This is a genomic window from Rhodococcus sp. NPDC055024 (assembly GCF_053608585.1).
Window position 1 is genome coordinate 1 of the sequence record NZ_JBSGVT010000015.1, and the last position, 115,343, is coordinate 115,343.

The 115,343-nt window shown below is 62.7% G+C and carries 101 protein-coding genes and 1 pseudogene (1 of these 102 running past the window's edge); 61 read left to right on the plus strand and 41 right to left on the minus strand.

From position 1 onward, the window contains the following. Window positions 1–54: 54 nt before the first annotated feature. The 3 genes from ACWF6P_RS25970 to ACWF6P_RS25980 all read right to left on the minus strand — a co-directional run bounded on the left by ACWF6P_RS25970 (window position 55) and on the right by ACWF6P_RS25980 (window position 3,280). The gene (locus ACWF6P_RS25970; protein ID WP_452622998.1) at window positions 55–1,446 is read right to left on the minus strand and encodes a glutamate decarboxylase; all 1,392 of its coding nucleotides are present in this window, start codon (window positions 1,444–1,446) and stop codon (window positions 55–57) included. Window positions 1,447–1,589: 143 nt separating this feature from the next. After that, window positions 1,590–2,357, minus strand: coding sequence for a sensor domain-containing protein (locus ACWF6P_RS25975; protein WP_452622999.1), 768 nt, complete (start codon window positions 2,355–2,357; stop codon window positions 1,590–1,592). Beyond that, window positions 2,354–3,280, minus strand: coding sequence for a hypothetical protein (locus ACWF6P_RS25980; RefSeq protein WP_378647129.1), 927 nt, complete (start codon window positions 3,278–3,280; stop codon window positions 2,354–2,356). Before ACWF6P_RS25980 ends, ACWF6P_RS25975 begins: the two co-directional genes overlap by 4 nt. A gap of 68 nt (window positions 3,281–3,348) precedes the next feature. On the opposite strand from ACWF6P_RS25980, the gene lspA reads away from it, so the two are divergent. The 5 genes from lspA to dnaE all read left to right on the plus strand — a co-directional run bounded on the left by lspA (window position 3,349) and on the right by dnaE (window position 10,215). After that, window positions 3,349–4,050, plus strand: a complete 702-nt coding sequence (lspA, locus tag ACWF6P_RS25985) for a signal peptidase II (protein ID WP_452623000.1) — start codon at window positions 3,349–3,351, stop codon at window positions 4,048–4,050. Next, the gene (locus ACWF6P_RS25990) at window positions 4,047–4,973 is read left to right on the plus strand and encodes an RluA family pseudouridine synthase (RefSeq protein ID WP_007733161.1); all 927 of its coding nucleotides are present in this window, start codon (window positions 4,047–4,049) and stop codon (window positions 4,971–4,973) included. The genes lspA and ACWF6P_RS25990 overlap by 4 nt, the downstream gene beginning before the upstream one ends. Continuing rightward, window positions 4,970–5,644 (plus strand): hypothetical protein, encoded by a 675-nt coding sequence (locus ACWF6P_RS25995; protein WP_452623001.1) that lies wholly within the window; start codon window positions 4,970–4,972, stop codon window positions 5,642–5,644. The genes ACWF6P_RS25990 and ACWF6P_RS25995 overlap by 4 nt, the downstream gene beginning before the upstream one ends. Further along, a complete protein-coding gene (gene rarD / locus ACWF6P_RS26000) occupies window positions 5,641–6,579 on the plus strand; it encodes an EamA family transporter RarD (protein WP_452623002.1) in 939 nt (312 codons plus the stop codon). The genes ACWF6P_RS25995 and rarD overlap by 4 nt, the downstream gene beginning before the upstream one ends. A gap of 99 nt (window positions 6,580–6,678) precedes the next feature. Continuing rightward, window positions 6,679–10,215 carry a DNA polymerase III subunit alpha gene (dnaE, locus tag ACWF6P_RS26005; RefSeq protein WP_452623003.1) on the plus strand — a complete coding sequence of 1,179 codons (3,537 nt, stop codon included), beginning with the start codon at window positions 6,679–6,681 and terminating at the stop codon, window positions 10,213–10,215. Between the two features lie 95 nt (window positions 10,216–10,310). Here dnaE and ACWF6P_RS26010 read toward each other — a convergent pair whose 3' ends face one another. Next, window positions 10,311–10,544 carry a hypothetical protein gene (locus tag ACWF6P_RS26010; RefSeq protein WP_452623004.1) on the minus strand — a complete coding sequence of 78 codons (234 nt, stop codon included), beginning with the start codon at window positions 10,542–10,544 and terminating at the stop codon, window positions 10,311–10,313. Window positions 10,545–10,766: 222 nt separating this feature from the next. On the opposite strand from ACWF6P_RS26010, the gene ACWF6P_RS26015 reads away from it, so the two are divergent. The 3 genes from ACWF6P_RS26015 (at window position 10,767) to ilvA (ending at window position 14,544) form a co-directional block, all read left to right on the plus strand. Further along, window positions 10,767–11,201 (plus strand): nitroreductase family deazaflavin-dependent oxidoreductase, encoded by a 435-nt coding sequence (locus tag ACWF6P_RS26015; RefSeq protein WP_378636908.1) that lies wholly within the window; start codon window positions 10,767–10,769, stop codon window positions 11,199–11,201. Between the two features lie 111 nt (window positions 11,202–11,312). Next, on the plus strand, window positions 11,313–13,088 hold the full coding sequence (locus ACWF6P_RS26020) for a pyruvate dehydrogenase (protein ID WP_378547185.1): 1,776 nt from the start codon (window positions 11,313–11,315) through the stop codon (window positions 13,086–13,088). A gap of 100 nt (window positions 13,089–13,188) precedes the next feature. Beyond that, complete coding sequence (ilvA, locus tag ACWF6P_RS26025; RefSeq protein WP_452623005.1) at window positions 13,189–14,544, plus strand: threonine ammonia-lyase IlvA; 1,356 nt, start codon at window positions 13,189–13,191, stop codon at window positions 14,542–14,544. Between the two features lie 13 nt (window positions 14,545–14,557). Here the strand turns inward: ilvA and ACWF6P_RS26030 are convergent, their stop codons facing one another. Next, entirely contained in the window at window positions 14,558–15,079 is a 522-nt protein-coding gene (locus ACWF6P_RS26030; protein ID WP_003941685.1) for a TetR/AcrR family transcriptional regulator, read from the minus strand. A gap of 129 nt (window positions 15,080–15,208) precedes the next feature. Here ACWF6P_RS26030 and ACWF6P_RS26035 point away from each other — a divergent pair, with 129 nt between their 5' ends. Then, window positions 15,209–16,753 carry an MFS transporter gene (locus tag ACWF6P_RS26035; protein ID WP_378636905.1) on the plus strand — a complete coding sequence of 515 codons (1,545 nt, stop codon included), beginning with the start codon at window positions 15,209–15,211 and terminating at the stop codon, window positions 16,751–16,753. A gap of 24 nt (window positions 16,754–16,777) precedes the next feature. Here the strand turns inward: ACWF6P_RS26035 and treZ are convergent, their stop codons facing one another. From treZ to ACWF6P_RS26055, 4 genes are all read right to left on the minus strand, one after another. Then, window positions 16,778–18,499 (minus strand): malto-oligosyltrehalose trehalohydrolase, encoded by a 1,722-nt coding sequence (gene treZ, locus ACWF6P_RS26040; RefSeq protein ID WP_452623006.1) that lies wholly within the window; start codon window positions 18,497–18,499, stop codon window positions 16,778–16,780. A 171-nt stretch (window positions 18,500–18,670) separates the two neighbouring features. Then, window positions 18,671–18,802, minus strand: coding sequence for a hypothetical protein (locus tag ACWF6P_RS26045; protein ID WP_256922339.1), 132 nt, complete (start codon window positions 18,800–18,802; stop codon window positions 18,671–18,673). Continuing rightward, entirely contained in the window at window positions 18,799–19,389 is a 591-nt protein-coding gene (locus ACWF6P_RS26050) for a TetR/AcrR family transcriptional regulator (protein ID WP_452623007.1), read from the minus strand. The genes ACWF6P_RS26045 and ACWF6P_RS26050 overlap by 4 nt, the downstream gene beginning before the upstream one ends. 59 nt (window positions 19,390–19,448) lie before the next feature. Then, window positions 19,449–21,440, minus strand: coding sequence for an MFS transporter (locus ACWF6P_RS26055; RefSeq protein ID WP_452623008.1), 1,992 nt, complete (start codon window positions 21,438–21,440; stop codon window positions 19,449–19,451). 201 nt (window positions 21,441–21,641) lie between these two features. On the opposite strand from ACWF6P_RS26055, the gene ACWF6P_RS26060 reads away from it, so the two are divergent. From ACWF6P_RS26060 to ACWF6P_RS26070, 3 genes are read left to right on the plus strand one after another with little or no spacing between them, the layout of a single operon-like run. Continuing rightward, window positions 21,642–21,836 carry a DUF1918 domain-containing protein gene (locus ACWF6P_RS26060; RefSeq protein WP_230813481.1) on the plus strand — a complete coding sequence of 65 codons (195 nt, stop codon included), beginning with the start codon at window positions 21,642–21,644 and terminating at the stop codon, window positions 21,834–21,836. Window positions 21,837–21,893: 57 nt separating this feature from the next. Beyond that, on the plus strand, window positions 21,894–22,517 hold the full coding sequence (locus ACWF6P_RS26065) for a TetR/AcrR family transcriptional regulator (RefSeq protein WP_452623009.1): 624 nt from the start codon (window positions 21,894–21,896) through the stop codon (window positions 22,515–22,517). Window positions 22,518–22,574: 57 nt separating this feature from the next. Then, window positions 22,575–22,931, plus strand: coding sequence for a PLD nuclease N-terminal domain-containing protein (locus ACWF6P_RS26070; protein WP_003941757.1), 357 nt, complete (start codon window positions 22,575–22,577; stop codon window positions 22,929–22,931). Window position 22,932: 1 nt separating this feature from the next. Here ACWF6P_RS26070 and ACWF6P_RS26075 read toward each other — a convergent pair whose 3' ends face one another. Next, a complete protein-coding gene (locus tag ACWF6P_RS26075; RefSeq protein ID WP_452623010.1) occupies window positions 22,933–23,823 on the minus strand; it encodes a LysR family transcriptional regulator in 891 nt (296 codons plus the stop codon). Window positions 23,824–23,906: 83 nt separating this feature from the next. Here ACWF6P_RS26075 and ACWF6P_RS26080 point away from each other — a divergent pair, with 83 nt between their 5' ends. Beyond that, entirely contained in the window at window positions 23,907–24,803 is an 897-nt protein-coding gene (locus tag ACWF6P_RS26080) for an EamA family transporter (protein ID WP_452623011.1), read from the plus strand. 19 nt (window positions 24,804–24,822) lie between these two features. Here ACWF6P_RS26080 and ACWF6P_RS26085 read toward each other — a convergent pair whose 3' ends face one another. Continuing rightward, window positions 24,823–25,416 (minus strand): TetR/AcrR family transcriptional regulator, encoded by a 594-nt coding sequence (locus tag ACWF6P_RS26085; protein WP_452623012.1) that lies wholly within the window; start codon window positions 25,414–25,416, stop codon window positions 24,823–24,825. A gap of 55 nt (window positions 25,417–25,471) precedes the next feature. Between ACWF6P_RS26085 and ACWF6P_RS26090 the strand changes: the two genes are divergently transcribed. Beyond that, a complete protein-coding gene (locus tag ACWF6P_RS26090) occupies window positions 25,472–25,891 on the plus strand; it encodes a PaaI family thioesterase (RefSeq protein ID WP_452623013.1) in 420 nt (139 codons plus the stop codon). Between the two features lie 36 nt (window positions 25,892–25,927). On the opposite strand, the gene ACWF6P_RS26095 is transcribed toward ACWF6P_RS26090, so the two are convergent. From ACWF6P_RS26095 to ACWF6P_RS26115, 5 genes are all read right to left on the minus strand, one after another. Then, window positions 25,928–26,857 carry an NADP-dependent oxidoreductase gene (locus ACWF6P_RS26095; RefSeq protein WP_452623014.1) on the minus strand — a complete coding sequence of 310 codons (930 nt, stop codon included), beginning with the start codon at window positions 26,855–26,857 and terminating at the stop codon, window positions 25,928–25,930. Between the two features lie 66 nt (window positions 26,858–26,923). Continuing rightward, a complete protein-coding gene (locus ACWF6P_RS26100; protein WP_452623015.1) occupies window positions 26,924–27,736 on the minus strand; it encodes a mycofactocin-coupled SDR family oxidoreductase in 813 nt (270 codons plus the stop codon). A 94-nt stretch (window positions 27,737–27,830) separates the two neighbouring features. After that, on the minus strand, window positions 27,831–30,206 hold the full coding sequence (gene treY, locus ACWF6P_RS26105) for a malto-oligosyltrehalose synthase (protein WP_452623016.1): 2,376 nt from the start codon (window positions 30,204–30,206) through the stop codon (window positions 27,831–27,833). 13 nt (window positions 30,207–30,219) lie between these two features. Beyond that, on the minus strand, window positions 30,220–32,646 hold the full coding sequence (glgX, locus tag ACWF6P_RS26110; RefSeq protein WP_452623017.1) for a glycogen debranching protein GlgX: 2,427 nt from the start codon (window positions 32,644–32,646) through the stop codon (window positions 30,220–30,222). A gap of 57 nt (window positions 32,647–32,703) precedes the next feature. After that, complete coding sequence (locus ACWF6P_RS26115) at window positions 32,704–33,996, minus strand: adenosylmethionine--8-amino-7-oxononanoate transaminase (protein WP_452623018.1); 1,293 nt, start codon at window positions 33,994–33,996, stop codon at window positions 32,704–32,706. 38 nt (window positions 33,997–34,034) lie between these two features. Here ACWF6P_RS26115 and ACWF6P_RS26120 point away from each other — a divergent pair, with 38 nt between their 5' ends. The 3 genes from ACWF6P_RS26120 (at window position 34,035) to ACWF6P_RS26130 (ending at window position 37,460) form a co-directional block, all read left to right on the plus strand. Continuing rightward, entirely contained in the window at window positions 34,035–35,180 is a 1,146-nt protein-coding gene (locus ACWF6P_RS26120) for an 8-amino-7-oxononanoate synthase (RefSeq protein WP_452623019.1), read from the plus strand. Further along, window positions 35,177–35,860 carry a dethiobiotin synthase gene (gene bioD / locus ACWF6P_RS26125; RefSeq protein WP_452623020.1) on the plus strand — a complete coding sequence of 228 codons (684 nt, stop codon included), beginning with the start codon at window positions 35,177–35,179 and terminating at the stop codon, window positions 35,858–35,860. The genes ACWF6P_RS26120 and bioD overlap by 4 nt, the downstream gene beginning before the upstream one ends. A 202-nt stretch (window positions 35,861–36,062) precedes the next feature. After that, window positions 36,063–37,460 (plus strand): diguanylate cyclase, encoded by a 1,398-nt coding sequence (locus tag ACWF6P_RS26130; RefSeq protein ID WP_452623021.1) that lies wholly within the window; start codon window positions 36,063–36,065, stop codon window positions 37,458–37,460. A 55-nt stretch (window positions 37,461–37,515) separates the two neighbouring features. On the opposite strand, the gene ACWF6P_RS26135 is transcribed toward ACWF6P_RS26130, so the two are convergent. The 7 genes from ACWF6P_RS26135 to ACWF6P_RS26165 form a co-directional block, all read right to left on the minus strand. Further along, entirely contained in the window at window positions 37,516–38,898 is a 1,383-nt protein-coding gene (locus tag ACWF6P_RS26135) for a tripartite tricarboxylate transporter permease (protein WP_452623022.1), read from the minus strand. Then, complete coding sequence (locus ACWF6P_RS26140) at window positions 38,895–39,386, minus strand: hypothetical protein (protein ID WP_378547239.1); 492 nt, start codon at window positions 39,384–39,386, stop codon at window positions 38,895–38,897. Before ACWF6P_RS26140 ends, ACWF6P_RS26135 begins: the two co-directional genes overlap by 4 nt. A 79-nt stretch (window positions 39,387–39,465) precedes the next feature. Next, window positions 39,466–40,434 (minus strand): hydroxymethylglutaryl-CoA lyase, encoded by a 969-nt coding sequence (locus ACWF6P_RS26145; RefSeq protein WP_452623023.1) that lies wholly within the window; start codon window positions 40,432–40,434, stop codon window positions 39,466–39,468. Between the two features lie 5 nt (window positions 40,435–40,439). Then, window positions 40,440–41,732 carry a hydroxymethylglutaryl-CoA reductase, degradative gene (locus ACWF6P_RS26150; RefSeq protein ID WP_452623024.1) on the minus strand — a complete coding sequence of 431 codons (1,293 nt, stop codon included), beginning with the start codon at window positions 41,730–41,732 and terminating at the stop codon, window positions 40,440–40,442. A gap of 106 nt (window positions 41,733–41,838) precedes the next feature. Beyond that, the gene (locus tag ACWF6P_RS26155; protein ID WP_452623025.1) at window positions 41,839–43,830 is read right to left on the minus strand and encodes a helix-turn-helix domain-containing protein; all 1,992 of its coding nucleotides are present in this window, start codon (window positions 43,828–43,830) and stop codon (window positions 41,839–41,841) included. 10 nt (window positions 43,831–43,840) lie between these two features. After that, on the minus strand, window positions 43,841–44,374 hold the full coding sequence (locus ACWF6P_RS26160; protein ID WP_452623026.1) for a tail fiber domain-containing protein: 534 nt from the start codon (window positions 44,372–44,374) through the stop codon (window positions 43,841–43,843). Beyond that, on the minus strand, window positions 44,358–44,486 hold the full coding sequence (locus tag ACWF6P_RS26165) for a hypothetical protein (protein WP_003941742.1): 129 nt from the start codon (window positions 44,484–44,486) through the stop codon (window positions 44,358–44,360). Before ACWF6P_RS26165 ends, ACWF6P_RS26160 begins: the two co-directional genes overlap by 17 nt. 288 nt (window positions 44,487–44,774) lie before the next feature. Between ACWF6P_RS26165 and ACWF6P_RS26170 the strand changes: the two genes are divergently transcribed. Beyond that, window positions 44,775–44,939, plus strand: coding sequence for a hypothetical protein (locus tag ACWF6P_RS26170; protein WP_214888215.1), 165 nt, complete (start codon window positions 44,775–44,777; stop codon window positions 44,937–44,939). A 5-nt stretch (window positions 44,940–44,944) separates the two neighbouring features. On the opposite strand, the gene ACWF6P_RS26175 is transcribed toward ACWF6P_RS26170, so the two are convergent. From ACWF6P_RS26175 to ACWF6P_RS26185, 3 genes are all read right to left on the minus strand, one after another. Continuing rightward, complete coding sequence (locus ACWF6P_RS26175) at window positions 44,945–45,319, minus strand: VOC family protein (RefSeq protein WP_452623027.1); 375 nt, start codon at window positions 45,317–45,319, stop codon at window positions 44,945–44,947. A gap of 29 nt (window positions 45,320–45,348) precedes the next feature. Then, the gene (locus ACWF6P_RS26180; protein ID WP_378538773.1) at window positions 45,349–45,762 is read right to left on the minus strand and encodes a VOC family protein; all 414 of its coding nucleotides are present in this window, start codon (window positions 45,760–45,762) and stop codon (window positions 45,349–45,351) included. A gap of 114 nt (window positions 45,763–45,876) precedes the next feature. Next, complete coding sequence (locus tag ACWF6P_RS26185) at window positions 45,877–46,449, minus strand: helix-turn-helix domain-containing protein (protein ID WP_378538772.1); 573 nt, start codon at window positions 46,447–46,449, stop codon at window positions 45,877–45,879. Window positions 46,450–46,555: 106 nt separating this feature from the next. Between ACWF6P_RS26185 and ACWF6P_RS26190 the strand changes: the two genes are divergently transcribed. Then, window positions 46,556–47,227 (plus strand): AzlC family ABC transporter permease, encoded by a 672-nt coding sequence (locus tag ACWF6P_RS26190; RefSeq protein WP_452623028.1) that lies wholly within the window; start codon window positions 46,556–46,558, stop codon window positions 47,225–47,227. Then, window positions 47,224–47,544 carry an AzlD domain-containing protein gene (locus ACWF6P_RS26195; RefSeq protein ID WP_452623029.1) on the plus strand — a complete coding sequence of 107 codons (321 nt, stop codon included), beginning with the start codon at window positions 47,224–47,226 and terminating at the stop codon, window positions 47,542–47,544. Before ACWF6P_RS26190 ends, ACWF6P_RS26195 begins: the two co-directional genes overlap by 4 nt. Here the strand turns inward: ACWF6P_RS26195 and ACWF6P_RS26200 are convergent. Next, window positions 47,530–48,186, minus strand: coding sequence for a TetR/AcrR family transcriptional regulator C-terminal domain-containing protein (locus ACWF6P_RS26200; protein WP_378538769.1), 657 nt, complete (start codon window positions 48,184–48,186; stop codon window positions 47,530–47,532). The two genes, ACWF6P_RS26195 and ACWF6P_RS26200, sit on opposite strands and share 15 nt — an antisense overlap. 164 nt (window positions 48,187–48,350) lie before the next feature. Here ACWF6P_RS26200 and bioB point away from each other — a divergent pair, with 164 nt between their 5' ends. The 3 genes from bioB to ACWF6P_RS26215 are packed head-to-tail and all read left to right on the plus strand — an operon-like array spanning window position 48,351 to window position 50,187. Then, window positions 48,351–49,364: a biotin synthase BioB gene (bioB, locus tag ACWF6P_RS26205; protein WP_024487821.1), complete on the plus strand. Its 1,014-nt coding sequence runs from the start codon at window positions 48,351–48,353 to the stop codon at window positions 49,362–49,364. Further along, window positions 49,361–49,585 carry a biotin synthase auxiliary protein BsaP gene (gene bsaP, locus ACWF6P_RS26210; RefSeq protein WP_452623030.1) on the plus strand — a complete coding sequence of 75 codons (225 nt, stop codon included), beginning with the start codon at window positions 49,361–49,363 and terminating at the stop codon, window positions 49,583–49,585. The genes bioB and bsaP overlap by 4 nt, the downstream gene beginning before the upstream one ends. A gap of 11 nt (window positions 49,586–49,596) precedes the next feature. After that, window positions 49,597–50,187 (plus strand): DUF2567 domain-containing protein, encoded by a 591-nt coding sequence (locus tag ACWF6P_RS26215; RefSeq protein WP_214888235.1) that lies wholly within the window; start codon window positions 49,597–49,599, stop codon window positions 50,185–50,187. 11 nt (window positions 50,188–50,198) lie between these two features. On the opposite strand, the gene ACWF6P_RS26220 is transcribed toward ACWF6P_RS26215, so the two are convergent. After that, window positions 50,199–51,029, minus strand: a complete 831-nt coding sequence (locus tag ACWF6P_RS26220) for an SDR family NAD(P)-dependent oxidoreductase (RefSeq protein WP_452623031.1) — start codon at window positions 51,027–51,029, stop codon at window positions 50,199–50,201. Between the two features lie 83 nt (window positions 51,030–51,112). Between ACWF6P_RS26220 and ACWF6P_RS26225 the strand changes: the two genes are divergently transcribed. Both ACWF6P_RS26225 and ACWF6P_RS26230 read left to right on the plus strand, forming a co-directional pair. Further along, window positions 51,113–51,715: a TetR/AcrR family transcriptional regulator gene (locus ACWF6P_RS26225; protein WP_378538765.1), complete on the plus strand. Its 603-nt coding sequence runs from the start codon at window positions 51,113–51,115 to the stop codon at window positions 51,713–51,715. A gap of 111 nt (window positions 51,716–51,826) precedes the next feature. Then, entirely contained in the window at window positions 51,827–52,159 is a 333-nt protein-coding gene (locus ACWF6P_RS26230; protein ID WP_452623032.1) for an SDR family NAD(P)-dependent oxidoreductase, read from the plus strand. A gap of 14 nt (window positions 52,160–52,173) precedes the next feature. Here the strand turns inward: ACWF6P_RS26230 and ACWF6P_RS26235 are convergent, their stop codons facing one another. After that, the gene (locus ACWF6P_RS26235; protein ID WP_007733069.1) at window positions 52,174–52,902 is read right to left on the minus strand and encodes an NUDIX hydrolase; all 729 of its coding nucleotides are present in this window, start codon (window positions 52,900–52,902) and stop codon (window positions 52,174–52,176) included. Between the two features lie 102 nt (window positions 52,903–53,004). Here ACWF6P_RS26235 and nadA point away from each other — a divergent pair, with 102 nt between their 5' ends. From nadA to nadC, 3 genes are read left to right on the plus strand one after another with little or no spacing between them, the layout of a single operon-like run. Next, window positions 53,005–54,042, plus strand: coding sequence for a quinolinate synthase NadA (gene nadA, locus ACWF6P_RS26240; RefSeq protein ID WP_283304452.1), 1,038 nt, complete (start codon window positions 53,005–53,007; stop codon window positions 54,040–54,042). Next, window positions 54,039–55,610, plus strand: coding sequence for an L-aspartate oxidase (locus ACWF6P_RS26245; RefSeq protein WP_378449612.1), 1,572 nt, complete (start codon window positions 54,039–54,041; stop codon window positions 55,608–55,610). Before nadA ends, ACWF6P_RS26245 begins: the two co-directional genes overlap by 4 nt. Then, entirely contained in the window at window positions 55,610–56,482 is an 873-nt protein-coding gene (gene nadC / locus ACWF6P_RS26250; protein ID WP_452623033.1) for a carboxylating nicotinate-nucleotide diphosphorylase, read from the plus strand. Before ACWF6P_RS26245 ends, nadC begins: the two co-directional genes overlap by 1 nt. A gap of 6 nt (window positions 56,483–56,488) precedes the next feature. Here nadC and ACWF6P_RS26255 read toward each other — a convergent pair whose 3' ends face one another. Continuing rightward, the gene (locus tag ACWF6P_RS26255; protein ID WP_452623034.1) at window positions 56,489–57,397 is read right to left on the minus strand and encodes a LysR substrate-binding domain-containing protein; all 909 of its coding nucleotides are present in this window, start codon (window positions 57,395–57,397) and stop codon (window positions 56,489–56,491) included. A gap of 71 nt (window positions 57,398–57,468) precedes the next feature. On the opposite strand from ACWF6P_RS26255, the gene ACWF6P_RS26260 reads away from it, so the two are divergent. The 6 genes from ACWF6P_RS26260 (at window position 57,469) to ACWF6P_RS26285 (ending at window position 64,309) form a co-directional block, all read left to right on the plus strand. Beyond that, on the plus strand, window positions 57,469–58,362 hold the full coding sequence (locus ACWF6P_RS26260) for a 4-hydroxy-tetrahydrodipicolinate synthase family protein (protein ID WP_452623035.1): 894 nt from the start codon (window positions 57,469–57,471) through the stop codon (window positions 58,360–58,362). Window positions 58,363–58,410: 48 nt separating this feature from the next. Continuing rightward, window positions 58,411–59,709 carry a DUF222 domain-containing protein gene (locus tag ACWF6P_RS26265; protein WP_452623036.1) on the plus strand — a complete coding sequence of 433 codons (1,299 nt, stop codon included), beginning with the start codon at window positions 58,411–58,413 and terminating at the stop codon, window positions 59,707–59,709. Between the two features lie 140 nt (window positions 59,710–59,849). Then, complete coding sequence (locus ACWF6P_RS26270; protein WP_452623037.1) at window positions 59,850–60,356, plus strand: N-acetyltransferase family protein; 507 nt, start codon at window positions 59,850–59,852, stop codon at window positions 60,354–60,356. A 93-nt stretch (window positions 60,357–60,449) separates the two neighbouring features. After that, window positions 60,450–62,441, plus strand: a complete 1,992-nt coding sequence (locus ACWF6P_RS26275; protein ID WP_452623038.1) for an ArnT family glycosyltransferase — start codon at window positions 60,450–60,452, stop codon at window positions 62,439–62,441. Between the two features lie 34 nt (window positions 62,442–62,475). Next, window positions 62,476–63,714, plus strand: coding sequence for a hypothetical protein (locus ACWF6P_RS26280; RefSeq protein ID WP_452623039.1), 1,239 nt, complete (start codon window positions 62,476–62,478; stop codon window positions 63,712–63,714). A gap of 91 nt (window positions 63,715–63,805) precedes the next feature. Next, the gene (locus ACWF6P_RS26285; RefSeq protein WP_317826419.1) at window positions 63,806–64,309 is read left to right on the plus strand and encodes a GbsR/MarR family transcriptional regulator; all 504 of its coding nucleotides are present in this window, start codon (window positions 63,806–63,808) and stop codon (window positions 64,307–64,309) included. 36 nt (window positions 64,310–64,345) lie between these two features. On the opposite strand, the gene ACWF6P_RS26290 is transcribed toward ACWF6P_RS26285, so the two are convergent. Both ACWF6P_RS26290 and ACWF6P_RS26295 read right to left on the minus strand, forming a co-directional pair. Further along, complete coding sequence (locus ACWF6P_RS26290; RefSeq protein WP_452623040.1) at window positions 64,346–65,377, minus strand: iron-siderophore ABC transporter substrate-binding protein; 1,032 nt, start codon at window positions 65,375–65,377, stop codon at window positions 64,346–64,348. Window positions 65,378–65,578: 201 nt separating this feature from the next. Beyond that, window positions 65,579–67,438 (minus strand): DUF4012 domain-containing protein, encoded by a 1,860-nt coding sequence (locus ACWF6P_RS26295; RefSeq protein ID WP_452623041.1) that lies wholly within the window; start codon window positions 67,436–67,438, stop codon window positions 65,579–65,581. Window positions 67,439–67,630: 192 nt separating this feature from the next. On the opposite strand from ACWF6P_RS26295, the gene ACWF6P_RS26300 reads away from it, so the two are divergent. Further along, window positions 67,631–83,848, plus strand: a complete 16,218-nt coding sequence (locus tag ACWF6P_RS26300) for an amino acid adenylation domain-containing protein (RefSeq protein WP_452623042.1) — start codon at window positions 67,631–67,633, stop codon at window positions 83,846–83,848. 524 nt (window positions 83,849–84,372) lie between these two features. Here ACWF6P_RS26300 and ACWF6P_RS26305 read toward each other — a convergent pair. Next, window positions 84,373–85,026, minus strand: coding sequence for a GNAT family N-acetyltransferase (locus tag ACWF6P_RS26305; RefSeq protein ID WP_378547899.1), 654 nt, complete (start codon window positions 85,024–85,026; stop codon window positions 84,373–84,375). A gap of 123 nt (window positions 85,027–85,149) precedes the next feature. Here ACWF6P_RS26305 and ACWF6P_RS26310 point away from each other — a divergent pair, with 123 nt between their 5' ends. The 5 genes from ACWF6P_RS26310 to ACWF6P_RS26330 all read left to right on the plus strand — a co-directional run bounded on the left by ACWF6P_RS26310 (window position 85,150) and on the right by ACWF6P_RS26330 (window position 91,661). Beyond that, a complete protein-coding gene (locus tag ACWF6P_RS26310; protein WP_378538717.1) occupies window positions 85,150–86,547 on the plus strand; it encodes an MFS transporter in 1,398 nt (465 codons plus the stop codon). Beyond that, complete coding sequence (locus tag ACWF6P_RS26315; protein WP_452623043.1) at window positions 86,544–88,106, plus strand: pyridoxal phosphate-dependent decarboxylase family protein; 1,563 nt, start codon at window positions 86,544–86,546, stop codon at window positions 88,104–88,106. Before ACWF6P_RS26310 ends, ACWF6P_RS26315 begins: the two co-directional genes overlap by 4 nt. Before the next feature lie 126 nt (window positions 88,107–88,232). Continuing rightward, on the plus strand, window positions 88,233–89,564 hold the full coding sequence (locus ACWF6P_RS26320) for a class I SAM-dependent methyltransferase (RefSeq protein ID WP_452623044.1): 1,332 nt from the start codon (window positions 88,233–88,235) through the stop codon (window positions 89,562–89,564). 20 nt (window positions 89,565–89,584) lie between these two features. Continuing rightward, complete coding sequence (locus tag ACWF6P_RS26325) at window positions 89,585–90,904, plus strand: lipase family protein (RefSeq protein WP_378449597.1); 1,320 nt, start codon at window positions 89,585–89,587, stop codon at window positions 90,902–90,904. A gap of 85 nt (window positions 90,905–90,989) precedes the next feature. Further along, on the plus strand, window positions 90,990–91,661 hold the full coding sequence (locus tag ACWF6P_RS26330) for a DUF1345 domain-containing protein (protein WP_030537075.1): 672 nt from the start codon (window positions 90,990–90,992) through the stop codon (window positions 91,659–91,661). Window positions 91,662–91,699: 38 nt separating this feature from the next. On the opposite strand, the gene ACWF6P_RS26335 is transcribed toward ACWF6P_RS26330, so the two are convergent. Beyond that, window positions 91,700–92,329: a LysE family transporter gene (locus ACWF6P_RS26335; protein WP_378449596.1), complete on the minus strand. Its 630-nt coding sequence runs from the start codon at window positions 92,327–92,329 to the stop codon at window positions 91,700–91,702. A 112-nt stretch (window positions 92,330–92,441) separates the two neighbouring features. Between ACWF6P_RS26335 and ACWF6P_RS26340 the strand changes: the two genes are divergently transcribed. Further along, on the plus strand, window positions 92,442–93,098 hold the full coding sequence (locus ACWF6P_RS26340; protein ID WP_378449595.1) for a nitroreductase family protein: 657 nt from the start codon (window positions 92,442–92,444) through the stop codon (window positions 93,096–93,098). Further along, complete coding sequence (locus ACWF6P_RS26345) at window positions 93,092–93,697, plus strand: dihydrofolate reductase family protein (protein ID WP_452623045.1); 606 nt, start codon at window positions 93,092–93,094, stop codon at window positions 93,695–93,697. The genes ACWF6P_RS26340 and ACWF6P_RS26345 overlap by 7 nt, the downstream gene beginning before the upstream one ends. On the opposite strand, the gene ACWF6P_RS26350 is transcribed toward ACWF6P_RS26345, so the two are convergent. After that, the gene (locus ACWF6P_RS26350; RefSeq protein ID WP_452623046.1) at window positions 93,694–94,497 is read right to left on the minus strand and encodes a sulfite exporter TauE/SafE family protein; all 804 of its coding nucleotides are present in this window, start codon (window positions 94,495–94,497) and stop codon (window positions 93,694–93,696) included. The genes ACWF6P_RS26345 and ACWF6P_RS26350 overlap by 4 nt on opposite strands. A gap of 93 nt (window positions 94,498–94,590) precedes the next feature. On the opposite strand from ACWF6P_RS26350, the gene ACWF6P_RS26355 reads away from it, so the two are divergent. Next, complete coding sequence (locus ACWF6P_RS26355) at window positions 94,591–95,394, plus strand: AraC family transcriptional regulator (protein WP_452623047.1); 804 nt, start codon at window positions 94,591–94,593, stop codon at window positions 95,392–95,394. On the opposite strand, the gene ACWF6P_RS26360 is transcribed toward ACWF6P_RS26355, so the two are convergent. The 3 genes from ACWF6P_RS26360 to ACWF6P_RS26370 all read right to left on the minus strand — a co-directional run bounded on the left by ACWF6P_RS26360 (window position 95,372) and on the right by ACWF6P_RS26370 (window position 100,503). Then, window positions 95,372–95,821, minus strand: coding sequence for a hypothetical protein (locus tag ACWF6P_RS26360; protein WP_452623048.1), 450 nt, complete (start codon window positions 95,819–95,821; stop codon window positions 95,372–95,374). The genes ACWF6P_RS26355 and ACWF6P_RS26360 overlap by 23 nt on opposite strands. 46 nt (window positions 95,822–95,867) lie before the next feature. Next, window positions 95,868–97,121: a glycoside hydrolase family 1 protein gene (locus tag ACWF6P_RS26365; RefSeq protein WP_452623058.1), complete on the minus strand. Its 1,254-nt coding sequence runs from the start codon at window positions 97,119–97,121 to the stop codon at window positions 95,868–95,870. Between the two features lie 127 nt (window positions 97,122–97,248). Then, on the minus strand, window positions 97,249–100,503 hold the full coding sequence (locus tag ACWF6P_RS26370) for an arabinosyltransferase domain-containing protein (RefSeq protein WP_452623059.1): 3,255 nt from the start codon (window positions 100,501–100,503) through the stop codon (window positions 97,249–97,251). A 132-nt stretch (window positions 100,504–100,635) separates the two neighbouring features. Between ACWF6P_RS26370 and ACWF6P_RS26375 the strand changes: the two genes are divergently transcribed. From ACWF6P_RS26375 to hisF, 11 genes are all read left to right on the plus strand, one after another. Further along, entirely contained in the window at window positions 100,636–101,079 is a 444-nt protein-coding gene (locus ACWF6P_RS26375) for a hypothetical protein (protein ID WP_452623049.1), read from the plus strand. Window positions 101,080–101,269: 190 nt separating this feature from the next. Continuing rightward, window positions 101,270–102,592, plus strand: a complete 1,323-nt coding sequence (gene hisD / locus ACWF6P_RS26380) for a histidinol dehydrogenase (protein WP_452623050.1) — start codon at window positions 101,270–101,272, stop codon at window positions 102,590–102,592. A gap of 11 nt (window positions 102,593–102,603) precedes the next feature. Beyond that, entirely contained in the window at window positions 102,604–103,746 is a 1,143-nt protein-coding gene (locus ACWF6P_RS26385; RefSeq protein WP_452623051.1) for a histidinol-phosphate transaminase, read from the plus strand. Further along, the gene (gene hisB / locus ACWF6P_RS26390) at window positions 103,743–104,357 is read left to right on the plus strand and encodes an imidazoleglycerol-phosphate dehydratase HisB (RefSeq protein WP_003942383.1); all 615 of its coding nucleotides are present in this window, start codon (window positions 103,743–103,745) and stop codon (window positions 104,355–104,357) included. The genes ACWF6P_RS26385 and hisB overlap by 4 nt, the downstream gene beginning before the upstream one ends. Continuing rightward, window positions 104,354–104,503 carry a hypothetical protein gene (locus ACWF6P_RS26395; protein WP_007732248.1) on the plus strand — a complete coding sequence of 50 codons (150 nt, stop codon included), beginning with the start codon at window positions 104,354–104,356 and terminating at the stop codon, window positions 104,501–104,503. Before hisB ends, ACWF6P_RS26395 begins: the two co-directional genes overlap by 4 nt. A 68-nt stretch (window positions 104,504–104,571) precedes the next feature. Beyond that, the gene (locus ACWF6P_RS26400) at window positions 104,572–105,693 is read left to right on the plus strand and encodes an MFS transporter (RefSeq protein ID WP_452623060.1); all 1,122 of its coding nucleotides are present in this window, start codon (window positions 104,572–104,574) and stop codon (window positions 105,691–105,693) included. Between the two features lie 9 nt (window positions 105,694–105,702). Next, window positions 105,703–106,338: an imidazole glycerol phosphate synthase subunit HisH gene (gene hisH, locus ACWF6P_RS26405; protein ID WP_003942389.1), complete on the plus strand. Its 636-nt coding sequence runs from the start codon at window positions 105,703–105,705 to the stop codon at window positions 106,336–106,338. Beyond that, window positions 106,335–106,586 (plus strand): hypothetical protein, encoded by a 252-nt coding sequence (locus tag ACWF6P_RS26410; protein ID WP_452623052.1) that lies wholly within the window; start codon window positions 106,335–106,337, stop codon window positions 106,584–106,586. The genes hisH and ACWF6P_RS26410 overlap by 4 nt, the downstream gene beginning before the upstream one ends. Window positions 106,587–106,605: 19 nt before the next feature. After that, window positions 106,606–107,340, plus strand: a complete 735-nt coding sequence (gene priA, locus ACWF6P_RS26415) for a bifunctional 1-(5-phosphoribosyl)-5-((5-phosphoribosylamino)methylideneamino)imidazole-4-carboxamide isomerase/phosphoribosylanthranilate isomerase PriA (RefSeq protein ID WP_003942371.1) — start codon at window positions 106,606–106,608, stop codon at window positions 107,338–107,340. 9 nt (window positions 107,341–107,349) lie between these two features. After that, window positions 107,350–108,183, plus strand: coding sequence for an inositol monophosphatase family protein (locus ACWF6P_RS26420; protein WP_452623053.1), 834 nt, complete (start codon window positions 107,350–107,352; stop codon window positions 108,181–108,183). Further along, window positions 108,180–108,953 carry an imidazole glycerol phosphate synthase subunit HisF gene (gene hisF, locus ACWF6P_RS26425; RefSeq protein WP_095969965.1) on the plus strand — a complete coding sequence of 258 codons (774 nt, stop codon included), beginning with the start codon at window positions 108,180–108,182 and terminating at the stop codon, window positions 108,951–108,953. Before ACWF6P_RS26420 ends, hisF begins: the two co-directional genes overlap by 4 nt. On the opposite strand, the gene ACWF6P_RS26430 is transcribed toward hisF, so the two are convergent. Further along, window positions 108,950–109,567, minus strand: coding sequence for a TetR/AcrR family transcriptional regulator (locus ACWF6P_RS26430; RefSeq protein ID WP_378449660.1), 618 nt, complete (start codon window positions 109,565–109,567; stop codon window positions 108,950–108,952). The two genes, hisF and ACWF6P_RS26430, sit on opposite strands and share 4 nt — an antisense overlap. 103 nt (window positions 109,568–109,670) lie before the next feature. On the opposite strand from ACWF6P_RS26430, the gene ACWF6P_RS26435 reads away from it, so the two are divergent. Beyond that, on the plus strand, window positions 109,671–111,152 hold the full coding sequence (locus ACWF6P_RS26435; RefSeq protein WP_378538683.1) for a flavin-containing monooxygenase: 1,482 nt from the start codon (window positions 109,671–109,673) through the stop codon (window positions 111,150–111,152). Between the two features lie 22 nt (window positions 111,153–111,174). Here ACWF6P_RS26435 and ACWF6P_RS26440 read toward each other — a convergent pair whose 3' ends face one another. Continuing rightward, a complete protein-coding gene (locus tag ACWF6P_RS26440) occupies window positions 111,175–111,696 on the minus strand; it encodes a universal stress protein (RefSeq protein WP_378538680.1) in 522 nt (173 codons plus the stop codon). A gap of 100 nt (window positions 111,697–111,796) precedes the next feature. On the opposite strand from ACWF6P_RS26440, the gene hisI reads away from it, so the two are divergent. The 4 genes and pseudogenes from hisI (at window position 111,797) to ACWF6P_RS26460 (ending at window position 113,554) form a co-directional block, all read left to right on the plus strand. Further along, window positions 111,797–112,141 carry a phosphoribosyl-AMP cyclohydrolase gene (gene hisI / locus ACWF6P_RS26445; RefSeq protein ID WP_378538677.1) on the plus strand — a complete coding sequence of 115 codons (345 nt, stop codon included), beginning with the start codon at window positions 111,797–111,799 and terminating at the stop codon, window positions 112,139–112,141. A 9-nt stretch (window positions 112,142–112,150) separates the two neighbouring features. Continuing rightward, window positions 112,151–112,442, plus strand: a pseudogene (locus ACWF6P_RS26450) (DUF1905 domain-containing protein). Window positions 112,443–112,467: 25 nt separating this feature from the next. Further along, the gene (locus ACWF6P_RS26455; protein WP_452623054.1) at window positions 112,468–113,094 is read left to right on the plus strand and encodes an SRPBCC family protein; all 627 of its coding nucleotides are present in this window, start codon (window positions 112,468–112,470) and stop codon (window positions 113,092–113,094) included. Between the two features lie 73 nt (window positions 113,095–113,167). Continuing rightward, on the plus strand, window positions 113,168–113,554 hold the full coding sequence (locus ACWF6P_RS26460) for a DUF2784 domain-containing protein (protein ID WP_378538669.1): 387 nt from the start codon (window positions 113,168–113,170) through the stop codon (window positions 113,552–113,554). A gap of 61 nt (window positions 113,555–113,615) precedes the next feature. On the opposite strand, the gene ACWF6P_RS26465 is transcribed toward ACWF6P_RS26460, so the two are convergent. Beyond that, entirely contained in the window at window positions 113,616–114,041 is a 426-nt protein-coding gene (locus ACWF6P_RS26465) for a nitroreductase/quinone reductase family protein (protein ID WP_452623055.1), read from the minus strand. 112 nt (window positions 114,042–114,153) lie between these two features. Between ACWF6P_RS26465 and ACWF6P_RS26470 the strand changes: the two genes are divergently transcribed. Both ACWF6P_RS26470 and ACWF6P_RS26475 read left to right on the plus strand, forming a co-directional pair. Next, the gene (locus ACWF6P_RS26470) at window positions 114,154–114,576 is read left to right on the plus strand and encodes an ArsR/SmtB family transcription factor (protein ID WP_378538663.1); all 423 of its coding nucleotides are present in this window, start codon (window positions 114,154–114,156) and stop codon (window positions 114,574–114,576) included. Continuing rightward, window positions 114,573–115,343, plus strand: partial view of a cation diffusion facilitator family transporter gene (locus ACWF6P_RS26475; protein WP_452623056.1) — the 5' portion only. The gene runs 279 nt beyond the window's last position; 771 of the gene's 1,050 nt are visible here — the first part of the coding sequence; it begins with the start codon at window positions 114,573–114,575; the stop codon falls past the right edge of the window. The genes ACWF6P_RS26470 and ACWF6P_RS26475 overlap by 4 nt, the downstream gene beginning before the upstream one ends.

Here is a 115,343-nt window from a genome sequence, read left to right on the forward strand (position 1 = left end):
GCCGTCGACTCCCGAAAGGGAGTCGACGGCCGCTCGTTTGTGCGACAAGCGACGTCAGTGATGGAATCCCTCGGTGACGCGCGGCCGCGGCATCGGGCTGTCCAGTTCGTCGAGGAACGCGGTTTCCTCCTCGATGATGCGCAGCAGATTGGCCGCCAGGTCCATGCTCAGCCCGTTACGAACCACGATGCGCTGCACTGTCAGATCTGCGAGATCATCGGGCATGGGATAGGCCGGCACCAACCAACCCTTGCCGCGGAGTCGGTCCGACAGGTCGTACAGCGTCCAGTTGGACGTGTGCCCCTCGGCGAGGCGCCACGCGAAGACGGGGATGTCGGACCCGTCGTTCCACAGCTCGAAGGCGTCGAGTTTCCCGATCCCTTCGGCGAGGAACTTCGCCACGTCTTGCGAGGACTGCTGGATCGCGCGATAGCCGTCGTGACCGAGACGCAGGAACAAGTAGAACTGCAGGATCACCTGAGCGCCGGGGCGCGAGAAGTTCAGTGCGAAGGTCGGCATGCTGCCGCCGAGGTAGCTCACTTTGAAGACGAGGTCGTCGGGAAGTAGATCCTGCGATCGCCAGACCACCCATCCGAGGCCCGGGTAGACGAGTCCGTACTTGTGCGCCGAGGTGTTGATGGAATGCACGCGCGGTAGCCGGAAATCCCATTCGAGTTCGGGCTGCAGGAACGGTGCGATCATCGCACCGGAAGCGCCGTCGACGTGAATGGGGACGTCGAGGCCGGTCTTCTCCTCGATGGCGTCGAGCGCCTTCGAGATTTCCAGGACAGGCTCGTACATGCCGGTGTACGTGACACCCATGATCGCGACGACGCCGATGGTGTTCTCGTCGACGTACTTGTCCAGATCATGACCGTCGAGGGTCCGATGTTCTTCGCTGATGGGCACGTAGCGCGCTTCGACGTCCCAGTAGTTGCAGAACTTCTCCCAACACACCTGTACGGCGGAACTCATGATCAGATTGGGTTTGTCCGTGGACTTACCCGCGGCCTTTCGTGCGTGCTGCCAGCGTCGTTTCATCGCGAGGCCACCCAGCATGCAGGCTTCGGACGAACCGATCGTCGAAGTGCCGATGGAGTCCTTGGGAGAGGGTGAGTGCCAGAGATCGGCAAGGATGCGCCAGCAATAGGTTTCGATCGCGGCGGTTTGCGGATACTCGTCCTTGTCGATCATGTTCTTGTCGAACGACTCGGTATACAGCTTGGTTGCGTGGTCGTCCATCCACGTGCTGACAAACGTCGCGAGATTGAGTCGCGCATTGCCGTCGAGCATCGTTTCGTCGTGGACGATCTGATAGGCGGTCTCGGGAAGCATGCCGTCGGGTTCGAGTGTGTATTTCGACGCAACCGAATCCTCGCCTGGCCTCGAGAAGATCGGATTGACGGCTACGTAATCGGTGTGATCTGACCTTCTGGGTTCCGGCATGAACTCTGGCTCCTCACATCAGTGTGTCGCGTTGGTCTGTTTCGTACCTACTCTCACCGTTCAGTGTGGACGGGCAGTTGTCAAAGGGTCTGTGGTCCCGAATCATTCGCGAGTCGCCCGGGCCGGGCAGGTTCCGCTCGCTGCTACGGCATTTGCGCGCGCAGTCGATCCGCAGCAGCCGAGGCCATCGACTGCAGAACGTCGGGTGCGATCGGACTCGGCGCCGTCGCGGACACCTGTGTCAACGTCGTCCCCACAGCTGCGACTATCGCATCGGCCACCAGGGTGAATCCGCCACTCTCCGTGATGATTCGGTAAGCGAAAGATGCGTCACCGACATTCGGCGCCGACGATCCACCGGCGCGATAGGTGATTTTCGTTCCGTCGGCATCTGTTCCTGAATACTCTGTGCACCCAGCCAGAGTCGTCTGCAGTTTCTCGAAAGCTGCTGCTGCCGCAGTGCCGTCGGCGTACGAAGCCGAGTCCTGATCGATGCTCGTGAAATCGGGGCCGGTGAACATGTCGGAGAGGTCGGCGACGGATCCGGTGGCCTGGGTGGCTATCGGCGCCAGAACCTGAGCGCACACCGCCGGATCGGTGCTCGACTTGTCCGCCTCCGAACTCTCCGACGCCGGTGCGAGGCCGAGGTCGTCGACCGGATCGGGAACTATGTCGAAGTCCGCGGGTAGTTCGGAGAGGGTGAGCGCTGCGCGTTGGAGGCCGTCACGGTCGAGGGGTGCCCCGCTCAGTGGTGCGGCCGGAGCAACCGTGAACGGCGCCAAGCCGACCTGGGGTGCGGAAACCTGCGTAGTCGTATCGCTGCTGGGGGATTCGTCCGAGCCGCAGCCGGTCACGACGAACAGTGCCGCCGTCGCCGTCAGGCCCAGTGAGAGAAGAGATCGACTGTTCACGATTCCCACCGAATGCTGTTCGAGATGGTCTGCCGGATCACCGAGGAACTGTCCGGATCGCCGTATGCCTGGTCTCCGCCGACGGTCATTTGTCCGTCGATCGGCAAGGGGAGTGAGAGGTCGACGGTGAGGTTTCCGGCGCCGGCCATGACGTACTGATCGATGTTCAGCGTTCCGGCGTCACCGGCCAGGTTCCAGACCGGGCTCTGCGGGGTCTGCGATACGTCCACGGCGAGCGAGAGCCGATTGCCCTCGCGTGCGGTGAGAGTGACGGTGGTTGTCTGGTCGAGCAGGATTTCGCTGCTGACTTGCTGGCGAACCACCCAACGCGCACCGACACCGACGGGAGCGTCGGGAAGTGCAACGGTCCGGTACACCGCTTGGCCGAGCGCCTGCTCGATCGCGGCGCGGGCGGCATTGGCCGAGTTTGCGGACGGCTTCAGCCGTAGGGCGGTGATGGCGCCCGAATCCGTGACGGACAATCCAGCCGCAGATCCGTCGGCCCCGCTCAGTGCTGCCTGCAACGTTGCATCCGGCGAGGTCATCGACGACAGCGTCAGGTCTACGACCGCCGTGGGATCGTCGGCTGTCACGTTTGCCGAGAGCGGAATCGTGATCTCCGGCGAAGAGAAATCCTGCGCCGGCTGTTGATCGATCTGTTGACTCACGACGGCCTGGGTGACGAGCGTCGCCGTCTGCGTGGTGCCGACAGGCAAGTTCGTGCGCAAAACCTCGCGCGGCTCGCTTCCCGCATCGAGTACTTCGACCGTCGCGGCGGTCACCGGAACAGTGACTTCACTCGGCGAGGAGGTCGGAGTGTTCGGAGGTTGATCCGAGTCGCCGCAAGCGGTGAGAACGGTGGTGAGAGCGAGGGCAGCGAGGGCGAACGGAACGCGTCGGCCGGTCGTGGACAGCAGTGGCACGCGCTCCAGGCTAGCCGCAGTTGCAGAGTGCGTGACCCGGTGCGGTGAACATGAGGGATGATGGTTGCGTGAGTACAGACCACCCAGACCGAGATGTCAACGCGGAGGATCAGCCGATTACCGAAATCTCGAAGGCCGACGAGCCCGAAACCGTGCAGCAGAAAGACGCGAAACCGGAAGTTGCGGAATCTGAGGGCGGCGACCCGGCCGAGTCGTCGGCTGCGAAGCCCCGCAAGCTGACCACGCTCATTGCCATCGCGGCGGTCATCCTGCTCTCGGACATTCTCACGAAGGTGTGGGCTGTCGCCGCAGTCAAGCCGGGGCAGCCGATCGAAATCATCGGTGACGTGGTCACATTCACGATGGTGCGCAATCCGGGGGCAGCGTTCTCGATGGCGACGTCGATGACGTGGATCCTCACCCTCGTCGCAATCGGTGTGGTCATCGGTGTGATCAAGATCGGCCGCACACTCCGATCACCGTGGTGGGCGCTCGGTCTCGGCCTGGTTCTCGGCGGCGCGCTGGGTAACCTCGTCGACCGATTCTTCCGCTCTCCCGGAATCATGCGCGGACATGTGGTGGACTTCGTCTCCGTCGGCTGGTGGCCGGTGTTCAACATCGCGGATTCCGCGATCGTCTGTGGCGCGATCCTGCTCGTCATCCTGACACTGTTCGGCTTCGAACCCAACGGTGAACGTCTGCGTGATCACAAGACGGACGACGAGAAGCTCACCGATTCGAAGGCAGCAGCCGAGGGGGAAACCAAGTGAGGGAATCCCGTTCGATGCCAGTGCCCGACGGCCTCGACGCCATGCGCGTCGACGCGGGCTTGGCGCGCCTCCTCGGACTCTCGCGCACCGTGGTCGCGACACTCGCGGAGGAAGGCTCAGTACTCGTCGACGGTGTGGCTGTCGGCAAGTCCGATCGTCTGACCGCAGGGTCGTGGCTCGAGGTCGTCTTGCCCGAACCACCGCGGCCGTTGACCATCGAGGCGACGCCGGTCGAGGGGATGGAGATCCTCTATGCCGATGACGACGTCGTGGCAGTCGACAAGCCTGTCGGAGTTGCCGCGCACGCCAGCGTCGGTTGGACAGGACCGACCGTCATCGGTGGACTCGCCGCGGCCGGTTTCCGGATCTCGACGTCCGGTGCCCACGAGCGCCAGGGAATCGTCCACCGTCTGGACGTCGGTACGTCGGGCGTCATGGTGGTTGCCACGTCCGAGCGCGCGTACACGCTGCTCAAGCGGGCATTCAAGCAGCGGACAATCGACAAGCGCTACCACGCTCTCGTACAGGGACACCCCGACCCGAGCAGCGGAACCATCGACGCCCCAATTGGACGCCACCACGGTAACGACTGGCGGTTCACGGTCACGGCCGACGGCAAGCCCAGCGTCACGCACTACGACACCATCGAGGCGTTCCAGGCCGCGAGTCTGCTGGACGTGCACCTCGAGACCGGTCGTACACACCAGATTCGCGTGCACTTCTCGGCATTGCGCCATCCGTGCTGCGGCGACCTGACGTACGGCGCGGACCCTCGACTTGCCGAACGGCTCGGCCTCGAGCGCCAGTGGCTGCACGCCGTGTCTCTAGGATTCGCACATCCGGCGGACGGTCGCTGGGTCGAGATCAAGAGCAAGTACCCGAAGGATCTCGAACACGCACTCGAAGTTCTCCGGTCCTCATGACACCGCGCGGGCTTGTTCCCGCGTTGGCCGTCGTCGCAGTGGCGGCGGTGGTCGGTGTGGGGTTCGCGAATCCCGTGCCGACCCCGCCGATCAGGACGGACACTCTCGGTCCGGACAGTGGGGAAGCTGTGCCGGACTACCTCGATCGAGCGCGAGATTCTGTTGCGTCGGTCGACGGGCCGGTGTGGGCCTTGGTCTCGTTCACGAAGGCACTCACCGTCGACGAGGTCATCACGACGACGACCAGCAGCTCTCAGGTTTCGAGTGTTCGCGTGTCCGATGTTCGGGTGGCGAGGGTCATGTTTCGAGTACCGATCGAGCGCGTCCAGACGCCGCTCATGTCCGTACCCGTTCCCGACAACGACGAGGCAGTGCGCAGATCGCCCGGTGTTGCAGCCACGCGATTGGTCGCGCTCGGCGGCGACACCGATCGCCAGCAACAGGTGGCGCTCGCGTCGGCGAAGCAATTGTCCGCCGGATGCGCCTGCGCGGTGGGTGTGCTGGTGCGAGCTACTCCCGAAGGACTCGAAGCGATCGGACGTGAGTCGAATGTCCGTGCAGTGGAGGCATTGCCGTCCGACGCCTCGCCGTGGTTCGCGGCTGTTCGCCCCTTGCTGCCGGAGTACGTGGACGTCGTTGCTCCCGGCCCCGACGACGGCCCGGTCCCGTGAGCGAGGACAAACGCGGTAGATCCGGTTCGTCCTCGGGGATCTTCTACGGAGTAGCGGCTTTCCTGTTGTGGGGAACGTTCCCGGCTTTCTTCGGGCTTCTCGACTTCGCAGATCCGGTCGAGATCCTGGCGCACCGAGTGGTGTGGACCCTTCTGCTGATGCTGATCGTGTTGGCCTGCGCCGGCCGCCTCGGATCACTTCGCGGAATCAGCGCACGCACCTGGCTCCTGGTGACTGCGGCCTCAGCGGCAATCGCGGTGAATTGGGGAACGTACATCTATGCCGTGGTGTCCGGCCGCGTCGTGGAGGCGGCCCTCGGGTACTTCATCAACCCGCTGGTCACCGTTCTGCTCGGCGTCGTGATCTTCCGCGAAAGATTGCGCCGCGCTCAGGTTGCCGCGCTCGTCCTCGCCGCCACGGCAGTAGTCGTGATCACGGTCGACTTCGGCAAACCACCGATCGTCGCATTGGTGCTCGCCGGTTCGTTTGCCACCTACGGGTTGGTCAAGAAGGTCGTTCCGCTCGATCCTCGAACCAGTTTGACCGCCGAGGGAGTTGTTGCCGCACCCTTCGCGGTCGGCTACCTCGTGTTCCTCGGCCTGACCGGGGCCGGCGCCTTCATCAGCAGCGGCGCCGGACACAGCCTGTTGCTGCTCGCGGCCGGCCCTGTCACCGCGCTGCCACTGCTCCTTTTCGGCGTCGCCGCTCAGCGAGTTCCGTTGGCGACGATGGGCATGCTGCAGTACCTCACCCCAGCGCTGCAGATGGCGTGGGGCGTGGCCGTCATGCACGAGGACATGCCGGCGTCACGGTGGATCGGCTTCGTTCTGATCTGGGCCGCGCTGGTGATCTTCACGACAGACACCTTCGTCGCAAGCCGGCGTTCTCGGCGTTCGATGAGGTCGAGCGTCGAACCTGAGGTTCCGGTCACGTGATCCGAGGCGGCACGCTGCGACTCCACGATGGCGGTCGCCGAACGTGTCGGCAGCGCGGCATACACTCGATCTCGCTCCCAGACCTTCAGAGAGGCGCACGTGGCTGACTCGTTCGTACATCTTCACAATCACACCGAGTACTCGATGCTCGACGGTGCGGCCAAGGTCGGCGCCATGTTCGAGGAGGCCGCTCGTCTCGAAATGACCGCCGTCGGCATGACCGACCACGGAAACATGTACGGCGCCAGCCAGTTCTACAACGAAGCCAAGAGCGCCGGCATCAAGCCGATCATCGGCATCGAGGCCTACATCGCGCCGGAATCCCGCTTCAACACCAAGCGAGTTCTGTGGGGAGACCGCAGCCAGAAGTCCGACGACGTCTCCGGTAGCGGCGCGTACACCCACATGACGATGGTGGCCGAGAACGCGACCGGGCTCCGGAACCTCTTCAAGCTGTCCTCGCTCGCGTCCATCGAAGGCCAGCTCGGCAAGTGGCCCCGCATGGACGAGGAGCTCATCGCATCGCACGCCGAGGGCATCATCGCCACCACCGGTTGCCCGTCGGGTGAGATCCAGACGCGTCTTCGTCTCGGTCACGATCGCGAAGCTCTCGAAGCTGCCGCGAAGTGGCAGGAGATCTGGGGACCGGACAACTTCTTCCTCGAACTGATGGACCACGGTCTCTCGATCGAGCGCCGTGTGCGCGAGGGCCTGCTCGACATCGGCAAGCAACTCGGTATCCCGCCGCTTGCCACCAACGACTGCCACTACGTCACCAAGGACGCCGCCGAGAACCACGAGGCGCTGCTCTGCATCCAGACCGGCAAGACGCTCTCGGATCCGACGCGCTTCAAGTTCGACGGCGACGGCTACTACCTCAAGTCCGCTGCCGAGATGCGCGCCATCTGGGACAACGAAGTACCAGGGGCATGCGACAACACCGTTGCCATCGGCGAGCGCGTGCAGTCGTACGACGACGTCTGGGCGTTCCACGACCGCATGCCGATCTTCCCGGTCCCGGAGGGCCACACGCAGCAGACCTTCCTGCGCGCCGAGGTGATGCGCGGGCTGGACCGCCGCTTCCCGAGCGGACCTCCGCAGGAGTACCTCGCCCGCGCCGACTACGAGATCGGCGTCATCAATGAAATGGGCTTCCCGGCCTACTTCCTCGTGGTCGGCGACCTGATCAACCACGCCAAGGACGTCGGGATCCGCGTCGGACCCGGTCGAGGGTCGGCTGCCGGTTCGTTGGTGGCCTACGCGATGGGTATCACCAACATCGACCCCATCCCGTACGGGTTGCTGTTCGAGCGATTCCTCAATCCCGAGCGCGTGTCCATGCCCGATATCGATATCGACTTCGATGATCGCCGTCGCGGCGAGATGGTTCGCTACGCGACGGACAAGTGGGGCAACGACAAGGTCGCCCAGGTCATCACCTTCGGCACCATCAAGACCAAGGCAGCCATCAAGGACTCGGCTCGCGTCCAGTTCGGCAAGCCGGGCTTTGCCATCGCCGATCAGATCACCAAGGCACTGCCGCCGCCCATCATGGCCAAGGACATCTCGGTTTCCGGTATCACCGATCCGAAGCACGAGCGGTACAAGGAGGCCGTCGAGGTTCGGGCGCTCATCGACTCCAGCCCGGACGTCGCGAAGATCTACAAGACAGCGGTGGGTCTGGAAGGGCTGATCCGTAACGCCGGTGTGCACGCCTGCGCGGTCATCATGTCGTCCGAACCGCTCACCGACGCTATCCCGGTGTGGAAGCGCGCCCAGGACGGCGCCATCATCACCGGTTGGGACTACCCCTCGTGTGAAGCCATCGGTCTGCTCAAGATGGACTTCCTCGGCCTGCGAAACCTCACGGTCATCGGTGACACCCTCGAGAACATCAAAGCCAACCGCGGCATCGACCTCGACCTCGACACGTTGCCGATGGACGATGCGGCAACCTACGAACTGCTCGCCCGCGGTGACACTCTCGGCGTGTTCCAGCTCGACGGCGGCGGTATGCGCGAGTTGCTGAAACTGATGCAGCCCACCGGATTCGGCGACATCGTGGCCGCATTGGCGCTGTATCGACCGGGACCGATGGGTGTGGACGCCCACATCTCGTACGCCAAGCGCAAGAACGCCTTGGAAGACGTCAAGCCGATTCACCCCGAGTTGGAGGAGCCGCTCGCGGAGATTCTCTCGGAGACGTACGGCCTGATCATCTACCAGGAGCAGATCATGCAACTGGCGCAGAAGGTGGCCGGTTACACCCTGGGTCAGGCCGACTTGCTGCGTCGCGCCATGGGTAAGAAGAAGCTGTCCGAGCTGGAAAAGGCGTACGCCGGGTTCCGTCAGGGAATGCTGGACAACAACTTCAGTGAGGCGGCCATCAAGGCGCTGTGGGACACGGTCCTTCCCTTCGCCGGCTACGCGTTCAACAAGTCGCACTCCGCCGGATACGGGCTCGTGTCGTATTGGACTGCGTACCTCAAAGCGAACTACCCGGCCGAGTACATGGCCGGTCTGCTCACCTCTGTCGGTGACGACAAGGACAAGTCCGCGATCTACCTCGCAGACTGCCGCAAGTTGGGCATCACCGTGCTTCCGCCGGACGTCAACGAATCGCGAGTCGACTTCGCGACCGTCGGCGACGACATTCGTTTCGGTATGGGGTCGGTGCGCAACGTCGGCGCCAACGTCGTGGCCTCGATCATCAAGGCGCGTACCGAGAAGTCGAAGTTCACCGATTTCTCCGACTACCTCGGCAAGATCGACGCGATGGCCTGCAACAAGAAGGTCACCGAATCTCTCATCAAGGCCGGTGCTTTCGACTCGTTGGGTCATCCGCGCAAGGGTCTGATGTTGGTTCATGCCGACGCCATCGATTCCGTGATGAGCACCAAGAAGGCGGAGGCGATCGGCCAGTTCGACCTCTTCGGCGGGGCTGAGGCTGACGAGTCGATCACCTCGGTGTTCGACGTCAAGATTCCCGAGGAAGAGTGGGACTCCAAGCATCGCCTGGCACTCGAACGAGAGATGTTGGGGCTGTACGTCTCCGGCCATCCGCTCAACGGCGTCGAGCACATTCTTCGGCAGCAGTCCGACACGTCCATCGCCGCGATACTCGAAGGCGGCGTTCAGGACGGCGCCCAGGTCACTCTCGGCGGCATCATCGCCTCGGTGGATCGCCGGGTCAACAAGAACGGTCTGACCTGGTGCATCGTGCAACTCGAAGATCTCGTGGGTGGAATCGAGGTGCTGTTCTTCCCACAGGCTTACGCCGTGTACGGAATGGACATCGCCGAGGATGCCATCGTGTTGGTCAAGGCTCGCGTCTCGATCCGTGACGATCGGATGTCGCTGATCGGCAACGACCTTGCGGTGCCTGATATCTCGGCGATCGGGGTCGCGCGTCCGCTGTCGGTCTCGTTGCCGCTACGACAATGCACCAAGGACAAGCTCAGTGCTCTCAAGCAGGTGCTGACCAGGCATCCGGGAACGTCCGACGTACATGTCCGGCTGATCGGAGGAACCGAAATCAGCTTGTGGAAGGTCGACGACGTCCTTCGGGTCGAACCGTCCTCAGCGCTGATGGGTGACCTGAAGGCATTGCTCGGACCGAGCTGTCTGACGGTCTGACCGCCGACCGAGCGGACCTGAATCGAACGAAGGGGCCTTGCTGCTGATGCAGCAAGGCCCCTTCGTGGTCCGTCAGAGATCGGGGAGTGCAGTGATCAGGTGGTGCGTGAGTAGTGAACACGTCGCGTCCACCAGGTGATCACCGTTGCTGTTGCGGCAGTAAGTACGGCCACCTGCATCGACTGCGTGACGGCACCTGCGACGACGAACAGCACGAAACCGACTACCAGAGCTTCGATCTTGTACAGCGGCCACCGAGTCCCGGCCAGATCGACGCAATGATCGGGTGAGGGGTGTGATTCGCGAGTGGAGATATCTGCGGTGGTCATCTCGTCCCTTTCCCGGTGCAGTCTTTTTCACGATGTGGCGCGGCTAGCTGATACGGCTGTTCGAAGCTGTGGTTTCAGAGTAGCCAGAGATGAGAGTTCGGGCAAGCGAACTTTATTGATCGGCAGCTCACTTAATCGATCAACCAGGGGAGTGCGCCGGCGACAGACCTGGTCGGCGTGGTTCGGTGGCCAAGGCAGTCGAGTGGGTGTTCACTGGTACACATGCCAATCACAGGTGAGTACGAACCCAGTCCAGCGTCGTGGGCCGCCGATCAGGTCGCACGCATCGAGAACTCCGGCGGCACCGAGGGAAACGACATGAACGGCATGCCCGTCGTCGTTCTCACGACCATCGGGGCAAAGTCCGGCAAGGTCAGGAAGACGCCGCTGATGCGCGTCGAGCACGACGGTTCGTATGCCGTAGTGGCTTCGCTTGGCGGCGCCCCGAAGAATCCGGTCTGGTACTACAACGTCATAGCGAATCCGCACGTCACGCTGCGTGACGCGACGCAGGTCTTCGACCTCGTAGCTCGTGAAGTCACCGGAGACGAGAAGGCGGTCTGGTGGGAGCGCGCTGTCGCTGCGTACCCCGACTATGCCGATTATCAGACGAAGACCGATCGTGAGATCCCGGTGTTCGTGCTCGAACCCAAGTAACGCAGTCCTCACGAAACGGCAGTCCACAAGAAGCACTGCATAAACCACAAGTAAATCGTCACTCGCGGGGGTCGGCGATCCCGACGCCCGTGAGTGTGTCATGGAGGTCTGATGAGTCCGAAAACCGTTGCAGATCAATTGGTTCAGCAGCTCGTTGACGCGGGTGTCAGTCGGATCTACGGAATTGTCGGAGACAGTCTCAATCCCATCGTCGATGCGGTTCGTCGCACCGGTGGTTCTGAAAAGGGCGGAATCGACTGGATACACGTCCGTCATGAGGAAGCAGCCGCATTTGCCGCCGCAGCAGATGCCCAGATCACCGGAAAACTCGCGGTGTGTGCAGGATCCTGCGGCCCCGGAAACCTTCACCTGATCAACGGCCTGTACGACGCTCATCGCTCGGGCGCCCCGGTCCTCGCGATCGCCTCACACATCCCCAGTGCGCAGATCGGTATGGGCTACTTCCAGGAGACGCATCCCGAGCGGATCTTCATCGAATGTTCGAGTTACACCGAACTCGTCAGTACGCCAGTGCAATCACCCCGCGTGGTGCAGTCTGCCATTCAGCATTCGGTCGCTCGAAACGGCGTCTCGGTGATCGTGCTTCCCGGCGACATTGCCGACTGCCCAGCCGAAGGCACCCCGCCGACACTCGTCGAAACGCGAAGGCCGACAGTCGTTCCGGATGCCGGTGATGTGAAGGCGTTGGCAGATGTGATCAACGGCTCGCGCAAAGTCGCGATCTTCGCCGGCGCCGGTGTGCGAGACGCACGCGCGGAAGTATTGGCGCTGGCCGAAACCGTCGGCGCTCCCATCGGGCATTCACTGCGTGGCAAGGAATGGATCCAGTACGACAACCCGTACGACGTCGGGATGACCGGATTGCTGGGTTACGGTGCGGCGCACGACGGTATCCACGGCGCCGATCTCCTGCTCCTGATCGGTACGGACTTTCCCTACGATCAGTTCTTGCCCGACGACGTTCGCACTGCTCAGATCGACATCGCGGCGGAGCGGTTGGGGCGTCGAACCAGCCTGGATCTGGCCGTGCACGGTGACGTCGCGAGTACCTTGAGTGCACTCATTCCGCAGCTCGATCGAAAGGCTGACCGCGGATTCCTCGAGGACACGCTCGCCAAGCACAACACTTTGATGACCAAAGTGGTTGGTGCATACACAGATCCGGTCAAGCAGCGCACGCCGATTCACCCCGAGTATGCGGCCTCGATCCTCGACGATCTGGCTGCGGACGACGCAATCTTCACCGCCGACACCGGCATGTGCAATGTGTGGACGGCGCGCTACCTCAATCCGAACGGATCGAGACGTTTCATCTCGTCGGCACTGCACGGATCCATGTCCAATGCACTCCCGCATGCGATGGGTGCGGCATGGTCCAGCCCGGGGCGACAGGTCATCTCGGTGTCGGGCGACGGTGGATTGTCGATGCTGCTCGGTGAGTTGGTCACCGTCGCCATGTACAAGTTGCCGGTCAAGATCGTGGTGTTCAACAACTCGACGCTCGGAATGGTCAAGCTCGAGATGCTGGTCGACGGCCTTCCGGATTTCGGGGTCGACGTGCCCGCGGTCGACTACGCGGCGGTCGCCGCTGCGCTCGGAATCTTCTCGCGGCGCATCGAGAATCCTGCCGACATCGAATCCGGTCTGCGCGCGGCGCTCGATCACGACGGACCGGCCCTCGTGGATCTGGTGACCGATCCGCTGGCATTGTCGTTGCCGCCCACCATCACCGGCGGTCAGATGAAGGGCTTCGCCTTGGCGATGTCGAAGATGGTGATGAACGGCGGCGTCGGCGAGGCAGTACAGATGGCCAAGTCGAATCTGCGGAACGTGCCACGTCCCTCGCAGTTGGATCCGCGCGGCTGACCTGCCCCCGCCCTGCCTCGCAGACAATGCGGGGCGGGGTGGTGGGAAGGTTGCGGCGGGGTGGTGGGAAGGTTGATCCCCGACGTGCGAAAATGGCGGAGTGTCTAACTCGCCCGATGTCGTAGTAACGAAGTCCACCGTCCCCGCGCTCGACGCGCAGGAGATCGACGCGGCCATCGAGCGAATTCAGCACGTCATTGCGGCGACACCGTTGCAGTACAGCGACCGTCTTTCGGCGTTGACCGGCGCACACGTGTACCTCAAGCGTGAGGACCTCCAAGGCGTTCGTTCGTACAAGATTCGCGGCGCGTACAACCTGATCGCTCAGCTCAACGAGGCCGAGCGCGCGGCGGGCGTCGTGACCGCCAGTGCCGGCAACCATGCGCAGGGCGTTGCCTTCGCGTGTCGGACCATGCAGATCAAGGGTCGGATCTACGTGCCGGCCAACACGCCCAAGCAGAAGCGTGATCGCATCCGCGCTCACGGCGGAGTGTTTGTCGAACTGTTCATGATCGGTGAGACCTATGACGCCGCCGCCGCTGCGGCCGCAGAGGACGTAGCCGAAACCGGTGCAACCATGGTTCCTCCGTTCGACGACGTACGCACCGCTGCGGGGCAAGGAACCATCGCAGCCGAGATCCTCACGCAACTCGACGCACCTCTCGACACGATTGTCGTGCCGGTCGGTGGGGGCGGTTGCATCGCGGGCATAGCCACCTATCTGCACGAGCGGTCGCCGAAAACGTCGATCGTCGGGATCGAGCCGTCCGGGGCCGCGTCCATGACGGCCGCGCTTGTTGCCGGAGGACCGGTGACCCTTCCCGACGTCGATCCGTTCGTCGATGGTGCCGCCGTCAAGCGCATCGGTGACGTTCCCTACGAGGTCGTCTCACGTCTGGGTGCTGCCGTCGTGTCACACGCGTCGTTGCCGCTGGTGGCTCGTCAACTTCAGACGCGTTCCGGTTCGGAATCGTTTGTCGTCAATCAGATCGACGAAGGCGCTATCTGCACGGCGATGCTCGAGCTGTACCAGAGCGAGGGCATCATCGCCGAACCCGCGGGCGCGCTTTCCGTTGCGGCACTTCAGAATCTGACGTTCGAGCCGGGCTCGACCGTCGTGTGCCTGATCTCCGGTGGCAACAACGACGTCTCCCGTTACGGCGAAATCCTCGAGCGTTCGCTCGTTCACCTCGGGCTCAAGCATTACTTCCTGGTCGACTTTCCGCAGGAACCGGGAGCGTTGCGCCGGTTTCTCTCGGACGTGCTGGGGCCGGACGACGACATCGCGCTCTTCGAGTACGTCAAGCGAAACAATCGCGAGACGGGTGCCGCGTTGGTGGGTATCGAACTCGGTTCCGCCGACGGTTTGGCGTCGTTGCTCGAGCGGATGGAGCACGCGCCGATGCAGTCCGAGAGGCTCGAACCGGGAAGCCCGGCGTACCGCTATCTGACGTAAGGGACGCCCCCGGTCAGGGCCGCAGTCGCTCGACTACCTGTCGATGCAGTTCGGGGTCCGGCTGGGGGAGTCCGAGCATGGCTGCCAGATACAGGCCGTCGCCGACGAGTCGGATGATCTCGGCCTGCACCGGGTCGGCGATCTCGGTCTGAAGGCCCTTGTCCCAGCTTCGCATCACATGTGTGACGGCTTTCTGGATTTCGTCGTGTTGTCCGTCGACTGTTCGGAGCGCAGCAATGATCGAGCGAAAGAGTGAGAGTTCTTCGCTTTCGTTCGCATCGGGGATCTGCAGGTAGAACTCGGTGACCGTGGTTCCGCCGGCTACGGCGTCGTCGAGTTGCTGATCAGAGCGTTCCCCGAGTCTGCGGACCATCGCCGCGAGGAGGGCTTCCTTACTGGGGAAGTGATAGAGGAGTCCGCCCTTGGAAACCCCGGCTTCGGCGGCAACGCCTTCGAGCGTGACTTGGGCGACGCCGCTGACCAGCAGCAGCTTCTCCAGTGCGTCGAGAATTCGATCGCGAGTGTCGGCAGCCATGTGATGTGACCCTACCCGGAAATAACTTTACCGCTCAGACGGTTCACTGTTACCGTAGACCTACTGTACCGGCTGGACGGTGCAGTGAATTTTTTCCGGAGAGAACTCAGAGAAAGTCGCAGGGGAGAAATGTCAGTGTCGGCAGATCACACGTCTGCAATCAATCCCGACGAGGTTCGGGCGACAAAGCGTGACTGGGCGGGCTTGATAGTCCTTGCCTTTGCTGTGTTGCTCATCGCAGTCGACGGCACGGTGCTCGATCTTGCGCTTCCGTTCATCAGCGCCGACCTCGAACCGAGCAGCACGCAGTTGCTGTGGATCATCGACGTCTATTCATTCGTGCTCGCCGGTCTGCTCATCACCATGGGTACGCTCGGTGACCGGATCGGTAGGCGGAAACTGCTCCTGATCGGCGCAGTCGGCTTCGGTCTCGCCTCGATCATCGCCGCTCTCGCTGTCAGTCCCGAGATGCTCATTGCCGCCCGCGTGCTGCAGGGTATTTCCGGTGCAACGCTGATGCCGGCCACCCTCGGTCTGATCCGCACGATCTTCGTCAACCCGCGTCAGCGCACCGAGGCGATCGGCGTCTGGGGCGCGATGGCAGGTGGCGGTACCGCGGCCGGCCCGCTGGTCGGTGGTTGGTTGCTCGAGCACTTCTGGTGGGGCTCGGTCTTCTTGATCAACATCCCGGTCATGATCGCGCTGGTCGTGCTCGGCCCGATCCTGATCCCGGAGTCGAAGGACCCCAATCCGGGTCGATTCGACCTCGTCAGCGCTGGTCTGTCGATGGCGACCATGTTGCCGCTGGTGTACGCGGTCAAGGAATCCGTGGTGCACGGCGTCAGCATCACGTTGCTGGTGATCGGCCTTGTCGGTCTCGCGGCCGGCTACGTGTTCGTGCGTCGTCAGCGGATGCTGAAGGATCCGATGTTGGATCTGAAACTGTTTGCCAACGCGTCGTTCTCCACCGCCGTCATCACCAACCTGCTCTCGATCTTCGCGCTGGCAGGTGTCCTGTTCTTCGGTTCGCAGTACCTGCAGTTGGTGCTGGGTAACTCGGCGCTCGACGCCGGCTTGCTGATGCTCCCGGGTATGTTGCTCAGCGCATTCACCGCGGTTGCGGCGGCCTGGTTGATTCGCCGGTGGTCGGTGTCTCACGTGCTCAGCGCAGGCCTCGCGGTTGCCGGTATCGGCGCTGCGATGCTGCTCGCCCTCGGGGTGGACAGCGGGCCGTTGATGTTCGTGATCGGCTTCGGTCTGGCCGGTGCAGGTGTCGGTGTTGCATTGACGTTGACCTCGGATCTTGTGGTCAGTTCGGTGGAACCCGAGCGTGCCGGCGCTGCGTCCGCAGTGTCGGAGACTGCGTACGAACTCGGCATCGCGCTCGGCGTGGCAATCCTGGGCAGCGTGGTGATGGCGATCTTCCGTAAGGGAATCGACACGTCCATGCTCGAAGCAGATCAGGCGCACGCTGCGCAGGGCACCCTCGGCGGTGCGCTGCAGGAAGCAACGTACCTACCGGGTGAACTCGGTTCGGTACTTGCCGATTCCGCGAAGTCGGCGTTCGTCGACGGTATGCACGTTGCTGCCGGTGCGACTGCTCTGGTTCTGTTCGTCAGTGCCGCATTGGTTTTGCGGATGCTGCGAAGTACACCAGAGAACGCGAAGCGTTAATACGTGCGGAATCTCGAGGGTTAGTCAGCTTTCGAGTACGACGAACGAGTGCCCAGGCACGAGGGTTGCGGACGCGGTCTCGTCCTGTGTCGGCGGATCCCACCAGAGGATGGGGGTTCCGCCGGCCGGGACCGAGGCCGCGTCCGTTCCCAGATTGCACACGATTTGTAAAGCGCCGCGGCGTAGGGTGATCCACTGTTTTTCCTCGTCGTAGTCGACGTGCAGGTGCCCGAGCCAAGGGTCGGTGATCTCGATTCGCTTCTTACGCAGGGCCAGTAGATCGCGATAACACTCGAAGACGCGCGCGGGCGTCTCGTCGGTTCGCTCGCTCCAGTCCAGTTTCGACCGCAGAAATGTCTGGGGGTCTTGTGGATCCGGAATGTCGTCGCTGTTCCAACCGTGGGCTGCGAACTCCGCCTTGCGGCCCTTGGCGGTGGCCTCGCCCAGTTCCGGTTCCGGATGCGAGGTGAAGAACTGGAACGGGGTAGTGGCTCCCCATTCTTCGCCCATGAACAGCATCGGCGTGTACGGCGAGAGCAGGACCAGTGCCGCCTTGATCACCAACTGTCCTGGCGTCAGATAGGCGCTGGGGCGGTCACCGATCGCGCGGTTGCCGATCTGATCGTGGGTGCACGTGTATGCGAGCAGAGCGCTGGCCGGCTGATGGGTGATGTCGATCGGACGTCCGTGGACCCGCCCTCGAAATGACGAGTACGTTCCGGCGTGGAAGAATCCGCGCCGCAATGTATTTGCCAGGGATTCCAGGGATCCGAAGTCGGCGTAGTAACCTTGGCGTTCGCCCGACACGGCCGTGTGAATGGTGTGGTGGATGTCGTCGTCCCACTGCGCGTCCAAGCCGAACCCGCCCGCCGCGCGCGGCGTGATGAGAGTGGCGTCGTTGAGGTCGCTTTCGGCAATCAACGTGAGCGGTCGACCCAGATGGGCCGACAGTGTTTCCGTTCGGACCGCGAGTTCCTCGAGGATGTGCGTTCCGGTGTGGTCGACCAATGCATGGACGGCATCGAGACGTAGGCCGTCGATGTGGAAGTCGCGCATCCATCGCAAGGCATTGCCGATGATGTACTCGCGAACCTCGCCCGATGCAGGACCACCGATGTTGATCGTTCGGCCCCACGTGTTCGCGCCGTCCGCGATGTAGGGTCCGAACCGTTCGAGATAGTTGCCCGACGGGCCCAGATGGTTGTAGACCACGTCCAAGATCACGCCGAGCCCGCGTTCGTGGGCCGCATTCACCAAGCGTTGCAATCCGTCCGGACCACCGTAGATCTCGTGGACCGTGTACCAGAGCACACCGTCGTAGCCCCAGTTGTGAGTTCCGTTGAAGCCGTTGACCGGCATGATCTCCACGAACCCGACGCCGAGGTCCACCAGGTGATCGAGACGTTCGATCGCGGCGTCGAAAGTTCCTTCGGTGGTGAACGTTCCGATGTGCAGTTCGTAGACGGACGATCCTGGGAGTTGCCGTCCGGTCCACTGAGAGTCGGTCCAGGACGCCTCGTGCAGTTGGTGCAGTTGGGAGAGAAGGTGCACGCCTTCGGGCTGGCGTGGTGACCGCGGATCCGGAAGGATGTCGCCGTCGACGACAAATCCGTAGCGAGCCTGGGTGTCGCAGTCGACCTCGGCTCGCCACCATCCGTCGTCCGTGCGGTCCATGTCGTAAGTGATGCCGTTGACTTCGACCCGGACCGATTCCGGTGTGGGCGCCCAGACCTCGAAAGTATGCACACGATCAGCATGCCTTGTTCGGTCGGATGTAGCAGCCTGGCAGGGTCGAATCCGTCCTGCTCTCAGCCCGTCATCGCGAAGAAGGTGGGTGCGCGGCCCTAACTTTTCATACCTGTCGAGTACTCGCCCGTCTCCGGATGACGAGAGGCAGCGTCGTTTTTCCGAGCCGGATCATTCGTCGGCGGGCTCGATGTGTTCGGCACCGAGGACCGAGAGTCGGTATTCCTGGGCGTCCTGCTCGGTTTCGAAATCCTTCTCTTCGAGAAGATTTCGATCAGCGTCGAGGTATCGGTAGGTCGTCATCCCTCCACCGTGCCACTGTTGTCCGATTCGTGCTCGGAGACCGGGTAACTTTCGTCGACGATCGTTTGAATGAGTCTCCCGTAGTGCTGGACCAGATCTTTCGACGACAACGAGTCCTCTCCGAGGAGGTCGAGAGTCCGCATACCGGTGGCAAGCCCGAGCATCAGTGAAGCAACCAGTTGGCTGCGCACCAGATCGGGCGACGTGTCACCGATGTGTCGTGCAATCCCGTGTACGTAGCGTTCCTTGATCTCGGCCCGGGCGGCGTCCGGGTCCGGGGCTTCGTGCACGAGTATGGCGAGCATCGCCCATGGATCAGTTTCGTCGGCTTCCCTGCGGCCGACGAGCCTCTCGACCAGTCGGTAGCCGACGTCACCGGAGGAATCGGCGTTCGGGGCCTCGTCCATCGGAGGTGTGGATGGAATTGCTGCCGAATACAACCGAGCTTTGCTGCCGTATATCTTCATGACCAAGGCAGGGGAGTAGCCGGCCGCGGCTGCGACGTCCTTGATCTTCGTCGATGAGTATCCGTGTTCGGCGAACAGTGCTTTCGCTGCTGTGAGGATGGTGTCTTCGGCGGTACTCATGTCGGGATCTTCTCATGGCTGGATGTTCGTACGGTCGGATGTTCGTGCGGTCGGTTCCCTCATGCGGTCGTCAGTGGCTCCGCGTCGACGGGAACGTCGAAGTCGATGACGGTGGACTGTGCGATAACGGCGATCTGACGTGCCAGTGTGCCGTGTCCGCTCTCGGTCAAGGCGGTCAGGATGTATCGACCGGACGTGGGCAGCGCGATTTCGTAGTGCCCAGATCCGTCGGTGACTGTGGAAGCGACGAACTCGCCAGTGGGTTTCGTCAGGGTGACGACGGTTCCCGAAGTCGTTCGGCCACCAACGCTTACGCTGCCGGCGATTGTGAGCCTCTCGCCGAGCTCTACGGTGTGCGTCGATTGTGAGTTGTCGAAGCAGATCACCTGTGACCTCGGGGACCAGCCGTCAGCGCTCGTCACCACCAGGTACCGGCCGGGCTGAGGTAGCGCGAGGGAGAAGCTGCCCTCGTTGTCGGCACGACTCCAATCGATCGGTCGTCCTTCCAAGTCCATCACGGTGACAACTGCCTGCCGGATCGGTCGGCTGTCCGCTCGAACGACGCGACCGGCGACCACGATTTCGGTATCGCTCGCCGCAGCGTCCGGAAGTTCGAAACCTTCGAGGGTTACTGGGCGAAGTGCCGTTTCGGGTTTTGCACCGCGGCGCGGAATGAATGCGGCCGCAGCGGTCGCAGCCACTGCTGCGAGGGCGGCGAACCAGAATATGTTCTTGAAAGCGTCGATCGACGGAAGTCCTTCACCAGGTCCGGACGAGATGACCATCGAGGTGAGCATGGCGGCCACCACGGCGCTCGAGACCGAGGTGCCGACCGAGCGAAGGAGTGAGTTGAGGCCGTTTGCCGACGCGGTTTCGGTGATCGGGACCGAGCGCATGATCAACATCGGCATCGCGGAGTAGGCGATCGCAGTTCCGATACTGACCACCGCCGCGCTGATCACGATCAATGCGATCGACCCGGTCAGGAACACGCGCGCGATGTAGGCGAGCGCGAGCACCGTGCCGCCGACGATCAGAGTGATCTTGGCGCCGAATCGTTTGGTGATGTTCGCGGACACCGGAGCGAAGAAGACCATAGCGAGGCCTGCCGGAATCATGCACAGCCCAGCTGCCATCACTCCCAGCTCGAAGCCGTACCCGGAGATCTTCGGCATCTGCAGCTGTTGAGTGGTCGAGAGGTTGTTCGCGTACATCGAGAAGCCCACGAGAATAGAGGCGACGTTGGTCAGTAGAACCGGCCGCTTGGCCGACGTCCGCAAGTCGACCATCGGTTGGGTAACCCGGAGCTCGTAAGGGAACCACAGCGCGAGCGTCACGATCCCGATGACGAACATCAGCAACGTCGGTTCACTGGTCCATCCCCAGCGGGCGCCCTTGGAAATGGCCAGAAGAAGTGCGGCAAGTGAAACCGAGAGCATGACCGCGCCGACGAAGTCGAACTTGCCACGGGTACGAACACTTGATTCCGGGACTACGACCGCTACGGCGATAGTGAGGACGATGCCCACGATTGCCGAGAGCCAGAAGATGGCCGGCCATCCGAGATGCTCGTAAATCAACCCGGCGAGCGGGAGTCCGAATGCCGCGCCGACCCCGAGAGTGGCACTCATCAACGCGGTCGCCGACGCGACCTTCTCCTTGGGGAGTTCGTCGCGCATGATGCTGATCCCGACCGGAATCATCGAAATTGCAAAACCTTGAAGCCCGCGCCCGATGAGCAACGCAACGAAGTTGCCGCCGATCGCTGCGACTAGTGATCCGATCACAATTGTCGTCATCGAGACCAACATCATGCGTCGTTTGCCGAACATGTCTGCCAACCGGGTCACGATCGGGGTGGCCACAGCACTGGTCAGCAGGGTGACGGTGACAAGCCACGAAGCGTCGTCGGTGCTGACGCCGAAAATCTTCGGAAATTCAGGCAATAGTGGAATGAACATCGTTTGTTGCAGTGCGACCACGGTGCCGGACAGACAGAGGATTGCGGTGATGAGCCGACTCGAACGGCGAGGGGTTGGAGACGAGTGCAATGCCAACAGTCTTGTCCTTCACGAGGAGTGGGGTGAACGAGAATTCACCCAGAGTGAACCACTGTTCACCCTAAAATGTCACGTCGGCAGATTGTGTCTTCGGTCACGGCGATGGCGTCGCAGGTGGTTTCCTTGCCGGTTTCGAGGGAACAACGGAAGTGGTGTTCTGTGCCTGCGCTGGGCGGGCGGCAAGGAGGAGTGATGCGTGCCGAAGTTGGTGACCGCCTTCATGTTCAAGGGCGAGTTGTCGGTCAGTCCGAGGTGACCGCCGAGGTCCTCGAAGTTCACGGCGATGACGGGGGTCCGCCGTATCTGGTGAGATACGACAACGGGCACGAGGCGCTCGTGTTTCCCGGTAGTGACGGTTGGATCGACCACCCCGGAAAAGGCTCCTGATCTGCGTAGTTCTTTCCGTGCATGGCTGTTGCATCGAATGCGGCTAGAGTGTGCGCAATGGAGGGCAAACGCCAGTATCACTCCCGCGTGCGCGAGGCCTCGGCGCAGCGAACCCGAGAACTCATTCGTGATGCGGCACAGGCTCTGTTCGTGCGGGACGGGTACGTCAGCGCCACTGTCAAACAGATTGCCGACGCCGCCGGCGTGGCCAATCGGACCGTGTTCACAGCGTTCCCCGGTGGAAAGCTCGAGATCTTCGAAGCGGCGCTCGCCGAGGCCCTCGACGCCGATCCGGTTCCTCTCGGCGCGCCGAGTTCGGCCTCGGACCCTGACGACGTTCGGCGGATCGTCTCCCAGATCGTGGCGCAGGGCATCGGACTGCTCGAACGCGCCGGCGCGCTCATGATGGTCACAGTGGAATCCTCCGGTGCCGATTTCGATATGCGTCGTCTGTCCGAGGAATCAGCCGAGCAATCGGCAGTCAACGCGATGTCGATAGCGGAGGGCCTGTCGGAGCACGGTTTGCTGAGGCCGGAGATTTCGCTCGACAAGGCCGCCGGAATCCTTGCCGCCTTCGTCTCGCCTCAGCTTCACCAGCAATTGCGTCGTGTCAGCGGTTGGGACGTCGACGCGTATCGAACGTGGCTCGAGTTCAACATTCGTCACAATCTAATGTACTAATCGGTCTGTTTTAGTTAGCATGGCGAGGGTTTTTTATACTCGGGAGGAATCGCCAGCGTGCCCTATGCCTTGTTCGGCCTCATTACGATGCTGCTCTGGATCTTTTGCATCGTCGACGCGATCACGAGAGATGACGCCTATATCCAGTACCTACCCAAGGTCGTCTGGATTCTGATCATCATCTTCCTTCCCACATTGGGGTCGGTGCTGTGGCTGGTGGTCGGTCGCGGGCAAAACGCACCTCGTGGGTACGTCGGCCCAACCGGTTACGGCGAATACGAGCGTCCGGGCCGCGCGGTGGCCCAGGATCCCGCGGCGGACGAAGCCTTCCTGCGTCAGTGCCGCGAGCGGGCGGAGGAGCAGCGGCGAATCGCCAAGCAGCAGCGCCGCGACGGCGACGCCGATCGGATGTGAGTTACCGGTACGTCATGAGCTGGTCCAGTACGAGACGAAGCGGCGGCCAGGATGTTCGCCCGCGACGGGTCACCGCATAGGCAGTAAGGATGACGGGCGGATCGATGAGTGGTTCGACGTGTACGCCTTCGCGAGTCTTGCGTTCGAGAGGCATCAACCCGACGCCGTAACCGCTGAGGATCAAGAGTTCGACCAAGTCGAGACTGTCGATCTGGTGAGTGATCCGAGGGGTGAATCCGGCCAGCGATGCGAGAGTTCGGACGGCTCGCTCGTCTGCGGTGTTTCGTGAGTTCACTATCCACGGTGTGTCTGCGAAGGCGCGGAAGCCGATCCCGGATCTCCCGGACTCGTCGGGAGTATTCGCGTTGTCGGGAACGCACAGTCCCCACGGCGTAGACCAGAGCGGAATTGCTTCGAGTAGAGGGCTAGGCGACGCGGGGGCGAGGTTGTAGTCGTAGGTCAGTGCGAGGTCGAGGTCGTCGCGTTCGAGGAGTGCAAAGGCCTCAACTGGTTCGTATTCGGAGATCCTCACGTCCACCTGCGGATGGCTGTGTTTCAGGCTTAGCGCGACCGGGAGCATCGCCGTTCGGATGGCAGTCGCGAACCCGCCGACTCGCAAAGTTCCCACCGGTTCTGCGTCAGGATCGAGGTCCAGTCGAGCCGCGTCGAGAGCCGCCAGGATAGTGACGGCATGATCGGCGAGTCGTTGCCCGGCAGGTGTGAGGCGAACGCGTCGGCCTTCCGGCTCGATCAACGCAGTGCCGGTTTCCGCAGTCAGGGCCGCGAGCTGTTGGGACACCGTCGACGTCGTGAGGTTGTGAGCTTCGGCGACGGCGCGCATCGAACCCAGACGCGAGAGTTCGAGGAGGAGATGGAGTCGACGGGTTTCCATCCCTTGATCATTCACTAATCGTGAACATTATGTGGGTCAAAATCGCGTGGACGCGAACGGTCGCTGTCCCGTTCAATTCAGCTATGGATACGAGAGCGCGAGCCGGCGTCGGCCTGGCTGTTCTGGCGATGTTGTGCGTGCAGCTCGGGCTCGCCGTGTCGGTGGGTCTGATCGATCAGCTTGGCGCAGACGGAGCAGCGTGGATACGTCTCGCCTGGGCGGGCATCATTCTTCTGATCATCGTCAGGCCCCGTCCCTCCGCGTTCACTCGCAAAGCGTTTCTGGCCTGCGTGGTACTGGGTGTGGTCACCGCCGGCATGACGCTGTTGTTCATGGCGGCCGTCGAGCGTCTTCCTCTGGGAACGGCAAGCGCGCTGGAGTTCTTGGGTCCGCTGACGGTTGCATTGCTGCGGGGGCGTGGCCGCGTTCTGTGGCCGGTTCTGGCAGGCGTGGGCGTAGTCCTTCTCACTGAACCGTGGGCAGAGACAGTCGATCTGGTCGGTGTGGCGTACGCACTTGGCGCGGCGCTCTGCTGGGCGATCTACATACTGCTCACCCAGCGGGTCGGCGACGAGGTTGCCGGTATCAACGGGCTGGCGGTGTCGATGGCGGTTGCCGGACTGGCAGCGACAATTGCCGTGGCGCACTCGGCTATTGGGCGACTGACCCCGCACCTGATTCTCGTGGGACTCGGGCTCGCGATTTTGCTGCCCGTCGTCCCCTTCGTCTTGGAGATGGTCTCGTTGCGCAGGCTCTCCACGGCGGCGTTCGGCACGCTGATGAGTCTCGAACCTGCGTTCGCTCAGCTCATCGGTTTGGTTGTGCTGCACCAGGTCCCGAGCATTCTGGCGGTGGCCGGTATTGCTTGCGTCGTCGTCGCCGGTGTCGGCGCGGCCCGAGGTGGTGCTCGGGACGGGGCCCAGAAGCCGGCTGACCCACCCTCCGATTCCGAGCGAACGTACCTTTCGGCGCCTTCATGAGACCGAGAGTGCCGTTCGCTCAGCGGGAGTTCGCCGCCTCGATCGCGCCATCGAACAGGTCGGCGACCTCGCCGAGGGAGTCGAGAATCGGCTGACCTGATTGTTCGACGCGAGCCCGAACCAGCGAACCCTCGAGCGCCGACACCGCCAGGACGGCAAGGCGCTCCGCTCGGGTGCGCGCGACACCGGACCCGATCAGTGAGTCGCGCAGTAGCGATGACCACTGTCGGTAGACCGCCTGCCCGGCGGTGGTGACGCTCTCCGAATCGGGGGCGAGCTCCAGGAGCACCGTCGTGATCGGTGAGCCTTCGTGGAATTCGGATTCGCTCACCCATCCGACCAGTAACCGCGCGTACTCGCGTAGAAGCGACCCGGCGTCCGGTTGACTGTCGGCGAGTTCTGTCAGAGTGTCTGCGACCAACTTGCCGCCGACGCGAACAACCTCCGCGCCGATCTGCTCTTTACCGCCGGGAAAGTAGTGGTAGAGCGAACCTTTCGGGGCCCCACTCGACTTGAGGATCTCGTTGAGTCCTGTTGCTGCATACCCCTGGCGGCGAAAGAGATCGGCCGCTGCTCGGACTAGCGCTTCGCGGTGTTTCGGGGGAGTTGCCACGAGTTGGAGCTTAAACACCCCAGTGATCCACCACAATCTATGTAGACTGGTCTACATGGGAAATTCTGAAATGCTCGAACAATTGCGCGCGGTCAACGCGTCGGCGGCCTTCAACCGTTGGGCCGGATTCGAAGTCACGGAGGCAGAACCGGGTCGCGTCTGTCTGCGGCTCGAGTGGCGTGAGGATCTGGGCCAGTACTCGGGACACCTGCACGCTGCGCTCGTGGCGGGACTCGTCGACACCGCGTGCGGGTTCGCTGCCTTCACGCAGGTTGGTGTCGTGGCGGCGTCCAACTGCGCGGTCAATTTCGTGAGCCCGGGCGTCGGAACCGCATTTGTCGCTACGGCGCGCTCGGTCAAGGCCGGCCGCAAGCAGGTGTTCGTCACTGCCGAGGTACATGCCGAACGCGAAGGCGAATCGGTGCTCGTCGCGTTCGGCACCACCCTGTTGGTTCCACTCGCCGCTAAGGCCTAGGCAAGCGCTAAGGCCTAGACAAGACAGGCCTGAAGGTCACGGAATCAGGATGAACTTCCCGGCGGGGTGCGAACTCTGCAACTCGGTGTGAGCGAGTGCGACGTCCGCGAGCGGGAAGGTCTTGGCGATCTTCACGATGAGGTGTCCGGAACCGGCTTGTGCGACAAGTTCGGATCGTGCCTTCAACCGGGCTTCGGCGCTTGCCGGATTGCCGCCGCCGACGGAAGCGAAACCGTCGGTCTGAGCTCGCCCGAACGCGACAATGGTGACGATGCGACTCCTGTCGGTGACCAGAGCCAGAGATGCATCGACGGCTTCGTCCGTTCCGGCGGTGTCGAACGCCGCATCGACGCCATTCGGTGTGAGTTCACGAACACGCGCTTCGAGTCCTTCGCCGTAGAGCACCGGCGTCGCGCCGAGTGAACGCACGTAGTCCTGATTGGAGGCTCCCGCAGTGCCGATCACGGTGGCTCCACGAGCCACTGCCAATTGGACGGCAATCGCGCCCACACCGCCGGACGCGCCGTGGATGAGGACGGTGTCCCCGGAGCCGACTCGAATGGTGTCGAGGGCGTCGACTGCAGTTCCGCCGACAAGAAGGAGGCCGGCCGCCTGTTCCCAGCTGATGCCGGCGGGCTTCGCGGTGATCGAGGAGACCGGCACGACTACCTGTTCGGCGTAAAGACCGTTGCCAGGGCTGACGATCACCTCGTCGCCCACGGCTACGTCGGTGACACCGTCACCGACGGCCGAGACGACACCCGCAGCCTCGCCGCCGAGGTGGATCGGAAGTTTCTCGGGGTCGGTGCCGAAAGCGCCGCTGTAGAGCTTGAAGTCGAAGGGGTTCACGCCGATCGCTTTGACATCGACCAGGACTTCTCCTGATCCAGGCGACGGTAGATCCACGTCAACAAGCTTCAGGACCTCGGGCGTTCCGTATGTCTGCGCTACAACAGTTTTGGTCATGTGTCGCGCAACCGTCCTCGGGGAAGCGATATTCCCCGAGGACGGGAAAAACTCGAGAAGATTCGATCAGCGGATCAGCGTTCCCAGATCCAGTGGCATCGCGATCCCCGTGATGTGGTGGGCTTCGTCGGAACCGAGGAACGCTACGGCGGCGGCAATGTCCTCGGGCTGGCTGACGGGATCAGGCAAGGTTTGCATGAAGATCGGGCCGAGCGTGTGAGCGTGTGCGTCGATGAGTGGCCTCATGTCGGTCATCTGCATACCGGTTTCCACGCCGTGCGGGTGGATCGTGTTGACCCGAATGTTGTACTGCCCCAACTCCGAGGCCATCGTCTTCGCCAGGCCGGTGATGCCGTGTTTGCTCGCGACGTAGTGGCCGAGGAAGGGGAGCCCGCGCAGGCCCGCCACGGAGCTGGTGAAGATGATCGAGCCGCCGGTGCCCTGATCGATCAGGTGCGGGATTGCTGCCTTTGCGGTGTGGAAGACGCCGGTCAGGTTGACGTCGAGCGTTTCCTGCCACTGCTCGGGCGTGATTTCCCACGACATGTTGGCCGAACAGATTCCGGCGTTCGCGACGACGACGTCGAGGCGCCCCAATTCGTTGATGCCGGCCTCGAGCGCCGCCGACAGCGCAGCGAAGTCGCGGACGTCTGTTTTGGTGGCGACAATTCGACGGTCCAGTGCCTTGACCAGTTCGACCGTTTCGGCAAGGTCGTCTTCGGTGGCGCCGGCATACGAGGTGGATTCGAACTGAACACACGCATCGACGGCGATGATGTCTGCGCCCTCTTCTGCCAGACGGACCGCTTCAGCGCGCCCCTGACCGCGGGCTGCCCCGGTGATGAAGGCGACTTTCCCGGTGAATCGACTGGCAGTCATGCTCAAACCTCCGAATAGTGGTGACAATCTGCTCTTCGGAAGTTAGCGCGACGAAGTTCTTTTCGGGCGGGAATGTCCAGTCAGCGGAAATCGCTCAGCGCGCTCCGGTCAACAGCGCACAGTGCCCGGCGGCGAAAATGTCCCGCGCATCCGCGGACGTGACGGGCCGTCCGCTCAAAGCATCGACCCAGTCGCCATCTGGCAGGTCGACTCGCGTATCTCGCCAACCATGCGCCGAGAGTCCGAGTGAATGCCGCGTCGCCAGAGCAATGACTCTGGCCGATTCGCCGACGGGGCCGCGCGAGAACCCGACCAGATGACCGGACGCGGAACCCGAAGCGAATATCGGCCGATACTCACCGCGGTCGAACCACGAGGGATTCGCGCGCCGCAGAGTCAGCGCCGTGCGAACGAGGTGCAACTTTGCGGCTCCCGTCGCGTCGATCGTCGCGGCGTCGGCTTCGAGGAGTGATCGCCTCGCTCCGTAGTCGACAAGGCGCCGGTTGTCCGGATCGACCAACGAGTCTTCCCACAGCTCAGTGCCCTGATAGACGTCGGGAACGCCCGGCCCGAGGAGTTGGAGCAGCTTTTGGCCCAAAGAGTCCGACCAGCCGTGACGAGCGATCCGGCCGACGAACTCGCTGACCGAATCGCCGACCGGACCGTCGATCACCTCGTCGATCCACCTGTGCACCTCCGATTCGAAGCCGGCGTCCGGATCGTTCCAGGAAGTCTTCGCGCCGGATTCGCGGACAGCCTTCTCCGCATAGGCGTGTATACGCTCGCGCAACTCGGGAACCGAGGCCGCGGAACGACCGTCGGCCGGCCACACGCCGATGATGTTCTGCCACAAGAACAATCCGGTCAGTGGATCAGGGCTGGGGCAGACGTCTTCCCAGTCGCGAAGAAGCCGGGACCACAGGGTCGGCACCTGGGACAGAACACCGATTCGCGCCCGCACGTCCTCGCCGCGTTTGGTGTCGTGAGTGGACAGACTCGTCATCGCACGCGGCCACTGCTTCGCTCGGTCTGCGTTGTGGAGATGGAATTCGGCGACGGAGACAGCAAGCGATGCCGGGTTGCCGCCGACTTCCTGACGCGAGACCAGGCGCGCCGTTCGATAGAAGAGTCGATCTTCGACGGACTTGGCCATGACAGCGCCGCACACCTGCTGGAAACGAACCGCTGCTTCACCGCCGTTGACCAGCGCTTGCGCCAACACGTTGAACGCTGCTTCATGCCCAGGGGCCAACTCGTGCATGTCGCCGACGATACGAGCGGCCAAACCGGCAAGGGGACTGTAGTCGGATCGATACACCGGCATCCGGGCGATCGCGACGACAACTGCGTCGTTCAGTTCGGTCTCACTGCAACGACTTCCGGTTTCGCGCTGGATTGCGCGCACGAGCCTGCGAACCTCGGGTGCCAGGTCACCGCGCCCGGTGTCGCGTTTGAACTGACGTTCGGTGTGATGCAACCATGCGCCGTCCCCGTCGTCGCCGGTCAAATCTGCAGAGAGTTCGGTCAATTCGAGTTCGGCGGCGGGATCGACGAAGATGCCGCCCAGTTGATTGAGGGCGTCGTATCCGGTGGTGCCGTCGATCGGGAGCAGCGGATCGAGTGGTTCCGTGTGGCCGAGGATCTTCTCGATCACAAGCCACTGCTCTGGTCCGAGCAGTGCCCGCAGACGCCCCAGATACTCTGCCGGATCTGCGAGTCCGTCCGGGTGATCGATGCGAACTCCGTCGATCAGTCCTTCGTCGACCCACGACTTCAGTTCCCGATGGCAGAGTTCGAAGACTCTGGGATCCTCCTGGCGCAGGGCAGCGAGTTCGTTGACGGCAAAGAACCGTCGGTAGTTGATGATTCCGGCGTTCCACGGTACGAGTCGGTACGACTGCCTGGCGTGGACCTCCTGTGGGGATCCGAATTCGGTACCGGCCGCGACAGGGAACCGATGCTCGTAGAACGCGAGAAGTGTTTCCTCGCCATCTTTTTCGACAGTCAGGGCTTCGAGATCGTCCTGGCTGCCCAGTATCGGGAGCGAAAGTTTTCCGTCGGCGCCGTCCGCGCCGTTGGCTCCGTTGTCCTCGGCCCAGTCGATGTCGAAGAAATCCGCGTACTCCGACCCCCGTCCATGCGTGAGAACGTCCCACCACCAGGCATTTTCGCGTGGCTTGGCAACCCCGACATGGTTGGGGACGAGATCGACGATCAGGCCCATTCCGTGTGCCCGGGCCGCGTGCGACAACTCCACCAAGGCCTCGCGGCCGCCGAGTCCAGCGGACACGGTTGTCGGATCGGTGACGTCGTAGCCGTGCGTCGACCCGGACGTTGCCGTGAGGATGGGGGAGAGATAAAGATGCGAGACCCCCAACGCGTCGAAGTAGTCCACCAGTGCGGCCGCATCACGAAGGGTGAACGCGTCCGGGCGCAACTGCAGTCGGTAGGTGCTGGTTATCGGGGCCATGTGCACGTCTCCCTCAAGCGGTTCTGCGAAGTACCGTCAATGCTCGCGCTTTTACATCCAACGTTGTGCCGGCTTTGATCACGGTGTCGCTCTCACCGGTCGGTACCGACGTGTCGAGCACGACGGTCCACTCCGACGCGTAGTCCGCGTTGGGGGTGGAGAATTCGAGATCCTCGTAGTGGGCGTTGAAACAGAGGAGGAACGAATCTCCGGTGACGCGCTCGCCGCGGTAGTTCGGCTCCGGGATCGCGTCGCCGTTGAGAAAGACAGCCAACGACTTGCCGAAACCGCTGTCCCAGTCGGCCGGAGTCATTTCCTCGCCCGACGGCGTGAGCCAGGCGATGTCGCGACTCTGATCGCCACTTCGAATGGGTCGGCCCTCGAAGAATCGACGACGCCGGAATACCGGGTTCTTGGCGCGCAAGGCAATTGCGCGCTTGGTGAACTCGACGAGGTCCGCGTTGGTTTCCGCGAGAGTCCAATCCATCCAGGACAGTTCCGAATCCTGGCAGTAGACGTTGTTGTTGCCCTGCTGAGTTCGACCCATCTCGTCACCGTGAGCCAGCATCGGGGTGCCTTGACTGAGCATCAGCGTTGCGAGAATGTTCCGGCTCTGGCGTCCACGCAGTTCGAGAATCTCCGGGTCGTCCGTGGGGCCTTCGACGCCGCAGTTCCAGGATCGGTTGTGTGACTCGCCGTCGTTGTTGTTCTCGCCGTTGGCTTCGTTGTGCTTCTCGTTGTACGAGACGAGGTCGTGCAGGGTGAATCCGTCGTGGGCGATGACAAAATTGATGCTCGCGCCGGGGCGTCGTCCGGTTGCCTCGTAGAGATCAGAGGAACCGGTGAGGCGGGAAGCGAACTCGCCCAGGGTTGCCGGCTCACCGCGCCAGTAGTCGCGGACGGTATCGCGGTACTTGCCGTTCCACTCGGTCCACAGGCCGGGGAAGTTGCCGACCTGGTAACCGCCTTCGCCGACGTCCCACGGTTCGGCGATCAGCTTCACCTGACTGACGATCGGATCCTGTTGCACCAGATCGAAGAAGGCGGAGAGTCGGTCCACGTCGTGCAGTTCACGGGCGAGCGTCGAGGCGAGGTCGAAGCGGAAACCGTCGACATGCATTTCCGTGACCCAATACCGCAGTGAGTCCATGATCAGCTGCAGAGTGTGCGGATGACGGGCGTTGAGGCTGTTGCCCGTTCCGGTGTAATCCATGTAGTGCGCTTCGTCGCCGTCGACCAGGCGGTAGTAGGCGGCGTTGTCGATACCGCGGAAGCTGATGGTCGGTCCCATGTGGTTGCCCTCGGCGGTGTGGTTGTAGACCACGTCGAGGATCACTTCGATACCCGCCTGGTGGAAGCTACGCACCATGGCCTTGAATTCCGCTACGGCCGCATCGGGTTTTGCTGCCGAGGAGTAGTCGGTATGCGGGGCGAGGAAGCCGAAGGTGTTGTAACCCCAATAGTTTCGCAGCCCCTGGTCGAGCAGCACCTGGTCGTGCATGAACTGGTGGACCGGCATCAGTTCGATCGCCGTGACACCCAGATTGGTGAGGTGCTCGATGATCACCGGATGCGCGAGTCCGGCGTAGGTGCCGCGCAACTCCTCCGGAACTCCGGGGTGCGTCGCGGTCATGCCCTTGACGTGCGCTTCGTAGATGACCGTCTCGTGGTACGGACGCTTCGGTGAGCGGTCGGATGCCCAGTCGAAGAACGGATTGATGACGACGGTCGACATCGTGTGACCGAGCGAATCATGTTGGGGGAAAGGGATGGTGGCGGGTTCGTCGACCAGCGGTTCCGGGTCGAAGGGTTCGGGGTCGGAGCCCAGGGCCTCGTCCGACTCTTGATCGCCGGTGGAGCCCTCGTCTTCGTCCTCGAGGTCCACCTCGGTCGATGTAGCTTCAGTCGACACGCCTTCAGTCGACACGCCTTCAGTCGACACGCCTTCAGTCGGTTCAGCTTCGGCCGATTCGGCTTCCGAACTCGTCTCGTCGGTAACTTCTTCCGACTCCACCGCAGGAGTGTCGTCGTCCGCTGAAGGTTCGGGATCACCCGCCGACTCCACGTCGTAGGAGAACAGTGAACGGTCTCCGTCGAAGTCTCCGTCGAACGCTTTGCCGTACGGGTCCAGCAGGAGCTTGCTCGGATCGCATCGCAGCCCTGCCGCCGGATCGTACGGCCCGTGCACGCGGTAGCCGTATCGCTGACCGGGGGATACCGACGGAAGGTACGCATGCCAGACGTAACCGTCGACCTCGTCCATCCTGATGCGGGTTTCGGTTCCGTCCTTGGCAATCAGGCACAGTTCGACAGCTTCGGCGACCTCGGAGAAGAGCGAGAAATTGGTTCCCGCGCCGTCGTAGGTTGCACCGAGTGGGTACGCACTGCCAGGCCATACCGGGATGGGAGTGGCTGAGGGCGCGCTCGGCGGTTGATCCATGAATCAGACCCTATCGGGTGCAGCCGATCGAATCTCGTCGACTGTCTACGCCGCTGATCACCGTTTTGCCTGGCTGCGGGCGGTTGCAAGCATTCCGGCTGTGATCTGTTCCACCTCTGCCTCCGAACAGAGGTAGGGAGGCATCGCGTAGACGAGGTTTCGGAACGGTCGTAGCCAGACGCCGGCGTCGACGGCTGCATCGGTCGCGCTCTGCATGTCGACCGGCTGCTCGAGTTCGATCACTCCGATTCCGCCTTTGACGCGGACGTCGACGACCCCGGCAATGGTGACCGCTTCGGCGAGGCCGCGAGCGAGACCATGTTCGAGGGCAGCGACGTCACGCCGCCAGTCCATCGCGAGCAGGAGTTCGGTCGACGCGACCGCGACGGCGCACGCAAGTGGATTGCCCATGAAGGTGGGGCCGTGCATCAGCCCGCCGCCCTCACCGGCGGTGATGGTCTCCGCTATCTCCGTGGTGCACAGCGTTGCCGCCAGACTCATGTATCCGCCGGTCAGTGCCTTGCCGACGCACATGACGTCGGGACTGACGCCGGCGTGATCGGCGGCGAACAGTTCTCCGGTGCGTCCGAATCCGGTGGCGATCTCGTCGAAGACCAAGAGGACTTGGTACTTGTCGCAGAGGTTACGTAGGTCGATCAGGTACGCGGGGTCATGGAAGCGCATTCCGCCGGCGCCTTGGACTACGGGTTCGACGATCACCGCGGCCAACTCGTCGTTATGCTCCGCCAGTAGCGCTTCCAACTCCTGCACGTACTCGGGGAGATAATCCGCCGGGGGTGTCTGGGCGAAGACCTGAGGGCGAAGGACGTCGGTCCAGAGAGAGTGCATGCCGCCGTCGGGATCGCAGACGCTCATGGGAGTGAATGTGTCACCGTGATATCCGCCGCGCCAGGTCATCAAACGATTTTTCGACGGCTTTCCGAGGCTCCGCCAGTACTGCAGGCACATCTTGACTGCGACTTCGACGGCCACCGAACCGGAATCGGAGAGGAACACCTTGTCGAGGTGAGGTGGTGTGATGTCGACGAGCATTCGCCCGAGGCGAGCGGCGGGTTCGTGCGTCAGTCCGCCGAACATGACATGGCTCATCTTGCCCAGCTGCCGCGCGGCAGCAGCGTCGAGCACGGGATTGCGGTAGCCGTGGATGGCGGCCCACCACGAGCTCATCCCGTCGACGAGTCGCCGGCCGTCGGAGAGCGTGAGCGTGGCCCCCTGTGCAGAGTCGACGATCAGCGGACGAGTCGACGCGGGAAACGATCCGTACGGATGCCAGAGGACATCGGCATCGATGGCGGAGACGTCATGAGGATCAAGTCCGGTTGTGAGCACGGATGCACCCTAACCATTGAGTTGAACGGTGTTCAAGTATGGTCGGAAAAGTGAACACCTCGCTCAATTGGCTCACTGCCGTCGAAGCGGACCGTAGGGCCGCTGGACTGCGCCGCGAACTCCGCCCGCGCACGGTCGACTCCCCGCTGATCGACCTGGCGTCGAACGACTACCTCGGACTCGTGCGGCACCCCGACGTGATCGAGGGTGCTACGGCGGCGCTGCGCCGCTGGGGCGCAGGCGCCACTGGTTCGCGTCTGGTCACCGGCACCACCACCGAACACGAACTGCTCGAAGTCGAACTGGCCGAGTTCGTCGGGGCGGACTCCGGTCTCGTGTTCTCCTCCGGCTACACCGCCAATCTCGGCGCGGTGACGGCGCTCTCGGGTCCCGGATCATTGATCGTCTCCGACGCGGGATCGCATGCCTCTCTCGTGGATGCCTGCCGACTCTCACGCGCGCGGATAGCAGTTGCCCCGCATTCGGACGTGAACTTTCTCGCCGACACGCTGCGCACCAGATCCGAACAGCGAGCGCTGGTCGTCACCGATTCGGTCTTCAGTGCCGACGGAGATCTCGCTCCGCTGCGGGAGATGCATCAGGTGTGCCGCGAACACGGTGCGATTCTGCTGGTCGACGAGGCGCACGGCATCGGTGTGCGCGGTGCCGGTGGACGCGGACTCGTTCACGAGTTGGGCTTGGCCGGTGAACCCGACGTTGTCGTGACGGCGACGTTGTCGAAGTCGCTCGCCAGCCAGGGCGGAGTTGTACTCGGCGACAACAAGATCCGCGCGCATCTCATCGACGCGGCAAGAACGTTCATCTTCGATACCGGTCTCGCACCGGCTGCCGTCGGCGCGGCCAGGGCTGCACTCGCCGTCCTCCAGCGCGAGCCGACGCGAGCGCTCGACGTCCTTGCCCGGGCGACCGAACTCGCCGACGTCACCGGGGCCCCATCGCCTGAATCTGCCGTCGTCTCGGTCGTTCTCGGTGATCCGCAACGGGCGTTCGATGCCGCGTCGGCGTGCCGGGACCAGGGGCTGCATGTCGGATGCTTCCGGCCACCGTCGGTACCGGAAGGAACGTCGCGCCTGCGCCTGACTGCACGAGCAACGCTGTCCGCTGCCGAAATGGAGCAGATCTCACTCGTACTGCGCGAAGTATTGGCAGGTGCCCGCGCATGAGCATTCTCGTAGTGACCGGAACGTCGACCGACGTGGGGAAAACTGTGGTGACGGCAGCACTGGCCTCGGTGGCCCTGCAGTCCGGAAAGTCGGTCGCTGTGCTCAAACCAGCGCAGACGGGCGTCGACGTGGACGGTGCGGGTGATCTGGCCGAGGTCGACCGTCTGACCGGTGGCGGTGTGACGCTGGTCGAGTTGGCGCGGTATCCCGAACCTTTGGCGCCCGATACTGCTGGCCGTAGAAGTGGTCTCCCGTTGTTGGCGCTCGACGACGTGATCCGGGTCGCTTCCGACCTGGACACCACTCACGACCTGACTCTGATCGAAGGCGCCGGCGGCTTGCTGGTCCGGTTGGGGACAGACGGATTCACCGCGCGTGATCTTGCCGCGGCTTTGTCAGCGCCCGTCTTGCTGGTGGTTGCCTCCGGCCTTGGCACGCTCAATCACACTGCTCTGACAGTGGAAGCGCTCGGGGCATCCGGCGTGGACTGCGCCGGGTTGGTGATCGGTTCGTGGCCGCAGGAACCGGACCTGGCCGAGAGGTGTAATCGCGAGGATCTGGTCTCGGTCAGCGGCGTCCCCCTTGTCGGAGCAATGCCGGCCGGTAGCGGCAGCGTGAGTGCCCGAGAGTTTGCTCAGACAGCTTGGGCCGCGCTCGGCAAGTCTCATTTGGCCAACTAGAGCCGTAACATCCGATTTGTCTGCATCGATAGCCAAGGCACAGCGGGGCGCCTGGAATTCGGCGTCCGTCGCGTACGATTCCGGTCGGTATATTTCGGCCGGCGTCTTGGGCGACCCAGAGTCCTGGGCCCGAGTCGCCCGATCGTGGTTGTCGAATTGTGAGTTGGTCAGTCGAATGTAGGTGGTGAGTACGGTCGGAAGATTGTCGTCATCGGCCGTACGCCGCGCAGTGCTCATCGGTGTTGTCGTCTTCGTCTCGTGCCTGGTCGGAATTCTGAGCCGCCTACCCGGCACGCTTGCTGTCTTCTGGCCGGCCAACGCGCTGCTGCTCGGGATTCTCTTTCGGTCACCGCGCTCCGCGACACCGCTCACCTGGATCTGCGCAGTGGCAGGTTATGTCGGAGCCGACCTGATCACCGGCGGGGCGTGGGAGTCCACGGTGTGGCTCAACGCGGCCAACATCGTCGGGGTCGCGAGCGCCTTCTACGCCTTTCGCTGGGTTGACGGCGAGGATCGTCGTCTGACCAGTATTCAGTCTGTCGGATATCTCGTGTCGATGACGGTCGTCGGCGCGTCGATGGCAGCGCTCGTCGGCGGAATCGCAAACCGCGTGCTGTTCGGCGGACAGTGGTGGGACGGCTGGTTGCTCTGGTTCTCGAGTGAGTTCGTCAACTACATGACCATCGTCCCACTGGTGCTGACGTTCCCCTCGCTTCGGCGAGTTGATCGAGACCGGAAAGCCGTTGCCGCACTTGTGCGTCGATCGCTCGTTCCGACAGCGCTCCTGGCGATCTGCATCATCTTGGAGTGGGTGATCGGCGGCGCCGGAGCGATCGCGTTCGCCATGCCCGCGCTCGTGACTGCAGCCTTGCTCACCAATGTTTTTGTCACGTCGATGCTCACAGCCGTATCAACTGCCTGGACGTTGGTGCTGACGGCCGACGGTCATCTCGGATTGTCCAGCGAAGGCCTCTCGCCCGTCAGTGCGTCGGTCCAGATCGGATTGTCGCTGCTGGCGGTAGCGCCGATCGCGGTGGCATGTGTGATCCTCGAGCGCCGCCGCGCGCTCGAAGCGCTGACACAAGCCGTGACCCACGACGATCTCACCGGTGCGTTGCGTCGGGACGAGTTCTTCCGGCGAGGCGGCGGCGTGACGGGTGCGACCGATCCGCGTCGACGCTCCGGACGTCCGGTCAGCGTCCTGATGATGGATCTGGATCACTTCAAGCTGGTGAACGACAACCTCGGTCACCGCGCCGGCGACACCGCGTTGGTGAGTTTTGCCGACCAGGTCCGGCGGAACCTCGACGACAAGCATCTGTTCGCCCGCTTGGGCGGCGAGGAGTTCGTCGTTTTGATGACAGGTGTCGATCTGGAAGGTGCAACCGCAACGGCCGAGATGATTCGACGCGCTCAGGCGGAGAATTCGTCAGCAGTGTTGGGCGACTTCGGGCCGACCGTCAGCATCGGTGTCGCGTGTTCACCTCACGGCGACGCAGATCTGACGCAACTGGTCGACGGCGCCGACGAAGCCTTGTACGAAGCGAAGAAACTCGACCGGAATCGAACGGTCTCGCTGACGCTCGGAGAAGTCACGTAACCCGTGCGGACCCGCAGTGTTTGCAGGTCCGCACGGGCTGGTGGTGTCGAGCGATTCAGAAGAGGTTGATCAGTGCCGGAACGCTGAACAGGGCGACGTAGTAACCCATGAACAGGACACCTCCGTGAATCTTGAACAGACGCCCGAGAAGGCCACCGACCAAGCCGACGGTCACGGTGATCAGGAGGCCCAGGATGCCGCCCTCCCAGATGCTGATGACGACGACGAGTCCCGTGAACACCGCGATCACAGCTTCGTGACTGATGTGCTTGACCACCGCTGACGCAGCGCGGTACGCGTAGTTCATGGCAAACGGATATGCGATGACCGTTGCCGTGACCACTGCCAGCAGGCCGTAGAGAAGGAACTCCCACTGCGTCAGGTACGTGGAGAGATTGTTGATCACTCCGGTTTCCTGATTGGTCTCGAAAACCGGCGGAGCGTTGAAGAGAGGTGCCGCGGGACCTGCAGCGAGCGGGCTGAGCGGAAGGCCGAACGCCACGAGCGGGATGAGGGTTTCTGCGATGTAGGTGGATTCCGTCGTACCGTTTTTCGCCGAGACCATCGTGGTCAGTCGGTGATAGCCGTTCTTGATTCGCGCACCTACCAGCTCACCCATCAGAACGGTCATGGCGACGGGGCTGAAGACGAACGTTGCGCTCGATACCGTGGAAGCGGCTGCGGTGTAACCGATTTGCTTGCGATCGAGGACCTTCAGGGGATTGGGGAAGTATCCCTTCCATCCCTTGATGTCCGGGGCCAGTGCAACAGTTTTGGGTTCACTGCGCTCCATGTCCTTACGGGTCGACGGACCCAAGGTCAGTGCGAGGTCCGCGATCAGCGGCCCGACTGCGATGGCAAGGAAGTAGCTGATGTTGAGCGACACATCGTAATTCGACGTCAGCGCGCGGGCGCCGAGGATCAAGATGACGAAGGGAACGAGGGCGACGACCCCGGCCCAGCGGCCCGGCGAGGCGTAGGCGATACCGATGGCGGCGACCAGGAACAGCCAGGGTGCTATCGACTGAACGGTGTCGGCGAACGGCGCGAGGATGGTCGCGAACAGGACGGCGACCGGCACAGCGACGAACGCCGAGATCACCGCGCCCGAGATCGCCTTGCGGAGTGCGATGTGCGGGATGCCGAGTGAGCGCATCATCTGCGCCTCCGGCAAAAGCGGAATCGCCATCGTGTCACCGGGAATGCCCAGAAGCATCGTCGGCACCGCGTGCGTCATGTGTTTGGCGATCGCGCCGGAGAGGAAGAACGTGAACACCGCGGCCGGGGGAGCGCCGAGCAGGATCACGAGCAGCGTCAGTGGCGCGATGGTGGCGGTCTCGTCCGTGCCGGAAATCAATCCGATGAACGTGAACGCGCCAGCGCCGATGATGCCGAAAAGAACGGCAATCAGAATTTCGTTGGTCAGAACCGAACTCATGCGCGCCCACCGTCCTTCGGTGCATTCGAGGCCGGTGCGTGCTCGGCCTCGGCGGCGGCGAAATGGTCGTACAGGCCGAGTTCGCGAAGTTCCTGTTGGCTCTGTTCCGGGATGTCGGCGAGAGTGCCCAGACCCTGGCGTTGTTCACTCATCATCGTGATGACGCCGTCGATCGATTCCGCGTCGGCGGCCGCCAAGGCGACTATCCTCTTCGGCTTGATGAAGATTCCGCAGACGACGCCGGCGAGCAGGCAGGCCGCGATGCCGACCAGCAGGCTGTACGCCTGGGCCAACGACGGTTCACTGACGACCCGTTCGAACAGTGCCTGGGCCGCGAGAAGGGCCGAAGCGCCGACGACACTGCCGACCAGGACGGAGATCGCGAGGTGTCGACCGTTGACGGTGTCGCCCCAGACTTCGAGGTACGTCTGCTGCTCGGTCGGTTCGGTGGTGGTGGTCGGCGTCGTTGCCGACTGCGGTGGTGACATCAGTCTTCTCCAGTGTCATGCATGGCGAGAGGCTTGCGAGGTGGGGGACTTGCGAGATGAGGGGCTTGCGCGACGAGTGTCAGGTGCGTGCTGCGCGGAGGGCGCTGACAACTCGGGACGGACTCGGGTGTCCGATCTGTTCCGCCATCCAACTGCTTGTGTCGGTAAGGGAATCCAGGTCGATGCCGGTGTCGATCCCGAGGCCGTGGAGCATCCACACCAAGTCCTCGGTGGCGAGATTTCCGGTCGCGCCCTTGGCATACGGGCACCGTCCGAGACCGCCTGCGGAACTGTCGAATTCGGAGACACCCGCAGTCAGCGACGCGTAGACGTTCGACAGTGCCTGGCCGTAGGTATCGTGAAAGTGCATCGCGATCTGCGAAGTGGGGATGCCACGTTCTCGGATCGCACCGAGTAAGGCGAGCACATGGCCAGGCGTGCCGACGCCGATGGTGTCGCCGAGAGAGAGCGACGTGGCACCGCAGTCGATCAAGGCTTTCGCGATGTCGGCGACACGCTCGACGGGCACGGCGCCTTCCCAGGGGTCGCCGAAGCACATCGAGATGTACCCGCGGACGGGAAGTCCCAGGGCTCGCGCGGCGGCAGTGACCTCGGCGGCCGCGGCGATTGCTCCGTCCACCGTAGAGTTGAGGTTGCGTCTCGCGAATTCTTCTGTAGCGCTGACGAATACGGCAACTTCGCTCGCCCCGGCGGCAACGGCCCGCTCGAGACCTTTGCGGTTCGGGACAAGGACGACCGTGCGTACCGAGTCCGGCAGGTGCAGTCGACCCATCAATTCTTCCGCGTCGGCAAGTTGCGGGATCCATCGAGGCGAGACGAAGCTCGTCAATTCGACGGTGCGGGAACCGGCCGCGACCAGGCGTTCGATGAACTGGGCCTTCGTCTCGGTCGGGATTACTGCCGTTTCGGCTTGAAGTCCGTCGCGTGGTCCGACTTCGTAGACCCGGACCGCGGTCGGTAGACCCGTCGCCGACACTCGATGAGGCGCCGGCTTCCACACTGGTGATCCTGCAACTGTTTCGGTCATCGTGGTCAGTTTCCGCCGCGGATCTCGGCGAGAACCTTCTCGGCATGTTCGACGCGAATGCTCTCGTCCGCGATCAGGCGTGCAACCACGGCGTCGATCTCGCTCTTCTGGGCTCCGGCGCTGGCAGCGATGTTGCGGGCGTGTAGTCCCATGTGCCCGCGCTGGACACCCTCACTGGCGAGAACGCGGACAGCGGCAAGGTTCTGTGCGAGGCCAACTGCCAGAATGATGCCGGCGAGTTCTTCGGCGCTCTCGACGCCGAGCATCTTGATTGCGGCCTGCGCTACCGGGTGCACCTTGGTGGCGCCGCCGACGAGGCCGACCGGCATGGGTAGCTCGAGGGTGCCGACGATGTTGCCGTCGGCATTCTTCTCGAAATGCGAGAGTGAGGAGTAGATTCCGTCGGCGTTGACTGCATGGGAATGGCACCCGGCTTCGACTGCGCGCGTGTCGTTTCCGGTCGCCAACACCACGGCGCTGATGCCGTTCATGATGCCCTTGTTGTGTGTCGCGGCGCGGTAGGGATCCAGCTCTGCCAAGCGTGCGGCATGGATCAGGTTGTCCACTACCTCTGCACCGCCGATCAATTCGGCGTCGAACACGGCACGAACGCGCGTCAGCCGCAGATCTGCCTTGTTGGTGAGAATGCGAAGAACGACGTGCCCGCCGCCGATCTCGGCTACTCGATCCGCGATTGCCTCTGCCATCGTGTTGACTGCGTTGGCGCCCATCGCATCTCGTACGTCGACGTGAAGATGGAGGACGACGTAGGCGGCCTTGTCCGAGGACACGATGCGAACCGAAATGTCCTTCACGCCACCGCCGACGCTGACCAGCTTCGGGTCTTGCTCGTTGGCGAGTGCAATGATTTCTTCACGTGCCTCGAGGAGTCGGATGCGGGCAGCTGCCGGATCCACTACGTCGACGAGTTGAATCTGGGCTTGCATGATCGGCTGGGTGCTCGAGACGTGAAAGCCCCCGAGCCCGCGTGCGATGCGAGCAGCGTTACTCGCAGCGGCGACCACCGACGGCTCCTCGGTGGCGAGGGGGATCAGGTAGTCGTTGCCGTTGATCGTGAAGTTGGTGGCCACGCCGACCGGGATGCCGATGACGCCGAGGACGTTTTCGACCATGCGATCGGCCTGATCGATGGTGAGGCCGTCGGCAGCGTCGTAGACCGCGATGTCTGCTTCGGTCAGGTCGGTCTGGCGAACGATCTCGGCGCGCCGTGCGGCGACGTCGTAGGACCGGAAATCGGCGATGCGGCTGTTGGTTGATCGGCTGTTGGTTGATGACACGGGGGGTCGTCCTCCTGAAGTGGTTCTGTGCTCCGCTTCACAGTAGGGAGGTTGATGCCTGCCAGACCACGTGCTCACAACACATCGATCGGTCGAAATTGTAGTGTCATGCACCATCGTCGCTGTCGTTGATGTCGCTTCCACCCTCTTCGGCTCCCACTTCTCGAAGTTCGTCGAGCCTCGTCGCCATGGACACGCGAAAGAAGTTCTCGTCTTCACGCCACGAGTGACCGAGGAGCGTACGGATGCGGTCGAGTCGCTGAACGACGGTGTTCGGGTGGTAGTTGAGTGCGCGGGCAGCCTTGGTCGGGCTCCCGTCGTTGCGGACCAGAGCCCGAAGGGTCGCCGTGAGATCGGTGTCCTTGTCACGGTCGTAGGCGAGTACCGGGCCGATTACTTCGTCGACGAATTGATGGAGTGTTTCCGGATTCTCCCCGAACAGAACGGTGTACGGCAGGTACGACGCAGTCGTGACCGCGCCGTCGGTCTTGCCCAACGCCGACAGTAGGCGGGCGGTGCGCAGCGCAGAGGTGAAGCGCGCCGGGAGTTCTTCGGGGCGCTCCGCCGTTGCCGGCGCAATCACTACAGCGTGGGGTCCTACCGAACCGGTGATCTGGCGGTGAACGACGGTCGCCGCGGCTGCAGGGTTCCCCGAGCGGGAGACCACCGCGATCAATCCGGCGTGCTGCGACGCCAAAGCTCCGACCGGCAGACTCTGCCCGATTGCACGGAGCGCCGCGGTGCGGAGTTCCGGAGCGACCGACACCACGAGGACGGTGTCGAGTTCGCCGAGGGAGATACCGAGGTTGCGGGTCCGACGTTCGAGATCGCGCCTCCGCTCGGGCGCAGTGCTCAACAGGTCGGCGACCAGTTCGTCACGTGCGCGCCGATCCGCTGCCGCTGCCGCCGAGTGTTGCAACACGAGAATCGCTGTAACCTGAGCTGCCCGTTCCACGGTCCTGAGTTCGACGGGTCCGATCGGCGCGTCCGATCGATTCAGCAAGATCGCCCCGAGGAATGATTCTCCGGCGGTGACGGCGCTGACGAGTTGGATCACGGTCTCGCTGTTATCGGCGACAAACGTGCATCGGCCACTGCGGCGACTCTGGTGGATGGCATCGGACACGGCGCGAGGTAGCGACAACGGCACCGTCGTGATCTGCTCACCCGACGATGTCACGAGAGGGCGTAGCTCGTTGTCGACGACGGCGGTGCTGCGCTCGAGTGCGCTGCTGAGGGTTCGTGCAACCTGGGCGTAGCCACCGCCGCGGAGAACGGCATGGATCAGATCCTGGTGGACAATGTTCGATTTGTCCCGCGCGGACACGTGCTCGCGCAGCTCGTCGAGTGCTCGCCCGGTCTCGGCGGCGGATTCCTCAGCGCGGTCCAGCGCCCGTGCGGTTTGCAGGACTACCGAGGCGTGATCGGCGAGTGCAGAGAGCAGGGCGATCTGATCTGCGGTAAATCGTCGTTCCCGGCGGTCGGCGGCAAACAGGACGCCGAGGATCTGGCCGTCCGAGAGCATCGGCACGCCGAGAATCGCCACCAGGCCCTCGGCGACTATCGCGGCATCGACCACCTCGTCGTGCCGCGACTGCGTGTATTCGCTGTAGTTCTGGACCCACTGGGCCGCACGAGATTCGGCAATCGCGCTGACCAAGCCAGCGCCCGCAGGAACCTGCAGATGCTGGAGCTCCGGCGAGACCGCGCCGGCCGTCTTTCGAACATTCAGGTCGCGAGTGATCACGTCGAACTCGGACAGGTACGTGACGTCGGTACCCATGATGTCGTGTGCGCGGTTCACCAGTCTCTGCAGCAGTGTGTCGACGTCGCGAACCTGCGCAAGCTCGCGCGCACTCGAATAGAGGACCGCCAATTCGTTCTCGCGGCGGCGCAGTCGACGAAATTCCGACCGACTGGCCCGGATGCGGGCCGCGGTCTCCGTGATCTCCGTTGTGCCAAGGCCGAATTCGGAAAGTGCCTGTTCGACGTGTTCGTCTCCGACAGCGTCGGATGTCACGTCGAACAGTGCGGCAATCTCGTTGGGGTCCGAGTCGGAGTCTGAAGCTGAGTCGGAGTCTGAATCAGGGGCGGTCACACCGAACAAACTACAGACCGGTGGAACCGCCGAATTCGTCGAGCGCCGAGGATTTGTGATTGTTGTTCATCTCTAACGTATTTCGATCCGTTCTCGTGCCTCCCGTCTCCGTGCGCAGTGTGTCGAGTTCCCTCTCGAGCGCGCTGACTTTTGTCTCGAGGGCGCCTATTTTTCGGTTCAAGGCTTGGATGCTCGCCATGCACACGCCGTTCGCATCGACGGCCGAGATACGACGGGTGTTGGATCCCAAGCCGAAAATCGCTGCAAAATCCTGCGCCATCGGACCCAGGTGACGGATCGACTTGTGGTCGAAACCGTAACTCCACGTGCTTATTCGAAGGGCTGTCAACCTGTCGAGCACATCCTGGGCGCTGGTCGGAACAACCGCGTCCGTATGCACGCCCCGTCGTCGCGTGGCCCGTGAGAACACCCAGTGCGCGGGATGGCGCATCGCGGCGTTCACTCGAGGGCTGACTCCAACGCCGAGGTATTCGGTGCGCTCGCCGTTTTCAGTGCGCTCGCCCTCGTCAGGCGGTGAGTTCACGTCGTGCGGTTTTGACGGTCTTGTCGCTCAGCAGAATTCCCGCTCCTGCGCCGAGCAGTCCGAGGCCGATTCCGACAGCAGCGCTGCCGAGGCCCAAAGCAATTCCCAACATGATTCCTCCAAAAATTGTGCGGTGAATTGAGGGGCCAGGTGTCCGACGAAAGTGCTGCCGACCTGCTCCGCGCTCATCTTTCACATTGCTCCGCCGTGCGGTCGATGACAACCCGTCTGGACCGAATTTCTCGTGGAAAACACAGGCGTGCAAGACTGGGTGAAGAACTGCTGAGTCATCGGCGTCTTGTCGGCGCCGTACGGGCGGCAGTATTTAAGTAGCCATCGACCGATCTCTAACGCAGGTTTATCTGCGCGCGGCAACGATGACCAGGCAAAAGGGTGGCATGTGAACGAATCGAACAGTGGCTTGTTTTCCGACCTCAGTGCGTCGGAGCCCGTTGTCGACGCAAAAAGCGCCGAGCAATTGGCGGCCGAGCGTGAAACTGCGGCAGCGGAACGCTCCAATACCGACACCGCTGAACAGCGGCAGTCACAGCTGTTCAGCGGTTAAGCGCGTCAGGACTCCTTGATTACCGACAGAACATTGCCGGCGGGGTCGGTGAACCACGCGATATCGGGGCCGTTGCCACGCATGATGCCTCGCGCATCCTGCGGGAATCCGTCGTATTGCAGAAACTCCACACCACGAGCGGTCAGTTGATCGACGGTTGTGTCGATGTCGTCGACGACGAAGTTGAGGATCGTGTACGTCGCCGCTTCGTGATTCGGTTTCGGATAAACCAGGATCTCGGTTCCGCCGGCAAGATGTAGGCGAATGAGTCCCATGTCTTCGTCGGTCACTTTCAGCCCGAGTGTTTCGCCGTAGAACTTCTTTGCAGCGTCGATGTCAGTCACCGAAAATCCGCTGAATGCTTTCGTGTCTGCAAGCATGACTATCTCCGTTCCCAGCGGTTGCCGGACTAGGTGGTGTGGGAATCCGTCATTCCGGATTCCATCTCGGCCCTGGCTTCCTCGCTGAACTCGATGATCTGAACGTAGTTTCCGTCGGGGTCGATAGCGGTGGCGAACAAACTGCCCCCGCGGTCTTCGAGTGGGGCGAACCAGTTTCCGCCGAGTGCATCGATGCGCTGCGCGATCGACCGGGCGTCGTCGGTCTCGACGTTGAGGAACATCCGGCCGGGCTGCGGGTTGGTATCGCCGACGTCGTCGCGTCTGTCGAGCATCACGTAGAAACCGTTGAAGTCGAGGACGTCGTAGCCGGGTTCGCCCGGGGTGCGGTCGACTTTCGGGGCGAACGCCTCGGCGTACCAGTCGCGCAAGCGTTCGGGGTTGGTGCTCGAGAGCAAAATGCTGCTGATGCTGGATCCGGACATGTGTCCTCCTGCTGTTGGTCGTTACTGGTGTCGGTGATCGAGGCGCTGGCCACATCACCTCGCAGATACAGACTTCCCGCAGCGGCGAAACTCATCGGCGAAACTGATCGAGGCTCAGGTGTGCTCCGAAACCATGATCGCCGTCGTGCCTGGTTCGAGTGCCCGAAAGATGTGTTCCTCGTCGCCGGGATAGGCGAGGTAGTCGCCCGGTCCGAGCTCGATCGGATCTGCAGTCGGCCCGACCTCGGCCCGCCCCGTACCGATCACGACGTGTTCGGTGGTGCCGCGGGCATGCGGAGTCGAAATGCGCGGCTCGCCCGGCTCGGCGACGATCCGATACAGATCGCGGCGTGCGTTCGGTGGGCTGGGCGCCAGGAGAGTCGCGATGTACGACGCGTTTGCCGACGCAATCGCGGGCCCTTCTCCGGCTCGAATCAACTGAACGGTCTGTGCCTGCGAGTCGACGAGTTGTGAGAATGGCACACCCAATGCGTTGCCGAGTGCCCACAGTGTTTCGAGGCTCGGGTTTCCGAGGCCGGATTCGAGTTGGGAGAGTGTGGATTTGGCGATGTCGGCGCGCCGGGCGACCTCTGAGAGGCTCAATCCCGCTCGGGTGCGCTCGCGTTTGAGCGCGACGGCCACCAGCTTCTGAGGGCTCTGATCCGTGCCGGTTTCACCACTATCCATCGTTCGATTCTCCGATCGATCGTTTTTCTTGACGAACAGTTCCATTTCGTTCAACATAGAATACATGCGTTCTTTATGGCGAACAGTTGATCGCGACACAATCCGGGTGAGTGTGCTGATCTGTCTCTCCGTGGCCATCGTCGGCGTGTCCTACGGTGTGACGGCAGGATCAGCTGGATTCTCGCTGTGGCAGCTGCTTGCCTTGGCTGTGCTCGTTCTGGGTGCCTCGTCGGAGTTCCTGTTCATCGGAATCATCGCGGCCGGAGGCGGCGCCGTCGCTGCAGTTGTAGCCGGCTTGCTGATCAACTCTCGAAACTTCGCCTACGGATTGGCAGCGGGATCTTTTCTCGGCGAGGCTCGCCACACGGATTCAGGCTGGCGCAGGTGCTCGGGTTGGCGCAAGTTGGTCGGCGCGCACCTGGTCAACGACGAAAGCGTCGCGGTTGCCATGGCGCAGGGCTCGGTGAAGCAGAAGCGTGCGGCTTTCTGGTTCTGTGGGATCGGGATCGCGGTGTCGTGGCCGATCGGAGCTCTCCTGGGCGGGCTGCTCGGCAGCGTCGTCCAAGATCCGGCCGCGTTGGGATTGGATGCCGCTTTTCCGGTCGTCATTCTGGCCCTTGTCCTGCCCGCGCTGAGGGAAAAGATGACATTGCTTGCCGCTGTGATCGGTGCAGCGGTTGCAGTGGCCACGTCACCGTTCCTGCCGTCGGGTACCGCGCCGCTCGTAGCTCTGCTGAGTATCGCGGTGACGATACCGTTCCGGGGGAAGGTTCGATGAATGCTGCATCGGTCTGGATTGGCATTGTCGTGTTCGCTTGCGGCTCTTACGCTTTGCGAGTCAGTGGTGTTCTGCTCCGAGCTCGGGTGACGCTCTCCGGCTTCGCCGAGAAGACCCTCGATCGTGCTGTCGTGGTGCTGTTGCTTGCAGTGGTTGCGACCTCGACGATCTTCACCGGACATGACGTTGCGGGTCCGGCGCGGATGCTCGGCGTGGTGGCCGGAGGTATCTGCGCCTGGTTCAAGGCCCCGTTGGTGGTCGTGGTGATTGTCGCGGCCGGCGCTACTGCATTGCTGCGACTGTCAGGAGTGTCGTAGAACCGATTCGGTGTGGGCTGAATTCAGGGTCGAATTCAGGCGAGTGCGAATGCCGTCGATGAAGAGGTCCAGGCCGAACTGGAATCGCACTGTCGGATCGCCGTCGAGGAGGTCCTCGTCGGAACCGCCGCCGATGACCTCGGGAGAGTCGGGCGAGATGGGAGCCCGGGTGAGTGCCCCCATTTCTTCCATCTGCGCCCGGGACTGCTCGTCGACGGTGTGGCCGAGTACGTAATACAGCAGGGCATACGCCGCGAGTTGGGCGTGCTCGCGTGAGAGGCCGGATTCTAGCCCAGCCTGCACGAAGTGCTCGCGCACCTTGCTGCTTGTCATCCGTGAGGCGAAGGTGGCGCTGACCAACTCGGCGCCGTCGCGGTGCGCCAGCAGGGCAGACCGAAGTCTGTGTGCCAGTTCGGAATACGCCTCCTGCCACGTGTCCGCGTCAACGGGTGCGTCGAGGTCTTCGAGGATCTTGTCGACGACTGCGCCGAGCAAGGTCTGTTTGTTCGGGAAATGCCAGTAGAGAGCGCCGGGTTGGACGCCAAGCGAGGTTGCGAGCCTACGCATCGTGAGGTCGGCAAGCCCGAACTCGTCGAGTATCGCCATGGCGCCGTCCAGCACGTCGCCGCGTCGCAACTGCACTTGTTGTTCCCCTCGTTTCGCCTCGCTGTTGACTGCTCGCGATCAGATGTCGATCGGACCCGCCTTTGACAGTATTCCACCACGTCTCTAACGTGAACACCGTTCAACTTGTACGGTGTTCAATTTTGCTGGTTCTGAAGGAGACGTCTGTGACCCCGCCCCCGATTAGCACGGCCCCTGCGACGGTCGACATCCTCGACCAGGCGCGCGAGCAAGTTCTCGAAAGGGGAGTTGGCCTGACCGAAAGCCAGGTGCTCGACGTACTCCGGCTCGACGACGACAGGCTCGAGGACCTGCTGGCTCTCGCCCACGATGTGCGTATGAAGTGGTGTGGACCGGAGGTCGAGGTCGAGGGCATCATCAGCCTCAAGACGGGCGGCTGCCCGGAGGACTGCCATTTCTGCTCGCAGTCCGGACTCTTCCAGTCGCCGGTTCGTGCGGCCTGGTTGGACATCCCGAGCCTGGTGGAAGCTGCCAAGCAGACTGCGAAGTCGGGCGCTACCGAGTTCTGCATCGTGGCAGCCGTCCGCGGACCCGACGCTCGGTTGCTCGCTCAGGTCGCCGCCGGCATCGAGGCGATCCGCAACGAGGTCGACATCCAGATCGCCTGTTCGCTCGGCATGCTGACCCAGGAACAGGTCGACCAACTGGCCGCCATGGGTGTGCACCGGTACAACCACAACTTGGAAACCTCGAAGTCGCATTTCCCGAACGTCGTCACCACGCACTCGTGGGAAGAGCGTTGGAACACCCTGCGGATGGTTCGCGAAGCAGGCATGGAAGTGTGCTGCGGCGGAATCCTGGGCATGGGCGAATCGCTGGAGCAGCGCGCAGAATTCGCGGCCAACCTGGCTGAACTCGAGCCGGACGAGGTCCCGCTCAACTTCCTCAACCCGCGTCCGGGCACCCCGTTCGGTGATCTGGACGTGCTGCCCGCCAGCGAGGCGCTCAAGTCTGTGGCGGCATTCCGTCTCGCACTCCCTCGCACGATCCTTCGCTTCGCCGGTGGACGCGAGATCACTCTCGGCGACCTGGGTGCCAAGCAGGGCATCCTCGGCGGAATCAACGCCGTCATCGTCGGCAACTACCTGACGACGCTCGGGCGTCCCGCCGAGAAGGATCTGGATCTGTTGGTCGATCTGCAGATGCCGATCAAAGCACTGAACGACACTCTGTGAGCACTCCGGTGACCGAGGAGCGGTACAACCCGTTCACCGGGCGTCGGATCGTCGACGGTGTCGACGATCCGACGCCGACTGCGGCGTCGATGGGGCTCGAGCCACCTCGCTTCTGTGAGCAGTGCGGACGTCGCATGATCGTTCAGGTCAGTCCTGACGGATGGTGGGCGAAATGCTCCCGTCACGGTGTCGTCGACTCTCTCGACGCTGCCCGCAGGTAGCGTCACTCTGTGTGATCTCTCTTCGGCAGACTCGTCTGCGCACCGCGATCGTGATCGCCGCAACCACTGCGGGCGTGAGCGTGCTCGTTGGTGTGCTGTGGGCGTTCTTGGCTCCGGCAGAGCACCTGTTGGTGGTGTCCGAGGGGCGCGGCGTCGCGTTGACGGGTGAGAGTCTTCACCAGTTCGACGCGAGCGCAGTATTCATCTGGCTGGCACTGATCGTCGGTGTGCTGTCGGCGGTGGCTGCCTGGCTGGCACGCCTGAGTCGAGGCCCGTATGCCCTGGGCGGGTTGATCGTCGGCTCAGCGGTAGGAGCGGGCCTGATGGCACTCGTGGGTTCGGGTGTGACCAAACTGCGATTCCCCACGGCCGACAATCCGGCGGTCGGGGAGATCATCGCGCGGGCGCCGAACATCGGCACCTTGCTCGTCCTTCTGTTTCAGCCGCTCGCGGCTTGCGTCGTGACTTTGGTTCTCGCAGTGCTCAATCCGTACGACGACCTCGGTGTGGGTGACCATCCGGAATCTGGGGATCCAGAATCTGCGGATCCGGCCACCGAGACCGAACAGACCGAAGACGAGATCCAGCCGAAGCTCCCGTAGCTGTTACGTCGCTACGCCGGCGACGTCGACGAGCGCTTCGCTTCGGACTTCATTCGCACGTCACCCAGCAGTCGGCCCGAAATCAGCGCCCCCAACCGGCGGGTTGCGAAGCGAGTGCTGATCGAGGACACCCAGTTCGGCAGTCCTGATACGACGGTCGGCGGCGCGTTGCGTCGATCCAGTGCTCGGAAAGCGGTGTCCACCACCTGAGTTGCCGTCTGCATTCGCCCGACCGCTGCGTCTTCGGAGCCGACTACGTCGAAGAACTCGGTGCGCGTCGGACCGGGGCATACTGCCAACACGGTCAATCCGCTACCGCGAGCTTCTGCCCAGAGCGCTTCGGTGAAGTTGAGTACAAACGCCTTTGATGCGCCGTAGACCGCCATGCCCGGTGTCGGCTGGAACGACGCGGTGCTCGCGATGTTGACCAGTGCTCCGCGGCCGGTGAGAAGGTCGGGCAGGAATGTGTGCGTCAGTTCGACGAGTGTGGCGATGTTGAGCTGAATTTCGGACGTGACGCGCTCGAGGTTTTCGTCCACGAATGCTCCGTGTGTTCCGAATCCGGCGTTGTTGATCAGGGACGTGACCGTGATATCGCGACTGGCGAGTTCTTGGTGCAGGGTCGCGCCGACGCCGGGTGCGGCCAGGTCGGCGGGCAGGACTGTCACGGTGATGCCGTGGGCGCCACGGAGTTCGGTGGCGAGTGCCTCGAGGCGGTCTGCCCGCCTGGCGACCAGAACGAGGTGTGCGCCGCGAGCGGCAAAGCGATGAGCGAATTCCACTCCGAGCCCAGCGCTGGCTCCGGTGATGAGGACGGTGGTTCCGGCTACGTCGATGGCCATGGTGGCTCCTTCGGTTCGGGTGATCCCAAATGTAGGCACTGACACCATAGTTGTCAATGGCAACATTTTGATATGGTGCCACCATGCCCGCCCACGAACAGCCGTACCATCACGGCAGCCTGCGACAGGAACTCCTGGCGTCGGCCGAAGCAACACTCGAACGAGATGGCGTCGACAAGTTGTCGCTGAGGCAACTCGCGCGCGAGGCGGGCGTGAGCCACGCGGCTCCGGGCAAGCACTTTCGTGATCGCCAGGCTTTGCTCGATGCCTTGGCCGAAAGTGGATTCCATCGGATGACCGGTGCGCTCGAGCGGGCGGTCGCGGATGCTCCACGGACCGCGAGGGCCCGGTTCTCCTCGCTCGCGAATGCCTACGTGGATTTTGCGCTGGACCATCCCGGACTTTTGTCGTTGATGTACAGCAACAAGCATGCACCGGGCGCCGCCGAGACTGTCGTCAACGCGGGGCACGCGACGATGGACCTGACCGTCCGGCTCGTATCGGAGGCTCAGGCCTCGGGTGATATTGCCGCCGGTGATCCGGAAAGTATTGCGCTGGTTGCCTTTGCGACGTTCCATGGCGTCGCGACGCTTGCTGCGGGCGGAATGTTGGGTGACGCACCGGTCGGCGATGTGGTGAACGCGGCCTCGACGGTCTTCTGGGCGGGGCTGTCTCGATCTGTCTGAGGTGGGGCGCGCGCAATTCCCCAGAGTTCTCACAGAACCAGCACAAGGGAAGCACAAGATTGCGGACTTACATAGGAGTCAAGAAGTTTGATTCCGACTGGAGGTTCCGCAATGAGTGTTTCAGAGATCGCCCCGAACAGGGGAGTTGTACTTGTCACGGACATCGGATTCGAGCACGGTGCGCGCACTGCCGCCGAGTTTCTCGACGCCGGGTGGAGCGTGGCAGTCACCGCGCGGACGGTCACCGAATTGGTGCGCGTCATGGCGGGAAAACCCGCCCATCGCTTCTTCGCGATTGTCGCCGATCCGACGGATCGTTGGCAGGCTGATCGGATTCTCGATCGGGTGACGACACGGTTCGGTGCAATCAACCGGGTCATCGATCCGGCCGGCGCCGTGACCTCGGTGTGGCTGCAACGCGGAAATCTCGAAGCTGTTGCCTGACAGTGTGATCGGTGTCAGCTCGGGGGCCGTAGTGCGGCAAATTCGTCGGTGACCCGCAAGGTGGAGTCGGTGAAACGGTACAGCGCCGGTGGACGTCCACCCGACTTGCCGGACGGTGCGGTGTTGCCGGTGGGAGTCAGAACGCCTCGACGCCCCAGTACGCGTTGCAAGTTGGTGGCATCGACCTGGTAACCGAGTGCAGCGCAGTAGATTTCGCGAAGCGTCGACATCGCGAACTCTTCGGGCGCCAGCCCGAATGCGATGTTGGTATAGGAGAGTTTTGCAGCCAGTCGATTGCGCGCGTGCCGCACCACGGTTCCGTGGTCGAACGACATCTCCGGCAATTTCGAAACGGGGTGCCAGGCAGTGTCCGGTGGAAGTTGTGGATCGGCACTGAGGGGAACGAGTCCGAGGAAGGTCGACGCGATGCGGCGCGGGCCCGGCACTCGTTGTGGATCACTGAAGACGGAGAGTTGTTCGAGGTGGGCGACCTTTCGTAGGTCGACCTTCTCGGCGAGGAGTCGTCGAGCGGAGGTCGTCAGGTCCTCGTCGTCGCGCAAGGTGCCCCCGGGCAGGGACCACGTGCCCTTCTGCGGGTTGAGTGCACGCTGCCACAGCAGCACGGCCAACTCTTCGCGTCCTTGTGGGCAGTGATCGCCGTCACCTGCGGCGATGCTTGCGGGGAAGGTGCGAACTTGGAACACCGCTGCAAGCACTTCGTGGGTGGTGTTACTATTGGGCACGTTTTCGATCCTAAGTCGAAAACCTCGAATACGGAAATCCGGGCCAGCCCGTCCGGATTTGAACTGGGTGACGAGCCCGGGTTCACGGTGAAGGAGAACGCCATGACGACCACGACGTTATGGGAGGGATCGGCCTCGCAGATTCACGACGGCCCCGGCGGATACAACGGAGTCGAAGCGACCCCCGAGTGGGCCGCTGAGATCAAACGTCTGGCTCGCGAACGCGGCGCGACGATTCTTGCGCACAACTACCAGCTGCCTGCGATTCAGGACGTCGCCGATCACGTCGGAGATTCCCTGGCGCTCTCGCGAATCGCGGCCGAGGCACCCGAGGACACGATTGTCTTCTGTGGTGTGCACTTCATGGCCGAGACCGCGAAGATCCTGTCGCCGTCCAAGACCGTGCTGATCCCGGACGAGCGGGCCGGCTGCTCGCTGGCCGACTCGATCAATGCCGAGCAGCTTCGTGAGTGGAAGGCCGACAACCCGAACGCGCTGGTGGTGTCGTACGTGAACACCACGGCAGAGGTGAAGGGACTCACCGACATCTGCTGCACCTCGTCCAATGCCGTTGACGTGGTCAACTCGATCGATGCCGACCGCGAGGTGCTGTTCCTGCCGGACCAGTTCCTGGGAGCCCACGTCAAGCGCGTGACCGGCCGTACCAACATGCAGATCTGGGCGGGCGAGTGCCACGTGCACGCCGGCATCAACGGTGACGAGCTGACGGCCAAGTCCAAGTCGCACCCCGATGCCGAGCTGTTCGTGCACCCTGAATGTGGTTGCGCCACTTCGGCTCTGTACCTCGCCGGCGAAGGCGCGGTCCCCGCGGACAAGGTCAAGATCCTCTCCACCGGCGGAATGCTCGACGCTGCCCGCGTCACCAAGAGCAAGCAGGTTCTGGTCGCAACCGAGATCGGGATGCTGCACCAGTTGCGTAAGGCGGCGCCCGACGTCGATTTCCAGGCCGTCAACGACCGCGCATCGTGCCCGTACATGAAGATGATCACGCCTGCCGCGTTGCTTCGCTGCCTTCTCGAGGGCAAGGACGAGGTCCACGTCGATCTCGAGATGGCCAAGCGTGCACAGAAGTCGGTGCAGCGCATGATCGAGATCGGTAATCCGGGCGGCGGCGAGTGACCAGCCCTGCCGGGCGTTTCGCCTGGGAGGCCCATGCCGACCTGGTCGTCGTGGGAGGCGGTGTTGCCGGCCTCACCGCAGCGCGCACCGCTTCTCTGCGGGGACTGAAAGTACTCACTGTCAGCAAGGGTGGTCCGACGGACACCTCGACTCAGTACGCGCAGGGTGGCATCGCGGTCGTCGACGATCTGAATACGGATTCCGTCGAATCGCACGTTGCGGATACGTGTGAGGCCGGCGTCGGTTTGTGCGACGAGGAAGCCGTCTATTCCATCGTCGAAGCTGGTCACGATGCTGTTGCAGCGCTGGCCGCGTTGGGAGCGGTGTTCGATCGCGGGCGAGACGGAGAGGTGTCGCGCACCCGCGAGGGTGGGCACAGCACACGTCGGATCATCCACGCCGGCGGCGACGCCACGGGCGCGGAAGTGCAGCGGGCTCTCAATGCTGCCGGCTTGCCCGTCCTGTTCGGTGCGGCGGCAGTTCAGGTGGTGACCAACCGCCGTGGGGTGTGTGGACTCATCGTCTCGTCCCCGGAAGGGCTCGGTGTGATCCATGCACCAGCGGTACTGCTCGCTACCGGCGGACTCGGTCAGCTGTATGCGTGCAGCACAAATCCGCCAGGCGCAACTGCCGACGGAATCGCGTTGGCACTCGAAGCTGGTGCGGCGATTGCGGACCTGGAGTTCGTTCAGTTCCATCCGACGGTGCTCTTCACTCCGGGTGGGGTAGGCCGCCGACCCCTGATCAGTGAGGCGGTCCGCGGCGAGGGTGCGATTCTTGTCGACACCAACGGTGATTCGGTGACCGCAGGTGTTCATCCGCTGGGTGATCTCGCCCCGCGTGATGTGGTTTCGCGGGCAATCGCAGCACGCCTACGAGATCTCGGCACCGATCACGTCTATCTCGACGCACGAAAGCTCGACGGTTTCGATTCGAGATTCCCGACCATCACCGCGTCCTGCCTCGAAGCCGGTATCGATCCACGCACCCAATTAATTCCGGTCGCTCCGGCCGCGCATTATTCGTGCGGGGGAGTCGCCACCGACGTCCATGGACGAACGGGAGTGCCTGGACTCTACGCAGCGGGTGAAGTGGCTCGCACGGGATTGCACGGCGCGAATCGCCTTGCGTCCAACAGCCTTCTCGAGGGTTTGGTAGTCGGGGAGCGTGCAGGAATCGCAGCTGCCGAGCGTCGCGATGTCCATGCCGAAGTGGTCAACGTGGTGCGCAAGCCGATGCCGATCCTGCCGCGAGAGACCGTGCAGTCCGTCATGACGGCACACGCGTCGGTGGTTCGCGACGGAGGCGGTCTCCAGACTGCGCGAGCCGCGCTTGCCGACGCCGAACAGACAGTGGCGGTGGCCGCTCCGGACCTCGAAGACGCGGCGCTCACACTGACAGCGACTGCACTGGTCGACGTGGCCGTGGCGCGAACCGAGAGCCGTGGCTGCCATACCCGCACCGACTATCCTGAAACAGATCCGAATCAGCGTCGCAGCACTCGGATCAAGATGGGCGCCGATGGAGCGCTCGAAATACCCGACATGTTGTTGACAGGAGTTCATTGATGACCGAGCAGAAGATCCTGCCCGCGCCGCTCGACCGTGACGAGCTGCTCACATTGGTCAGGCTCGCTCTCGACGAGGATCTGCGCTATGGCCCCGATATCACCTCTACCGCAACGGTTCCCGCTGACGCGGTCGCGAAGGCTTCGGTCGTGTCACGCTCATCGGGTACCGTCGCCGGCATCGACGTCGGACTGCTTGTTCTCGACGAGGTGATCGGCGCGGGTAACTACGAGGTAGTCGATCGGGTCTCCGACGGAACTCGGGTTGCGCCAGGTCAATCGGTGCTCACCGTAGTCGCGCCCACTCGCGGACTTCTCACGGCAGAGCGGACGATGCTCAATCTCGTCTGCCATCTCTCGGGGATCGCCTCGGCGACATCACAGTGGGTCGACGCCATCGCCGGCACTCATGCCAAAGTGCGCGACAGTCGAAAGACGTTGCCAGGCCTGCGCTCGCTGCAGAAATATGCAGTTCACGTGGGCGGGGGAGTCAACCACCGCATGGGGTTGGGTGACGCCGCATTGATCAAGGACAACCACGTTGCTGCTGCCGGTTCGGTGGTTGCTGCACTTCGCGCTGTCCGCGAACTCGCGCCGGACATCGAATGTGAAGTAGAGGTCGACAATCTCACTCAGCTCGATCAGGTGCTGGCGGAAAAGGTCGAACTTGTTCTGCTGGACAACTTCCCGCTCTGGCAGACGCAGATTGCGGTCCAACGCCGCGACGCTGTTGCTCCCGAAACCAAGCTCGAGTCCTCGGGCGGTCTCACCATCGACGTTGCCGCAGAGTACGCCCGAACCGGCGTCGACTACCTGGCCGTAGGTGCACTGACACATTCGGTGACGGTGCTCGACCTCGGACTCGACATGTAAGTGTCGCTAGTGCTCGGCGTCCAGCAGTAGCGGGACTGCCGAGCGAAGCGCGCTTGTCACGGTTGTGACTGCCGGGTGTGCGTCGGAGCCGGCTCGGTGGGCGATCTTGGTCCTTCGCCGAATAGGCATCGGCGTGAGCTGCACTCCCGGTGGTGGATGACTTGCTCCGAGTTCCGGGACCAGTGAAACTCCCTGTCCCGCAGCAACGAGGGCGAGAACAGTGGCGAACTCGTCGATGTGATGACGCACTTTCGGTGTGAACCCGGCAGCTTGGCACGCGCGAATGGTCATTGCGTGGCAAGCGGTTCCGGGGATCGCGGTAATCCAGGGACGTTCTACGCAGTCGGTCAGCGATGCGACAGCGTTACCTGGATCTGACTCGATGTCACTCGACGCGAGGTACACGGCTTCGCTGCACAGCGGCAATGTCGTCAGGCCCGGTTCGGTGGGGCGAGGGACGAAGTCGTAGTCGTGAATCAAAGCCAAGTCCAAATTCCCGGCTCGTAGCGCGTCGGCGACGTCGGCTGGGTCGATTTCCGAGACCATCGGTTCCAATCCCGGGTGCTCGTGCGACAGTGCGATCAAGGCCTGAGGGAGGATCGCGCGTGCGGCGGTCGGGAAAGTACCGATCCGTAGCGGTCCGGCGAGGCCACGACGAGCGTCGACCAATTCACCCGATGCCTGTTCCAGGCGTTGCAGGATGACTTCGGCGTGACGTGCGAGGTTCTCGCCTGCCGGCGTGAGGCGCACCCGACGCCCCGTGCGTTCCAACAGAGGAACGCCGGCTTCACGTTCGAGAACGGCCAACTGCTGCGACACGGCAGAGGGACTGAATGACAACGCCTCCGCGACGGCAACGATGGTGCCGCGCAGCGCTAGTTCACGCAAGAGCCTCAGTCGACGAACATCAAGCATCAGCTCAGCTTACGCTCGACGATGGAAACGCGAACTAGACCTACAAGGTTTGTTGGGTGAGGCTGAGTTCTATGACTACTGCTCGAATTGACCTCGCCGGAATCCATGTCCCTTTGATCACCCCGTTCGAGAGCGGCGGTCGTATCGCAACCGCCGCACTCGAACGGCTTGCGCACCAGGTTCTCTCCGATGGTGCGGTCGGACTCGTTGCGCTCGGGACGACGGCGGAGAGCGCAACGCTGACGGAGCAGGAGAGAGTGGCCGTTCTGGATACCTGCGCGAGCGTGTGCCGTGCGCGGGGCGCGACGTTGATCGTCGGCGCTGGCGGTAGCGACACGGTGGGCAGTGCGCGGGCGCTCGACAGTCTGAGTCGGTGGCCGGAGGTCTCGGCGGCGTTGGTTCCGGTTCCCTCATTCACGAGGCCGTCGAAAGCCGGTGTGGTGGCGCATTTTACGTACCTGCAGGAATCGAGCCCGGTACCGCTCGTCGTCTATCACGTGCCGTACCGAACTGCGTGCGATTTGGACGGTCGCACACTGCGGGAGCTGGGAGCGTTGCCCGGGGTTGTTGCTGTGAAGTATGCCGCCGGCAGTATCGACGCAGCTGCCGTCGAACTCTTCGCGGATCTTCCGGACGACTTCGCCGTACTGGCCGGGGATGATCTGTTCCTCGCACCGCTCCTGGCCTTGGGTGCGTCCGGCGGCATTTTGGCGTCGGCTCATGTGTCGACTGGTGACTTCGTCCGCTTGGTAAAGGCTTGGGACAGTGGCGATGTGGACAGTGCTCGCGACCTTGGACGACGATTGTCGAAGCTGTCCGGGGCCCTGTTTTCCGAACCGAATCCGACTGTGATCAAGGGTGTGTTGCATGCGTTGGGGCAGATTCCGACGCCCCAAGTGCGATTGCCGTTGCTACCGGCGAGCGATGAATCGGTGGATCGAGCGATGGAGATCTATCACTCTTGACTCGAACGCATGTTCGAGTATTGTTGGGGGTGGGGATCGGGGGATTCAATGAGTGTCTTGTCGTCGGACGTGGTGTCTGGCTCGGCGGTGGGGTTACGCGGACGACTGTGGCAGCTGGCTGCCGCCGAGTTGCGCGCCGCAGCTGTCGAGGCGAGTGCGGAGATTCTGCGCCTGGAAGCGGTGCGGGTGGCGGTGGTGGACGAACTGTCGATGCGTCCGGATGATCAGGTGATTGCCAGCCGCGGCGTCGGTGCGTGGTTGGCGGCCAACACGATGCTGCAGGTTCGAGACGGGAAGAAGATCGCCGCCCTGGGCGCGGCACTGCGGCCGTTTCCGGCGGTAGCGGCTCGGTTCGATTGCGGGGATTGCTCGTTCGAGCACGCCGTCTTGATCGTCGCGTTTTGTGAATCCCCGCCGAAGGGGATGCCGGACGAGGCGTTACCTCGCTGCATCGACCTGCTGCTTGCGGCAGCCTCGGGGGTGGAGGCGACGACGACGAAGGTGCGGCACGTTATCGCGACGTTGGAGCGGGTGTTCGAATCGGATGAGATTCCGCCTGCCGAAGATGTCGATCGGAACGAGCTCCGTATCGCCTCGACACTTAATGGTCGGGTGGTGGTTCGTGGGGATTTCGACGCTCTTACCGGCGAAATGTTGCTGTCGGCGTTGTCGAATCTGACGATGCCGACCCCGGCGCCCGATGGAACTCCCGATGCCAGGTCGGCGGCGAAGCGGACCGCGGACGGGTTCACCGAACTGATCCGCCGGTACCTCGACTGCGCAAAAACCGGAACCGATGGTGGGCAACGTCCGCACGTGAACGTGCACATCAACGCCCGTGATTTGGCTGAGCATCGGGATTGTGCCGCCGCGCCTACAGATGGTGAAGAGTCCCCGTCGGATCTTGATGTCGGGCACATGCCATGGCTGGGACCACTCTCGGTGTCGCAAACGAGGTTGTTGGGGTGCGATTGTTTCCTGTCGACCGTCCTGCTCGATGATCACGGGGCGCCGCTTGATGCGAAACCCGGAAAACGATTGGTCAACGCCGAACAGAGAGTGGCGCTGATTGCCCGAGACAAGGGCTGCGCGTTCCCGGGGTGTTCTTGCGTTCCGGCGTGGACCGATGCGCACCATATCCGGCACTGGGCAAACGGCGGTCCGACAGTGATGAACAACCTTGTCCTGCTGTGCCGTTCACATCACCGCTTGATGCACCGTAAATCCGGGTTCGTCGGCAAGTGGGACATCAGAATGGGTGTCGACAACAAACCGTGGTTCATCCCGCCGCCCTCGATCGACCCGCAGCGGCACCCCAGGCCGGCGAACACCACCTTCAAAACCTGACCGAGTGGCGGGACCCGTTCAGAGACATAACTTCACGCCGTTAGGCTCCATCTCGCAGATACATCCGAGGCGGAGCCTAGAGGTCGTGCCGCTGTGGGCCGCACCTGTGGATGGTCGTATCGAGGGGAGGGATCACGACTGTGGACGTTGTTCGGGCGATCGCAAGTGATGCGCCGGCGATCTTGGCGCTTCGGCATGGGGCGGAAGACTGGTTGGCGGAACGTGGAATCGCTCAGTGGCGTCCACGCGAAGTGTCTCTCGAGCAGATCGAGGCCCAGATTTCGCGAGGGGAGTTTTATGTCGCGCGAGACCAGGGGCAGTCGAGGATCGTCGGTGCGCTGAGGTTGATCTGGTCAGACCCTCAGGTTTGGCGCGATTCGGATGAACCTGCAGGCTACGTGCACGGATTGGTTGTCGATCGAGCATTTTCGGGCGACTCGATGGGTGAACGCTTACTGCGCTGGGCGCGTCGACGGTCTGTAGAGGAGGGTGCGCAGTACCTGCGGCTCGATTGTGTGGAAACGAACGTGCGATTGCGTCGCTACTACTTGAACGCGGGTTTTACAGAGGTCGGGCGTCGTGACTTCGGAGATGATGCCGACAACGGTTGGTTCAGCGTCGTGCTGTTCGAGCGCGCTCTGACCTGAGCCATTCACAGCAACCTTCCAGCCGGGTCCCAGTGCCGCCAGGGTTGGAGACGCGATCGTTGACAGGACAGTAACTCGTGAAGGGACTTCCTGATGACCGCCGTTCTGCATCCGGCCCCACCTCAGCGGCCGGCACCAACTGCCCATCGAGCGGAGCCCTCGCTGTCGTGGTTCCGCACTCGCCGTACAGGATTGGCGCTGACGACCCTGTTGGCGGCAACGGCGTTCCTGTATCTGTGGAATCTGACCGCGAGTGGATACGCCAACACGTTCTACGCTGCGGCTGCGCAGGCCGGCTCACAAGATTGGAAAGCGTGGTTCTTCGGGTCCCTCGATACCTCGAATTTCATCACGGTCGACAAACCGCCCGCTTCGTTGTGGGTCATGGGTCTGTCCGGACGGATCTTCGGATTTTCGAGTGCCAGCCTTCTAGTTCCGCAGGCATTGATGGGCGTCGGATCGGTTGCGCTCGTGTATGCGGCCGTCAAACGAGTGGCGTCGCCCGCTGCGGGTCTTGTGGCGGGAGCTGTGTTGGCCGCTACGCCGGCTGCCGCCCTGATGTTCAAGTTCGACAATCCTGATGCACTGTTGGTTCTGCTCATGACTCTCGCCGGCTACTTCGTGATTCGGGCAATGGGTACGGCGATGGGTCGACGAGCCGCGATGTGGGTAGCCCTCGCCGGTGTTGCGCTGGGGTTCGCTTTTCTCACCAAGATGTTGCAGGGGTTGATGGTATTACCTGCATTCGGAGGTGCGTATGTGATTGCCGGACAGGCACGTCTGCGAGCTCGCTTGGTCCACTTGGCGATCGGAGCCACGGCTGTTGTCGTATCGGCCGGTTGGTGGGTATTGGCAGTGTGGCTGTGGCCTGCGGATTCTCGCCCGTACATCGGTGGGTCGACCAACAACAGCGTCATGGACTTGGTGTTGGGATACAACGGATTGGGTCGACTTTTCGGTAACACCGGTGGCGGTGGCGGAATGAACGGTGGCAGTGCAGGTTCGAGCTTCGGGGGGAGTACCGGATTGGAGCGGCTGTTCGGCAGCGAGATGGGTATACAGATTTCCTGGCTGATACCTGCGGCACTGATCGCAGTGGTGTTCGGACTGCTCGCTCGGGGACGCGCACCGCGCACAGATCTTCTCCGCGCGTCGTTGATCCTTTGGGGTGGTTGGTTTCTCGTTACCGGCCTGATCTTCAGCTATATGTCCGGCACGATCCACCCCTACTACACAGTTGCGCTTGCGCCCGCCGTCGCGGGGATGATCGGGACCGGTGGATACGCTCTGTGGTTGGTCCGTGCCCGTTGGATCGGACGTTGCGGCTTGGCTGCGATGATGCTGGCCGCAGGAATCTGGAGTTGGGTGTTGTTGCACCGCAATGCCGACTGGCTGCCGATGCTGAAGTGGATTCTGTTGGTAGGCACGATCGTCGGCGCGATCCTGGTTCTCGTGGGAGCCAAGGATCGATTCCGAAAGCTTGCTGTCGCTGGATTGATCATCGGCTCGTTGGCAGGGATAGCAGGTTCGGCGTCTTACGCGATTGCCACTGCCGCAGCCGCGCACGGCGGATCCATTCCGACAGCCGGACCCGCCGGTGCGGTGTCCGATTCCGGAATGGGCGGGGGAGGAGGTATGGGTGGGGGCCCAGAGCTGCGAAACGGTGACGCTCCGCCGAATTCTTCTGACGCGACTGTAAATCCGGCGTCGAACGGGCAAGAACTGAGTAGCGGCAGCGAAAGTGCTTCCGAGTTGACGGCAATGCTGGTCAATGCGGGCACCACGTGGTCGGCCGCGACCAACGGTTCGCAAAGCGCAGCAACCTACGAGTTGGCCAGCAATACCGCGGTGATGGCGATCGGCGGTTGGAGTTCCGATCCCGCACCGACATTGGATCAATTCATCCAGTACGTGGCAGACGGAAAAATTCACTATTACATTGCCGGTGGCCAGGGCGGAAGCCAGAGAGAGGGCCAAAGCGGGGACAGCACGTCGAGTGCCATCCAGGAATGGGTCGAAGCCAATTTCGGATCGACGACAGTGGGAAATTCCACGGTGTACGACCTCACTGGGTATGTCGGATAGTGACGTAGTTGTTACCGTAGGCAATGATCGAGAAATGTCTGGGCACACCGCACACGAGTCGAACCGTCGTCGCGAGCAATGGACCTGGCGCGACGGGCTGGTGATCGTCTCGATCGTCGCATTGGGAACTGTTGTCGCGGCGGTGACGAACGAGGACACAGGCACGTCGATTCCTGGCTGCGATTCGGTTGAATCGCCGGGTCCGCCGGTACGATTCAACTACGGTTCCGCGGGCGAGCCTGGCTATGACGATCCGGACTATCCGTGGTTCTCGGGGCCGAAGGCCACCGCCATGAGCGACGCGTTACTCCAATCGTTGCCTTCAGCTGTCGAGGTTGTATTTGCGAGTCCGTCGAAATCGTTCGAGTTTGCGCCGATCCAGAATTTCCGGGGTGCATCGTTTCCTGACGGGGTCGACCCGATCGAGTTCAGCGGTTCGACGAGGGCAAGCGGGGCGGTAAGTCGCGGCGGGCAGACGGCCGATGTCTCGGTTCACGTTCGTGCATGGGATCAGCCGGTGCCGCCGTGCTTGGAGGGTCTTGTGGATCGGCGGGAGCATCTCGCGAACGGAACAGTGCTGGACATTGCCGATTTCGAGGACGAAGTCGCGTCGGATGCCGGGGCCAAGCGAGGTGTCGTCGCGTATCTCGGCGACGGATCCCGGGTTGTTGCCAGCATCGACACGTCGACGGAGACTTCGACGGATACTGGTCCGCTTTTGACGATGGACGAACTGATCGGGCTCGCAACCGCGCCGGGGCTTGCGGTGACTGCGCCGGTTCCAGACTCGACGCCGCCGCCGATGGCATCGTGCTACACCGATTCTGTGAATGCCGGTCCACCTGCGACGCGCATGGATGTCGACCGACTGAATCAGTTGCTCGATGCACGTTGGAAAGATCTCGGCGCGGCAGGCGTCACCTTGGAACGCCCACTCGGTTCGTTGGTTCCAGATGATTACGGACAGGGAGGAGTGTGCGAGCGAATCGTCGCTTCGACAGCGGACGGCAGCAGCGATGTCGAAATATCGGTTGGTACCGCTGTGCCGGAACCGGGTGAGACACTCACGTTGCCGGGCTCCACCGCCGTGACTCGCCTGGTCGATCCTTATGGCTCGGGCGACAACACGGTCCGTGTTGTCCACCCCTCCGGCGAAACCGTCGTGGTGACCCAGTTCGTGAAATCGGCTGGCTCCACTACAGCGCCACCCTTGACGACCGAACAACTCGAGTTCATCGCAACCACTCCAGGACTGATGCTTTCGGTTCAGTGAGTGTGGTGCTGGCACAATAGTGGCGGATAGTTCGGACCCAGTTTGTTCGGACCGGTTTTGTTCGTACTCAGTGACGTCGGAGGCTCAACGAATGGGCGATGCCAGCCCTGCTCGCGGTGACGATTTCTCCACCTGGTTCATCGACCAGTTCTCCGTGTACTGGCAGTCCGGTGGTGGGGCTCGTATCGAAGGTCGGATTGCGGGCTATCTGTTGATCAGCGAGTCGCCAGGGGTCAGTGCCGAAGAGTTGGCGCAGGCACTCGGAGCAAGTCGCGGATCGGTGTCCACCTACATTCGCCGGTTGATCGACCGGGGCTTCGTCAAACGCACACGCAAGCCTCGGGATCGGACTCACTACTACGTCATGGATTCCGACGTGTGGGGCGGATTCCTCGAAACAGAGCACGTGTATCTCGAGAATCAACGCAAGCTTGCGACCGAGGCGCTGCAATACGCAAACCCCAACGGTCCCGCGTACATTCGTGTGCTCAACATGCGCGATTACATGGGGTGGATCATCGACAATCGCATGCTGAGCAGTGAGTGGATGCGATTCAAGAGCGAACGTGACGGCAAGAAGCCCGCATCCGAATAGGACGCGGGCTTCTCGATCGCACGGTGCGTATCTACATCACTTGTTCAGCTTCGCGATTGCCTCGTCGATCATCGGTACGTAACGCTCGAGCGACCAGGGCACGGTGAGCGGGTTGATCATCGAGGAACCCGTGACGAAGGGCTGTTCGGTCGGAGCGATCACAGTTCCCCGAGCCACGGCGGGGATGGCCTGGTACGCGGGCTGCGCTTCGATCTCGGCCCGATTGGCCGGGTCCGAGTAGAAGGTGAAGAGCAGGTCGGACTTGTCGAGGAGGTTTGCGTTCTCCAGGCCAATGACGGCTGAGTCTGTTCCTTCCGATTCCGTCAAGGTGTAGACGACGGGATCCACCTGCAAGCCGAGTGCGCGGACCATGGCCACACGCTGCTCTTCGGCGAAGAAGACGCCGAGCGTTCCCGGGCCCGTGTTGTAGATGAAGGAGAAGCTGACGTCGGCGTAGTTCGGATGTGCTGCAGTCGATTCCGCGAACTGCGACTTGATCTTGTCGATTTCGGCCGTTGCCTTCTCGGATTCACCCATGGCTTTGCCGATGACGTTGATCTGCTCTTCCCACGTGATGGTCCACGGACTCTCTGCGTAGGCGACGGTCGGCGCGAATGCGTTGAGTGAGTCGAACTGCTGCTGAGTGATGCCGGACCAGGGCGCGAGGATCAGGTCTGGTTCGAGAGCGATGATCGCTTCGATGTTGAGGTCCGTTCCGCCGGTGAACTGCTCGGGCAATTCGCCACCTTGCTTCGTGACCGCTTCGTGGACCCACGGCAGATATCCGGTGTCGTCGCTGCCCCATGAGTACTTTTCGACGCCGACCGGGATTGTGCCGAGCGCGATCACAGTCTCAGCCGATCCCATGCCGAGGGTCACGATTCGCTCGGGCTTTTCCGTGATGACGGCGTTTCCGAGTGCACTTTCGATGGTGACGGTGTCGAAGTCGCTGTTGCCTGATTCGGTTTCAGCGTTGTTGTTGCTGCATCCACCGACCACTAGGGCGGCAATGACCAATCCACTCAGCGCCACAGTTCGGCGAAGTGAGCGCACACGGGCGTATCGCATGAGGAACCTTCCGTTGTCGATGCGCCGAGGAGTGAGACTCCGACGGATCGCAGCCGACGGCCGGTTCCAGGCGCGTCAGGAAGCATAGGCTAGCCTAAGCCAAAGTTTCAAATCTGTTGAAAGTTCATCGAGGGCTGCCGAAAGACGCTGATCGGCAAACGTCCGCTCGGAAGGGGAGCGATAGACGTTTGCCTATCACGTTCAGCAGGTAGGCACGTCGACCGTGATCCTCGGTTCGTCGACCAGCGGCTGGACCGGTACGCGCGCCTCGCCCTCGGCTGTGGGCTCGGTCAGATCGAACTTCAGTTCAACAGTCTGTCCTCGCGGAATGACGGCCCTCGTCATGTAGGCCGGGTGACCCTGCTCTGATCCGTTGACGGCAAACGAAATCTGCCCGCCCACCGAGACCGCGTCGAGTTTTGCTCCGGTCGTTGCCAGCAGGGTGACTGCGGCCACGTTGGTGCCCTTGGGCAGTCGTCCGGGGTTGTCGACGATCCCGCTGACGTATTCGGTCAGGTCGGCGTCGGGTGCGTTGTTTGTCAGTCGAACGGTGACCGTTGTCTTTCGGGTGTCGCCGGTGCACGTCTGCGCTGTGTAGTCGATTTCTCTTGTGAGGTAGTAGTCGAGCTTGTTGCCGGCTTGGTTGTTGATCACCACACCGGCATACGGCGCCGAATCTCCGGGGATGGTATGACCGAGGACCGTGTCGGCGAGCACCGATTGTTCGTCGGGGTGCGAGCTCCACACCGCGATTCTGCCCTCGCTGACGCCCTTGCCCAGTGCTTCCAGCAGTGCGCTCGGGGACTTGATGTTCCCGGTCATCTTCTCGACGACGCGGGCCGCGATCGTCTGCAGATACTGCTTTCGTGCCTTGTTGTCGGAAGGGAAGCGTGCATACGCGGTCGACTCGGTCAGTTCCACGACGTTGTCGGCCGTCACCGACTCCCCGTCGGGCATCTTGATCGGCCCTACCGCTTTCAGAATGTAACTCAGGGCTATCGGATCGGTCGCTATCGCACCGTCGACCATCTCACCCCCGGACTCCTGTGACCACAGGGACTGCCAGATCTGTGCCGCGTAGGGAAAGTGTGAGCTTAGGTTGCTGTTGCGAGAATCGGTGGTCGGGCGACTTGTTCCGTACAGCTGGTTGAAGTCAGGACCAAGGTCTATCGGTTGATTGTCCAGTGTTAGTTCGGAGTTGGGGGAGAGTGTGTCCACCCTAGCGGCGCCGTCGCCGACTCGGACGATGCCGTATCCGCCCAAGAGGCCACCGGTTCCGCGGGCTTCCGCATTGGTCTGGAAACCGATGAAGTAATTGCGCGGTCCGTCGGTGCCGAGCATCGCCGGTGCGATGCGAGCCGCTGTGGCGGTGTTCGTCAACAGGGTAGCCAGTTCGCTTGTCTGCGACTGCAATTCTGCTCGGGCATCGTTAACTCGGCCCAGGTACTTCGATTCGGGAACTTCCTGTGCCTGCGACGACAGCAATTCCGCGGCGATAGCTGTTTCGGCCAGTTTCGGTTCTGCTTCGCGTAACGGTGCGAGTGCCAAGCGTCCGCCGGGCTGCACCAATTCCGTTGGTGCGAGTGAAGTTCCGACAGTGACAGCAGGACCGAGAACGTCACGCGTGAGGCCCTGAACGACCTCGGTCATCTGGCGCGTCGAGTCGAAGGGCGACCCGATGACCGGAACAGCGGCGGCGATGTTCCAGGGAAGCGAATGGGTGTTGTCATAGGCGGTCGACGCCGCGAGATCGGCTTCCGCCGCGGCGGACTCTGCGACCCCCGTATCCCCGGCAAGGAGTGCACTCTTTGCCGATTGTGCATGGTCGCGAGCCGCTTCCAGGTTGCCCTGCGCCTCGTATGCCGTGTACCCGAGCCAGGCCACAAAACCGCCCACGACCAGTGTCGATGCCGTGATCGCGACTGCAGTTCGGTGGCTTCGGAGAAATGCAGCCGACCCCTTGGATTCGCGCTCCGGACCGCTCGGCGGGATGTTGTCGGAGTCGATCGGTTCAGCCCCGGAATCGTCGTCGGACTTTGGTCCCACCGTGTCGTTGTTCATCCGCTGAAGCTCCTGACGTTTGAGTGCGTGAAAGCTGCGTCGACATGTCTAGCAGTGTTGGCCCGGTGGTGAAAACTTAGACGAGACAGTAGGGTTCGGTTCGGCCGTTCGTGGTGTTCGCTCCCATGGATTCACGTGATCAGCCACCGAATGTTCGTGAATAACAAGGCTGGTGAAATGTGAGGTGACGGGTTGAGTGCTTTTCCGTTGTCTCGGGCTCAGCTCGCGCTGTGGTTCGCGCAGCAACTGAGTCCGTCAACTCCGTTCGTGGTGGCTCAGTACGTGGAACTACGAGGACCGGTTGACGTCGACGCGCTGATCGAGGCAACGAACACGGCATGTCATGAAGTGGAGTCGGCGTTCGTTCGCCTCGTCGCTACTGATGCCGAGCCGCTTCAGGTCGTCGATCACTCCATCGTCGACGATCTCGAATACCTCGACCTCCGCGGCGATGACGATCCAGTTCAGCGCGCGAACGAGTGGATGACAGCGGAATACTCACGGCCACTTGACGTGATATCGGATCGCTTGATCTCGGCGACCTTGCTACACCTGGCAGACAATCACTATTTCTGGTATTCGCATGCCCATCACCTCGTGCTCGACGGGTATGCGGCGATGACACTCACCACGCGAGTGGCCGAGCGCTATTCGCATCTTGTTCACGGCAAGAAGCTGACTCCTTTCGGTGGTGCGGGGGTACGTGCGCTGCACGACCTCGATGTCGACTACCGATCCTCGGCGCGGTATCGATCGGACGAGCAGTACTGGACGGAGGTGTCCGAGGGCCTGCCTCGCCCGGTTCGCCTCGCCGACGGCGCCGGGCTGACGTCCATGCCGCAGCGCATGATGGTGCAGACGTTGAATCCAACTCTTGCAAAACAGCTTTCGGATGTCTCGACGGAGTGGGCTACGTCCGAGGTGGCGATCCTCGTCGGTGCATTCGCGTCCTATCTCGGTCGGATGACTGATTCCGACGACGTCGTCCTCAGCCTGCCGGTGTCCGGCCGCACCACGGCAAGGTCGAGACGTTCGGGCGGAATGCTGTCCAACATCGTGCCTGTTCGTGCGCAACTTGATCGGGATCTGTCGCCACAAGAGTTGGTGCGTCAGATCTCTGTGCAGATGACCGGCGCATTGCGGCACCAGCGATTCCGATACGAGGACATGGGTTTCCAGGGAGATCAGGGCGGATCCCGCGACTCGGCGGGCCCGGCAGTGAACGTCATGATGTTTCACGAAGTGATTCGGCTCGGTGACGTCGTCGGCGAATTTCACGTCCTCACATCCGGACCCACCGAAGATCTGTTCTTCAGCATTTATCCGTCGATCGCGGGGGAGAACGTTCGCCTGTCCTTCGAAGCCAATCCGCGCCTGTACAGCGAACGTGATCTGGCGATGCACCATCGTCAGTTCGTTCGGCTACTCGAGGGATTCCTCGACTCGGCCACCAGGGGGCTCGGTGACCTCCTTGTCCTCTCGGCGGACGAACTGAATGATCTGGTCCCCGCGCTGGGTGCGCGGACGGACGGATTCGCGACGCTCGATTCGGTCATCAGAGACGGGGCAGGGCGGGGGAGTGCCGTCGCGATCCGTGACCAAGGTGTGGACGTCACCTACGACCAACTCGGCGCTCGCGCGGATGCACTGTGCGCCTTGCTCGTAGAGAACGGCGTCGTCCGAGGTGACGTCGTCGGGATCCTCGCCCCGCGGTCGACCGATTCCGTAGTTGCATTTCATGCAGTGGCGCGGGCCGGTGCGGCTCTTCTTTTCGTGGATCCTCAAACGCCCTCCGAGCGTGTCGCTTTCATTCTCGACGATGCCAACGTGTCCGTTGTGGTCGGTGACGATCCGGCAGGCGTGCCGGCTTGGGTCTGCGTCGTCAGTCCCAGGGGCGACGAAACTGTCGATGGGCCGATCGATCGAGGTTCGGAGGCCGGTTCCTCTATCGCCGACGTGTCCCTGGACGATACCGCCTACGTGGTCTACACCTCGGGGTCGAGCGGACGGCCGAAGGGCGTCGCGGTCAGCCACCGTGGCATTTTGCCGTTGCTGCGTTCTCACGCACGGCGACTGAACATCGATAGTTCCTCCCGAGTCGCGCTCCTGGCATCCACGTCGTTCGACGTGGCGATCCTCGAGATTCTGCTTGCTCACGGCTGCGGTGCGACTGCCGTGGTCGTTCCTCCCGGACTGATCGGCGGAGTGGATCTCGAAGACTATGTGCGGCTCGAGGGTGTCACGCATTTGATCTCGACACCATCGGTTCCGCTGACGATGGATCCTCGGGAACTGCCGGATCTTCGAGTATTGAACGTGGGCGGAGAGCGACCGCCGGGGACGCTCGTCGATGCGTGGTCGAGTCACGTCGACATCGTGAATTCGTACGGCCCTAGTGAAGCAACCGTCGCGGCATTCATGAGCGAGCCGCTGGTGCCTGGCGGTGATACACCGATCGGGCGCCCCATCGACGGCGTTGCCGCTGTGGTGTTGGATTCGTGGTTGCGTCCTACTCCGGTCGGCGCCGCGGGTGAGCTGTACGTGATGGGACAAGGACTGGCGCGTGGGTACCTTTCGCCGACGCTGACGGCGGAGCGTTTTGTCGCGGCGCCCATAGGTGCGGCCGACGCTGGTGCGCGCATGTACCGCACCGGGGACGTGGTGCGGTGGAACGATGCCGGTCAACTCGAGTTCTTGGGCCGCACTGATCAACAGGTGAAGATCCGTGGAGTACGCGTCGAACTGGGCGAGATCGAAGCTGTGCTCCTGTCGACTCCTGGCGTCTCGCAGGCAGCAGTGGTGGAGCGATCCGGGTCGCTTGCGGCGTACGTGATCGCGGACGAAGGCTCAGCTCATCCGTTGAGCCAGACGATGGTGCTCGATCATCTGGCTTCCCGACTTCCGCGTTCCATGCTTCCGAGTTCGGTGACGATTCTGGCAGCGTTGCCCGTCACAAACCATGGAAAGACGGACCGTGCAGCGCTCCCTGAACCGACGACGACCGCTGTCACCGAGCAGCACTCGGCGGTAAGCCGCCCGATCGAGTACGACGAGGAATTGATTGCCTCGGTGATGGCCGAGGTCCTCGGCGTCGGAGTTCTCGGACCGCACTCCGACTTGTTCGCCTGGGGCGGTAGTTCTCTCGACGCCGTGTACGTCGCCGCGCGCGTGAGTTCCGCCTTCGGAAGAAGGATTGGTGTCAGGGACGTGTTCGGTGCCCCGACGCCGGCGCAGCTGGCCCGGAAGATCCGCGAGGGTCGGGCGGAGTGGGTGGTGGAACCCCAGCGCATTTCGGACGACGTCACCGTGGAAATAGCTCCGGCACAACAACGTCTGTGGCTGCTCAATCGTCTGGATCCGCAGTCGTCGGCGTACAACATTGCGTTCGAGGTCTCGTTCAGTGGTGTTCTGGATGCAGCGGCGATGAGGGAGTCGGTAGTTGACCTGACCGATCGCCATCCCGTCCTGCGCACGGTGTTCTCGTTCGACCAGAACCGCGACACGTGGCCGATCCAGGCTACGTCTGCGGCGTCCGTGACCCTGATCGAGGTTCTGTCCGAAGAATACGACTCTGCGTCAGCGGATTTGGTTGCGGCCGGGTTCGACCTGGCGACCGAATTGCCCTTCCGGTTGATCCTCACCTCGGACGGCGATGCCGACCATCGCATGACCGTGGTCGCCCATCACATCGCCCTGGACGGTCTTTCGTTCGCGACGATCGTCTCGGACCTCATTGCGGCGTACGACGCCCGCGCCGCTGGGAATTCGCCGATCTGGCCTTCGCCCTCGCTCGACTATCGCGACTATTCCGCTTGGCACAGAACCGTTCTCGGTGATCCTGCGGATCCGCAGAGCCTCGCTGGCCGTCAGTTGGAATTCTGGGAAACAGCTCTCGCCGGCGTTGATCCGACTCTCGTGCTTCCCGCGGACAGATCCCGCCGGCCGGACCAACCGTCGTCGGCGGGGGACGTGACGTTCGAACTGTCCTCGCCCGTCCACGCGGCGCTGAACGAAATTGCCAGAGCACACGACTGCACGACCTTCATGGTGCTGCACGCCTGCCTTGCGATCGCGCTGAGCAAGATCACCGGTGCGCCCGATATTGTCATCGGAACCCCGACGTCCGGTCGTACACACCCGTCGTTCGACGGCTCCGTCGGTATGTTCGTCGGAACCGTGGCGCTGCGAACGCTCCTGCTCGATGGAGACACCTTCGGTGAGTTCTTGACTCGAGTACGCGACGTCGACGTGGCGGCTCTGTCCAATGCCGACGTGCCGTTCGACTGGGTAGTCGAGCGGGCGGTCGGTGGGGCCGCAGGCGAGAAGAATTCCTTCCTGCACGTGGTTCTTGCCGTCGATCCGGTAGCTTCGGTTCCCGAGATCGCCGTGGGAACGATGACGGCTCGAGGAATTCCGTTGCCTCCCGCGCACCCGCGGTTCGATCTCGAAGTGACTGTGCGCGAAGATCGTACGGTTGACGGAGGTGCGAGCGGCATTTGGGGTACCTTCCGATATGCCGCCGATCTGTTCGATGCGGCCACCGTAGGCGGTTGGGTCGAGCGACTACGTCGAGTGTGCGACTCGGTCACCGAGAACTCGTCAATTATGTTGCGTGACATCGATGTTCTCAGCGTTGCCGAGCGCGAAGAACTGCGGGTGCACGTGCCGGCGCCAGCACTTGGTGCGAACTCACTGTTTGGCCTGTTCGCCGGGGTCGCGACGAAGCGGTCGAACGCAATCGCCGTCACGAGTGGAAATTCTCGGGTCACCTACGCAGAGTTGCACGTTCGTTCGGAGGCGCTCGCAGCCGCCTTGATCGATCGAGGAATTCGAGTGGGGGATCGCGTGGCCGTCGGCCTCCCTCGCTCGATCGACCTGGTAGTTGCGATTCTCGCGGTCGTTCGGGCGGGCGCCGCGTACGTCCCGATCGACCTGCAGTATCCCGACGCTCGCATCCGATACGTACTCGCCGATGCGCGTCCGAAAGCGATTCTGTCGACGCCCAGTTCCGCTCCGCGTTTCGGTGAGTACGAACATGCCGTCGTATCCGTCGAAGAGACGGCTGACGCGGCGCAATGCTGGCCAGTTGCGCCCTTGGAGTCCGCCGCTTACGTGATCTACACCTCCGGATCAACCGGAGCCCCCAAAGGCGTCGTTGTATCTCAGTGCAACGTGTTGGCTCTGCTCGCCTCGACTCGAGAGATCTTCGACTTCGGGCCCGAAGATGTGTGGACGATGTTTCATTCGTACGCATTCGACTTCTCGGTATGGGAGATGTGGGGTGCGCTGACCACTGGCGGATCGCTGGTGATCGTGGACGGTGACGTCGCGCGCTCACCCGAAAGATTCGTGGATCTGATTGTGCGGGAACAAGTGACCGTTCTGAATCAGACCCCGGCTGCCTTCTATGCGTTGGCGGAAGTCACGCAGGAAATGCTGCTTCCGCTCCGGTCGATTGTTTTCGGCGGTGATCGCCTCGACGTGGGGCGCGTGGAGGCCTGGTTCGGTCGGCACCCGGATGTGCGGGGCGTCAACATGTTCGGAATCACCGAAACCACCGTTCACGTCACCAGTGTCGAACTACCGGCCGGTGACGGAGCTGCCTCGCCGATCGGATCTCCGTTACCGGGCTTGCGCAGCTACGTACTGGACACCGCGCTCGAGCCTGTCCCTCCCGGATCTGTCGGCGAACTGTACGTTGCCGGTCCACAGGTGGCCGCAGGCTACTTGGGTCAACCCGGGATGACGTCTTCACGATTTGTGCCTGAACCGGGATTCGACGGGTCGAGGATGTACCGCAGCGGCGATCTGGTCCGTTGGCGAGCCGGTCGACTCGAATATGTTCGCCGAGCCGACGGTCAGATGGCCCTGCGCGGTTACCGCGTCGAACCGGGCGAGGTCGAGACCGCGCTACTGGCTCACAGTTCGGTGGAGCAGGCCGCGGTGGTGGTGCGAGAACTCGACAGCGGGCCGACATTGGTCGGTTACATCACCCCGGAGAAGGGACACGACCTCGACGACGTATTGCGGACTGCCCGTTCGTTGTTGCCCGGGTACATGGTGCCGTCGGCTTTGATGCCGCTTGCGTCATTGCCGGTCACGATCAACGGCAAGGTCGACCGTGCGTCGCTGCCGACCCCGGTGTCTCTCACGCAGCCCTCTCGGCAGTCACGAGACTTCTTCGAGCAGACAGTCGCAGCCATCCTGAGCGATTTGATGGACGTTCCGAATGTCGATCCGGTTCGGAATTTTTTCGATCAAGGGGCCAATTCCTTGATCGCCACTCGACTCTCGTCGCGACTGAACGCCATCCTGGGCTGCAACCTCGACGTCCGCGATGTCTTCGAGCACCCATTCGTCGATCAGCTGGCGGGAATTGCTGCTGCCAGAATCGGTGTAGGGCAAAACGGCACGGGGCCGGTGTCCTTGGTGCCTCTGTCTTTGGCGCCGCGTTCGGACAATACAGAAGTGCAGCTGTCAGCTTCGCAACACCGAATGTGGATTCTGAATCAGTTGGATACAGCGTCCGCCGGCTACAACATTCCGATCGTGTTGCGCCTGACGGGTGAATTGGATGTAGTTGCAGCCGAACTGGCCATTCGTGACCTGATCGATCGCCATCGCACCTTACGGACCGTGTACCCGGTTGTCGGTGAGCGCCCGGTTCAGAAGGTGCTCGACGTCAGGGAAGCAAGTCCGCCGCTTCAGCTCGCGGCGCTCGCGGGCGAGGACGCCGAGAATCGCGTCGCAGAACTGGTGGGTTCGGGCTTCGATGTCACCACGGATCCGCCTGTACGGGTGGCCCTTTTCCAGGTTTCACCCGACGAGCACGTCCTGGCCGTCGTTGTCCATCACATTGCCGCCGACGCTCGATCGCTGGAAGTGCTGATACGTGACTTCACTGCCGCGTACATCGCTCGCGCGGAGCAGCAAGCTCCGCAGTGGTCGCCGCTCGCGCTCGAGTACTCCGATTACACTGCATGGCAGAGAGAATCGGGGATTCCAGACACGGTATCCAACTACTGGAAGCAGGCTCTCGAAGGCCTTCCCGAGCAGGTGACGCTACCCCTGGACCGCCCACGCTCGACGTCCGCTCGCGCGTCGAGCTGTCGAGTGGTGATCTCAGGTTCCGTACGGACGGGCCTGCAAGCGGTGGCACGATCGAACAACGCGACCATGTTCATGGTTGTCCACGCTGCTCTCGCGGCGCTGATGGCGAGGCACACCGGCAGCAGTGACGTGGTTGTCGGCACTGTCGTGTCCGGACGCACCGCACCTGAACTCGATGAGCTCGTCGGTATGTTTGCCGGCACGATTGTTCTCCGAACCGAAGTCGATCCGTCGGAGTCCTTCGGCCAGTTGGTCGAGCAGGTTCGTCAGCGCGACGTATCGGCGTTCGCGCATGCAGAGATGCCTTTCGAATCGCTGGTTGATCTGATCGACCCACCGCGATCGCGCTCGCGGCACCCGTTGTTCCAGGTGGCGCTCTCGTTCCAAACAGTGCATCCCACCACCTGGTCCGTGCCGGGGTTGTCCGTCACACAGATTGCTCCTGATGTCAGGCACGCAAATTTCGATCTGCAGCTCAACGTCGCGGATTCGGGGATCGGCGGCGGTCTCGCCCTCGAATTCGTCTACAACGCTGATCTATTCGACGATCTGACGGTATCGAGCTTTGCGGGCCGGTTCGAGCGCTTCCTGGGTCAAGTGTCGATCGATTCGACGGTCGCCGTAGGGGGAATCGACCTGTTGGACAGTGCGGAACGAGCTCTTCTCGTCCCCGCACACGGCGCGGCCGACCGGCCTGGTCGATCTCGACGTTCCGGTACGACGCTTGCCTCGATGCTGCGCTTGGGTGTCGAATCCGCCCCGGATGCTGTGGCGGTCAAGGGCGAGGGCAACGCACTGACTTATCGGGAACTCGATGCCCAGTCGAATGTCGCAGCCGACGAGTTGCGCGCCCGGGGAATCGGAGTCGACCAGGTCGCTGCCTGGACTGCAGATCGGTCCATTGCGTCGATCGTGCAATTGTGGGCAATCGCGAAGGTCGGGGCAGCTCCGGCGTTGGTGGATCCGGAACAGCCGCAAGCACGACTACGCGATGTCCTCGAAACACTGGGCGACGGCACGATCGGCAGCCGCAACGCTGGTGGTGAGAAGGTCACAGACTCGGCGCGCGAATATTCCGACAGCCTTGCGGCATACGTAGTCTTCACTTCGGGTACGAGCGGAACCCCGAAGGCTGTAATCGTGACCAACGGTGGGCTCGACGTCATCGCCGAAGACCTGCCGGGTAGGCTCTCGGCTGGACCAGGTTCTCGCGTATTCCATCGCGGAGCACCAGGATTCGACATGACGTTGCTCGAGGTGCTCATCGCGAGTACGTCCGGGGCGACGCTCGTCCTGGCGAAGAACGACGAACTGTTCGGTTCGGGACTCGCATCAGCGTTGAGGCGCGAGCGTATTACGCATCTCTGCGCCACACCTACCGTCGTCGCCTCGATCGGTGCTCCGTCGCTGCCGGACCTTGCAACGGTGATGTTCGGAGGCGAGCGGCTCAGCGGTGCGTTGGCGAAGCGTTGGCACGCCGGACGCAGAGTGATCAACGGATACGGACCCGCTGAGTCGACGATGTATTCGCTTGCTACCGAGCCTCTCTCGAGTGAACACTTGTCGAGCGGTGCTTACGACGGGTCCGTCGGACATCCGCTGGCCGGGGTCGACGCGGTGGTGCTCGATGATCGACTCGTACCGGTGCCGCCGGGAGTTGCCGGAGAACTGTATCTCTCAGGTCGAATGCTCGCGCGCGGGTACGCCGGCCAACCTGCCCGCACTGCGGAACGATTCGTGGCAACCAGTTCAGGCGCCAGGATGTACCGGACCGGCGACCTGGTGATGTGGAAGCCTGAGATCTCCAAACCGGCAACCCAGAAGCCCGAAGGCGATACCTATCGCCTGCACTATCTCGGGCGAACTGACGCGCAGGTGAAGGTCAACGGTGTCCGGATCGAGCCGGGTGAGATCGAGGCAGTCATTCAGTCTGTGGCGAAGGTCGATTTCTGCGTCGCCGGGGTACGGGCGACCGAAGGTGGAAGTCCGCTGTTGGTCGCCTACGTGAGAAGTTCAGGCGCCGAGAGAGTTGACACGGGTCGGCTTCGCGCCGGCGTCGCAGAAGTTCTTCCGACGTACATGGTTCCGCATGTCATCGTCGACATCGAGGGCGACATTCCGATGCGGAACGGCAAGGTCGACTTCGCCGGTCTACCGTTGCCGGCACTCGCTGCTTCCCGCACAGAGGGCCCAGAGACTGACACTGAGCACCTGGTTGCTGCGGCTTTTGTCGCCGTTCTGGGCGGAGACGGGGACGATCGTGACGCAGACTTCTTCTCGCTCGGGGGCAACTCGCTCTCCGCCGCGGAGGTCACGTCACTCTTGAGTAGTTCTCTGGGACAGGTTGTTCCGCTGAGGACCGTATTCGAGCATCCGACGGTTGCGGCGTTGGCAGCCCGGCTCGATTCGCTCGAGCAGAACGACTCGGTGACCGACGTCGTCCGACTGGAACCGCGCCGCGATCCCACGCCCACACCCCTGTCACGAAACCAGCGTGCGATGTGGGTACTCAATCAGCGGAACACAGCGAGCGGTGCGTACAACCTGCCGATCTGCATCGAGATCGACGGTGAACTCGACGTGTCCGCGCTGCGTCAAGCCGCGACCGATCTTGTCGGCCGGCATGAGGTCCTCAGAACCCGGTATCCGGGCACTCCACCGGTTCAGGTCGTAGATCCTCCGTCTTCGGTGGCAGTGGAAACGCGACTGGTCGGCGACGTCGAGGTCGAAGTGCTGCTGCGAGAGTTCGGCTCGCGCGGTTTCGACGTGGCCGCAGACCTGCCGGTGCGCTGGATGCTGCTCCAACTGTCGCCGGTCAGACATGTTCTGGCGGTAAGTTTTCACCACATCGCAGTCGACGGGGTGTCGATGCGAACTGTGGTCGGCGACCTCCTGACCGCTTACGGCAAGCGCCGAGCCGGACTGGATCCGCAGTGGCCTCCGCTGCCGATCCAGTACGGGGATTTTGCCGCGTGGGAGGCAGCGAGTGACGTTTCCCCTGTCGTCGAAGAGTTCTGGCGCCGAGCACTCGACGGCGTGACGTCTGTGTCTCCGCTGACGGTGGATCACACTGACGACGGACCGATTTCCGCGGCGCAGCGAGTGAACTTTTTGATACCAGCCGTCGTCACCTCGGCACTGCAGGCGCGAGCAAACCGGTTGAAGGTCTCGCTGTTCGCGGTGGTTCATGCGGCGCTGTCCGTGGTGCTTGCCAAGCTGAGCGGGAATCCCGACGTCGTGATCGCGACCGCGGTCGACGGACGGCGTACGCCCCAACTCGACGGCGTGGTTGGAATGTTCGTGGATACGGTGCCTCTGCGCCTGCGGATCGACGGGGACATGCCGATTGATCTTCTGTTGGCTACAGCTTTCGATGCTGACGTGGCAGCGTTCGAATACAGTTCTGTTCCTGCCGAATTGGTTGGTGAGTTGCTCGGTGGACGAACTCCCCAGGTTGCGCTGGGTCTGCAGAATTTTGCGGTCCCTGCCGTGGAGGTGGCCGGTCTCACGATCGAGGCTCGTGAAATCGAGACCGCAACAACGAAGTTCCCCATGCATGTCTCGCTCGCACCCGCTGTCGACGGATCATTGACCGGCGCTGTCGTCTATGCCGCGAGCGCGTTCGATCCGTCGAGCGCCGACGCGGTTACTCGACATCTGTCGAGAGTGCTCACCTCGATTGCCGAGGATGTGCCAGTACTCGTTTCGGATCTCGCGGTGGGCGCGGCGCCCAGTTGGACTGCTGTCGAGGTCGATTCGTCTCGGACACTCACCGAGATCTTTGCCTCCACAGCGGCGCGATTCCCGAACAACATTGCTCTCGACGACGGACAGAGCACGGTGACGTATGCCGAACTCGACTCTGCCTCGGATGCTCAAGCCTGGGAACTGGTAGCTCGGGGAGCAGGGCCGGGCGCTGTATACGAGATTCCGGCAGTGCGAACTATCGCTTACCTGGTCCGAATGTTGGCCATCACGAAAACGGGCGCGGCATTCGTGCCGATCGACCCTGACCTGCCGACGGCACGGTTGAAGCAGCTACGCACAGTGCTCTCCGACCGCAGCGTCGTTCCCGGCCGGCAGTATCCGGATTCAGTTGCGTACGTCGTTCACACGTCCGGGTCGACCGGTGAACCGAAAGGCGTTGCAGTCACCCACAGAGGACTGGGCCTTCTGACCGACGACGCAATCCGGAAGTACGGGGTGACTTCGGACTCGGTTGTGCTGCACGGATACAAACCGACGTTCGATGCAGCGATCCTCGAGATGATGCTGGCGATCGGCGCCGGGGCTACCTTGGCGGTCGCGCCTCGTGAGGCTTTCGGCGGAAGAGCACTCGAAGAGTTTGTCGCAGAACGCGGCGTTACCCACATGTTGTCGACTCCGGCCGTACTCGACACCATGGCACCGGAGCGGTTCGACTCGCTCGAGGTAGTGGCAGTCGGTGGCGATGTGCTCTCACCTTCCACCGCGCGCGCGTGGAGTCGCCGTGCGCGAATGCTCAATGCGTACGGACCGACTGAATGCACCGTGGTCACGACTGTCGCCGAGGTGGATCATCGGGTCACCATCGGAGTTCCGCTCACCGGAATCGGTGCAGAGGTACTGGATACGCGACTGCATCCGGTGCCGTGGGCCGGGATCGGTGAGTTGTACGTCAGCGGACCCGGGCTGGCGATGGGCTACGCCGGAGATCCCGCCGGCACCGCCAGTTCGTTTGTCGCCGCACCAGGTGGGCGCCGCCGTTATCGGACCGGTGATCTGGTTCACCGCCGCACCGATGACACGCTCGGATTCGTCGGACGCTCCGATCGCCAGATGAGTGTGCGAGGAATCCGCGTCGAGCCTGCCGAGATCGAATCGGCCCTGCGTCGGTGCCTCGGCGTCGAGGCCGCTGCGGTCGTCCTCGTCGACGAGATCGCTGTGGCATGTGCGGTTGGTGAGTCATTGGAGTCGGATCAGCTGACAATCGAGTTGGCAGCGATGTTGCCTGCATATCTGATGCCCGGCCGAGTAGTCGTGCTGGAGTCGATCCCGCTCACGTCGAACGGAAAGCTGGACGCAGACGCGTTGCGGCGCCATGTGTTCGAGAGCCAGGTACCCGACGCAGCAGTGACGGTTTCGGAGGAACTCGTCACCGCTGTCATGTCGGAACACGTGTCCGGAAGCTTCGGCGCTCTGCACAACCTGTTCGAATCGGGTGGCGATTCGTTGGCCGCGGCCGCGGTGGCAGGTCGACTCGCCTCGATCTTCGCCCGGGACGTGCCTGTTCGAGCCGTCTTCGACAATCCGTCACCGCGAGCGATGTCTCAATGGCTTTCGTCGAGCGCATCCGACGGCACGCGCCGCGAATTGACTCGACGCGATCCCGGGACGCCCGCGCCGCTGGCGCCCTCTCAACAGCGACTCTGGCTGATCAATCAGCTGCAGCCGGAATCGACCGCGTACAACCTGACGTTTGCAGTAATCCTGGCAGACGGCATCGATCGGTCGGTCTTGAGCAGCGCACTCGGTGACGTCGTCGATCGCCACGCCGTACTGCGAACTGTGTTGGTTCCAGGTGAATTCGGTCCACAACAGGTCGAAATAGATTCTGTTGCATTCGATCTCACCCCGGTGCAGGTCGACGATATCCGTGCGAGCGCTCGAGCCTTCGCGAATGTGCAGTTCGATCTCGAACGAGACCTTCCGTTCCGAGTGCGTGTATTCACCGAGGATGCAGGAGTCGTCTCTGCAGGACCGACTGTCCTGGTCATCGTTGTTCACCACATCGCAATCGACGGTGCCTCGATGGGCCCGATCCTGGCCGATTTCGCGGCAGCCTTCGAGGCCAGGGCAGTTGGAAGAGAATGGGATCGCTCCGCCGACGGGATCAGCTACGGCGATTACAGTCTGTGGGCGAGAGAGAGTTTGGGTGATCCCGAGGATTCTCTCAGCGTGGCTCACCGGCAGCTCGACTACTGGTCGAACGTCCTTCGTGGCGTCGAGGATGTGTTGGCTCTACCCGTCGACACACCCCGGAGTCCGCTGTCCTCACGATCCGACGAAATGGTGACGGAAGTCCTCGACGGCACCACCTACGACGCGTTGTCGGCGTTGGCCCGCTCGCACGGCGTCACGGTATTTATGGTCGTCCACAGCGTGATTGCCGTGCTGCTCGCTCGTGAGTGCGTCACGGATGATGTCGTTGTGGGAGCAGCGGTGAGTCTGCGCAACGATCCGGCGCTTCTGAATGTCGCCGGCATGATGGTGGGCACCGTCGCGTTGCGCACGAGGATCAACTCCGCCGACCACTTCACGGCAGTCTTGGACGAGGTTCGCCGCGTCGATCTGGAAGCGATGGCGAACGCGGACGTTTCGTTCGACGATGTAGTCGCAAAAGTCGATCCACCGCGCAGGATGAACGAGCATCCACTGTTCACGGTCATGCTGGCATATCGACGAGCGCTCGAGTTGCCGCAGATCGACGGGGTATCTGTCTTCGACCTCGACATCGCTGGGGCATCGACGGGCTACGACTTGACGTGGGATCTGGTCGACGCCGGTGACAGTCTGACCATTCGATTGTTGTACGCCACGGACAAGTTCCGGAAGTCGACCGCGGAACTGTTCATGCAGCGGGTGACACGTATCGCCGAATCGGTGACAGCCGAACCCGAGATAGTGGTCGGGGAGATCGAATTGTTGTCCGGATTCGAACGCTCGGCGTTGACCGTTGCGAATCCCCGCAACGTCGATCCCTTGACGATTGCCGACATTTTCGAACGTGCTCTGCGTCAGGCACCCGACGCAGTAGCGCTGGAAGAGAACGGCCGACTCTGGACTTACCGCGACCTGCACGAGGCGTCGTCGCACTGGATGCGCGAGTTGGTGGGCCGGGGAATCGGGCCTGACGATGTCGTCGCCGTTGCGCTCGGTCGCGGACATCTGTGGATCGTTGCGTTGTGGGCAGTGGCGCGGGCAGGCGCAGCGTGGCTGTCGCTCGATCCGGCGCTGCCGACAGTGCGCCGGCAGACGATGGTCGAGGAGTGCGGTTCGGTTGTCGGTTTGACAGCAGAAGGTGCAGCCGAGAGTTTGCCCGATTGTGTCGAGTGGTTGTCGATGGATGAATCACGCACTGCGAGTAAGGCTACCGAGGTATCGGCAACGCCGGCTCGTCCCGACAACCTGGCCTATGTCATCTACACGTCGGGTTCGACGGGAAGACCCAAGGGCGTCGAGGTTTCACATCGCGGAATCATGAATGTCTACACCGCCCACGCCGAGATCGCCCAGCTCGATCGCGGCCCCCGAGTCCTGCAATTGGCGTCGTCGACCTTCGATGCATCGGTGATAGAGATTCTTCTGGCGGCTGCGGGGTGTGGAACATTGGTTCTGGCTCCCGACTTCGTCTACGGGGGAGAGGAACTCACGAGTCTGCTGGTGACTGCCGACGTCACGCATTTGATCGTGACGCCGACCGTCCTGGCGACAGTCGATCCGGATGCAGTGCAACCGTTGATCGTCGAATCGATGGGTGAGCCGCTCTCTGCCCGCCTTGCGTCGGCCTGGTCGAGCCGACATCACATCGTCAACGGGTACGGACCGACCGAATCAACGGTCGCGGCATCGATTTCGCACCCGATCATCGATGGAGACGTCACTGTCGGCACTCCGGTACCTGGTACGACGGCACTTGTTCTCGACCAAAGGTTACGTCCGGTTCCGGATGGCGTGACGGGAGAACTCTTCCTCTCCGGTGAGAATTTGGCGCGGGGGTATGTCGCATCCCCAGGTTTGACCGCTGATCGTTTCGTGGCCAATCCCTTTGTCACAAATCCCGCGGCGGTGGGGACTCGGATGTATCGCACGGGTGACCTCGTTCGTCGTCGGCGTCACGACCGAGCGCTCGAGTATCTGGGCCGCAACGACGCACAGGTGAAGGTCCGGGGTGTTCGCGTGGAACCGGCGGAGGTCGACGCGGCTCTGTCAAGCCATGGAGCAGTGACCTTCTCGGTTACCGTTGTCACCGACGACGGGCGCGGGCCCGCTGAGCTTCGGTCGTATGTAACTCTGGCAGAGAACAATTCTGTGACGGAAAGGGAGCTGCGCGATTTTGTCTCCGGCTCGCTGCCGAAACACCTGCTGCCTTCCTCGATAACGGTGGTGGACCGGGTCCCGTTGCTCGCATCGGGGAAAATCGACATCGCGGCTCTTCCTGCTCCTGCACCGCAGGTAGGGTCGAGTGCGGATCGACCCGTCTCGGCCACCGAATATCAAGTGGCACAGGCATTCGAGAGTGTCACAGGCGCGGTATCGGTGGGCCGTCATGACGACTTCTTCGAACTCGGCGGTACGTCCATGGGAGCCGTTCAGGTGGCTTCGCGAGTGCGTGAGGCCCTGAACAGGGAATTCCCTGTTCAATGGATTTTCACCGATCGAACTGTGGCCGAGCTTGCCTCTCGGTTGGATCTCGATCATGCCGATATCTTGGAGGGTGATTCGTCTCGTTCGGACCCGCTGGACACGATCGTCATGTTGGGCGGCAATCCTGACGACGTACGGCCGCCGTTGTTCTGCGTGCATCCGGTCAGTGGAATTGCCTGGTGCTACGCCGGACTCGTCGGTCGGCTCGAAGGTCGACGGGTGTACGGCATTCAGGCAACGGGAGCAGGTGAGCTACCGGGCACGGTGGCGGAGTTGGCGTCGGGGTATGTCGATGCCGTACGGATGGTGCAACCGTCGGGTGAATACCATCTGCTGGGGTGGTCTGCCGGCGGAACGATCGCGCTCGAGATGGCGAGCCAGCTCGAAGAGGCCTGCGACCTGGTCGGTTCGGTTGCCATGCTCGACGCACTGCTGCCGGAGATGATGCCGTCGGTACAAGCAGCCCCGGAGCCTTCCGAACTGTTCGCGCAGATCGGGCTGACTGAGGTTGAAACGGCGACTGCAGCAGTGACTTTCGTGGAAGTCGCAGCAGAGATCCGAAGGCAGACCGGTATGGATTTCCTCACCGATACGGTTCTCGAATCGGTAGTGGGCCGGGTGGAAAAACTCTCGCGAATCGTCCGGGATCACCGGCCGAGGCCATTTTCGGGGCCAGTGGAACTCTTTGTGGCGCAGCATGATCTGCCTGAACATCGTCACCTGGTTGAAAAGTGGTCCGAATTGGTGGGCCCGTTGCGAACGTATCTGGTCGACTGCTCTCACTCGGAAATGTCGAGTATGGACGTTTTGGCGAGCGTCGCGAAAGTTCTCGTCGACAATCGCCGAAGCGTCGAATCCGAAGCGGGGGAGCGCAATCATACTGGGGTGCAGTAGATCTGCGGCGCCGGGACTTTGGTCCGGAGTTGTCACACCCGGGGTCCTCCATCCTTCCGTTCCGCAAGTAGAACCCGTAGCATTTTCCTTGTGGCAGTAAGCCATTCAGAAACTATCTCCGGAGGATCGTATGTTGGGTTCCCTTTTTTCCATCAGCTCTGAAATCGGTGTCCCGTCCGTCGACGCGCTTTTCGAGGCTGCTCGGACCATCATCGGCGCGCTCTTCGGCCTGAGCTGACACGTCGCAGCGACCTTCCCCCGCGGTGAAGAAAGTCCCTGTTCTCCGACAAGGAGAACAGGGACTTTCGTGCAGCCTGCAGGTGAGCGTTTGCGTGGCGGTGAGTGGGTGACCTACCGGCCGTTCTGTTGATACGCGATCGCTGTCAGCGATCCGACTTCGACGTTCACGTCTGCGGTGCTGGTGAGCCCGATCTTGTGGGTCGACTGCCCGGGAGCTTTGCAGGCACCAGAAGGTCGGAACCGGGGGCCTCGACAAAAGTTGTCGCTGTGCGCGGGTAGCTCGCTCAGTCGATGCCGAGCATCTGCTTGAGCTCGTGCACGCCTGTCACTTCGACGGGATACGGCGGTGCGACAAAGTCTTCGCGACTGAGGGTGAAGAGACGACGCACGGTCATTCGGCCGTCGGCAGCCAACTCCTCTATCGTGCCGTCTGCGCGGTACCCGACTTTGGTCGACACCGTGATCGAGGCGGGGTTGTCGGTGAACGCCGACGACGCGACGCTGCGTGCGCCCAAAGAGTCGAATGCGAATGCGCAGATAGCCTGTCGGGCGAGAGTACCGATACCCCGGCCTTGGAACTCACGCCCGATCCACGAGCCGGTTTCACCGGTACGACTGTTGGGGAAGTCCGTCGCGGCAAACGCCTGACAACCTACGATTTCCCCGTCGACAACGATGGCTGTTTCGAATTTCCAGTCGGCGACGCTCATCGCTCCGCGGACCGACCAGTGATATTGGATGAACCTTCGCGACACTTCGTCCGGCGTGCCCACAGTCCAGGGGACAAGAAAAGGCATCTGTTCGGCAGGGTGAATGCCGGCTCGAACCAGCGCATCGAGTTCGGGGAAATGGTCGTCGCGCACAGGGGTCAAGGTGACGGGCCCACACGTGATCGTTACTCCGTACGGAGGCCAGATCTCGTTCAGTGGATCAACCATCGTGCTCAGACTTTCGTTCGTGTGCGAATCGGGTCACAGTCTGGCATGCCAGGCCCGTCCGAGTGAGCGACTTCTGGTCATCGGGATTCTTTTGCCCTCGCGGTACGGAGTCGTGACATTAGTGTGTGGACGGTGACTACAGACAAACCGGTACGTCTTCGTGAAGGTAGATCGCCCGACAGGCTTTCGCGTGGTGTGGTGGCCGGATACGCAGCGGGAAGTGTCGGTACGGGTGGATTCGGTGTTCTGCCAGGTCTGGTACTGGCGTACTACCTGACCGACACCCTCGGGGTTGCCGCGGCGCTCGCGTCGCTCGTGGTCATCGTTCCGAAAATCGCCGATGTCCTGATCGACCCGCTGATCGGGTCGATCAGCGATCGTGGCTCTCACCGAACTGGTACGCGAGTGCCACTCATGCTCGCAGGTGCTCTGGCTTTGCCCTTGCTCTTCATTCTCACGTTCTCGGCTCCCGTGTCTGCCGGCCCTGGGGTCGGGGCGTTGTGGGTGCTCGCCTTCTTCCTGCTCGCGGCCAGTGCCTACAGTCTCTTTCAGGTTCCGTACATCGCGTTGCCGACCGAGTTGACCGGCGACTATCACGAGCGCACCCGCTTGGTATCGGTTCGAATTGCTGTGTTGGCCCTGACAATTCTGGTCATCGGTGCCGGCGGCCCCGAGCTCCGCGATGCCGCCGGGGGCGGGGCGCGCGGCTATCTCGTCATGGCGATCGGGGTGTCGGCGTTGATGTGCGGGGCAATGATCTGGGCAGTTCGCGGAGCAGCGCGCCACACGGTGACTCACGCGGATGCCCCGACCGGCTCGTTGCTCTCGCAGTATCGGGACGGGTTCGACGCGATACGACAGACACGCGCGTTCCGATTGCTGGTCATCGTGTTCGTGCTCCAAGCTCTTGCGACCGCGGTGATGTTGGCAGGTGCGCAATACCTGGCGACGTATGTGATGGGCAACGAAGGTGCACTCACCGGGCTGTTCGTCGCACTCGTCGGACCGGCCCTCGTCGTGATGCCGCTGTGGTATCGGTTCTCTCATCGGTACGGAAAGCTTCGCGGTTACGTAGTGGCTTCGGTTCTGTTTGTCGTGGCGACGGCGTTGTTGACGCTCGCTGCGCTCGACGCCGGCCCGTGGATTTACGGCGCCGTGGCCCTTGCCGGTGTTGCCTATGCCGGGATGCAGGTGTTCCCGCTGGCGATGCTCCCGGACGTCATCGAAGACGACGCGCGAATCGGTGGTCGCCAGCGTGGTGGCTCGCTCAGTGGTATCTGGACCGCCTCGGAAACCGCGGGTCTGGCCCTCGGACCCGCGGTGTTCTTGGGTGTTCTCGCAGTTACCGGCTTTGTCTCGAAAACAGCGGGGGAGAGCGTCGTACAACCTGAATCGGCGCTCACCGGTATCGCCTTGGGGTTCTCGATCGTGCCGGCAATTCTGGTTGCGATAAGCCTGGTCGTACTACGGAATTACCACACCGAACAAGAATCCACTCACGAGAACGCAGGTGAACGATGAGTTCCACTCAGTCCGAGGCACTTCAGGGCAAAATCCTCGAGAGCTCGAACCTCGAGAGCCGAGCCGCTGACATCTTGGGCCGGTTGCGTTCGCTCCGTGAACAGGATGCTCCGACGCACGGCGGCCGGGTTCTGTCGTACGTGTACGACAGCGGCCTCGCAGCCCTTGACGAGTTGGCAGCGGACGCAGCTCGATTGGTTCAGCCCGTCAACGGTCTCGATCCGACGGTGTTTCCCTCCACTGCGGTCATGGAGCGTGAGTTGGTGGCGTTCGCGCGCGATTTCCTCCATGGAACTTCGGACACGGCGACGGATACAGACGCAGAAGCAGGAGGGGTGGTAGTCGGCAATGTCACCAGCGGCGGAACGGAAAGTTGTGTGTTGGCCGTCAAGGCTGCTCGCGACTTCCGCGGTCTCCCGCCGGGGGAGGGCTCGCTGGTTCTTCCGACCACCGCGCATGCTGCTTTCCACAAGGCGGCGCACTTGCTCGGGCTGGAACTGATCCTGGTGCCGGTGGATCCCACGTCGGGGCGCGTCGACGCACAAGGTATTGCGGCAGCGGTGCGGGACGACACGGTATTGATCGTCGTCTCTGCGCCCAATTACCCGTTCGCGGCGCTCGATCCGATCGCCGAAGTCGCGGAAGTTGCTCGTGCACGGTCTATTCCATTGCATGTCGACGCCTGCATCGGCGGACTTGCGTTGCCGTGGTGGGGTGATCTGCCGCCCTGGGATTTCCGGGTGGCCGGTGTCACCAGCATGTCGGTCGACTTCCACAAGTACGGATACTCACCCAAAGGCGTCTCCGTTTTGCTGCACCGTGGGCGCGATCTGCATCGCAAGCAGTATTTCGGACTCACGGACTGGCCGGGCTATCCGGTGGTCAATCCCACTCTTCTCGGTTCCAAATCCGTTGCTGCCCTGGCCGGGGCGTGGGCGATTTCGCAAGTCCTCGGTCAACCCGGGTATGCCGAATTGGTGTCCCGGGCGCAGCGGGCGACCCGTGCGCTCATTGACACGGTCCAGAGCGTCGACGGGCTTCGCGTCGTGGGCTCGCCGGTGGGACCGCTGTTCGCGGTCGCTACCGACGATTCCGTGCCGCTCGAACGCCGAGTGGATCCGCATCGCTGGGTGAGCGCCGTCGGTGCCCGGGGTTTCGTCCTTCAAGGGCAGCCGGCGTCGACGCAATCTGACGGGACGACGTTGCCTCGAACAACCCACCTCACCGTCACTCCGGTGACCGAGTCGGTGCTCGGCGAGTTGACCAGTGCGCTCGTCCTCGGCGCCGACGACGTTCGAGGGTTGGTGGCAGCGCAGGCACCGCCGGCCTTGGCAGAGTTGGCCGGAGCATTCGAACGTGGCGATGTCACCGTCGCCGATGTACTTGCATTGCCCAGTGACGCAGTTGCGGCTGCTTTGACGTCGGCGGGGCTGGATCCGCGGGGCTCTTCCGAGTCTCCGCTGGACATGGCGGCGGTGCTGGCGGCAGTGGAATCGTTGCCACGCGAGGTAACCAAGCGGTTGTTGGTGGAGTTTCTCGCCGGACTGGTGGAGCCCTGAACTCAGCGACGAATACCGAAACCGTGATGAACACTGCCTAAACTCGGACAAATGGCGCGAAAGATTCGCGCATCGGGCGTAAGTTTTCTGTCATCGGCTAACCATCTTTTGTCGGAGGGTTGATTTGTGACTGGCGCCGCGACCAAGATTCTGACAGTTTTCGAGGACATGATCGGGGTTCCGCTTCCGATTCGAGTGCGTTGTTGGGACGGTTCCGAGGCGGGCCCGCCGGACGCCGCTGCACAGGTGCATTTCCGGAATCGGCGTGCATTGCGGCGAGTCCTCTACTCTCCCAACGAATTGGGGTTGGCGAGGGCGTACGTGTCCGGGGATCTTGACGTCGACGGCGATATCTTTGCGCTCCTCGACGTCCCGGACCTCGTCACGCGGCTCGGTGAGAATCGATTGTCGGCGTTGCCGTTGCGCTCGATCGTGCGCGCCGCCGGTACTTTTGCCGGCTTGGGGGCGCTGGGTCTACCGCCATCACCCCCGTCGATCGAGATGCGTCGCAAGCGAGGTAAACGGCACAGCAAATCGCGCGATTCTGCGACTGTCTCCCATCACTACGACGTCGGGAATCGCTTCTACGAACTGTTTCTCGGGCCGAGCATGGTCTATTCGTGCGGATACTGGCCGGAGGGGGTCGAATCCCTCGAAGCCGCGCAGTACGCGAAGCTGGACTTGATTTGCCGCAAGCTCGATCTGAAGCCGGGAATGCGACTGCTCGACGTCGGCTGTGGTTGGGGATCGATGGCACTGCACGCTTCCCAGAACTACGGGGTCGATGTCGTCGGGGTGTCACTGAGTAACGAGCAGGTCGAGTACGCCAAAGGGCGAGTTGCCGATGCAGGTTTGACCGACCGTATCGAGATTCGGGTGCAGGACTACCGCGACGTCGATGACGGCCCGTACGACGCGATTTCGAGTATCGGGATGTCCGAGCATGTGGGCCTGGTCAATTTGCCGGTGTACACGGCAAAACTCTACGACCTTCTCGTGCCGCAGGGGCGTCTGCTCAATCACGCCATCGCAGCGGTGAAGTCGTTGTCGGACAAGGCCGAAGACGGACCCAGTTTCATCGACAGCTACATCTTCCCGGACGGCGAGATACTTCCGCTGAGTAAAACCATTGATGCGCTGGAACTTTCAGGTTTCGAGACACGTGACAGCGAAGCGTTGCGTGAGCATTACGCACTGACGCTGCGCGCGTGGGTGCAGAACCTTCGCGAGAACTGGGACGCGGCAGTCCTACAGGTCGGTGCTCCCCGGGTGCGTACCTGGTTGCTGTACCTCGCTGCCAGTGCGCTGGGTTTCGAGGAGTCACACCGGCTTACGATTCATCAGGTTCTGGCCGTGAAACCAGGGGATCGGGGGGCCAGCGGTATGGCCCGCTCGCGTAAGAGTTGGTACCGATCGATTGAAGTCCCGCAGATCGAAACCGGTCCGCACATCGACTGAGGCCTATACGTTGGATTTCCATGAGCACCCGAAAGGTCGTCCTCGCGGCAGTGAAGATTTCAGCCGTGGCGATCTCGGCACTGTTGCCCACGTCGCTGCTGTTCACGCCGATATCGAATGCCGAACCGGTGAGCGATTTCTACGACGCGAGTCCAGACGACGTCGGTAATCCGGGATCGGTGATCCGGACGGAACCCCTTCCGCTTGCCGGCGCCGTCGGCGCAGTGCCTGGTGTGGGGACTCGGATCCTGTATTCGAGTACCGACACCCACGGATCCAAGGTGGCCGTGTCGGGCTCGTACCTGGAACCGGCCGCCCCGTGGTCAGGGGCGGGTCCGCGCCCGACAGTCGTGATCGGTCCGGGCACGCAAGGCCAAGGTGATCAGTGCGCGCCGTCGAGGATGTTCCCCACTGCCGGTCAGCTCCGCCTGGCGGAACCCGGGAATCCGTCGAACTACGGTGCCGGTGTGGACAGTGTCGGTGTCAACTACGAGTCCGCCTTCGCATTCGCTTTCCTCGCCCAGGGCGTTCGCGTGTTTGTCACCGATTACATCGGACTCGGAACGCCAGGCGTCCACACTTACGTCAATCGCGCCGAGGAAGCCCACGCGATGTTGGACGGTGCACGCGCTGCCCGAACCCTGGCGAAGGCAGGGGCGGACGATCCGATAGCGCTCTGGGGGCATTCTCAGGGCGGCGGGGCCACTGCCGCAGCAACCGAACTTGCGCCCGAATACGCGCCTGAGGTGAATCTGGTCGGGAGCTACGCGAGCGCGCCCCCGGCCGACCTGGCAAGCGTTCTGCGTCATATCGACGGTACCGGTCTGATGGCCGCGATCGGCTACACGATCAACGGCGTCCTCGACCGCTATCCAGCTGCCCGAGAACCGATCGAATCTCGACTGAACGACTACGGTCGGTCCGTGCTCGCAGACGTCGCTGGGCAATGCCTCATCGATTCCCGAACCAAGTACGGGAAGCAGTCGACGGCGTCATGGACCACGGACGGACGACCCCTTGCAGACGTGGTGGAGTCGGTACCGGAGATCCAGCAGGTGATCGAGGAACAACGCATCGGGCGTCGAACCCCGGCCTCGCCGATCCTTGTCAACGGAGCGCTCAACGACGATTTCATCCCGTACGAGCAAACCCGGCGCCTGGTTCAGGACTGGTGTGCGCGTGGGGCCGAGGCGACGTTGTTCACCGACACCCTGCCCGCGGTGAATCCTGGGAGCGGCAACAATCATCTCGCACCGGCGGTGGCGGATTTCGGCGTCGGATTGCAGTACGTGCTGGACAGATTCAATGGCAAGCCGATAGTCGGCGCGTGCAACGCCTGAGTGACCCTGCTTCGGAATAACCCTGCTTCTGAATAGCCCTGCGGCGTAACCACCGTCTGACTGCGAACGATGGTTGACTGAGCCCGTGAACGATCGACCGCACGACCTTCCGATCAACCCGGTTCCGCGGAGCGCCCTGGGTGCCGGGCCGGCGCTGAGAGTGTCGACGGGTCTGCTGCTCGGTGTGGCCGCAGGTGTCGTCACGGCGTTGGTCGGCTATCCCCGGTTCGCGTTTCTGATCGGCTGGGATGTGGCGGCGATGGTGTTCACGGTGTGGACGTGGATTCTGGTCTGGCCCTTCGATGCGACGCTCACAGCAAGCCACGCAACGCGCGAAGAGCCGGCCCGCAATGTCGCGCACCTGCTGATTCTCGGCGCCGCCGTCGCGAGTTTGGTCGGTATTGCGTTCCTGCTCCTGGCGGCACCCGACGGACATCACTACCAAGTCGTGGCGGCATCGGTTGCAGTCGGCAGCGTCGTGATCTCGTGGTTGGCGGTCCACACGCTCTTCGCCCTCGGATATGCACGGCTGTATTACTCCGGCCCCGACGGCGGAATCGATTTCAATCAGGAAGAACCGCCGAGGTACAGCGATTTCGCCTACGTGGCGTACACGGTCGGGATGAGCTTCGCGATTTCCGACACCAACTTGAAGTCGTCGGACATGCGTGCGATGGCGCTCGGGCACGCATTGCTGTCGTACCTGTTCGGTTCGGTGATCGTGGCGTCCGTCGTCAACTTGATTGCGGGCCTGTGATCGAACAAGCCGTGTGACCGATCAAGCCGTGTGACCGATCAAGCCGCCGCACGGCCGATGCTCGAGAGAAAGCCTGCAGCGCCGAAGAACAGACCGGCGAACACTCGATTGGTGGTTCGCTGCTGTTTGGGGGAGCGCATCAAGGTGAGCACCCGTGCGGCCAGCCCGGTGTACCCGGTCATCACGATCACGTCGACGGCGCACATGGTTGCAGCGATGATCAGATACTGCGGCAGGAGCGGCGCCGACGGATCGAGGAACTGCGGGAGCACTGCGAGCATGAAAACGACGGCTTTCGGGTTGCTCGCGTTCACGAGAAATCCGCGAAGCATCATCATCGGACCGGAACTGCTCGCGGCGGCTTCGTCGGTCTCCACCTCGGTGGGCGCCGATCGCCACTGCCTGATCCCAAGGTAGACGAGGTATGCGACACCGAACCACTTGATCAAGGAAAAGGCTACGGTCGAACTGGCGAGAACGGCGCCGACGCCGGCCGCGACAATTCCGATCTGCAACAACAATCCCAACTGCAGCCCGAAAATGTTCCAGTATCCGCGCCGCAGACCGTAGGCAAGCCCTGACGACATCGACGCAATGGCGCCGGCCCCTGGTGACAGGCTGATCACCCAACTTGCTCCGAAGAACGCCAACCAGACGTGCCAACTCATGTCGAAAGTCCTTTGATCCGTGAATGCTCCCGACACACCAGCCACGTACGGGATCAGAAAAGTGTAGACGGACTGCCCTGCTCACTGCTCGCGACAGTGCAATGATCGGGGGATGACGTCGTATCCCGTGCTGGACCTGACACCCGACGAATTACTGACCACAACGCGAACGGTTCGAAAGCGTCTGGATCTGACCCGTCCGGTGCCCTTGGATCTGGTGAAGGAGTGTCTCCAGATCGCCCTGCAAGCGCCCTCCGGTTCGAATCGCCAGGGGTGGCAGTGGATGGTTGTGACAGATCCGGCACTGCGAGCAGCAGTTGGGCAGATCTACAAGGAAGTCACCGACGAGTACCTTGCTTCTCACGGTTCGGCGGCAAAGCTCTTCGCCGACGACCCCGATCGCGCGCCGATCCAACAGCGAGTAGGCACGAGCGTCGCGTGGCTCGGTGAGCACATGGGCGAGGTACCGGTTCTCCTCATTCCGTGCATCAAGGCGGGTAAGACGTTGCCGGAGGGGAACCAGGCGGGTCTGTGGGGTTCGCTACTGCCGGCCGCGTGGAGTTACGCGCTGGCAGCGCGGGCACGTGGACTCGGTACGGCCTGGACAACGTTGCACCTGCAGCGTGAGGCGGAAGTTGCCGAGCTGCTGGGCATTCCGTCCGGATTCCATCAGGCGGCTCTGATCCCGACGGCGTACTTCACCGGCGAGACGTTCAAACCTGCCGCGCGCGAACCCGTCGACAACGTGCTGCACGTGGACCGATGGTGAGCCTGATCTACTCGGCGATCTGCTCGATCGACGGGTACGTGGCGGACAGGGACGGGAACTTCGACTGGGCTGTTCCCGACGCGCAGGTCCATTTGTTTGTCAACGAGCTCGAGAGGGGAGTCGGCACATACCTGCTCGGGCGCCGGATGTACGAGACGATGATTCCCTGGGAAACAATGGCAGCTGAGGACCTCGGGCGTTCGTCAGTGCCAGGAGGTTCGTCGGTTCCGGACGAGTTTGTCGGTATCGAGGCGGCGACCGTCGAGTTCGCTCAGATCTGGCGTGGAATCGACAAGATCGTGTATTCCACGACGCTGAACGAGGTGTCGACTGCGCGCACCAGGATCGTCCCGCGCTTCGATGAAGACTCCATCCGTTTGCTCAAGAGTGAAGCGGTACAAGATATCTCGATCGGTGGACCGACGGTTGCGGTTAGTGCTTTCGCGGCGGGTTTGGTCGATGAAGTGAGACTGTTTCTGTGTCCGGTCAATATCGGCGGCGGATTGCGAGCTCTCCCGGAAAGGCGGCTTGATCTGCAACTGCTCGAGGAGAAAACCTTCGACGGCGGCGTGATCTACCTGCGGTACGCCGTTCGCTAGGCCGCGATCATCACTGCCGTGACGACGCAGAGTAGAGCGATGTACGCGCCGGCATGGACGCGGTCCGGAATAGCACCGACTAGTCGCCGGCTCAGCACAATCGCAGGCAGAGAGCCGGCGAGAAGCGCGCAGACGGCCAGAAGGTCGACAGCGCCGACTCTGCCCGCCGACAGATCCGAAGCAGAGATGTGTCCGGATGCCGCCGCGTACACCGCAGTCGCGACGACGGCGACAGGCAGGCTCAACGGGTTGGCGCTCGCGGCGGCGTCGGCCATCGGAACTCCGCCGCGTCGCATCATCGGCACCGTCATGACGCTGCCGCCCACGCCGAGGAAACTTGCGACGGCACCGATTCCGATCCCGACTGTGCGGACCCCATTGGGGCCGAGACGGTCGCGAGGTTCGGGAGGCGTCAGAAACCCTTGCCGCAGAAGGCTGTCGAGGATCGTCACGACGAGGTAGAGGATAAACAGGATCCGGACGATACCGTCATCGACGTGGCCTGCCGCGACCGCTCCGAGCGCTGCTCCGACTGCGACGGGTCCGATCAGAGGTCGGATGTACTCCGTCCGAAGTCGTCCTGATTTCCTGAATGCCACTGTGGCACTGAGTGAATTGACCACCATCACTGCCGCTGAGGACGCGACGGCGACGTGCATCGGATCGGTGACGTCCGGCCGGAGTGCGGACGCAGCGTAAACGACTGGGACGGTGACGAACCCGCCACCGAATCCGAACAGAACAGTGGTGACTCCGGTCAGAGCGCCGAAAGCGAGCAGGATGAGGGCGTAGTGAAGCACGTGATGAACGGTAGCGATTTCCCTGCTGGCTCACATTCGAAGGTTCGCCAAATTCCATTGTCAATCGGACACCGACTCGGTAGGTTCTCTCCGGTGCGCAACATTGCGATCAAGGCCGTCGATCACTCACCTCGCAGTGTTCTCGCCATCGGAACCGACTACCCGCGCGGCCACGCGCTGGCTGCCCACGATCATCGGCGAGCCCAGTTCCTCTTCGCTGTGACCGGTGCGATGAACGTCGAAACCGACGACGGTGAGTGGACGGTTCTGCCGTCCAATGCGGTCATGATTCCCGCCGGTGTCGTTCATGCGGTGACGATGGACGGCGTCAGCACACGAAGCCTCTACATCGAACCGTCCGCAGTTCCCTGGTTTCCGGTCAGGTGCCGAGTGGTCGCGGTCTCTCCGCTACTACGCGAGCTACTTGTCGCTGCGGTCGACATGGATGTCGAATTGAACGTGGAGGACGACTTCTCTGCTCACGGACGTGAGGCCGCAGTAGTTCAGCTGATCCTCCACGAACTTCGCGATCTTGCACCCCTACCTGTGGAACTCCCACTGCCTCGGCACCCGGGGTTGCGGGCATTGTGCACGCGGTATCTCGCAGGCCCCTCGATTCACGACTCGCCCGCGCGGTGGGCCGGGCGACTCCACATCAGTGAACGAACGCTGCACCGCATGCTGATCGCGGAAACGGGGATGAGCGCGTCGTCGTGGATGCAGCGTGCCTGCATTCTTCATGCGCTTCCGAAACTCTCCGCCGGCGTCAGTGTGACGTCCGTTGCGTCTGAACTCGGATACTCGACGCCGGCTGCTTTTGCGGCGATGTGCACCCGGGTCTCGGGTGCACCGCCCAGTAGCTATCGGGCGCGCGTCACGACACCGACACCGGGATGATGTGGGCGACGACGTCGTGGATGAGTCCGTCACGGACTTCGAAGGTTTCACGAATCTCGACGGTCATGAGGCGAGTGCCACCGATTCCCGCGTCCAGCAGGTAGGTGGTCGAGACGATGTCCCCGGCTTCCGACATCTCGAGGTCGCGTATGCCCTGGATGACGCGGTACTGGATGCCGTTTTCGAGGTCGGCGGTCATCTGCGGTCCGGAGAATCCGGTCTTGATTCCGGCTTCGACGCGCGTCGCGTCCGGGGCGAAATGCACATCGGAGACGTCATGGGAGACGAGGGCGTCGATGTAGGCACGTGCCTGCGCCTCACGGGGCGAATCGGCCGGGTTGGGGGCTGCCGTCGCAGCGCCTCCCGCAGCCAGGATCAGGGCAGCAGTGGCAGCAGCAGTTCCGGCGATCTTTTGCAGTGTTCGCATGGGGCATCCTAACGACGAGGAGTGGTGGAAATTCGGAAAACGGCTGTCATCGAGTCGCCGTGCAGCTGCGTGGAGGGTCGACGAGCGAGCAGAAAGCCGGGGCCATGACGGGCACGTAGTCGGCGCCGACGCCGTTGTCGCGAATGATCCGGCGGTGGGTGTCGACTCCGTCGGTCGGGATTCGGGCCGCGGTGGGATCGCCGAGAACATCTACGGTGTAGAGGCCGAATCGAGGTCGGTACGAACCCCATTCGTAGTTGTCGGTGATGGACCAGTAGTTGTAGCCGATCACGTCTGCGCCGTCTTCTCGGGCGCGTTCCATCCAATAGATGTGATCTCGTAGGTGATTCGAGCGTGTGTATCCGTCGGCACGCGGCGCTCCGTTGTCGGTGGGCATGCCGTTCTCGACAATGTAGAGGGGGAGTTCGGGATACTTGCCCGAGTAACGCATCAACGCGTCGTACAGGCCTTCGGGTTGAGGTGTGACGTTGTAGAACTCGTCGAGTGCGGCGTACGCGGCAGTCGGATTGTTCAGGGCCACACCGTAGTAGTAGTCGATCCCGAGAAAGTCGAGCTTGTCGCGCACTCGATCCGTGAACACCGAATCTATCGCCTCGGACACGCCGGGAATGAAGGAGAAATTACTGCTCACACGAGCACCGGGATCGAGAACGTGTATGCGGTCGTAGATCGCCCGGTGAACCCGAACCAACGAGTCGAACATCGACGGTGCCTGGGTGAGAGCGATTCCGCCGTAGGTCAATTCGCGCTGAACATACACAGTCGGCTCATTGATCGTGATCCACAGCGCACCGATCCCGGAGTACCGCTCGACTACCTTCTCCGCGTTGACCAGCCAGTCGGCTTCGGTCTTCGGATTTGTCCATCCGCCTTGATCGACAACCCATCCCGGATACACCCAGTGGTCGAGCGTGATCATCGGAGTCATGCCCTGCGCGCGGATGTGCGTCACCACGTCGTCGTAGTAGGCGAATTCGGTCTCGTTCCAGCTCCCGGCGGCGGGCTGAACTCGCGCCCACTCGACGCCGAATCGGAAAACCTTCGATCCCAGATCAGCCGCCCGGTCGATGTCCTCGGCGTAGCGATGACGGAAGTCGACCGAGTCACCGATCTTGTCGTGGGTTCGTCCGGAGTCGGAGTATCGAGACCAGTTGCTGTCCGGCGACGATCCTTCCGATTGGAATCCGGAGGTGGCAACGCCCCAGAGGAAGTCATCCGGGACCTCAGCCGAGGCGGGAGTGGGAAGGGCGAGCGCCCCGAGCAGGCACGTCAGTGCCATCAGCGCAGGCGCGATAGACCGTGACAGGGCTCCCATGCCTGGGAGACTAAGTCATACAAGTGTCCAGTCGCAGGCGTTTCGTCCGATCCGCCCGCGACTGGACTGCGTCACTCAGTCACTCTGCCGCTCAGAAAACCATGGTCATCGATCCCGGGTTCCACGTCCCGGAGCGCTGAACGGTCGATTCGTCGATCTGGGCAGGCACTGCGCTCGGATCGATCGGTGTGTACTTCTCGATCGAACCCCAGTCGCGAGCCCAGTCGTTGTCGAGGTACGACGGAATGGTCTGAGCGCTGAGCAGCAGATCGATCCACCCCAACGGTCCGCCGCCGTAGTGGTCCTGCCAGGCACTGGTCACGAGCGCGCCGGAATGGTCGGGAAGGATCCGGTACTCAGGGACCTCGGCGATTCCGACCCGGTGATCGAAGGGGCGTTGGCACGGGAATGCCAGGCCGACAGCCCAATCCAGCATGACGGGCGTCTGCGAGCCGACGACGTCGTTGAGCTTCTGGGTCTTCGGAACGCGTGGCGGGGTAACGGCCACCCATTGGTCGGCCTTGCCGTCGTAGTCGCTGACGACAAGTCGAATGCTGTTGGCTTCGACGGGAATCTGATCCAGCGGCACACGCAGGTTCCGCCATGACGGTGCCGGCCCGATGTCGAGGGGCGCGATCTTTCCGAGTGTTTCCACATCGTCTGCTTCCGCGTCGTCGACGCCGCGCGCTGTGCCGTACTCGACCTCGACGTTCTGGCCGTAGGTGACGATTCCGTCCTTGTCGACCGATCGGACACGACCAGCCGTTGCAATGGAGATGATGTCGCCACGGGTTGCGTCCTCACCCACGTTGGGGAGTTGGTACCAGTCGCTGATCAGAGTGCCGGGGGAGGGTTGACCGTAACTGCCCATGACCGGTGTTGTCGCCGGGTCGAGACCGAACGGCAACGCGACCGAACTGCCGTTGACTCCGGTCTGTCCGGCGCCACCACCGGTTCCGGCCGAGTTACCGGCGGTGTCCTCGGAGGTGTCGACGGTGTTCGCGCCGCCGGTAGCCGTGGCTTCCTTGTCGGCTCGAAGGTCGGAGGCGACACCATTCGGATCGAATCCTGTCGCCCCACCTGCGGAGAGCGCCGTGGCCACATTGCCGGAGAGTGGGGTCAGCATCGACGCGTTCGGATCGGTTTCGAGCAGAACGTCGTTGGCGAGTCCGCAGTGTTGGCCGAGAACGGCGTCGACGTTCGCGCGGCCCACCGAATAGGCCGGATATTGGGTGATCACGCCTTTGGACATGGACAGCACCTCGAAGAGGACCATGGCGCCTGCGGCGATCGTCAGTGGCGAGATGGCAAGCAGTCGAGCGTGCTTCGCGGACGGTTCCTTCCCGGCGGTGTACGGCTCACGGAAGAAGTACCACGCGGCGACGCCGAGCATCAGCACGGTCAATCCGAGGAGGACGGTGCTCGCACCGAGTCCGCCGATCGACACCGGCTTGTCCCACCACGGAACGCTGTAGCTGGACACGTAGTAATAGCTGTTGCTGCCGGTGAACGCGACCGCCAGCAGGAACAGGACAGCCGCCGCGAAGAGGGCCCGATTGCGCGGCGAGCGTAGGAGTTTCGTTCCCACGGCGACGGCCGTCATCATCGCCAGAACTGCGGTGAGTCCGGCAAAGATTCCGAAGTGGTGGGTCCACTTGGTCGGCGAGAACATCAGCAGTGGCAGTGCGCCGATCGTCAGCCCCACGACGCGGCGTGACGGACCGGCGGCCAGACCGGGAATCCGGCCGCCCTTGCGCAGCATCATCGCGGTGCAGACGCCAAGGCACAGAACCATGACGAACACACCGAATCTGCGGGTCAGGGAACCGTCGACGGAGATGTTGAAGAGGTACTGATAGCGGAGGTACTCGTCGAACCAGGGCTGATTCGGCGAGATCGAGTGGACGCGTTGCATCTCGATGACGGCGGCCAGACTCTGATCGCCGAACGCTGGGATGAGGATCGAGAGTCCGGCAGCCAACAGTGGCCCGACAGCTGCGACATAACCGGTGGTGCGCGCACGTTCGATGATGATGCGCATGATCGGGCGTATGCCGGCGATGAGTGCGGCGAAGCAGATGAGACCGGAAGGCCCGGCAGTCAAGGTGAATCCGGCGATCAGAATCGCGACAGCGACCGGTAGAAGGCGTCTCGTCGCGACGGCGCGTTCGATCGAGCACCACGTCAGCAGGACGCCGAGAGCGACGATCGGTTCGGGGCGAAGTCCGTTGTTGAAGGGAAGCCAGAATGCGAGGAAGACGAGCGCACCGGTCCAGAGGGCGAGCCGGTTTCCGCGGATTGCGGCGCCCAGCCGAGGCGCAACCTCCCGGCTGATGACGAGCCAGGTGATGATGCCTGCCAACAGAGCAGGCAGACGGACCCAGGGGCTTGCGGTGCTGACGTGGGCCAGGAGTCCGAGGATGTTGTAATACGGCGTTCCGAACGGGGTTTCGGGGACCGCGAACCACCGGAAGTAGTTGGACATGTAGCCCGATTGCTCGGAGGCTCTTGCCATCGTGAACTGGTAGCCGTCGTCGGTGGTGGTAGCGCCGATGAAGTGCCACAGCACCAGAGTTCCGACGACGACCCCGTCGAGGACGGTGAACTTCCACCATCGGGCGGGCAGAAATTTGCGTGTGCCCCGGCCGTCGCGGTTGTCGAGGCGGTGCAGCGCGAAGAGGGACACGACAGCCGTGAGTGCCCCGAGAATCATGGCGAGAGTCTTGATCACCGACGGGCTCGACGTGAAGCGAGAGTCCGCCTCGATCGAGACGTTCAAACCGGCTGCCGCCGAATCGAGGTCGCTGAAGACGCCGACTACCTGTGGTCGGCTGTCGCCCTCGATGACGCGCGGTTCGGAACCGGTGGCGCTGAAGGTGGTTCGAGTCGGCTCGGCTGAAAGTGTGAGCACGCATCCACTCGGCAGATCAGTGACCGGCGTCGAGAGCAACACTTGATCGCGTAGGACCACGTCCACCCGGGCGGGGGCGTCAGCGGATTCGGGGGAGACCGTGGCGACAAATCCGTAGCGCCGCGCGTCGGCGGCACCCGGGGGAGCAGTCGAGACGAGTGTTCCGCCGGCGGCGGTCAACTCGTTGATCGACGCGCACGGAATCGATGCCTCCATACGCAGCGGTGTGTACGAGACCAATGGCGCCTCGACGCTCGCCGTCGATCCGGACTGCGGCCAGTTGACGGCGGCGGTGTCCTGTTCGATCGGCAGGAACGGCACCGATCCGCATAAAACTATGCCGAGGATCGACGCGACAATCGCAACGATCCGCGCTCGGTTCGGTCCGCTGGATCGCTCGGGGGTCGGCAAGGCCGGAGGTGCGGTCGTGGCCACGTCACTGTCTGTCACGACTTTGGACCCTATCTGTGCGTGACGTATTTGTTATAAAAGCGGGAGTAATGCGATGGTCGTGTTCCCGGTGTCGTTTCTCGGGGTGGGGTTGCCGGCGATCGAGGCGGGGGTGCTGTGCACGAAGTTCACGAGTCCATTCAGCTGAGCCCACTACTGCGGCGGTCGACGGTCGCATTGTGCGTCGTTCTCGGAATTATCTTGGTGATTGTCTGCGGGTTCGCGGCGATCGTGGAAGGCGACCCGGCGGGTTACGTCGGTGCTGTGTTGTCCGCGATCCTGTGCTTCGGGTTGGCCACGTACATGTGGAAGGTGCGCGTGATCATCACCACAGACGCCGAACGGGTGACGATCGCGCTGTCTCCAGGGCTGCGTCAGGTTTTTCGGTGGGACGAAGTTGTGTCGGCAACTCCGGTCCATATCGGGATGGGCTCCGGGATCGGTTATCGGATGACCGGCCCCGGGATGCGGGTAATTCTCGCGTCTCCCGCGACGGGGTCCGCTTTCGTCTGCATGACGGCCGTGAAATCTCGGTGGCGACACCTCGAAGGGACGAGCTGATCGAACTTGCCAGGCGGCGGGCGCCGGACCTGCAGTGAGCGTCGCAGGTGGACCGGTGAAAAATGGGGTGCGCCTATCCTGGATAATTGACGTCAGTTCTGTGTTTCGGGCCCGTTGTTCACGCCTGTGATGCCGGACCGGTTTGCTGCCGCTTGCACAGGCACCCCGTTTGCGTACGAGAGGAACTCTCATGCTTGCCCGCACCGACCTGCGTGGTCGTACCCCATCCACGGCCGAACTTCGCGCCGCGCTTCCCCGAGGTGGAGTGGATGTGGACGCGGTACTGCATCAGGTTCGCCCGATGGTCGAAGCCGTTCGTGATCGCGGTGCAGAAGCCGCGCTCGAATTCGGCGAGAAGTTCGACGGTGTTCGTCCGTCTTCGGTTCGGGTTCCGGCTGCAGAGCTCGAGCGCGCACTTCGTGAACTCGACCCCGCCGTCAAGGAAGCCCTCGAGGTTGCGATCGAGCGCACCCGCAAGGTGCACGCCGATCAGCGTCGTAAGGACACCGTCACGGAGGTGGTCCCCGGCGGCACGGTCACCGAGCGGTGGGTTCCGGTCGAGCGCGTCGGGCTGTACGTCCCCGGCGGCAATGCCGTGTACCCGTCGAGCGTTGTCATGAACGTCGTGCCGGCTCAGACTGCCGGCGTCGGATCGCTCGTAGTCGCCTCGCCCCCTCAAGCTGATTTCGGTGGGTTGCCGCACCCCACGATCCTTGCCGCGGCAGCCATGCTCGGTGTCGACGAGGTGTGGGCTGTCGGCGGAGGCCAGGGCGTCGCCCTGCTGACCTACGGCGGAACCGATACCGATGGCTCCGAGTTGGTGCCGGTAGACCTGATCACCGGTCCCGGCAACATCTACGTCACCGCCGCCAAGCGTCTGTGCCGTGGCCTGGTCGGCATCGACGCCGAGGCCGGACCCACCGAGATCGCGATCCTCGCCGACCACACGGCTGATCCGGTTCACGTTGCCGCCGATCTCATCAGCCAAGCCGAGCACGACGTCATGGCTGCCAGCGTCCTCGTCACCACCAGCGTCGAATTGGCCGACGCTGTCGACAAAGCTCTGGCCGCGCAGCTCGAGATCACCAAGCACCGCGAGCGCGTCACCACCGCACTGAGCGGCAGTCAGTCGGGCACCGTGCTGGTCTCCGATGTTTCCGCCGGTCTGCGCGTCGTCAACGCCTATGCGGCCGAGCACCTCGAGATCCAGACCGAGGACGCAACCGGTGTCGCAGCTCAAGTCACCAGTGCTGGTGCCGTGTTCGTCGGCCCATGGGCGCCGGTCAGCCTCGGCGACTACTGCGCCGGCTCCAACCATGTTCTGCCGACGGCTGGGTGTGCGCGTCACTCTTCCGGTCTGAGTGTGCAGACGTTCCTTCGTGGGATCCACGTGATCGACTACTCCGAGTCGGCTCTGAAAGATGTTGCCGGACACGTCATCACGCTTGCCAATGCCGAAGATTTGCCCGCGCACGGTGAAGCTGTGCGCCTGCGATTCGAGGCTTTGCGATGAGTAGCTCTGCGATGAATAGTGCTCCTGGAGGATCGATTTCGGTCGACGCACTTCCGATTCGTGAGAACCTGCGTGGCAAGTCGGCGTACGGCGCACCGCAGTTGACGGTTCCGGTTCAGCTGAACACCAACGAGAACCCACATCCGCCGACGCAGGCGCTTATCGACGACGTCGCCGAGTCCGTGCGCGAGGCCGCGAAGGAACTGCACCGCTACCCCGACCGCGATGCCGTGGCTCTGCGGACGGATCTCGCTGCGTACCTGTCGAAGCAGACGGGAGTGCCGGTCACCGTCGACAACCTTTGGGCGGCAAACGGATCGAACGAGATTCTGCAGCAGTTGTTGCAGGCGTTTGCAGGTCCGGGACGTAGCGCGATGGGATTTGTGCCCTCGTACTCCATGCACCCGATCATCGCCGACGGGACCGATACCGAGTGGGTCGAGGTCTTCCGTCGGGACGATTTCGCACTCGACGTGGATGCTGCCGTCACCGTAATCGGTGAACGTCGGCCCGATGTCGTGTTCGTGACCAGCCCCAACAACCCCACCGGACACAGCGTCGGCATCGCGGAACTGCGACGCATCCTCGACGTGGCGCCGGGCATCGTGATCGTCGACGAGGCGTACGCGGAGTTCTCTGCTGCGCCGAGCGCGATGACGCTGATCGACGAGTTCCCGGCCAAGCTTGTTGTCACCCGCACCATGAGCAAGGCTTTCGCGTTTGCCGGTGGCCGACTCGGCTATCTCGCCGCCGCGCCCGCGTTCATCGACGCACTGTTGCTGGTGCGCTTGCCGTATCACCTCTCGGTGGTCACGCAGGCGGCGGCACGTGCCGCCCTGCGTCATGCCGACGAGACCCTCGGCAGTGTCCACGCATTGTCCGCCGAGCGTGATCGGGTGTCGAAGGCACTGGCGGACACCGGTTTCAGAGTGATTCCCAGCGACGCGAACTTCATCTTGTTCGGTCAGTTCGCCGACAGTGCGCAGGCGTGGAAGGAATACCTCGACCGCGGAGTTCTCATCCGCGACATCGGCATCCCCGGGTATCTGCGGGCCACCGTGGGGCTCGAGGCCGAGAACGACGCGTTCATCAAGGCCAGCGACGAGATCGCAGGCACCCAGCTGGTCGACACGAATTCAGGAGAGACGGCATGAGCGATCGCATCGCGCGGATCGAACGGACAACTCGGGAATCAAGCATCGTCGTCGAACTGAATCTGGACGGGACCGGCATCGTCGACGTCTCCACCGGCGTTCCGTTCTTCGACCACATGCTCAACGCGTTGGGTACGCACGCCAGCTTCGATCTCGACGTCAAGGCGAAGGGTGACGTCGAGATCGACGCTCACCACACCGTCGAGGACACCGCGATCGTTTTCGGCCAGGCGCTCGGCCAGGCTCTCGGCGACAAGAAGGGCATCCGTCGTTTCGGTGACGCCTTCATCCCGATGGACGAAACGCTGGCGCATGCGTCGGTCGACGTCTCCGGTCGCCCGTACTGCGTGCACACCGGCGAGCCCGACTACATGGTGCATTCCGTCATCGGCGGGTACCCGGGCGTGCCGTATCACGCGGTGATCAATCGCCACGTGTTCGAGTCGATCGCCTTGAATGCGCGTATCGCACTGCACGTTCGGGTTCTGTACGGTCGCGATCAGCATCACATCACCGAAGCCGAGTACAAGGCCGTTGCGCGCGCTCTGCGTGAGGCGGTCGAGCCGGATCCGCGCGTGAGTGGCGTGCCGTCGACGAAGGGCACACTGTGAGCGTCCTCTTCACGTACCTGCTGTTCATCGGCGCGGGTATTGCCGTGGGCGGCGCCTACTCGATGTTCAAGGTCAACAAGCTTGCGTCGGGAATCCTTCTGGCGTTGGCGGTTCTGGCGGCGGTGGCGGGCGCACTGCGTCTGTGACGCGAAAAGTGACTGTGTCTGAGACGCAAGATCCTGTTCCATCGCCGGGGTTGCTTCGCACACCGGGCATGATCGGTGTCCTGATCATGGCGGCAGCAGCTTTCGGTGGCTGGTCGTTGCTGTTGCCGGTGGTGCCGTTGCTGGTTGCGCAGTCCGGCGGATCGGATGCGCTTGCCGGATCGGTGACCGGTGTCTTCATGGCGGCCACGGTCTTGACGCAACTGCTCGTGCCTCGGTTGTTGCGGACGCAGGGCTACCGGCGCGTGCTGGCGGTCGGGTGTCTGCTCCTCGGTCCGCCGTCGTTGGTGCTGTTGATCTCGGCCGACGCCGGTCCTGTCCTGGCCGTTTCGGCTGTGCGTGGCATCGGTTTCGGCATGTTGACGGTGGCCGGCAGTGCACTGGTGGCGGAGTTGGCGCCCAAGCGAATTCTCGGCCGTGCCACGGGCGCTCAGGGGATCGCGATCGCAGCGTCGCAGATGGCTGGGCTGCCGCTGGGGCTTGCGCTCATGGAGCGGTGGTCGGCGACACCGGTGTTCGTTCTCGGTGCGCTGATCCCGGCACTCGCACTGGTGGCCATTGCCCGGTTACCGAAGATCTTCGCCCAGCCCACCGGGGAATCCGCTCGGTTGAGCGTGTTCGCAGTCTTGGTTCCGGTGCTCGCTTTGGCGTGCGTGTCCGCGTCGTTCGGCGGATTGTCGTCGCTGCTGCCGATCGCAATTTCGGAGCGTGCGGCCGTTGCAGGTGTGGTGTTGGCGACGGCCAGTGGGTCGATGTTGGTCGGCCGGTACTCGGCGGGACTGATCGCCGATCGTCTCGGCAGTGGGCGGACACTCGCACCGGCATTGGCGTCGTCGACCATCGGATTGGTGCTGTTCGCGATCAACGTGGACGGCGGTTCGACGCCGGTCTTGTTCTGCGCGGCGGTCCTTTTCGGGCTCGGGTTCGGTGCGGTGCAGAACGAATCATTGGTCATGGCGTTTCAGGCTGCCGGCCCGAGGCAACTCGGATCCGCGAGCGCGATCTGGAACATCGGCTATGACGCCGGCACCGGAATCGGAGCGCTGGCGTTGGGATTCGTGGCTACTGCGGCCGGCTATGCGTGGGTGTTCGCGGTCTCCGCGGTAGTTGTTGCTCTCCTCCCGGCACTGGCCGCAGGCGGCAAAGTGATCGGCGCCAGGGTTGCCCGATAGAGTTGGGGCATGAGCGCTTCCACGATTGCTGTACTCGATTACGGCTCCGGCAACCTGCATTCGGCCACTCGCGCCTTGGCGCGCACCGGGGCGCAGGTGGAGGTGACCAACGACATGAAGGTGGCACTGGCGGCGGACGGTCTGGTGGTGCCCGGCGTCGGCGCGTTCGCGGCCTGCATGGAAGGTCTGCGTGCAGTCCAGGGTGACCGAATCATCGGCAGACGCCTGGCCGGTGGCCGACCGGTGCTGGGCATCTGCGTCGGCATGCAGATTCTGTTCGACCGGGGGGTCGAATTCGGTGTCGAGGCGGAGGGTTGCGGCGAATGGCCCGGCACCGTCGAGAGGCTGCAAGCAGAGGTCCTGCCGCACATGGGCTGGAACACCGTGGAGGCTCCGGAGTCCAGCACCCTGTTCAAGGGTATCGACGCTGATACCCGCTTTTACTTCGTCCACTCGTACGGCGTGCAGAGTTGGGAACTCGCGCCGTCCGAGCACATTGCGCCCCCGAAGCTGACGTGGGCCGATCACGGCGGAAAGTTCCTCGCTGCCGTCGAGAACGGTGCGTTGTCCGCGACGCAGTTCCACCCCGAGAAGTCCGGCGATGCAGGCGCCGAGTTGCTGAGCAATTGGGTGCAGAGTTTGTGACCGGGGGATCCGGACCGAACCGCGGCGACGATTTCTCCCTCGCTCGTCTGGCGTTGTTCTCGCTCGGCGCCGCGGTGGCTGCGCTGGCGGTCACCACGGTCGTCATCGTTGTGCTCAAACCCTCGCCGGGCGTCGGCCTCGTGATCGGTCTCGTGGGGGTCGTCGCCGCGATTGCGGCAATGGGCGTCGTATCCAAGCGGATGACCCGAAAAGCGTTCGGTGACCCGGAGGACGGTTCGAGGTCCTGACCTACTAGGGTTACCGCACGTGAGCCTGGTCCTTTTGCCTGCTGTAGATGTCGTCAACGGTGAAGCTGTTCGCCTCGTGCAAGGAGAGGCGGGAAGTGAGACCGGTTACGGGTCGCCCCGCGACGCCGCTCTTGCCTGGCAGAACGACGGTGCCGAATGGGTGCACCTCGTCGACCTCGACGCTGCTTTCGGGCGTGGATCCAACAGCGAACTGCTGGCCGGCGTCATCGGCGACCTGACGGTCAAGGTGGAACTCTCCGGAGGAATCCGCGACGACGCCTCCCTGGAAGCTGCGCTGGCCACCGGCTGTGCTCGCGTGAATCTCGGTACCGCCGCAATCGAAGATCCCGAGTGGTGTGCACGTGCCTTGGCCAAGTACGGCGACAAGATCGCCGTCGGCCTCGATGTTCGTCTCGTCGACGGCCAGTACCGCACCCGTGGTCGCGGCTGGGTCACCGACGGCGGGGATCTGTGGGAGACCCTCGCGCGTTTGGACCGTGACGGCTGCACCCGTTACGTCGTCACCGACGTCTCCAAGGACGGCACTCTCACCGGGCCCAATCTCGAACTTCTCAGCCAGGTCTGCGCGGTCACCGACGCGCACGTCGTCGCCTCCGGCGGTGTGTCGACCATCGAGGATCTCCTCGCTATTTCCAGCCTGGTAGATCAGGGTGTCGAGGGCGCGATCGTCGGCAAGGCGCTCTACGCGGGTCGCTTCACTCTCCCCGAAGCACTGGCAGCAGTTTCCGGATAGATTTTCCAGATGACTCCGACGCGTGACCTCGACGAACTTCTCGCGATTGCGGGTCGGCTTCTCGACGGCGTCCACGATCAGTTCGTCTCCGGTGTCGGTGCCCCGAGTGCGGTCCGCAAGGGTTGGGGCGATTTTGCCACCGAGGTCGATCTCGCGCTGGAGAAGCGGTTGAGTGCGGAGTTGTTCGAGCAGACCGGCATCGAGGTGCACGGCGAGGAATTCGGTGGCCCCGACGTCGGTTCGGGACTTGTCTGGGTTCTCGACCCCGTCGACGGCACTTTCAACTACTCGGCCGGATTACCTACTGCCGGAACGCTGTTGGCGCTGCTCGACGACGGTGTCCCGGTGCTCGGATTGACCTGGCTTCCGTTGATCGGTCACACGTACGCCACTCGCGCAGGCGGTCCGTTGTTGGTCAACGGAATCGCCGCACCGCCACTGGAGCCGACCGATCTGGCGTCGTCGATCGTCGGCTTGGGCGCACTCAACGTCAACAGCCGTGGCCGGATTCCCGGTAGCTTCCGACTCGACCTGCTCGCCGAGATCAGCAAGGTATCCTCGCGGATCCGGATACACGGCTCCACCGGAGTCGATCTGGCCTTCACCGCGGCCGGCATCCTGGGCGGTGCGATCGTCTACGGCCGCAACGCGTGGGACAACGCGGCCGGGGTCGCACTCGTTCGCGGTGCGGGCGGGGTGGTCACCGATCTGGCCGGCAATCCGTGGACCGTAGAATCGGAGTCGGTGCTCGCCGCCGCTCCGGGCATCCACGGTGAGATTCTCGATATCCTCAACGCGCTCGGTGATCCGCGCGCTTCGTCCTCAGGAGGACCACAGTCATGACCCTCGCAGTTCGTGTGATTCCGTGCCTCGACGTCGACGCCGGACGAGTGGTCAAGGGTGTCAATTTCGAGAATCTTCGCGACGCCGGAGATCCCGTGGAACTCGCGGCAGCGTACGACGCTCAGGGTGCCGACGAACTGACGTTCCTGGACGTGACCGCATCCACGTCGGATCGCGGCACGATGCTCGACGTCGTAAGTCGTACTGCCGAGCAGGTTTTCATTCCCCTCACCGTCGGCGGCGGAGTGCGCACGGTCGCGGACGTCGATCGTCTGCTGCGTGCCGGTGCCGACAAGGTCAGCGTCAATACCGCGGCGATCGCGCGCCCGGAACTGCTCAAGGAACTGAGTGAGCGTTTCGGCTCGCAGTGCATCGTCCTCTCGGTCGATGCCCGCACCGTTCCCCAGGGTCAGCCGGATACTCCGTCGGGCTGGGAGGTCACCACGCACGGAGGCAAACGCGGCACCGGGATCGACGCGGTGGAGTGGGCCGAGCGTGGCGCGGAGTTGGGAGTGGGGGAGATCCTGCTGAACTCGATGGATGCCGACGGCACCAAGGCCGGCTTCGACCTGCTGATGATCCGCGCTGTCCGTGCAGCGGTCCACGTACCGGTGATCGCCAGCGGCGGCGCCGGCCTGGTCGAGCACTTCGCCCCGGCTGTCGAAGCCGGCGCGGACGCAGTTCTCGCAGCAAGCGTCTTCCACTTCGGCGATCTGAGCATCCCGCAGGTCAAGGATGCGATGCGTGCCGAGGGAATCGTCGTTCGCTAGGCGTTCTCGGCGCGGATCCCGTCGAACATGAGGCGGCTGATGGCCTGGTTCAATGCCGTGCAGTCGACGGACGAATCGGCTCGCAATCCTTGAATCGCACTTGCCAGCATCATGCCGTTGACGGCCTGTGCAGTGTTGTCGACGTCGAGGTCGGCGCGTAGATAGCCGCATTCGACTCCGTGATGCAGGTACGCCGCTGTCAACGATGCCGACTGATCGAGTAGATCGAGCATCCGGCCGGTGAGATCGGCGTCGACTCCCGTCGTCTCGAAAAGCAGCACCCGCGGGATGCGTGGGTCGTCGAAGAAGATGCGGGGGAGCGCTTCGGCGATCCGTCCCACTTGAGCGCGGTACTCGTCCAGAGTGCTTGCTGCGTCAGGTGAATTCTCGGTGGCCAGTGCGCTGATGATCTTGGCGATCAGGTCGTCGATGACGTGGTCGATGATGTCGCGCTTGTTCTCGAAGTACCGGTAGAAGGTCCCGTGGCCGATTCCGAGAGTTGTTGCGATGTCGGCAATTCCGGTTGCGTGATAGCCGCGCTCGGCGAAGCACTCGAACGATGCGTCGATGATCTCGCGGCGTAATTCCGCCTTCTTTCGTTCCGCTCTGGTCATGGCCTTCGTCACGTCAGGAATGATACCGTTCTCCATAACGGAATGGCATGTCATTTTCTGATGTGCAGTTCATGAGTGCGTAGTTCATGAGAGGGATTCTCCGATGGCAGTGCAGTACGACGCAGTAGTGGTGGGGGCGGGCTTCGGCGGAATGGGTGCGGCCATTCAACTCAAGCGGCTGGGCCTGAACAAGCTGGCGATCCTCGAGCGCGAGGACGATTTGGGTGGAACGTGGCACGTCAACCGCTATCCCGGGTTGGCTGTCGACATCGCGTCGGTCACGTACTCGTATTCGTTCGAGCCCAATCCGAACTGGTCCAGGCTCTTTGCGCCGGGCGCCGAACTCAAGAAGTACGCCGATCACGTCGCAGACAAATACGACCTGCGCAAGCACATGACGTTCGGTGCCGTGGTCGACGGAGCCCGCTGGGACGAGGATTCCTCGCACTGGGTCGTATCCGTCGAGGGGGCGCCGGACATCACTACCAAGTACCTCCTGACTGCGACGGGTTTCCTGTCGCAACCGCATCGGCCGGACATCTCCGGTATCGACGACTTCGCCGGCAAGATCATTCACACCACTGCCTGGGACGATTCCTACGATCTGTCCGGCACCAAGACCGCAATCATCGGAACCGGTGCTACTGCTGTGCAGTTGATCCCCGAGGTGGCGCGTCAGGCCGCAGAGTTGACCGTCTACCAGCGCACGCCGATCTGGGTGGTTCCCAAGATCGACGTCCCCATCCCGAATGCAGTGCAGAAGCTGTTCTCGCGCATTCCGCTCACACAGCGAATCGCCCGCGCCGTCAGTTCGTCGATTCTCGAAATGATCATGGTCAGCGCAGTCCTGCATTACAAGCAGGTCAAACTGTTGAACAAGGGAGCGTCGGCCGCATCACGCGCGTTCCTGCGGTCCCAGGTCCGAGATGCGACCCTGCGCAAGCAACTCACACCGGACTACGACTTCGGGTGCAAGCGGCCCACGTTCTCCAACAGCTACTTCCGTACGTTCACCAAAGACAACGTGCATCTCGAAACGACGTCGATCGACCACATTGCTGCCGACGGAATCGTCACGGCCGACGGCCGCAAGACCGAGATCGACACCTTGCTGCTGGCAACAGGCTTCAACCTCTGGGACGTGAACTTTCCGGCCATCGAGGTTATCGGGCGCGAGGGCAGAAACCTCGGTAAGTGGTGGCGTGACAACCGTTTCCAGGCTTACGAAGGCGTCGCGGTTCCTTACTTCCCCAATTTCCTCACGCTCGCCAGTCCCTACTCGTACAGCGGTTTGTCCTACTTCACGACGATCGAATCCCAGATGCAGCACATGGATCGACTGTTCGGCGAGGTGAAACGGCGCGGCGCGGAAACATTCGAGGTCACCGAAACTGCCAACGCCGAGTTCCTCGACCGGATGACAGAGAACTTGGCGGACTCCGTCTTCTACGGCGGCAGTTGCCAGACCGCGCGAAGCTATTACTTCAATCAGCACGGTGAGGCTGCGATCCTGCGGCCCACATCGACACGCAACGCTTTCAGCGAAGCGAAACGCTTTCCGCTCGACGACTATTCGATCGTCTAGGCGGCCATGTGCCGGTGTTCGGCTATCTGGCTGATCTGACGCCGGCGGGAACCGATATCACGGGATAGCGGTTCTGCCGGTTCAGCCGGGAAGAGACCGAACTGTGAATCAGTTGGCTCACCGCGGAGGCAGCGCCTTTTCGCGGTGAGCCGATCACGATGGTGAAGGCGTCGTACTTGTCCGCGGTCGCGAGGATGACACCGGCTGGATCTCCGTAGGTGCAGTCGTACGTCCAGGCGTCGGTGTGTGAGGCGAGTGTCGAGGTTGTCTGCTCGCGTTGCGCCACCATCTCGTCGTGCAGGCGTGTTTCGAATTGTGGTGAGTCGGTTTCGACAGGCAGGTCCTCGGACGTGATGCAGTGAACGACGTGGAGGGCTGAATCCTCCTTGGCGGCAAGCGTCAGTGCGTAGCTGAGTACATTCTTGCTGGTAGTACCTGGGCCGATGCCGAGAACGATGTGGCGGGTTCGGACGCGATCGGTATTCGGGTTCGCGAGATGGCAGGTGTACTCCGGGTGCGGACCGTCATGATGCTGATGGTTCATGTCGGATCTTCTTCCACGGTGACGGCGAAGGAACTTCCATTCTAGGGCGGCCGTGCAGGGGAATTCCACGGAAGTCACAGGTGGAAGGTATAAACGTCATATGAGCCTTGATCCCGCAATCGCGGCGAAGCTGAAGCGAAACGACGCCGGACTGTTCAGCGCGGTTGCGCAGGAGAAGTCGACCGGTGATGTGCTGATGGTCGCGTGGATGGACGACGAAGCGCTCGCGCGAACACTGGAAACCCGTAAGGGGACGTACTATTCGCGCTCGCGGCAGCAGTACTGGGTCAAGGGAGAGACCTCCGGGCACACCCAGTACGTACACGAGGTGCGCCTTGATTGTGACGGCGATTCCGTCTTGCTGATCGTCGATCAGGAGGGCGCCGCATGCCACACCGGCACTCACACGTGTTTTGACACCGACGTCCTGCTCGCCGGTCAGTAGTGACGCGACATGGCCACTGACAAGACTCCACAACCGCTCGACTACTCGTTCACCTCACCCATCGAGAAAGACGGGGCGTTCGCGACGTTCTTGACCGTGCCCGGCTCGGCGGAACTTCTGGGAACCAGACGCGCTGTCAAAGTGGTGGGGACCCTCGATGGAGCATCCCTTCGAGGCGACGCTGATGCCCTCCGGCGACGGACCTCACTGGCTTCCGCTGCGCGTGGCACTCTGCAAGGCGATCGGCAAGAGCGCCGCTGGAGAAGAAGTATCAGTACATCTACAGCAGCGACTGAGCTGAAGTTTCGCTCGAACCGAGGAGCCTCATGGTCGACAAAGCAGTTGATTCGTTGCAGTTGGTGGCGCGAGAACTGAGCCCGTTCGGCGGTGACGAAGGTAAAACACGCACGCTCCGCATGTCGCGGACGCTCGCGGCACCCATCGGCACCGTCTGGGCGGCGGTCACCGAGTTCGACCGCATCCCGCTGTGGTTCATGCCGGTGTCGGGGGAGGCTCGGATCGGCGGGCGCTACCAACTCGACGGCAACGCCGGCGGCGAAATTCTGGTGTGTGATGCTCCGCGAACCCTCCGCATCACCTGGGAATACGGCGGTGACGTGAGCTATGTGACGGTGAACCTCACCGAAAAAGACGGCAGTGCAACACTGTTCGACTTCGAACACGCCGCGGACGTCGAGCCGGATCGGTGGGCCGAGTACGGTCCTGGCGCCCTCGGCGTCGGCTGGGACATGGGATTGCTCGGGTTGGCTCGACACGTGGAACTCGGGATTGCGACGCCGCTCGAGACACCCGAATGGTCGGCGAGTGACGAGGCCAAGGCATTCATCGCGGGAAGCAGCGAATCATGGGCCGCTGCCGCAATCGCATCGGGCGACGACCCGGATGCCGCCCGCGCCGCCGCTGCCCGCACGACGGCTGCATACACGGGGTAGATCGCCGCTACGGGGACTAACATCGGAATAGTCTGGTTGTTGCGGGACTTCCGCGCCACGAGCGGAGACGACGATGGTGTATCGGCTCATCGAAGTAGTGACGGTGTTCGTTCACTTCGGGTTTGTTCTCTATGTGGTGCTGGGTGGATTCGTGGCGTGGAAGTGGCGTCGTACCATTGCATTCCATCTTGTTGCGGTTGTCTGGGGAGCCGGCTCGATAGCGGTCGGATATGACTGCCCGCTGACCAATCTCGAGAATTGGGCCCGCCGGATGGCCGGAATCGCGGAATTGCCGTCCACCGGATTCATCTCGCACTACATCACCGGTGTGTTCTATCCAGTGAGTATCGAAGGCCTTGTGCAAGCGTTCGCGGCGACGGTGGTTGTCGGATCCTGGGTGGGATACGTGCTGCTCGGACGGCATGCGAAGGCTGAGGTAAAAGCGTCGTCAGTGTCGTGATTCCGTTCGAACGACCCCTGCCGTTTCGTGATGGAAACGGCAGGGTGGCGCATCGCAGGATTTACACGCGAGTCAGTGCCACAACCGGGATGGTGCGGATTCCGGCTGTCTTCTCCGCGTATTCGGCAAATCCGGGATATCGGCCGGCCTGTTCGTCGTAGATTCGGTCGCGCTTCTCGCCGGTTACTTCGCTGACGGAGACCCGATACGTTTCGGTACCGACCTCGACCTCGGCCTGGTCAGCGGCAACAAGGTTGTAGTACCAGTCGGGGTTGGTCGGGGCGCCGGCCTTCGACGCGAAGACGTAAACGGTGTTCGGATCCTGCTCGTCTGCCAGATACATCATCGGGCTCACGAACTCGCGTCCCGACTTGCGTCCCGTGTGATGGACCAACACCATGGGCGCACCTTCGAAAGGTCCGCCAACTTTGCCTTCGTTCGCGCGGAATTCCGCAATGATGCCGGCGTTCCAGTCGTCAGGACTCATCTCTGTTGTCTCCCTGTCTGCGAGTCGAGAAGTGCTTTGCCGCCAAGCTTTGCACAACTGGAGAATCCAGGAGAGGTCATCTTCGACGCCTCTGATGATCTACTATCTACGTATGAACGCAGATAGTGGTGTTTGTCGCCGAAAACTTCCCGATGATCAAGTCGACCTCGTGGTGGAGGTGTTCCGCATGCTGGCCGACGCAACCCGTGTGCAGGTGTTGTGGGCATTGGTCGACCGAGAGTGCTCGGTGAACGAACTGGCAGAACGCGTCGGCAAGCCGGCGCCTTCGGTGTCGCAGCATCTGGCAAAGCTGCGCATGGCGAGGTTGGTCCGAACGCGCCGCGACGGTACGACGGTGTTCTATCGTCTCGAGAACGACCATGTGCGCCAACTGGTTACGGATGCGGTGTTCAATGCCGAGCATGCCGGACCTGGGTTGCCGGGCCATCACCGTAGTGAGGGTGAGCTTCGGGAGATTCACCCGGAGCGCTCCGCGAAGGCCGAGCGGACCGATCGAGAAGAAGGTGCGTCATGACGCACGAGCCCAGAACATCCCACGGCCACGGCCACGGCCACGGCCACGGTCATGGACACGGATACGGGCCGAAGGGATTTCGATCGGCAGTCAGAGAAGTGTTCTCTCCGCACAGTCATGACGCCGCGGACAGCGTCGACGATGCACTGGAATCGAGTGAGATCGGCATCCGGGCGGTCAAGATCAGTCTTGTCGCTCTCGGTGTCACCGCGGTGGCTCAGGTTGCAATCGTGGCGATTTCGGGTTCGGTGGCCCTGCTGGCGGACACCATTCACAACTTCTCCGATGCGCTCACGGCAGTTCCACTCTGGATTGCGTTTGCACTCGGTCGGCGAGCTGCGACCAGGCGCTATACCTACGGTTTCGGGCGTGCAGAGGACCTGGCCGGATTGTTCGTGCTTGCGATGATCGCGCTGTCGGCGGTGATTGCCGGTGTGGAGGCGGTACGGCGATTGTTCAATCCGGTAGAGATCGAGCATCTCGGTTGGGTAGCGGCGGCAGGGTTGATCGGTTTCATCGGCAATGAACTCGTGGCGTTGTATCGGATCCGAGTCGGAAGGCAGATCGGCTCAGCTGCATTGGTCGCTGATGGACTGCATGCTCGGACAGATGGATTCACCTCGCTCGCAGTCCTTCTGGGAGCTGGGGGAGTCGCTCTGGGGTTCCCGTTGGCAGATCCGATCATCGGTCTTGTCATCACAGTGGCGATCGTGGCCGTGCTGCGGACCGCTGCACGAGACGTCTTCCGGCGGCTGATGGACGGTGTC

Coding starts and splice junctions, on each gene's coding strand:
- ACWF6P_RS25970 (WP_452622998.1), bottom strand. CDS start 1,446: ATGCCGGAACCCAGAAGGTCAGATCACACCGATTACGTAGCCGTCAAT.
- ACWF6P_RS25995 (WP_452623001.1), top strand. CDS start 4,970: ATGACACCGCGCGGGCTTGTTCCCGCGTTGGCCGTCGTCGCAGTGGCG.
- ACWF6P_RS26010 (WP_452623004.1), bottom strand. CDS start 10,544: ATGACCACCGCAGATATCTCCACTCGCGAATCACACCCCTCACCCGAT.
- ACWF6P_RS26015 (WP_378636908.1), top strand. CDS start 10,767: ATGCCAATCACAGGTGAGTACGAACCCAGTCCAGCGTCGTGGGCCGCC.
- ACWF6P_RS26020 (WP_378547185.1), top strand. CDS start 11,313: ATGAGTCCGAAAACCGTTGCAGATCAATTGGTTCAGCAGCTCGTTGAC.
- ACWF6P_RS26030 (WP_003941685.1), bottom strand. CDS start 15,079: ATGGCTGCCGACACTCGCGATCGAATTCTCGACGCACTGGAGAAGCTG.
- ACWF6P_RS26035 (WP_378636905.1), top strand. CDS start 15,209: ATGTCAGTGTCGGCAGATCACACGTCTGCAATCAATCCCGACGAGGTT.
- ACWF6P_RS26045 (WP_256922339.1), bottom strand. CDS start 18,802: ATGACGACCTACCGATACCTCGACGCTGATCGAAATCTTCTCGAAGAG.
- ACWF6P_RS26050 (WP_452623007.1), bottom strand. CDS start 19,389: ATGAGTACCGCCGAAGACACCATCCTCACAGCAGCGAAAGCACTGTTC.
- ACWF6P_RS26060 (WP_230813481.1), top strand. CDS start 21,642: ATGCGTGCCGAAGTTGGTGACCGCCTTCATGTTCAAGGGCGAGTTGTC.
- ACWF6P_RS26065 (WP_452623009.1), top strand. CDS start 21,894: ATGGAGGGCAAACGCCAGTATCACTCCCGCGTGCGCGAGGCCTCGGCG.
- ACWF6P_RS26075 (WP_452623010.1), bottom strand. CDS start 23,823: ATGGAAACCCGTCGACTCCATCTCCTCCTCGAACTCTCGCGTCTGGGT.
- ACWF6P_RS26080 (WP_452623011.1), top strand. CDS start 23,907: ATGGATACGAGAGCGCGAGCCGGCGTCGGCCTGGCTGTTCTGGCGATG.
- ACWF6P_RS26090 (WP_452623013.1), top strand. CDS start 25,472: ATGGGAAATTCTGAAATGCTCGAACAATTGCGCGCGGTCAACGCGTCG.
- ACWF6P_RS26095 (WP_452623014.1), bottom strand. CDS start 26,857: ATGACCAAAACTGTTGTAGCGCAGACATACGGAACGCCCGAGGTCCTG.
- ACWF6P_RS26100 (WP_452623015.1), bottom strand. CDS start 27,736: ATGACTGCCAGTCGATTCACCGGGAAAGTCGCCTTCATCACCGGGGCA.
- treY (WP_452623016.1), bottom strand. CDS start 30,206: ATGGCCCCGATAACCAGCACCTACCGACTGCAGTTGCGCCCGGACGCG.
- glgX (WP_452623017.1), bottom strand. CDS start 32,646: ATGGATCAACCGCCGAGCGCGCCCTCAGCCACTCCCATCCCGGTATGG.
- ACWF6P_RS26120 (WP_452623019.1), top strand. CDS start 34,035: ATGGTCGGAAAAGTGAACACCTCGCTCAATTGGCTCACTGCCGTCGAA.
- bioD (WP_452623020.1), top strand. CDS start 35,177: ATGAGCATTCTCGTAGTGACCGGAACGTCGACCGACGTGGGGAAAACT.
- ACWF6P_RS26135 (WP_452623022.1), bottom strand. CDS start 38,898: ATGAGTTCGGTTCTGACCAACGAAATTCTGATTGCCGTTCTTTTCGGC.
- ACWF6P_RS26140 (WP_378547239.1), bottom strand. CDS start 39,386: ATGTCACCACCGCAGTCGGCAACGACGCCGACCACCACCACCGAACCG.
- ACWF6P_RS26145 (WP_452623023.1), bottom strand. CDS start 40,434: ATGACCGAAACAGTTGCAGGATCACCAGTGTGGAAGCCGGCGCCTCAT.
- ACWF6P_RS26165 (WP_003941742.1), bottom strand. CDS start 44,486: ATGTTGGGAATTGCTTTGGGCCTCGGCAGCGCTGCTGTCGGAATCGGC.
- ACWF6P_RS26175 (WP_452623027.1), bottom strand. CDS start 45,319: ATGCTTGCAGACACGAAAGCATTCAGCGGATTTTCGGTGACTGACATC.
- ACWF6P_RS26180 (WP_378538773.1), bottom strand. CDS start 45,762: ATGTCCGGATCCAGCATCAGCAGCATTTTGCTCTCGAGCACCAACCCC.
- ACWF6P_RS26185 (WP_378538772.1), bottom strand. CDS start 46,449: ATGGATAGTGGTGAAACCGGCACGGATCAGAGCCCTCAGAAGCTGGTG.
- ACWF6P_RS26195 (WP_452623029.1), top strand. CDS start 47,224: ATGAATGCTGCATCGGTCTGGATTGGCATTGTCGTGTTCGCTTGCGGC.
- ACWF6P_RS26220 (WP_452623031.1), bottom strand. CDS start 51,029: ATGGCCATCGACGTAGCCGGAACCACCGTCCTCATCACCGGAGCCAGC.
- ACWF6P_RS26225 (WP_378538765.1), top strand. CDS start 51,113: ATGCCCGCCCACGAACAGCCGTACCATCACGGCAGCCTGCGACAGGAA.
- ACWF6P_RS26230 (WP_452623032.1), top strand. CDS start 51,827: ATGAGTGTTTCAGAGATCGCCCCGAACAGGGGAGTTGTACTTGTCACG.
- nadA (WP_283304452.1), top strand. CDS start 53,005: ATGACGACCACGACGTTATGGGAGGGATCGGCCTCGCAGATTCACGAC.
- nadC (WP_452623033.1), top strand. CDS start 55,610: ATGACCGAGCAGAAGATCCTGCCCGCGCCGCTCGACCGTGACGAGCTG.
- ACWF6P_RS26255 (WP_452623034.1), bottom strand. CDS start 57,397: ATGCTTGATGTTCGTCGACTGAGGCTCTTGCGTGAACTAGCGCTGCGC.
- ACWF6P_RS26260 (WP_452623035.1), top strand. CDS start 57,469: ATGACTACTGCTCGAATTGACCTCGCCGGAATCCATGTCCCTTTGATC.
- ACWF6P_RS26265 (WP_452623036.1), top strand. CDS start 58,411: ATGAGTGTCTTGTCGTCGGACGTGGTGTCTGGCTCGGCGGTGGGGTTA.
- ACWF6P_RS26275 (WP_452623038.1), top strand. CDS start 60,450: ATGACCGCCGTTCTGCATCCGGCCCCACCTCAGCGGCCGGCACCAACT.
- ACWF6P_RS26280 (WP_452623039.1), top strand. CDS start 62,476: ATGTCTGGGCACACCGCACACGAGTCGAACCGTCGTCGCGAGCAATGG.
- ACWF6P_RS26285 (WP_317826419.1), top strand. CDS start 63,806: ATGGGCGATGCCAGCCCTGCTCGCGGTGACGATTTCTCCACCTGGTTC.
- ACWF6P_RS26290 (WP_452623040.1), bottom strand. CDS start 65,377: ATGCGATACGCCCGTGTGCGCTCACTTCGCCGAACTGTGGCGCTGAGT.
- ACWF6P_RS26295 (WP_452623041.1), bottom strand. CDS start 67,438: ATGAACAACGACACGGTGGGACCAAAGTCCGACGACGATTCCGGGGCT.
- ACWF6P_RS26305 (WP_378547899.1), bottom strand. CDS start 85,026: ATGGTTGATCCACTGAACGAGATCTGGCCTCCGTACGGAGTAACGATC.
- ACWF6P_RS26315 (WP_452623043.1), top strand. CDS start 86,544: ATGAGTTCCACTCAGTCCGAGGCACTTCAGGGCAAAATCCTCGAGAGC.
- ACWF6P_RS26325 (WP_378449597.1), top strand. CDS start 89,585: ATGAGCACCCGAAAGGTCGTCCTCGCGGCAGTGAAGATTTCAGCCGTG.
- ACWF6P_RS26335 (WP_378449596.1), bottom strand. CDS start 92,329: ATGAGTTGGCACGTCTGGTTGGCGTTCTTCGGAGCAAGTTGGGTGATC.
- ACWF6P_RS26340 (WP_378449595.1), top strand. CDS start 92,442: ATGACGTCGTATCCCGTGCTGGACCTGACACCCGACGAATTACTGACC.
- ACWF6P_RS26345 (WP_452623045.1), top strand. CDS start 93,092: ATGGTGAGCCTGATCTACTCGGCGATCTGCTCGATCGACGGGTACGTG.
- ACWF6P_RS26360 (WP_452623048.1), bottom strand. CDS start 95,821: ATGCGAACACTGCAAAAGATCGCCGGAACTGCTGCTGCCACTGCTGCC.
- ACWF6P_RS26365 (WP_452623058.1), bottom strand. CDS start 97,121: ATGGCACTGACGTGCCTGCTCGGGGCGCTCGCCCTTCCCACTCCCGCC.
- hisD (WP_452623050.1), top strand. CDS start 101,270: ATGCTTGCCCGCACCGACCTGCGTGGTCGTACCCCATCCACGGCCGAA.
- ACWF6P_RS26385 (WP_452623051.1), top strand. CDS start 102,604: ATGAATAGTGCTCCTGGAGGATCGATTTCGGTCGACGCACTTCCGATT.
- hisB (WP_003942383.1), top strand. CDS start 103,743: ATGAGCGATCGCATCGCGCGGATCGAACGGACAACTCGGGAATCAAGC.
- ACWF6P_RS26400 (WP_452623060.1), top strand. CDS start 104,572: ATGATCGGTGTCCTGATCATGGCGGCAGCAGCTTTCGGTGGCTGGTCG.
- hisH (WP_003942389.1), top strand. CDS start 105,703: ATGAGCGCTTCCACGATTGCTGTACTCGATTACGGCTCCGGCAACCTG.
- ACWF6P_RS26420 (WP_452623053.1), top strand. CDS start 107,350: ATGACTCCGACGCGTGACCTCGACGAACTTCTCGCGATTGCGGGTCGG.
- hisF (WP_095969965.1), top strand. CDS start 108,180: ATGACCCTCGCAGTTCGTGTGATTCCGTGCCTCGACGTCGACGCCGGA.
- ACWF6P_RS26430 (WP_378449660.1), bottom strand. CDS start 109,567: ATGACCAGAGCGGAACGAAAGAAGGCGGAATTACGCCGCGAGATCATC.
- ACWF6P_RS26435 (WP_378538683.1), top strand. CDS start 109,671: ATGGCAGTGCAGTACGACGCAGTAGTGGTGGGGGCGGGCTTCGGCGGA.
- ACWF6P_RS26440 (WP_378538680.1), bottom strand. CDS start 111,696: ATGAACCATCAGCATCATGACGGTCCGCACCCGGAGTACACCTGCCAT.
- hisI (WP_378538677.1), top strand. CDS start 111,797: ATGAGCCTTGATCCCGCAATCGCGGCGAAGCTGAAGCGAAACGACGCC.
- ACWF6P_RS26455 (WP_452623054.1), top strand. CDS start 112,468: ATGGTCGACAAAGCAGTTGATTCGTTGCAGTTGGTGGCGCGAGAACTG.
- ACWF6P_RS26460 (WP_378538669.1), top strand. CDS start 113,168: ATGGTGTATCGGCTCATCGAAGTAGTGACGGTGTTCGTTCACTTCGGG.
- ACWF6P_RS26465 (WP_452623055.1), bottom strand. CDS start 114,041: ATGAGTCCTGACGACTGGAACGCCGGCATCATTGCGGAATTCCGCGCG.
- ACWF6P_RS26470 (WP_378538663.1), top strand. CDS start 114,154: ATGAACGCAGATAGTGGTGTTTGTCGCCGAAAACTTCCCGATGATCAA.